Genomic DNA, 115343 nt, shown 5'->3' on the forward strand with positions numbered 1-115343 from the left:
GAGTTTTCAAGTTACTTATCTGGCGTTTTGAAAGAGTCGCTTGAAAATACATGGTTGGGCTCACTTTGAGTGGTGCAGAGCGTTCTTCGGACGATTCATTAAATTCTACTTGTAGCCTTGTTCCAAGCGTGGATGGTTGAGTTGTCAGGGAGGTTAGGGTGAGCCCGAACTTTCCGTTGTCGGTAGGTAATTTTCTATTATAGATGGAAGTTCACTGAGCAGTCTGCACTGCCTGTCGCATGGCGCAGTAAGTCCTGCTCGGTGCTGGAAGCCTGCGGCTTTGGTGCTTTGGTAATCGGCTAAGTAGTTGTCGCCGTTGCTCCTGAAACGACAGTTCACCGGCCAGATGCCGTGGCATATGACGCTCCGTAACCTCATTCCAACGTTCTGGAAACCGTTCTGGAGCGCGAAGATAGCTAGAATGATGCTTGGCGAACTCGACTGCCGCCTTGTGCTGAGAGGATTTATAGTCAAAGAGGGTATCATCAACATCAAGGAAAATCACGGTGTCTGGATCTTCATAAACTCAGGGTCCATATTAAAAGGCTCGATACCAATGGTCGCGAAGTTCACTTCGGCGCCTAAACCTAACCACTCAATGTGGCCGGGCCATCCAGAAGCAACCGAGAAGCGGTTAAGCATGCTCGTAACTAGGATCGAAGGCATCTTCCCGTTGAATCTTACTCTCTATTCAATGGGCTATCGCCTTGATTATCTGACAAGACATCGCGAACTTCCTTGAGTAGTTCTGGAATCAGCTTCAGGGCGTCCAGATAAAGTTGTTTGGTACACAGCCAATCAAGCTTAAACAGCAAGGCAGACAAAGCAACGGCCTGAGGATCAACCTCTCTCAACGCTGGGCGAATCTCCGAGGCCTGCTGCAGTAATTCAGAGAGCTCCTGCAAGCTTCTTTGCCCAACGGGCCAATCACTACCTACTGGCTCAAGGGTCCAGCGCCCCCAGTATGTGACGTTAAGGTTGCCGCTATCGTCTTGTATCAGAGTGTTGATGTTAATATCAGGGTTCACCACTGTTAATGGTAGGCTTCGAATAATGAACAGAATGTCTGGTAGCTGCTCTTCTAGGCTGCGCACTATCGTCGCGTTATCCTCGCCCGCCACCATATATAGGCGTTCAATCAGAGAGGTATCCAAGCGTTGCCAAAGCATTGGGTGAGAGCGGGTATATCGCTCAGCCAAATCCGCTGGTGGCTCAAACGCCCACAGCGAAGAGAGAAGGCTCTTTGTATGTTGGGCGGGGTGAACATAGGCGAATTTATCGGTTAGAGAAAAGATATGGCAATGCCACTTACCGACCTGCCCTGCGGCAAGCAAGGGAAAGGCAGGCAAGTGCTCGCTGGACTCGTCTAGCAAGAGGGTTGCCTCGTGGGTAGCTGACAAAGTGGGGCGCTTTCCGTAAACTCGCACCAAGTACCGCCCTAAGCGCTTCTCGCTTGAATCTAGCGCCAAAACCTCCAATGCCACTAGGTCATTTACGCCTGTTTGGTGCCAGTTTACGTTAAGGCGATTGGGGTTGATGGCCAAGTGTTCAGTAAGAAGTTCGCGTAGCCAGCTATCTCTGGCACGCTCTGAAAACATTGCCCAAAACTCCTCTTGCAACTCGTCGTTTTGAGAAAGGGAGTGTTCGGTAAAAAACAGAGCGTTCAGTTTACGTCGGTTGCTATACAAATTAACAATAGCGGTGACTAATCGCTTGGTTCGGTTTAATGTCTGCCTTGTAAGCAAAAGGGAGATAATAGCAATAAAAAAAACCTGGATCGCACCCACAAGAAACTGCTGGATTAATAATAGGAACGCCAGCATAAAGCCTATAGACGTTAACACGGCCACCAAAGAAGACAAGCTTTCCTCAATGCGATTGCCCAGTGTTTCGCTGCATTTGTGAGCAATCCCTAAGCCGACAATACAGATTAAAGTGTAGCTGACGAGTAACAAGCACAAGAGGGGGAAGACGAACCCCAGTAGCAGCCAAACGCAGGCAATGAAAACGGTGTTTGCCAATGCCTCCGCGTAGCGTCGATAGCTGGCAGCAGCAAGATCATCTTGGTTTTCAAACAAAACGATTTTCCTGCTGCGTGCCAACAGGCGCTTTGCGCCGATGTTCGATGTTTTTAGCACCAACTGTTCCATGGCAAGGTGCAGAAGGTAAAAAGCAGGGGTCGCAATACTCAGAGCAACAATTAAAGTATCCCGGTCAAACTGCATAAAGCTGTTAGCAAAATAGCGGGGAATACCGTCTGACCCGACAAGAATAAGTACTTTTATCGGCAATAGAAAAGCGAGTAGCGTGGCTACCTGAGAGACTAGCGTAGCGGGAATGGTCAGCAGCGTCGGCCCAGGGGCGACACGCAAGAACTTTCCTCCAAGGGCCAAAAGCCAGCGAGTGCTGGCTGAAACGGCTTCAAACAATGCTATTCTCCTGGTGTGAACTGCTAATAAGCTGTTTGCTCTTTGTGGGGCGGTGAGGCCGTGGATCAAGCATCATCATAAGTCTAAAATCAGTTTCTGTGGCCGAGGGGTATTCAAAGAAAGCTTTGCTTAAGTACAATATTACCCCCGAAAATCATCTTGATTGACTAAGAACCATTCGTAAGTATCGCGCAAGCCATCTTCCAGCTTAATGGAGTAGTGCCAGCCCAAGTTGCTTAGGCGTGAAACGTCCATTAGTTTACGCGGCGTACCGTCTGGCTTACTGGTATCCCATTCGATGCTGCCTTTAAAGCCCACGACCCTGGCAACGGCCTCGGTAAGTGCTTTAATAGTGCAGTCCACACCGGTACCCACATTAATATGGCTGAGCATGGGTTGAGTGTGACGCTGATAAGTAGCATTATCTAAATTCATCACAAACACACTGGCGGCCGCCATATCATCCACATGCAAAAATTCCCGCATCGGTGAGCCTGAACCCCATGCGGTCACTTTGGAGTCGCCACGTTGCTTTGCCTCATGAAAGCGGCGGAGCAACGCTGGAATCACATGGCTATTTTGAGGGTGAAAGTTGTCATTGGGGCCATACAAATTGGTTGGCATAACCGAGCGGTAGTCTCGGCCGTACTGGCGGTTGTAGCTTTCGCACAGCTTAATGCCTGCAATTTTAGCTATGGCGTAAGGTTCATTGGTTGGCTCCAGGGTGCCGGTCAACAGAGAGTCCTCTCGCATGGGCTGTTCTGCCATTTTCGGGTAAATGCAAGACGAACCTAAAAATAATAACTTTTGAACGCCGGCCAAATGTGCCGAGTGAATGATGTTCGACTCGATCATCAAATTTTGGTAAATAAACTCGGCCGGGTAGGTGTTGTTGGCAACAATGCCGCCGACTTTTGCCGCAGCCAAATACACCTGATCAATAGCCTGTGACTCAAAAAACGCTTGCACGGCGTCTTGGTTTAGCAGGTCTAGCTCTTTGTGTGAACGGGTAATAATGTTCACCCCGCCTTGCCTATTCATCTGTCGAATAATGGCAGAGCCTACCATACCGTTGTGTCCGGCTATAAAAACATTTGTCATCGTTATCAGCTACCTTCTCATTAAGCTGAAGCTTTGTGCTGTTGGGGCTTTTCTTCCACGAAATTTGGCAAGCTCCAGTGCAAGCGGCACAACCTCTTCAGGAGACTTCCATGTCGGCCCTTCGGCAGTTGGGTTCATCTGCGTCTTGACTGGCCCTGGTATTAGTTCATTAACACAAATACTGGTGTCGGCCAGTTCTAAGCCTAAAGACTTTGTAAATGCCCATGAGGCTCCCTTTGTGGCGGCGTACACTGAATTGTTGGAAGCTCCTAGATGGCCAATGCCCGAACCTATAGAAATTAGGCTTGCTCCTTTGCTGGCATCGATCAATTCAAGAGCGCATTTGAATGTATGAATAATACCTAATACGTTGGATTCCAATGCATGAAAAATGTCTTTTGGTTGGAGGCTCTTCAAACTTCCCTGGGGTTTATTGGTTCCAGCGTTGGCAAAGACTACATCTATGCTGATAAACCGCTCTTCTATTATTTTAAACGCTGCCTTGGTCTGTTCAAAACAGCCTACATCTGCTGCTAAGGCGATGGCGGTACCGTGGGTTGTTTGATTGATTTGCTCTGCCACAGCGCTAAGCAAATCTTCTGATCGCGCAATCAATACAACATTCATTCCTAAATTAGCTAATCCGAATGCGATGGCTTTCCCTATTCCTTGGCTGGCACCTGTTACCACGGCCGTTTGATTGGTGAGATCTTGCATTACGTGCTCCTAGTTATATGGCTGCCGTCCATTTAGGCTAAGTAGCTCTTCTGGAATCAATGTATGCCGTCTACACAGGCGAATCACCATGGAGATTCGATGACTTCCATGCCGAAATGGTAAGCTCCTGTGGAGCAATGCTGAATGAAATAAAGCAAATTGTCCCCTTTTTAGGGGCATTGATCGACGTCTATCTACCAGCTCGACTGGAAGATTCAAAAAGTGGTCTATAACTGCTTTTTTGTGAAATGGCCTGACATCGCGCTCAAAGCCTTGTAACGGAAGATGGCTAAACGGGATGTACTCGATGACACCGTCTTCCTCCAAAAGGTCTGTAATTGCAATCAAAACAGAAAAGTGGTTCTCGGTGTTTGCTAAGTCAATATTTTGATCGCCAGTTTCGAAATGTCTGTCATGATGCCACCCGACTTCACCGCTGCCACTTGTTTTGTAAAAGAAATTTGTTCTCCAAATATCGAGTTCCCGACCAAAGGTATGACTTACGGCGTTATACAAATTCCCATCGCTCTTCAGAAAATTGGCAATTGCAGGAAAATCAATATGTCGGTCTTTTCGTGCCCCCTCAAACCGGATGGCTGCTTCTATCTCAGCTAAAAGATCTTTCCTATCAAGTTCGTAGGGGCCGGAAATTCCTTCACATTCTACGGTGGGGCGAGTCGTCATTGTCATTCTACCTATTCCACCGCCACCGGAATCTCATACCCGTGCTCCTTGAGGAGAGCATGGCGCTTCGCGACAACTAGATCTTCAGCCACCATCTCGGCACACATTTCTTGAGCCGTAATTTCAGGTGTCCAGTCCAGTTGCGCTTTGGCTTTGGATGGGTCGCCCAGTAAGGTTTCGACTTCGGCGGGGCGGAAATAGCGTGAGTCTACTTTGACAATTACGTCGCCAACGTTGACCTCTGGGGCATCAGTGCCCTCTATGGTGTCGACGATACCAATTTCTTGAGCGCCTTCACCGTCAAAACGGAGGATAATGCCCAGTTCCTTGGCGGACCAGGTAATAAATTCACGCACCGAATACTGTTTGCCAGTGGCAATAACAAAATCCTCGGGCTGATCCTGCTGAAGCATCAGCCACTGCATACGCACATAGTCCTTCGCGTGCCCCCAATCCCGCAAAGCGTCCATATTGCCCATATACAGGCACTCCTCTAAACCCTGTGCGATGTTGGCGAGGCCGCGGGTAATCTTGCGGGTAACAAAAGTCTCGCCGCGGCGCGGGGATTCGTGGTTGAACAAAATGCCGTTGCAGGCATACATGCCGTAGGACTCGCGGTAGTTGACGGTAATCCAATAGGCGTAGAGCTTTGCTACAGCGTAGGGTGAGCGTGGGTAGAAGGGCGTGGTTTCTGTTTGCGGGGTTTCCTGTACCAAGCCGTAGAGCTCTGAGGTGGACGCCTGGTAGAACCTGGTCTTCTTTTCCAGCCTCAGCAGCCGAATAGCTTCCAGCATGCGCAGAGTGCCCATCGCATCGACATCGGCTGTGTATTCAGGTGATTCAAAGCTCACCGCCACATGTGACTGTGCGCCCAGGTTGTACACCTCGTCCGGTTGAACTTCTTGCAGTATGCGCGTTAGATTCGAAGAATCGGTTAAATCACCATAGTGCAGGACGAAGTTCTGGTTCTGCACGTGTGGATCTTGATAAATATGATCTACACGTTGGGTATTGAATAGCGAGGCGCGGCGCTTGATGCCGTGTACTTGATAACCTTTTTCTAGTAAAAACTCTGCCAAGTAGGAGCCGTCTTGGCCTGTTACGCCGGTGATCAAAGCTTTCTTCATTATGCCTTCCTAAGTGCAGCAGTTTGCTAAGGACTGAACCGTGTCTATTTTATTAAGCTCAGCCCAAGGTTGCCAATCTGACATCTCACTCCAACCAGATACAAAAAGGAAGTCTAATTCGGCATGTTTGGCTGACTCGAAATCATACTTACTATCGCCGAGAAATAACGCTTCTTTTTGTATGTTTCCTAAGGCCAGTTCTCGGTCAAGAATGTATTTCTTATCAGCAGGGCTTCCAAAAATACCCCCGTCGAAAAGGGAAGTTAGGCCTCGTGTCTTGAATACCTGTCGCAACTCACTTTGGTCGCCGCCAGATACAATAAGCCAGCGGCTAGTTGGGGTCTGCTCTCGAAGCTCCATCAAGCCTTGAGAAATGTCACAGCTAAGTAAGCCCTCTATGACGTCGTTGGCATAATTACTCAGTAATGTGTCCAAGCCAGGACCGTTAACCTGAGGCGCAATGTTGGCCAAAAAATACTCAAATTTTTTATAGCGCGAGACTCCGCCATTAATCATGTGATATTGCACGAAATCAGTGGCAGCCTCTCTCCCGTATGGAAGAGCACTTTTGTAGAACGCATAGGATTTCACTTGATTGGAGTTGAGTACAACTCCGTCACAATCGAACACCAGGGTGCGATACTTATGTATACTTATTGGAGCCACGACTCTGTATAACCCTTGTCACGCATTGCGGTTTCAACTTTGGCGACGTCTTCTGGAGTGTCTACCGCAAGGCTGCCCGACTGAGTTTCTATCATATGAATGTCACTACCAAGCTCTAGAAATCTAAGTATCTCAATGTCTTCAGAGGCTTCCAGCTCGCTCTTTCGGCCAAAATTATAAAACCGATTTAGCTCGGATTTCGTAAATGCGTATATACAAACTTGCTTCTTAAATCGTTTGGGGGCGCATTTTTCGTCTTTGTGGGCCGGTAGGGCGGCCCGGGACATATAGACTAGTTTGTTGTCTTCAGTTGTAACAACTTTAGGAATGTTAACACTTGCGGGGTCTTCATTCTTATCTACGTAGCTAAAGCCGTTTACAACAACATTCATATGCTGCATTTTGTATTTGGCTATTTTTAGTATGTCATCGGCCGATGCTAAAGGCTCATCCCCTTGCACATTGATAAATATATCTGCGTCGATTTCTTGGGCTGCTTCGGCAAGTCTGTCTGTACCTGTCAGGCAGGTGTTTGAGGTCATGACAACCCCAAAACCCGCCGAGGTTACAGCATCGGCAATGCGATCGTCGTCAGTTGCTACAAACACATCACTCTTGCTGACTGCCCTGCAGGCAAGCTCTGCTACCCAAAGAATCATAGGTTTTCCCAACAGCTTCACCAGTGGTTTGCCTGGGTACCGGGACGATGAATACCGAGCTGGAATTAACACGACAGTTCTCATTATCTTAGCCTACATTCCATAAACTGATTTTACCGGAATATCATACTCGGTGTAAGTAATAGATATGGGGGTCAAGCCTGTCTGTTCAGAAAAAAGATTAAAAACTTTTTGTACCTCAAAAGTGCGTCTGTCCCCTGGCCCAAATCCGTCGAATCCCGCCACATAAATTCCTCTTGATTGACCGCTTGCGGCTATCGCTAACGCATAGCTAATGACCAGCGAATTCGGAAGTACTGCTCTGGTTTGGTAGCAGTTAAAGGTATTATCTTCTACTTGCATTCCGAAATCATGAAGTTTCTTATTGCCTAAAAATTTTCTTACGTCTTCAGGTAGTGCTGATACTGGCGTTACTAGTGGTTGGGGTAACTTGGTGTGTTGTTCGCAGTCAGCAAGAATTCTAACCGGGTGGCTTGCGACTCTTATGTCAACAAGCTCTTGCGGAAGTTCAGAATGCGTATTCAAGGCAATAACAAAAGGTTTTCTTCGTTCTATAAAGCTAATAATTGCAACTCTGTGTTCTTGCGAGCTGGGTCCCGCACCGATAACTAGCACATCTCTACCCCCAATTGAAACGCTAGGCGACCAGCCGCCTTCACTGTTCCCAGCGAAAAAATGTCGTGTTGCATCGAGCGCATTATAACTAAACTTCTTTCCACCCTCAGTTTTCAGATGATCTATCGCAGCTAAAATATCCTCTTCATCAAACCGAGAGTCAGTCAGCATCTCCTGAATATAGGTGGGATGTATTCCATGTTTCCCGGAAAGATAGTAATAGGGGTTAGAGCCCCAGCCACACTTGTTCTTTAGTGGTTGAAAGTATTCTCGAATGATTCGCATTAAGGGCACTAAGTTTACTGATTTCCCTCGGCTCTCATCTGCCTCAATTACAAGCTCTTCGGTTCGAGCATTTCCTGGTCCTCGCCCCATGCCGGTAACCGTGGAGTCAAGCCAGGTAACACCATCCTTTACGGCCTGCATGGAGTTAGCTAGAGCTAGTCCCATATTGTCATGAGTATGAATGCCCATGGCTCCTTGCCAGTGCGTTTTAAGCCAAGAGACAATCTTGCTGGTCTGCGCTGGCGTCATGCTTCCCATGCTGTCTGCGAAATAGAGTACGTCGATCGGGTGTTTGCTTGCCTCTAGAGATAATTTTTCAATTTCCTCTTGGCTCCTATCTGCTACCTGCATAAGATTAAAGCCAACGGTAAAACCCCGGCTTTTGAGCCAATTGCATGCAGGGAGAGCTTCGACTAACTCATGGGCGTGACACGCGATTCTCACTACATCAACTCTTGAGGTGGAAGCATCGTTTGGAAAAATGCTAGCTAATAAGCTAGATTGTTCTCCATTATTCCCTATAATTTCAGCTGCGTTAACCATAACTGCAATTTTGAGGTTGGATGGTATGTTTAACGTAGTAAGATACTGATCTGTACAGTAAGCACTTGCGCCCTTAAAGCTATTGTTTACACGTGATCTTAGGCCTAATTCTACGATATCTACACCGGCGGCTGACATTGCTTGTAAATAATCATTTGTAACCGAAAATGGAAAGTTCCAGCTATTGTAATAGCCTCCATCTCTTAGCGTGCAATCTAGTATCATCATTTAGGGCTATCCTATATTCCTTTCAGTTCTGCATTCAGAGCTTCTAAGAAATCGTGACCATGCTCAAGGTCGGGCTCTAAATAATTTCCCTCTGCCCATTCATTCCATGCCCTTATGAACACTAAGTTATCTTCAGTTTTTCGGTGGCTAACGGACTGCATGATCTGCCGAACGTGAACTCTAAACAAGGCCGGAGTTGTTCCGTAAAATATCATGGCGTCATCGCCAAGTCTTGGCGTGGTATCCCAATTCGGAATGATTACAGGGTATTCCATATCTGAATAACCGCCGGGCTTGACGAGGTAAGGTAGCACTCTAGAGTATGGCACTTTTTTGAGTTTTTTCGAATGAAGTCTTTGCCATGAATCTTGTTTATCCCATAAATCTTTATCCCAAATGTGACGTTGACCAGAATAAAGATAACCATCAAGGCCAATGTCCTCCCCCTTAGTGTGAGGAGTGTCTCCAATAATGTGAAGTCCATCTAGGCCGTTGTCTTTGGCCAGTTGCCTCCAGAGATCGAAATGTTCTTTTGGGTTCGGTATGTCTTTTGGTCTGTATACTACAAGTAAAGGCTTGCCCCTGACTCGAATATATCTTGCATCTTTAAAAGCCTTTAGCAAAAAGGAGAAATGTTGAAAAGCGTCTTCTTTTCCTGGGTACTTCTGCTGAATCGACTCTTGGGAGTCACCGCCCATCCACCCTTTTCCGTCCCAGTTGTGGTTGGCCCAGCCCAGACAAAACGGAAAATCGGGCTTTCCGGAGTCAAGGACTTCTTGAAAGGGGCGTTCAAGAAGTCTTCTGCCATCCCCGAGCCAGTAATGCCAATAACAAAACCCTTCTATCCCATATTTTCTAGCCATTTCGGCTTGCGCAACCCTAGTTTCGCTGACCCTAAGGTCATAGAATCCAAGATCGGCTGGAAGTTTGGGTTGCGTGTGACCGGGAAAAAGAGGGAGAGCCTTAGTAACATTTGTCCATTCAGTAAAGCCTGCTCCCCAGGCTGAGTCGTTCTCTGGGATTGGATGAAACTGAGGAAGGTAAAATGCGATAGCTCTGGCTTTGTTACTCATGTTTTGCCTCAAGTTCTTTATGAAATTCGTTCAATTTCTCTTTGAATGCTTTACCGAACTCGGGGTCACCACCGCTAGTACTTGTTCCCCCGGAAAAGAAATTGGCTATTGTCATGTCTAGGTATAACTTCCTCGATTTCGGCCAGACTCTCAGATTAACGTCCCAGTCTGCGCAAACTGGGAATTTGGTATTGTACATGCCAGCTTTGGATGCAATATTCGATGAATAGAATATTGCTTGGTGACAAATATTTTTTTTTGTTATTTTTATGTCGTCAAATTTTCCGTCGTATAAGGACCCATCTTTTGCCCACTTCACATCGCCCACGACCCTGACGCTTCCGTATGCAAAATCGTAGTTTCCTTCCGATAGGCGTCTATATACTTCATTTAAAACACCTTCATTGTATAGCTCGTCATCGCTACCCATATAATAGAGCCATTTTCCCTTGGAGTATGATGTTCCTTTATTCATTGCGTCGTAGATACCGTTATCTTTTTGACAGTAAATTTTTACTCTTGGATTTTTAGAGTAGTGTTCTGTTAATAGAGTGATTGTCGCGTCGGTTGATCCTCCATCGACAACTATTATTTCAAAGTCCTTGAAGCTTTGATTAAGTAAAGCATTGATACACCTGCTTATGGTCAGCGAGCTGTTGAACGTTGGGACGATAATTGAAAAAAACGGATAATCATTGTTTCCTATTAGTTTCTCGAAAAAAAATTTATACTGCGACCTCGACTCACTGCCAATATATCTAATATTGCTAATGTCTGCACTTGAGGTTCCATATTTTGCATAATTATACGCTATCGAAAAACTTGATTGATCTGTAAACTTTAGTTTGCTACCTAGGTCTATCGACGGTACGTCACTCGCGTACTGAACCACTTTTGCGCCTTGTCTTTGCGCCTCAAAAAGTAAGGAGCTTGTATGTCCTGCTATAATAAAAGAAGGGTCTAAATCGAATGTTTCATTCAGAGTTGGAAATATTTTGTAGTAAGAGGCCCTGTTATTTCCTGGGTGAAATTTAACAAGGACATTCAAGGAGGATTTTTTTGCAAAGTCTGTTGCGATATTTAAAAGCTCAAGATTCTCTTTACGAAATATTTCTTGATCAAGGATCACTAGAATGCCCTGATTATTTTCACATGGCTCAAAAGCTTCTAGGTTCGGTTTGCCGCAAATAATGATCTTTGCTTCTGGATGGTACTTTCGGATGAGTCGTTCGGTGTTTTCCCCCCATGAAAGAAAATAGTCCGATGCATGGTTTTCGTAATTAATAACGTTTACTGTGTCGCTGTTAGGGTATTCAATATAAAGACCATGCTGCGCTGTTACTGTGGTTACACCTAGTTCTCTTAAGTGCAGAGAGCAAAGATACTCTAGTGGTTGCATGTCGGAAAAAAATACCGCGCAGTTTACTGAAATCCTTCCAATATTTGAAGCGATAAACGCGTACTGGCACAGTTTTACAGCTAGGCATTTTGATATGAGTGGGTTGTCGCAACGAAGTCTATTTAGAACTTTAAAATTTCTGGAAAGAAAGTTAACTGCCGAAGGGTTAATGTCCTTTTTTTGAAGCCCATTTCGCTTGATATAAATATAATCTCTTACTTCGCTTGCTCTTATGATCGACAAAAAAAGATCGTCATAGTCAGGTCTTTCGAGGCTTTGAAGAAAAAGCGCGTCGTACTTCTTCTGGCTGTTGGGTGGAGGGGTTGTGCGATGTGCCTCAGATATCCAAGATGAAAGTATTTCCTTGAGCTCCTTATCGTTCCGCTTTCTGAGAAAGTGTAAGTCAGCAAATGCAAGCTTATTTAACTGTTCGTCATTTAAAAAGTCAAAAAAGTTCATTGCATGCCCCATGATATTTGAAAAAGATTGACCTTGATTGGTGGCCTTAAGCTAAAGTAAGCTCTGTTCCGGATATAGAGTTATATTGCTTCTGTTCATGTTCCCTGATTATGGTCGCTCAGGTGCTTTATTTTCTAAAGGTTAAATGCTTTTCTCTTAAATTTATTTCGCTGCTTTCAAAAAAGCTTTCAGCGGTGGCCTGAAAAAATATCTAGATGGAAGATAAGTATATTTTTCTAAGGTGAGCTGTGAGTGTGATTTGAACTCTAGATCCCCTCATATTCCAATAGCTGCTGAACTTCCAAAAAGCTAGATGATGCCGACACTTCATTTCTAAAATCATCTGAAACGAATTTTCTTGATCTTGGATTGATTTCGGATCCGCTTCGACCGCTGTCTCCACTAACCTTGAACAGCTCGATGTACTCAATATTACCTTTCTCGTAAGGTAATAAGAGGAGATTGGTGCAATGCTTTAATTCAACCTCTGGCTGCGTGACAAAGTCTTCATATTTGACGATCTTATTTTTTTTGAAAGATTCTAAGAACTTTATCAGTCGCTCGCAGTATTCATCAAAGCTGCCGGGCTTGAAGTGGATCCAGCCGTTATCTCTTAGCGAAAGGAAAGAGTCTACAGGGTTGCGTACGGTAACTACGTGTTTTAAGTCAAAATAAGGTTCTAATATTCGACTTATGGTGTCTGAGTTCGGAGTTTGTTCGCCAACGCAATAATCTGCGTGTGAATGCGCTCTTATCACCAAGTAGCCGCCATGGTTTCGTATGTGCTTTTCTGTCTCGATTATGCCATTTAAGAATAGTTTTTCGGCTAGTGCGTCAACGTCTGGTACGCGTCCGTATATGGCCTGCGTTGTGATGTCTCGTGGCGTGTAGGCGGCTTTGTTTGGGTTGATGCCCAGTCGTGTTGTAGGGTGTAGCTCACTTAGTAGGAATACATTAGGCTGGGCTGCCAAGCATTTAGAGATTAACGTTCCACCGCTGCAGGCAAAGTGATGAATGATGCGTAGTATAGGTTTAGGCTTGGCGCTTTCAGCATCAACTACAGCCGCACAGCGTTCTAGAAGGCTGTCTGTGTTTTTTAGCGCTCGGGCATCCGGCACTATTCCACCGTTACCACTGTATGCTGTACTGTAATTGTTAATTAGATTAAGGGCTTGGCTAAGCTCTTTCTGTAGTGTTTTTAAGTTTTTTTGCTTTTGCATATCGCTGTGTTACCGGCGCTACTGCTGTTTGAGCAGTTCGGGATGCTCTTTTTCCAGCTTGTGATAAAAGTGTGACGCGGCTTGTAGTTTGGCGTGCAGCTCTTTAATGAGATCTTTTAGCTCCTGTTCGCTTGTCACTTTTTGGGCATAGCGTTCGCGCAGTTCGGCGGCATCACCTTCTAACTTGGCCAGTAGCTTGGTGCTCAGGTGGGAGGATCGTTGTTGCTCTTTGAGCTCTGTTTGGCTTAGTTGTAGTTTTTCATTCAGCTCTGCATTGGCTGACTGTAGTTGTTCGGTTGCTTGGTGTTCTCGGTTCCGTTGGTCTTCTAGCTTGCTCAGAAGCTCGCTTTTTTCATTTCGTAGACTATTATTGCTGAGTCTGAGCTCATGGCATTGAGAGGCTAAATCAATATTTTGATGCTCCAGTGCCGCCAGTTGTTGTAGAGACTTTGCTAGTTGCCCGCTTGATTCTTGTTCTCTCTTCCGCTGGTCTTCCAGTTCGTAGCGGAGATTGTCCCTCTCCTTAAGTAAAGACTCAACTTGTGCGCCTAATTCTTCATTCTTTTGCGTTAGGGTGGCGTTTTGGGTTTCAAGGTCAGTATAGACTTTTAGCGCTTCATTGAGTTGGAGCTTGAAGTCCCGGCCGTATAATGCGCGGCCTATCAACGGGGTGATGGTCTCTTCCAGTGCCAGCCGGGTGAAACCTTGAGGTAGGAGGATTTTGTCACATTCACCCAGGGTGGTACCGTCGTTACCTGAGCGCGCGCCGTCTATGACAACGCGCATTTCAATCATGTCCAGCTGATCCAGAGTGCCATTTAGATCTTGAATTAGGCGGGCAGCCGGTAAGCAGTCGATGGTCAGCCAGTTAAACGGCGAGTCGACTTCATCTGCCTGCTCCAGTAGATGCTTCAGCGAAACGGCTGGCTTCTCGCTGCGATCAATCTCATTGAGGTTAGGCCAAAGTGCGGTTAGGGCCTTTGCCGGGAGCAGTCCGTTTTCTGCTTCGCGAGAGTGGCGGTGCCAGTTGGCTTGTCCGTTAGTGTTGTTGACCAGGGCGTTCAGGGCTTTCCAGTTTCTGTGTTTGATTGCGGGTGTTGCGATTTTGTGGGCGAGCAGTTGGCTTGAGTGCTCATCGGCCTCTACGGCTAGTAGCATTGGCACGTTGGAGAATCTAGCTTCATTTAGCATTTCTCCACGACCTGCACCAACGTAAAGCCAGCTCTCTACCGGGGCAAGGGTCTGCAGGAACTGTTGCCACTGAGCAATGGTTTGGGTGTTTTCCATACTGATTGCTTTAACCTTGAGGGGGCACTGCCAAGGCCCTAACGCGGATGTTTCTCAGTCGTATGGTCAGCTGCCGTTGGTCGTCGCTGCCTTTGTCGGCGGGCGACACGGTTTTGGGGAAGCGCAACCTCAATTGCCAAGAGGTGTGCTGGGTGCCGGTGGTGTCTATGTTGGCGCGGACTTGGCAGGGGAAGCGTCTGGTTGGCAGCCTGCCAAATGATTTTTTTAAGGTTAGTGGTGTGTCGTTGAGCAGCACTTGCATCTCTTTGACAACGCGGCTGTCCAGCGCGTGTACAATGTCAAAGATAAGTTCATACCTCCCCGGGACTGGAGCGGGTAACATGAGTGTGCTGGTGGTGCCCGGTCCGGCCCAGCGTCCGTCGTGCTCCGCCTCATACCAGTTTTCGCCTATTATTTGTTCGCTACGCAAATCATAGAGGGTCTCTACTGACATTCCGGCTGCTTGCGGCCTGCTTGGTGAGGCTGCTTGGGGTGCTTCAGAAAGCTTTTGGTATTCGCAAAAATAGTGCTCCAACTCTTCTTGCACCTGATGGAGTTGCAGTAGCAGGAGTTCGTTTTCTTCTTTAAGTGCCTCGAGGTCCTCTTGCTGCTCATCCGTAGTCTTTTCAGCTGCGCGTTGCGCCTCTGTGGGTTTGGCGTTTATTTTCAGGATCGCTTCCAGCAGGCATTCATGGTACTGCTGCAAAGCGGCGTCGCTGTTAACATCTGCTACGGTTTCCAGGTCGCGATAAAGACTGTTGCTTTGCTGGTTGGCGTACGCAAGGCTGGTGCCCAAGGCTTCGAGCACTGGCTGGGGGAAAGGGACGTTGTTCGGCGCTACTTCAGATATCAAAGCATGGCCAGTCTTGTCTGAAAGGGCTGTGAGTACTTTATCCGGCGCGTGCAAAAGCGCCAGTTCATTTACCAGGGTGCAGCGCTCACGGTTGAGCATAAAGTGACGCAGCAGGTCGCGAGCTTTGCCGCTCCAGTTCTGTAGGGCCTGCTCGCAGTCGGCCTCGATATTGAACTCAAGGGTTCTCGCAAGGGCAAGTCCGGGGGGGCAGTACACAAGCAGGCTGTGACCGCTGCTAACTAGCGCGGCCTGTAGGGTGTGTTCATGGTCCAGGTCGACGCAACGCAGAACCTGGAATGGACCCTCGGCGAAGAGTTGCTGCGCACTGGCGTGTCGCCCCCCTGGGTGCCCGATGATGGAAAGAGACTGCATTCTGACTCCTTGTAATCTTGCCCGGGTTTCCCTGTTCTAAACAGGGTTGTTGCCCCGAATTCCAACCGGCTATTCTAACAGAGAGCGGGCGTCAAAAAGTAGAGTGCGGGAGCATATAAGATATAAGGAGGTGCCAAACGGTATATCCGCTCCCCCTTGGCACATGGAACTGCGTGTCGTCGGAGCTGATGTCGCTGAAAACCTCTTTTTGGAAACGGCAATTGTCGTTTGGAGCTCTTTGGAGGTAGCTCAAAGTGACAATTGGCGCTTAAATCACGCCGTTTTCAGTGGGGCGTATTGGGAGTCTTCAATCAAAAAGCGCCGGACTTTATTGAGCTCGGCGGCTTCGAGGTAAAGTGATGCTCGTTGCAAGGTTTTTTCTACATGCTCCTGTAGGGTTTCACCCCCTGGGGGAGAGGCTCCACTTTTCAAAAGCTCCGAGAAATAAGTCAGAAGCCAGTGCCCTGGGGCCGCCCCCATGTGCTTGTGGAGTACTTGAAGGCCCTCCAGGGCGACCCAATAGCGCATATTCATCGTGATGCAACTATCGTGCAGCCGCGAGCAGGCTTGAATGTCGTCCACAAACCCTATGCGACCTGAAAAGACCTTGAAAGCCCGCAGCCAGTATTCAAAGTCAAAGGCGGTCTGGATGCTCTCATCCAATGGACCCAGCATGTGATACACGGCACGTGTAAAAAACAGGGTCGGTTGGCAAATAAAGCAGCCATCGGCAAACTGGTTATAGGGTGTTTCTGGTGGCAGGGTAGGGTAGAGTTCCAGCTCGTTCCCCAGTGCATCTACGTGTATACCGTGTCCGTAGGCCAATGCGTATTTTTCGGGACCTGTCAGTGCGTCCACCGCTCGCCTTACCGCTCCGGCGGTGTAAAGATCATCGGAGTTCAGCCAGCCAATATGTGTACCACGAACCCGAGAAAGTGCCTTATTGATGGCATTGGCAGGGCCTGTATCCGGCTCTGAGAGCCAGTGCAGGCGGCTATCTTTTGCCCTCAGGCGCCGCAAAATTTCTATAGTGTTGTCTGTAGAGCCGCCGTCGGCCACGATCAGCTCCAGGCGCGGGTAGTCCTGCTCAAGCACACTGACAATGGCCTGCTCGATAAATTGCGCCTGGTTAAAAGATGGCATAACAATGGATACGAGCGGGGTCATATGCCTGTCTCGCAAGCATAGGGGCGATGCGATTGCTCTGGGTGTTTTTTCAGCATGTTGCGATTGGGTGCGTCTTGCTCAAGCAGGTGTCGAGAGTGGAAAAGCCTGCGTGCCGGGATTTTGGGTAGGCTCTTAATTTGGGGGAGCATCGCAGCCTCCGTATCGTCTTGCTTCCAAGAGTCATGGTAGCACGTACTTTTGCCCGCCGCGAACTGGCGGAGCTTCGCAAGAATAGCGTCACGCCTTAGAGTCTGGCGGATGCCGATCGAATTTGACTGCAGTATAATCGCGAGCCTTGAATAGGAGGCTGAGGCAGGTGTATGGGGAGTAATGCAAAACCAGTACGAGTAGATCGGATTGTACTGCACATCGGCACTGAGAAGACCGGAACCAGCTCAATACAGCATTTTCTCTCGAAGAACCGAGTGGCCCTGGCCGATGAGGGCATTGTCTATCCGAGGTTCACGGGCGCCAATGGCGGCAGCCAGTGGGGCGTAGTCGCCGCGGTGCTAAAGCGGCCCTGGAAAACCGACATCGGCGCCCGCCTTGGCATCCGAGACGAGGCAGGAGCCGATGCTTACCGACAACGGCTGGTAAACGCTATCGACAATGAGTTGTTGTCCTGCTCTGGGCGCCATACACTGATACTGTCCTCGGAGCATTTTCACAGCCGGCTGCGAGCGCCGGCCAGGCTAGAGGCACTGAAGCGGCTACTAGGCCGCTGGAGTGACAATGTGCAGGTGGTGGTCTACTTCCGTCGCCAGGACAGAGTGGCGATCAGCCTCTATTCCACTAGGCTGAAATCGGGGCAGATAGCGCCAAAAGTGTTTCCCCTGGCATCACGGGCCTTACCTTACTACTACGACTATGAACGCATTTACGCTAACTGGGCCGAGGTGTTTGGTGAGGCTGCGGTGCAGGCAGGTATTTTCGCGCCGCAACATTTGGCGGGGGGCGACCTGCTCACCGATTTTTGCGGCCGTGCAGGGATCATGGAAGGAGGGAAAGTACGACCCAGCAAAATCAACGAATCACTGAGCGAAGCCGGTGCGCAGTTGCTGCTGGAGATCAACCGACAGTGGCCCAAAAAGCCGCTCAGCGGTCCTAACCCCTCGCGGGAACTGCTGGTGGCGAGTATCGCGAAGGAGCACTCGGGCCGGAGCTTTCCCGCCACCCGAGCCCAGGCGAAGGCGTTCTATGAGCGTTTTATCGCGGGGAACGCCAGGTTAGCAAAGAGCCTGTTCCCCGACCTGGGGGGGCAGATGTTTGACGAAGACTTCAGCGAGTATCCCGAAGCCTTGGCCTCGCCATCGGTGGATGCGAGCGAGGAGGTGCGCAGTCGCCTGAGAAGTTGGCGGGCGGCTTCGGTCACAGAGCAGAAGATTGGCTTTGGGCGCTGGTTGCTGTCTGCAAGGCAGCTGCTCAGCGTTGTGGCGATAAGGGGAGAGGCGGTTGTAGGCGCCCTTGGGCGTTTATTGAGGCGCCCTTTGGATATCTCTGCTGACGCCGGTTTACCGCCCGTTTTCCTGCATATGGGCCTGCCAAAGACGGCCACCACGACACTTCGCAATACGCTGTTTAGTCAACACCCGGGGATCTGCTACTTGTTGGACAAGACCAGTGGTCAGGCGGCGGAAAGATCTTGTGCTACCCCAGAGATATACGAGGCTCTGCGCCCCATTTTCTGGCGACGTGCGGAGCCTACTGACACTAATTTAGTGCGCTCTGTGCTTAGAGACTATTCCGAGGCCAAAGGGGCTGAAAAACCCATACTAGGTGCTTGGGAGACCTTGCTTATTAAACCGCCCGAAGTTTTTCGGGCCCTGCTGCGTGAGGCGCGTTATACGATGGGTGACCTGCATGTAATGGTTACGCTGCGCAACCCATTGAAGCGCTTGCCATCCGCCTATTTACATGCGTTGAGTGTTTGTGCACAAAACGGCAAGCATCACTCTATTCCTCAGGGCAGTCTTTTTATTACATTTGATGATTGGCTGGCTGGATCGCACCGGTGGGCAACCCAGCACGAGTACCGCTTTGACTTTGAGAAAAACTTGCGATTCGCTGTTGATCTTCTTGGAAGGGATAAAGTGGGCGTGTTCTTGATGGAGGATATGGTTGCGGATCGGCAAGCGTTTTTTGCCAACATTGAGCGGTTTATGGGTATTGGCAACGTTAATGCTGAGTTGATTGCGGATAAACACCTGAATAAAGGATTGACGGTTGCCGAGTTTGAGTTCCTCCAGGCCATTGATGCCTCTAAGGTCCAGCGCAAACAGTGGTTGGCGTTGAGTCCACAGGAGCGCCGGATGAATCTTAAGGCAATTGCGCAAGAAGGGAATGTTGAAAGGTGCAGAGTTGTCTTGAGTGATTCTCAGCGCGAGTTGATCGAATCTCGCAGCCGCGATCTCAACCGCTGGTTGGTGGATACCTACGGGCTTGAGTTAGAACGCCATGGGTATCCGCTGTGAATTCGACTAAGCCTGATCGGCGTCGGATATTTGTTGAGTGTACCCACACTTATTTAGTGGGCGGCAGCAGCGGCATTCGGCGGGTGGCTCGCAGCTTGGCCAATGCGCATAAAGAGGCGTCTAGCGATGAGGCGCAGCTGCTGCCATTGGTTTGGGCTGGGCGTGGTTTTTTGCGCCCACGTCAGCCGCTTACCGAGGCCCCTCACCCCCTTATGGCATGGGGGCACAGAGTGGCGGGCTGTATCGGCTTGATCACCCGTTGGATTAGCAAGGTGGCACACTGGCCCCTGTTTTCCTCTCTAAGAGAACCGGTGAAAGCGGCCATCCGTAAGCGGCGTAGGGGAGCGAATAGCCAGTTGGAGTTACCTAAAGCTGCCCCCAGCGAGTTCAGCCCGGAGCAAGAGCGCAGTAATTCGGATGCGTTCTATCGGCTGTTTGGCTTGGCAGCACGGCCCTTGGGTTGGCTGTTCGTCGAGCCCGTGCGCTTCCGGCCTGGGGATATTGTAGTGTTGGTGGACTCCACCTGGGATTCGCCGGCCATGCTTGAGGCGCTGTTTGCTGCAAGTGAGCGTGACGGCATTCAGGTGGGTGCTATGTTGCACGATTTATTCCCTCTTACCATTCCGCAGATGTGTCAGGCGAGCACCGTTGCCGGGTATGCCGGCTGGTTCCGGCAGATGGTGCTGGGCGTGGATTTTTTTATCACTAATTCAGCCGCAACCACTCGCGCGCTGCAGAAGTATCTCCAGGAATCTGGCCCAGCAAGCGCCTGTCGTTTGCCTGCAGGCAACTTTCGCTTGGGGGCGGAGCTGCGCCGGCCTGTTGCACGTTCGAGCCCTGATTCGCTGCCGCCTTTATCTGGGTTTGTGGTCTTGGCGGTAGGAACCATAGAACCGCGTAAAAACTATCAGGTCATCCTTGATGCGTTTGACTTACTGTGTGATAAACATGACGTCAGCTTGGTGATTGTCGGTCGGCCGGGCTGGTCCAGCGAAGATATGCTGGGGCGATTGGCCGGGCATCCCCAGAAAGGCTCGAGGTTGCTGCACTTAAGCGATGCGGATGACGGCACGCTGGCAGCGTGCTATCAGCGCGCAGATGCTTTGGTGTGCGCCTCCTGGGCAGAAGGTTTTGGGCTGCCGATCGTTGAGGGGCTGTGCCACGGCGCACCGGTGTTGGCTTCAGATATTGATGTGTTCCGTGAGGTGGGTGGCGATGCTTGCCGCTACTTTGCCCCTGACCGACCAAACGCCTTGGCGTTAGAGTTGGAGCAAGTGCTGGAGCAGTGGCAAAAAGGTATCTCTGTTAGGCAAAAAGGCGCGTTTGATCTCGCCATCAGTTGGCAAGACAGTGCCGCTCAATTTCGCGACGAGGTACTTCGCCTGGCGGCGGCTGCCTCACAGAGCACCGACAAGGTGGCTTCGGCGGCTCTGTCCCAGCAAAAAAGCGATGCCTGAGCCTCGGCAGCTTTTGCGAGTGAGACTTGCAGCGGCAGGTCCTGAACTATGCGCCGCAGGCCGTTGGCAATAGAGTCCGGCGTCAATGAGTCCACCAGTAACCCCGCCGGTCCTGCTACCTCGGGCATGCTGGAATTGTCAGACGTCACTACTGGCAGGCCGTATCTTAGGGCTTCAACAATCGGCAGGCCAAAACCTTCGTATAGCGAAGGCATCACCAGGCACAGGGCATTCGCGTATAGAGCGGCCAGCCTAGGGTCTGTGACCGGCCCCAGCAGATGGACACGGCCGGCCAGCTGCCGCTGTGCGATCAATGCTTTTAAGTTTTCTCCTCCCCAGCCATTGCCGCCCGCAATGACCAGTGGCGGGAATTCGGGTTGCATTCGACTGGCCATGGCGTAAGCCTCAAGCAGCCGCGGCAGGTTCTTGCGCGGCTCTGGCGTCCCCACAAACAATAAATACCCCCGCTCTTGCAGGCCTGGCGCGACGCTAGTCAGAGGCACTGGTGGGGGCAGGCTCTCAGCCGCGTTATGAATCACGCAAGTCCGCTTCCCGGCAGCCGGCCAGCGCTCGGCAACATCGGCAGCGGTTGCATGTGATACGGCGATCACGCGCTCGGCGGACATGACAGAGTGTGCCATCAAGCTGCGGTCCAATAAGCGGGTAGTGCGACGCAGCGTCTCGGGCACCCGATTCCAGGCGAGGTCATGGATGGTGACCACCCCGGCAGTGGTCGGCGGCAGCCACAATGGCAGTCGGTGGGCGGGGGCCCAAAAGACATCGGGCTTATCGCGCCAGGACCATATAGGGAGTGAAAGAACGGGTGCGAGAACCCGGCCGATATGCTCGTGCAGATGATCTTGGCGCAGGCGCTTAGCGGACGGCAGCTCCCTGCATGAGGCATCAGAGCGCGCGTATAAATACCAGTCGATATCGCTGCTAGCCAGGGCCATCATGCGCGGCAGCAGAGCACATAAATAGCGACCTAGGCCACTGTTGCTTACAGAAAGCAGGCTGCAATCGACGGCAATCCTTATTCTGGGTTGATTCTTTGTGATCAATGACTCAATCCCTGTTGTATTAATACGAATTTTCTACCACTCGAGCAATAGATTGTAACCGGGCTGAGTGAAGTTGCCTTTTGCGAGAATCAGCGAATGATCGCTCCATCTATCGATTAAGCCGCCACATCCTGGCAGGGTGTGCTCAAGCCGAAACGGGGTGAAGTAAGGCGCCTTCTTGTTGCCTATGAGCAGAATGTCTTGAGCCGAGTCGATAGGGGGAACGAAATCAGATGGGGGATGAGGACCGCCCTCCCACCAATCTGAAGCCACAAACCTGGGGCCACAATATGTTCCTTGTGAATGATTATTTTGTACAAGATACAAGTCTAAAAAACCGTTTTTGTCGGCGTCCACTACTGATACGTCAACAGCTTCGTAGGGGGTATAGTACTCGAATATTGGCGTTTCAAAATTAAATAGTTCGGGAAGGTCAGGATTACCCAAATAGATACGAAGGTAGGGTTCTATCGTTCGTCCTGGTCTGGATGGGCCGACGGTAATCAGATCTTTTGTGCCGTCGCCAGATACATCGGCCAATCGCGCGTTCGCCCACTTGGAGTGCAAGCCACTGACTTTATCTAAATTAATGGCTCGCCAGCTCAAGTCTTCGGATTGCAGAAAAAATCGAGTTGGGCCATCTTTATCTCCTACGATAAGGTCGGTGATACCGTTATGGTCGAGGTCGGTGGCCAAAACAAAACTGACTCTAAACTCCTCTACCCACGGACCATTGGGATTTACTTCATGAAAATAGGGTCTGGCCTTACCGCCATCGCTCACAGAGCCAAGCCGGAATAAACGATGCGCATTGGGTTTTCCGTCACCGCGTGGAGCACCTTGTGTAGAGATAAATAACAACTGCCCCCCGTCAGCGGCGTCCAGTGCGGTTAAGTATCGTGACCGCATACTGGGGTATTTCTGTAAGCCATGGTCTTGCTTTATTTTATATAAACTACCGTCTGCGTTCGTGAGGTAGACTTCATTAAAACCCTGTCCTTGACCTTTTCCAGCACCGATAACGCAAACAAGGTCTGCTCTGCCGTCGGCGTTGAAATCAATGGATGCGCAACCGTGTCGGTCAATGTATTCGCGGCCCAAGGTTTCGTGGGGCTTATCAATAGTATCAAGTTCGGCAATGCCGGGTTGCGTCCAGGTTCCATCCTCGCGCTGGCACCAAGGTGTTTCGGGGTTGTTGTCGTGTCCTGTTAGCCAGTACGTTGGCTGATGGTGACACCAGGGAGAGCCTTCTGGCTTCGATACCGAAGCAATTGCTCTTCGCGCCGGCGTTGATTCCACCACGGTGACCTTAGGTTGCAAATGAGGTGGTGCCATTGGTGCTAGATTGGTTGGTTTGTTGTTTTTACTGCTCGCGAGTATCAACCCACTTAATAGTGACGCACAAATGATAGCCGTGATGACTGTAAAATTTTTTTTATTCATTTGCTTGATACTCCATAGACCTAAAGCTGTAGGCAAACTCCATCAAAACTTAAGGTGAATGACTCGGCCTCTTTTTGCCACCGAAAAGTGCACTTTTAATGCTGGACGGTACACAATATGCCACGCGAACTCAGGACGGAGGGTTTGGTGCGCTCCAGTGGTGGAGGGCATCTATTGTGTATGCTGGTCTCTTTGCCAGACAGCCAGATTGCGGCGTCCATCGATTTAATTTGGTGTGTTGACACCTGGCCTTTTTGGATGTGTACGGCGTGGGGAAGCAGTGTGTATTTGATGCGACGTGAAGCAAAGCGGTCGTAGTCGTCTCGCTTTGGTGTAACTATCAGTATATGACGAGGCTCCTGACCGAGTGTCTCGCGAATTTGACGCGCCATCTCGAATAGGGCGACGTCATCGCCTATGTCCAGGGCATCGGGTTCGGCGGTGTTGGTATAGTGGGCCTGGGTAGCCCGGGCTTGATGGTAACTGTTGTGAATCCATCGTGCATCCAGTACTAGCCATGCAAACATCGCCACGCCGAGCATTGACCGTAGCGGTGTGGCGCCTGTAAAAAGTCTTAGGGCAGCCCAGCATAACAGAACCCATAATCCTACCAGCAGAGGAAGAGCCGGCAAGCTTTGTTTCGAGCTTAACTGAGTGCGGTGGGCGGAGGCTTGGGTCCAGAAGTTGGGCGTAACCCAGTCTGAGGCACTGAGGTAAAGCAGCGTCATTGGGGTAGACGCCTCAAAGGTCAGCTCGTGCAGGGTTACGGTATGATTGGCGGCAGGGTAAAGTATCAACCCTGCCTCTACTATTTTACCTTGCCAGTCACTGAGTTCACTGAGGACGATCTGTCCGGAGTTTATCGAAAAATCCTGGACAAATGGCTTAGAAGGGTTGGCTGCAGTGCGCCAAAAAAAAGTCTGTGCACTTTGTTCTTTACCCTCAACCTCTATGTCTAAGGTAAGAATATCAAACTTCGCAGCGTCAAAGTCTACCGGACCCGTGCTTACAATGGCGCGACCTTCGGTCGCCGGCGGCAACCTAAGCTGTGAGCCTGCTGAACGCATGGGGCCGTATACTACCCGCAATTGCTGCGCTTTGAACTCCAGAGTTGGTGCCGGACCGGTGGTTATGTTTGCGCTGGATAACATCCACCCGCCCAGCGCAAGCAGAAGGCACAGTGAGCCAGCCACAACGGCCGCAGGGCAACGCCATCCGAGTCGGGTTTTCTCCTGTCCGACGATTGAGGCTGCAAGGCAGACTAAGGCGAAGATAAATAGAGGCGAGACCTGCAGTAATAGTCGGCTAGCGGCGGTAATAATCCAACTGCCCGCGCTGGTAGCGCCGAACAGCAGTATCTGACTAGATAATAAAACGGTGATTATTAACCCGAGTATTTTCGCCGTTTTGCGCGCATTTGAGCCTGACAGAAAGGTGAGCAGCAAGACCCCTGGGAGCAGGTACCAAAGGAGGTGCCAGCTTTCTAGGAGCCATAAAATTTCGCCATAGGAAGCAAACTCCCCATTGAGCTTCAGGTCTATGGGTGAGAGGCTGAGTGAGAGAAGTCCCACAATTACAGCCCCACACAGTGTCAAGATCTTGGTCTTGGTGCCTTGAATTCTGAGCAGACCAACGAGCAAAACGCCGCAGATTAACCAGATAATCGCGTCGTGCTTGACCAGTAGGCCCAGTGCCAGCATTACCACCCCGCCCCATAGCTGTCCTTGATGTGACTGCAGCAAGCCCCGAGCAAGAGCAACGAGCCCCAGCCCGCTAAAGCCCATCAGCCACAGGTCGGCATAGCCGGCTATAGCGGTGTGAGTGTTGAGAAGCGGCAACGAGAGCAGTAGGAAGGCGGCTAAGGGGCCGGCCAGACGCAGGCGAGTGACGGCTACGACTTGTCCCCACAGAGCTAGGCCCAGGGCCAAGGCTGCCGCCAGCGCTGGCCATAGCACCCGGCTTTCCTGCCACGCCCCCAGAATACTGGCGAGCCACCATGATTGCGCAGGCGGCAGCCAGGGGTAGTGGTCTCCTTGCACGGTATAGATGCCATCGTTGGGGAGCGTGGCCCACTGGTTAGGCGGCAGCATGTCTATCGGGCTGCCGTTGAAGTACCACGCTTTAGCCGTGTAAAGCCAGGTTTGCCAAGCGTCCCAGGGATACACGGGGCGCCAGTACAGCTCGAAGGCGGCAAAAACCAGATGCAGGGCAATCAATACCACAAGCAGGCAGGCTACCCAGCGCTCGCCTCTGGAAGTCTGAGGCAAGTGGAGCGGCTCAGAGCAGGGCAGTTGCGGGGCAAACCAGGCTGCGCCAAGGTAGGTTATTAAGGTTGTGGCCGCCAAAAACAGAATGAGCCCTGGGGTGGTGGCCAGCCAGGGAATAAGCGAAGCGAGTAGGGCGCTCGCGGTTATGAGGGCTGCGCCGAGAAAATAGCCATAACCCAGCCATCCGGTAAGGGTGAAGCCAAGACGTTCGCGCAATGGTCGCAGCGCCGCAGCGCCCGCTAGCCAAGGGAGCAGCAGGGCGATTAAGAATACCGCGGTGCTCATGGCGCCGAGTGGTTGTCGTCGTTGTTTACGCGCATATGCTCGCTCTGGGCGCGTTGTTGGTCAATGCGAGTGCGTTGCTGAAGGCTGCCTTCCAGCATGGCTACCCGCTGAATCAGCCGCTGCAATTGAACCTCCTGGTGCGCCTGGTCTATATCCATCATAAGTATTTTGATCACCAAGACGGCGATAATCGCGACTATGGCAAGCACTGGTGGATAGCCGACGCCCAAGACCCTTGCGAGCCAGTCCACCAGCGTGGGGGCAAATCCCAGCCCGGCAAAGGCAAAGGCCAGGAGCAACCAGAAAACGCCATGGCGCACATGGAGTTTATCCCGACGTATAAGGAACAGAATGGTAGCGGCCACCAGCAATCCGACAACGGCGCTTATCCAGAAAATCATGATTTGCTCCCCGTAGGCGCTCCCAATAGGCGTTTGGAGAGGCCCAGTATCAGAGTTTGCAGCAAGTAACGCCCAACCACTAGCCAAGAGTGGAAAACCCGTGAGGCCCCCTCGCTGCGAACACGCATTTGCACCGGTATATCCAGCAACCTCAACCCGGCACTTTGCAGGCGCAGAAGCACACCGACATCCTGATAGTCCAGCAGGGTGGCACGGGCGTCAGCCAGTTCTATCATCGCCCGCTGGTTATATACCCTGAAGCCAGAGGTAATGTCCTCAAGCCGCAAACCCGAGGTGGTTTTCATCATCATCCAGGCGATCAGGCGTAGGCGAGACATTCGCTCTGGGCAGGTGCCAATTGCGACATCTGTTGCGCCATTTATGACAGGCTCGAGCAGGAGGTGTAGCGAGCCTGGCTCGTGCTGGCCATCGCCGTCCAGGGTTACGACTACGTCGTAGCCTTGTTGCAGTAAGTAGCGGATACCTGTTTGCGTCGCGCCCCACGCCCCCAGTCTGGCGGCCAAAGGTAGCACTTGGGCGCCTGCTTTTAGCGCTATGGTCGCAGTGTCGTCTTCGCTGTTGTCGTCGACCACTACCACGGGATAGTGATACCGTGAACGCAGGGTACAGATCACCGAGCCGATGGATGCCGCCTCGTTCAGTGCGGGGATGACAACGCCGACTCTGGGCGAAACACTGGCTCGTGCTGTCACGTAATATCCTTTTTCAGAGTGCGCTGCTTAAACCGGCGAGTATAGGCGAGGCGACGATCAGATTCTATGGTGGGCGTTTGATTTCCAGCCTTAATTTAATGCGGCTTTGCCCGCATGTCTAAATTTGCGCCATGAGTGTTCGGGGAAGCGTTAAAGCGGTGCCGCGACGTCTGTGTTAAAACCAGCTGCTGAGGGGGGGGGTGAGGATTGTGTATGCCAACTTTCTTGGGCGCTATTGGGCGCCGGCCTCTAAGGGCCGGCTCAGTTTACAAGCCGATATTCGGGTCGGTTTGTACCCGGAAGGTGGCGCCTTGCTCCACCGTGAACCCGTTTTTCAGCACAACTTCCCGGCCGGCGGTTGCAGTAGTATCGCCTTCGTAGATCAGTGCGCCATCGTAGGTCACGCTTACGCAGGCATTGTGCTCGTTAGTGCCGCTGTACAGTGAAGAGAGCGTCAAGCGGTATGAGGCGAAGTTGCAGTCATTCGCCGGTACGTCGTTCCAGCCGATATCCTGCAGCAACTCACCCGTGATTAAAAGCTTCTCAGAGCCTGTGGCGCTCGGTTCCATCAGCTCGTGATTGCCGTTACTGTCCTCAATAGCGGTGTCCCAGTGGGAAACCGATGACCCCCCTTCCAGGGTCTCCGGCGCGTACATATGAGCGTGGCCGTCAGAAACACCACCCGTGAGCGGGCCAAGTGCCGCCATAACATTAGGGCCAACCCAGTGCAGATCGCTGGGGTCGGTTGCCGATGCCGCTCGCTCGGAGTCCGTCATATCGGGCCAGAGTTTGCCTGTGCTGTGGTCCAGCAGGAACTTCATGTAAATATCGTCCATTTCCCACAGCCTGGAGCCGCTGGCCTTGTCAACAAAGGTCAGGAAGCCAATGCCGTGGCCGATTTCATGCAGCGCGGTGGCGAAAAAGCTGATGGTCCCTGAAGGAGCCTCGCCCAAGGCGTAATACCATGAGGTTTGAAAAAGGCAGCCATCGCTTTCGTCAATTTGTTTATTAAACGTAGCGCCGATATCCGGGTAGTCCACATCCAGGTCTCGATTGGCAAGGCGGTTTGCCAGCGCTGAAGGGTACACAGTGTTGGCAAACGCTGGAGAGCTGCCGCCCGCGCTGGGCACCCAATCGGCATAGGCCCAGTCTGGGCCTGCCGATCCTAATACCGCACCGCTGAAACTGCAGGAAAGATCATTCATTTCTGCAGCCACTTCAATAACGACGTTACTGTCGAGCCTGAGCTCCCAATACTCCAGTGCGCGCTCGAACGCCCAGCGCCGCTGCTCACCTAAAGTGGTTCCCGGATTACCATCGGCGGTAGAGGCGGCATGCGGAGCATCGTTGGAGTTAAACCCTTCAAGAGCGCCGTCGAGGTACACAGGGGAGAATACGGAATCAGCCATGGCGCTGCTGACGCAGAAGAGACAAGCCAGGGTCAGGATGAGGTGCGGACGGGTCATGGGGTCTTCGCCTCACTCTTATCATCGCTGCTCTGTTCATGCAGGCGGCGGCTGATGTCTGGTCCATCGGGGCCCATAAACATCTCGTCACCGATTCGATGAATGCTTACTGTCCCGTCACCGCTAATGGTCGCTGCGCTGCCCTGGCGGAATCGTCCCTGCAGATTAATGGCCGTCATGCCGTCCTGTCTGGTCTCAGGAATAATGTCCTCGTCGGAAGTGCTGAACTGGCGCATGGTTTGGTCGTTCAGCCGAAGGACTACACCCTCTGGAGGCTTTTCCTTTGACAGCTCACCCGTCTCGGGGTCGAGCCATGCGGTCCATCCCGCCTGGAGGGAGGCGGTCTCGGCTTCTGGCTGCTTATCGTTATCTGGGCCGGAGAGTAACAGAGGCGTGACCAGTAGGGCTGACAGCAAGGCAATGGCGGCTAGGCCCCAGCCAAGCCGTTTGTTTGATAAGAACATCCGTTTCACCAGTATCGCATTATTTTATCGGGGCAGAGGATGGGAGTTTAAGCGCCACGCTGGTTGATTTCAAGATGTGCCTCAGGTGTTAACGGCACAAAAAGTGACTGCGACTTCGACGATGCTTGCGAGCGAATTAACCTTCAGTCGTTGATTGTTAGAATACAATAACCTTATCTTCCGGCAGCAAGCATATTTCATCATTGCAGGCCTGCAGCGGTAGACGGATCTGCGCTCTGTTCACGAGCTCTCTTGATATTTTTGAAACCTGGATAACGAACTCGCCCTCAAATAAGCCTAAAGGCTCGTCCTGAAAGCCCAGCCTGATCACTTGCTGTTCTGGGTATTGAACATCGAGTGGTGTGTCGGATTCAATGCTCGTCGGCTTCAGGTAGTCTTGCAGCGGGGTGTTGGAGTTTATGTGCCAGCCCTCTTTGAGGCTAAACTGAATTTCAATAGCGGAACAGACTTGCGCTAGCCGCTTTTTACAAACAATGTGGAAGTGGCCGACGCCGTTTGCAAAATATCGAGTATTCCCTGCGCTTCCGGCCGCTTCGTTGTTTAGGTAAAGCAACGATGAAAACTGATTAATGGCTGACTCTGAAGCGCGGGTTTTAATAAAATTTACGTGCTCAGGGTCTGGTGTAAATGCTTTCGCATCGAAAGTTCGATTTTTGAGCGAGAGCTCGACCGCCTGAAGTGCGATTTTTGGGGAAATGAGCTCTCCGTCGGCCAAGCTGGAAGAGATGCTTGGTCCTGGCTCAGTGGTAGTTTGATGTTGAAAGGAAGAAAACTGAGTGGTGGCTGCTTGATAAAGCGCTTCTGCTCGATCCAGCCACTCTGGGTTTTGTGTGATGTCATAAAGCCCGATAAAGCCTCGGCTAAGATAGGCGTAGTCTTCGAGGCTGAAAAGCTCTTGGCTCCTGTCTGAAGTTCTAAACAATTTTCCTGTTTTTCGATCAAATCGGGATTGCCAGATGTCCCCTGCAACTTTTTCGGCGATAGTTAGATATTTGCGTTCATCAAATGCGTGTGATGCCATGGCCAGAGAGTAAACCATTAACCCATTCCAGCTCGTGATGACTTTGTCGTCTCTGTGCAACTCTCCGCGATTATGTCGTTGTTTAGACAGTGTGCTCAACGCCTCTGTCATTGTCTCGCTGCGCAAGTGTGTGTCGGTCAAGATGCCAAGCTTACCGTCATAACCTTTATCGCCGGAAAAGGTGTAGGACGTGATGCCGGGAATGCTTAAGAAGTCCTCCAGGTCAGTCTCTGACCATAAATAAAATCCGCCCTCTTCACCGTTAAAGTCGGCGTCCAAGGCCGAGTAAAAACCATGGTCTGGCTGGTAGAGTCGCTCAATGGCAAAATCAAGCGTTTCCTGAGCAATGAGCCGGTAGTTGTCATTATAAAAAACCTGCCAGGCTTCCAGGTACACCTGAGCCATCAGTGCCTGGTTGTACAGCATTTTTTCGTAGTGGGGGATTATCCACTCTTTGTCCGTCGAGTATCGATGAAAGCCGCCGTCAACATGGTCCCGGATTCCGCCGTTCATCATGTTATCAAGCTGTATCGACACGAGCTTTTTCAGATTGTGGTCTTCAGTTCTTCTTAATTCGTCGAGCAAGTAGAGCAACAGCGATTCCTGAGGGAATTTGACCTGCCCATTCAGTCCGCCAAATTCAACGTCCAATGCCGCGATAATTTTCTGCTTGGAAGTTTCTAAAAGCTCATTCGTGTCAATAGTGGCTTGGCCGTCATTTTTGCTTTCAGTAGTGGCGATCAAGCCAGAAAGCGTTTTAGCTGAGGCGATCAAAAAATCCGGATTCGTGTCCCAGGTGCCCGCCACCCGCTCTAGCAGGGTAATGAGTTTTGCTTTTGAAAGGTAGGAGTCTATAAATATGGGCAGGCCATCGCCATTGATAATGGCCGTAATCGGCCAGCCGGCGGAACCTGTTGCGGCTTCCAGCAAGGCGGCGTAGTGGCGATCGATCTGCGGCAATTCTTCTCTATCGACTTTTATGGCGACATATGTGCTATTGATTGCCTTGGCCACCTCTGCATCCGAAAAGCTTTCCTTGGCCATCGTATGGCACCAGTGGCAGGTGGAGTAGCCAATAGACAGGAAGATGAGTTTGTTGTCCGACCGTGCCTGCGCTAAATACTGATTGCGCCACGGTTTCCAATTGACGGGGTTTTTCGCGTGTTGGCGCAAGTAAGGGGAGGTGCTTTCCACCAGAGCGTTTAAGTGCCTTCCTTTTGCGTCGGAGAAGACTCCGTCTTCGTGCTTCTTTTGCGCGGACTTCAGCCATTCATCAAATTCAGGCTTTTCCCGTTCAGGTAAATTTGGCGGCTGATAGAACTCTGTCTCAGCCTTCGGTGAAAGGCTGAGACAGATGAGAATGGCTGTTAATCCAGCGTATGTTATGGTTCTAATCTTGAGCACATTGAATTACTGCTGTTCAACCACATGAGAGCGATTTAATGCCAACGTGTCCATAGATGTTTTTTCACCATTGGGCCAGGTGATTTCTATGGAGTTGATTTTCTGGTCGCCCAGGCCAATATGCTGCTCTTTCGGGTGTACAGACATATAGCCAATAGTGCTGTGGACTTCACGCCAAATTTTTTGCCCGCCGGAGGTGTGAAGGATAATCCGCGCACCAATGGCATCCCTTGAAACACCTTTGCTCGGGTTTCCGATAAGCTTGATCTTCACCCAGTTTGAACTGCTGCCTGAGGCATCCAGTTCGTTTTTGTAAAAGTAGGCCTTTTCATGGTAGTTGTTGAGGATGACGTCAAGGTCGCCATCATTGTCAAAGTCTAGGTATGCGGCGCTTCTCGAGTTGCCGACCAAGTCCATCCCGGACTCTTTGGAGCGATTGTTAAGCTTGCCGTTTTGGTTGACAAAAAATACGTTCGACTCTTTTGTCGCCACAGGCATATAGATTTTTTTCGCCTCATTGGAGTGAGGGTCGGTATAGTAGGGGTTCTCGCTACTGTAGATGTTAAACTCATTCATGCCGTTGGTGACATACAGGTCGTTGTCGCCATCGTTATCGAAGTCAAAAAAGTCTGCGTCCCATGACCAGCCAGTCGACGAATAGCCTCTGCCCACAGCATCGCTCAGCTCGTAAGAGAGCGTGTTGCCTAATTTGGATAGGAAGAGATCGTTGGCTTCTACCACTCTCATGTTCGCCAACTTCTCGGCATTGAACTTCATTGTGGTGTCTTCGTTGGGTAAGACATACTTTTCGTCTTTGTTCATGGTGACGATGTTTGAGATGTATATGTCAGGCTGCAAGTCCTGGTTCAGGTCCGCAATGCCAATGTTCATTGTGTAGGACGGTTTGTCAGTGCCCAATTCTTTTGAGATGTCTTTGAACTGGTTGTTGCCCATGTTCTTCAGGTAGGCGTTTACGCCAAAGTCATTGCCGACAATTAAGTCCTGTAGGCCGTCGCCATCAAGGTCTGTGTGCGCCGCGGCTTGTCCCCAGCCGGTGTTTGCCGTGCCGCTTCCCTCGGTAACGTTTTTAAACTTGAATCCGCCCATGTTTTTAAAGAGCTGGTTGGGGAGCCCGTTGTCGTTTCTTCTTTTAAGTGTGGGTAGCACACCTTTTGTATAGTGGCCGAAATAGGTGATGTAGATGTCCAGCAGCCCGTCATTGTCAAAATCGGCAGCCGTTGCGGGTCCGCCGACTAGGTTCTCTCCGCCTAAGTTAGCGATGTCGGTAACGTCTTCAAACTTTCCATCGCCCAAGTTCTTGTAGACCCGGTGTGCGTCCTCCACGTAGGTGATCACAATATCCTGTAGGCCGTCGTTGTCCAGGTCGGCGATAATGGGTTGGCGAGGCTCCCCAGGTGTGTTGTCGGGCTCGCGCTTCCACTCCAGGCCGGCGGCCTTGGTGATGTCGACAAATTTCTCGCCGTTTTGGTTCAGGTAGAGCTTGTTGCCCAAGCCCCCGAGAATCAGTATGTCGTCATAGCCATCGTTGTTGATGTCCTCGGCAGCAACGCCGCCCCCACCAAAGGCGGGGGGAATGGTAATCACGCCGACGCCCTGGCCTTTATCCAGATAGCTGCGCAGCTGACGATTGAGCCAATCCGAAGTGCGGTGCATAAAGTCAATGCCGACCGCCGAAGAGGCATCGGTAAAGAATTGTGTGTCGGATGTGGGAGAGGAGTCGGCCCCAGAAGAGACAATGGTGTTTTCTTTGGTGTCGACATTTTTAATGGCCGCGTGACGATCCACTCTGTCCTGAATGGATTTTAGCCCGGCAATAAATACCTCGGACGAAATTCTCTCCTGATCCTTCGATTTTGCGATGTTGCCTGCCGTTCTTAGTGATAAAACGCCAAACTGAGCGATATTCTCTACAATAAGCTCCAGCGCGAAAGGGTCCGGCTGCAGCTTTGCGTTAAAATCTGGAGCGTTCAGCGCAAATTCCAGGTAACGCCAGTGCAGCCCGCTGTCGCGGAAGGAGTCCATATCGTAGGATTCGATGGCTACCTGGTCTTTGTGACCGAGCTTGGGGAAGAACAGCGCGTCTTCGTATTCATTGATTTGATGGGGGATAAACACATCCACCAACGATTGGACATCGCTTTCCCGGATGGTTGAGTGTCCTCTGGAAAGCGCAATTTTTTCGGATTCCAGGTAGAAATCTCGCGCAAACTGAACCAGGGTTTCAATGTAGAGGTTCTGGAAGTTCTTTGCTTCTTCGGGGTCCTTCGGCCAGCTGACCCGGGCAAAATAGACCTGCAGGTTCCTGACGAACAGTTGCTCTGATATGTTGTTATACACTTCGTACGAAGCGACTTTTTGTTCGATGATTCGTTTGACCAGAGAAAGGTCGGCCGCTTGGGGCGCAGCGCTGCCGCTGGAGGCTTTGCTTGCTTGCACTAAGGCCTGATCTCCCAACAGCTCTGTCCAAACGGAGACCAGGTTGTCCACGGTAACTTCGTGGTCGTCATTTCTTCTGGCTTTTTCGTCGGCTATTTTTAAAACGGCCAAGCTGTGCAGGTCTAAAGCTTCTTTTAACTGGCTAATCACCTCCTGGTCGATGGGGAGCAGTGTGGAATCGGCGTCAAACAGCGACTCCTGCTGCACCGCCAATATAGCCCGCAAGGCATAGGCAATGGTCGAGTACTGCCGCTTATCCACTTTGTTGATATTGACTTGCTGACCCTCGGGATAGGTGACCTCCCAGTGGTCGTTCTTGCCGCGCTTGTAGGCAATAGAGCTGGCCAGTGCTTGGTTTAATGTTTCTAAAGTGACGGCACTCTGCCCATTTTCTCTCGCCTTCTCGCTGGCCAGCTCCCAAATAGACTGGGCAAACTGCTTTTGCAGCAGGTTTTTACTAAAACGCGCCTCGTTTGAGAGGGGCGTGCCGAACATAAAGTCTTCTAGCCTGGAGGCCGTGGCATAACATTTCGGGTCTCTCTCCTTCTCGAGGAGTTTGATCTGATTGACGATGTCCGCAATGGAGTCTTCAGGTTGCGAGCTTGTCTCGGCAAGGCTGTAGGCCGAACAGAGTAGGGCACAAGAGAAAATGGCTGTCTTGCTGATCGTCATCATTGAGTGGGCCGCTCCAGGGTAGCCGGGGAGCCCAGACTTGCTGCTTGACCCCCATAAATTATGTTTGGTGTTGCTATTTTGTTTTGCCCGGGAGCGGAAAATAAGAGCTCCGGGTTTTGGTGTGCCAGGTATTATGAAGGATTCCCAAAGAGTAAAAAAGCCAAGAGGTGAGGCCTGATTCTGGGGAAGGGGCTTTTGCCGTATCACCCGTTTGCGATTGCCCCACCCTATGGCACGCCGGATTTTGTGGTTTGAATGAACAGGCTGAGTTTTCGTGACGGGCAGGGCGGCTGCCTGAATTTTAGTAACACGTTGAAAATCAATGAGTTTATTTACACTTCGCAGCCCAGGTGGTAACCGCCGGGGGTGGGTGCTGCGGTTAATAAATGCTCACTGTGACTCTTTTCACAAAGCCGTGCCGGTGGTACCCTAAGCACCAGCAGGTGGACCGGGAATTTCGCGCCACCCGATAAGTTGAAAAGGGACGCTAGGAGCTGTTGGAAGGCCTATTGTCGCTCGTAACCGGCCAGATGATTGGGTTTGATGGGGAATATCCAGTCTTGTGGTTTGCACTACTTCTAACGCTCAGCATAAGAATCAAGGCAGATAATATGAATTTCAAGTACGCCGCCAGCCGCCCAGCATTGTTGAGCCGGGTCGCTAAGACGCTCGTTGCCCCTCTTTTCGCATTGGCGTTTGCCGGCGAGGCCGCAGCCCAGGCCAGCTTCTCAAAAACCTTTAGCCCCGATGTCATCGGGCCGGAGAGTACCTCTGCTCTGACCTTTACCATTACGGCGCCGGCCGCGGCGACGGATTTTGAATTTACCGATGTACTGCCGCCGGGGTTGGTGCTTGCCTCGCCGCCCAGTCCGACCTTAGGGGCCGGCTGCGACCTGGGAACCTTGGTGACCGCACCGGCCGGAGGCGATACGATAACCTTCTCCTCGCCCCGGTTGGGCGCTGGCGGCACCTGTACCTTGACGGTAGATGTCACCGGTGACATTGGGGTCGCCTCAGGCAACTATGACAACGTCAGTAGCGACTTGATCTCCAGCGCGGGAAACAGCGGCCCGGCTGCCGACACCTTGGAGATTGATGAGAATCGCCCTAGCTTTAGCAAGTTATTCTCCACCAATAGCACCGCCCCAGGACAAATCATTCGGCTGAGCTTTTTTATCGATTATACCGGGGGTAGCCCTGTCACCGGCCTCGGTTTCACGGACAACTTGCCCGCGGGTTTACAAGTAGCGGCGGCGCCCGATGTTCTTAATACTTGTTCCGGCGGCACCTTTACCGCAACGGCGGGAGCATCCTCAGTTTCTTTGGTTAATGCTTTCCTGCTCGCCGGTACCAGCTGCGAAATAGGCGTTAATCTGGAAGTCACCGGTTTGGGTACGCTTAATAACCGTACCACCAATGCCGGCTCGTCATTGGGTAACTTGGGCTACGCTGTAGACCAGGTGGTTTCCAGCCTGGACCCCGTTGGGCTGACAAAGCGTTTTGACGATCCCGTGCCCCCAGGCGGCACAACGGATTTGGTATTCACCCTGACCAACAGTACCCGTGATACCGTTACTGGCATTAACTTTACCGACGACCTGGATGCTACGCTGTCTGGTCTTGTGGCGAATGGCCCATTCTTGTTGTCGCCCTGTGGCGCTGGCTCCAGCATTTCTGGTAGCAGTCTGCTCAGTTTTAGCGGCGGCAGCCTGGCCAGCGGTGAGTCCTGCACCTTCTCTGTCGAGGTTACGGTACCCGGCGGTGCCGCCGCGGGTAGTTACCCCAATACCACCAGCAACGTAGGTTCCAGCGCCGGCACTTATTCACCGGCGACTGACACTCTGAACGTTGGCTATGCACCGGTTTTGGTGAAGGAGTTCTGCGAGTCAGGCGCCGCGACGACAGATCCCTGCGTTGCGGTTGAGCAAGTAGAGGATGGGGAGCTGATCACCGCTCGGTTCACGGTGAGCAACCCACACCCATCTACCACCGTAACGGATCTTACTTTTGATGATGACTTCATCGCCTTTGTCGGCGCTGCCAGTGTCACCCCTTTCAGTGTTCCTGGCGCCTGCGGGGCGGGGTCGACTTTCTTTGATATCGATGGTGGGTCTTCCAATCGGACTTACCGCCTTATCGACGGTTCTCTGGCGGCTGGAGCTTCCTGTACCTTCCAGGTGGATGTACAGCTGCCCTCTAGCGTTCCCCCAGGGACTTATATCAACCAGACCACACCGATTTTGGGTGACTATGGCAGTGGCCAGGTGGCCGGCAACCGCGGCGTGGATCAGGTTAGCCGCGGCGCTGCGCCGCAGCTAAGCAAAACTTTTGATGACCCGGTAGGCGCCGGCGATACGGTGGACTTGGTGTATACGCTGGATGCCAGCGAGAGCCCGGAGGACTTTACCAATATCGCCTTTACCGATGACCTGGGCGCTGCACTCACCAATCTTACGGTAGATACCTCTCCGCTCTCGCCCTGTGGCGGTGCGCTTTCCACGGGCGGCGGCGTGGTATCCCTATCCGGGGCCAGCCTTACGGCCGGGGACACATGCACTTTTACGGTTGTTCTCCAGGTGCCTGTGGATGCTGCGCCCGCAAGCTACCCCAGCACCACCAGCACGGTTACCGCCACGGCCGCTGGCGAGCCCGTTGTGGGTAGCCCCGCCAGTGATAATCTTGATATCGCGTATGTGGATTTTCAGAAAGGCTTTATCGACGACCCGGTGGTATCGGGCGGCACCGTAACTCTGACCTTTTTTATCGACAACCTGAGCGCCGATCCCCTGACTGCGCTGTCGTTTACTGACAATCTTGGGGCGGTATTGACTGGCCTGGCACCTACCGATATGCCGCAGAGCAATATTTGTGGCGCCGGCTCTTCCGCCAGTTTCTCTGGTGGGGTGTTGACCATCACGGGCGGTAACTTGGCGGTGGGTGAAAATTGCACCTTTTCTACGGTGCTGCAGGTGCCTGCAGGCACCGCTGCCGGCAATTACGCCAATGTGACCTCTAACCTTACCGGTTCCGCTGACGGCACCCCGTTTGTTGCTCCCGGGGCGGTTGATAGCGTGTTGGTAACCGATCCCTTGGCGTTGACCAAGGAGTTTATTGACGATCCCGCCGCTCCGGGTGGCACAGTGACCTTGGAGTTTACGGTCACCAACACCAGCCCCAGCGATACCATCAGCAATATTGCCTTCACGGATGACCTCGATGCGGTATTCTCCGGCCTGGTCTCGGCAAGTGGCGCTCAGGCGGGTGTTTGTGGTGTTGGCTCCCAGCTCTCGGGTACCAATGAATTAACGTTAACCGGTGGCGAACTCGCCCCCGGTGCATCCTGCACCTTTTCGGCTACGTTGAGCATCCCGGCCAGTGCTTCCGGCAGTGCGGTTAACACTACATCGACGGTCACGGGGACCATTGGCGGCGTGCCCATCGAAGGCACCGCCGCAACCGATACGCTGCAAATCAACAATGTGACCTTTACCAAGAGTTTTTCCGGGCCCAGCACGGCCACAGGTGCGGTCACGCTGAGCTTCACCATTGAGAATCTTGATGCTGGCAATGGCGTCAGTGGCCTGTCCTTTACCGACAGTCTTAGCTCGGTAATGGCCGGTTTGGTGGCGACCAATACACCGCAATCCAATGTGTGTGGCGCAGGCTCGCTTTTGGGCGGCACAAGCTTGCTGACCTTTACCGGCGGAGATCTTGGCCCCGGCGACTCTTGCTCTTTTAGCGTCCAGCTCCAGGTTCCGGCGTCTGCCACAGCCGGCAGCTACACGAACACCACATCTAACCTGACCAGCAACGGCTTGCTTGTGGCTGACCCTGCCTCAGACGCGCTGCAGATCGAGCCGCCGCCGACCTTTGCCAAGGTGTTTGCACCCAGTGCCATTGCGCTTAGCGGCACCTCGACCCTGACCTTTACGATCGACAACAGCGCCAGTGCTGTGGCGGCGACGTCACTGGACTTTACCGATAACCTGCCTGCTGGACTTCAGGTGTCTGGTACACCAAATGGCTCGACCACCTGCACCGGTGGAACGCTCACCGCAGTTGCCGGAAGCAGCACCGTTAGTTATACCGGCGCCACTGTCGGGGCCGGCAGCGTGTGTACTGTGCAAGTCGATATCATCAGCACTGCCGAGGGCAACTTTATCAATACCACCGGTGATCTGACCTCGAGCTCGGGAAACAGTGGCACGGCCACTGACACTCTGGATGTTGTGACTGGCGACTTTGTCATGCTCAAATCGTTCCGCAGCCAGCCAGTATTGCCGGGCGGCCTCGTGGAAATGGAGCTGTCGTTTGTGAATGGCTCGGCCTTTGCGCTCACGGACATTGCGTTGACTGACGATCTCGATGCCGTTCTGTCAGGCCTGGTGGCTGAGGGTCTGCCTATTGCCGATGCTTGTGGCACTGGTTCGAATGTATCGGGCACAAGCACTGTGACTGTGACGGGGGGCAACCTGGCCGCTGGCGGCTCTTGTACTATTGTCGTTCCGGTACGTGTTCCAGCTGGCGCTGCGAGTGGTACCTACACCAACACCACTAGCGTGGCTACCGGTTCGCGAGGTGGCATTGCGGTTGAGGCGACCGCCGCCAGCGGCGATCTGGTCGTTGAGTCGCTGGCATTTACGGCAGCCATTGACCCAAGCACCGTTCAGCCGGGTTCTACGACAACAGCGACCTTTGAAATCATTAACCCGGATCCGGCCAATGCACTGTCTGGACTGGGTTTCAGCTTTGATCTGGATGCATTTGTGCCCGGCATGACCGCTACGACTACGCCCCTGAATGACGCGTGTGGGACTGGCTCTGTGGTTAACGGAACATCGACGGTCGCGTTGACCGGCGGTGCGATTGCGGCTGGTGGCTCGTGTTCGTTCCAGGTAGTGTTGAGCATTCCCGTCTACACTGCGCCCGGCTCATATTCTGGTGTCACGAGCGAGCTGGCCTCTGATCTTGGCAACACCGCCGGCGCGCCGGTATCTCTATCGGTAGGCGAGGCGGCACCTCTGCCGGCGATCAACACACTGTGGTTGACCTTCATGACTCTGCTAATGGCCATTATCGGTTGGCGGGCTCTGAGAGTCACAGCTCGAACAGGTTTTTGATGGAGCAGGGAGCTGTTAACCCTGCGCGAGTGCTAAAAATGCGCCATAATGCATATATAACAACCAGCCGTGGTAGACCAGACCCGGCGACAAACAGACAAATGATCTGGCGCGGTCCGCAGGCCGTGCTAAAACAACAACGCTGTATCCCAATGCCAATGCAAGCTGAGAGGAGCTGAAGGTGAACACATACAAAACAATTAAAATGACCGCATTGGCGATAACTATCGCCGCGGCTTGTTCGTGGGCAAATGCCCAGAACTCGGTTCTCTTTGAGAGTCACACACTGCCTGACGCGGTGGTTTTCGAGCCGACAGATATTATGGGGTTGGATGCCGAGGTCGACCTGATTATCTCGGGCCCGGAAGGCTATTATGAGCGCTTCAGCTTTTCCGCTGGGGGGCCGATAGAGTTTGTCCCCGCTGCCTTGGCTGGGGACAACTTGCCCGATGGTACTTACCGCTACGAGCTGCGCATTATGGGTGTTCCGGGGATGTCGCGCGATCGCAACAGCGACCAGCCGGTTACTATTGAGCCAATCGAGGGCGGGTTTGGCAGCTTCTCGATACAGGGCGGGCAGCTCGTCACTTCGAATGTCGCGGAGGCACCCTATAAAGGCTCAAGCTTTCGAGCCTCCAAAGTTGTCGGTGAAGAGCGCGGCGAGCTTGTTGCTGAGGAGCAAACGTTCGTTTCAGACGTAGAAGTCCAGGGCAGCCTGTGTGTCGGCGTCGACTGTACCACCAGCGAAAACTTTGGCTTCGACACCATTCGTTTAAAGGAGAACAACCTTAGAATCAAGTTTGACGATACCAGTAACTCCGGAAGCTTTCCTAACCACGACTGGCAGCTCACTGCAAACGAGACCAGCAATGGTGGTATGAATAAATTTTCCATCGATAATACAACAACCGGACGCACTCCATTCACCGTGGAAGGCAACGCGCCTAATAACACTTTGTACATCGCCGACGAAGGTCGAATTGGTATCCGAACCACCACGCCAGTTGTGCCGGTACACATGACAGACGGCAATACACCTGCTGTGCGGCTTGAGCAAGACGGCAGCTCCGGCTTTGCCGCTCAGACTTGGGATGTCGCTGGAAATGAAACCAATTTCTTTATTCGCGATGTAACCAATAGCAGCAAACTCCCTTTCAAAATCCGTCCAGGCGCGCCGACCAACTCGTTTTTTATTGATACCGATGGTGACGTGGGGGTGGGCACTGATTCCCCAGATGCCAAGTTCGAAGTCTCGTCGGTAGCCAGCTTTAACTTTTTTCGTTTAACGGCTACGCAGGCCTCGCCCAACTCTTCGGTAGACTTCACATTTACTGATGCTGGTGCCGACGGGCAGTTGCGTATCAATATTGTGGATGCAGACGCTCAAGAATTTGCGCTAGATGCAGATGGGAATCTCACAATAAGCGGCACCTTAACCGCCAATGGTTCAACTTTTCCGGATTACGTATTTGCTGATGATTATGTGCTAATGCCTCTGAATGAAGTAAAGAAATTTATTCAGAAAAATCGTCATTTACCTAATGTGCCTTCCGCGAAGGAGATTGAAAAGGATGGCCTGAATATGACCGATATGCAGAAGCTAATCATGGAGAAGGTTGAGGAGCTTACGCTCTATACGATTCAGCAGCAAGAGGCGATTGAGGAACAGCGCAAGTTAATTGCTGAGCTCAGGAAAGAGATTGAGAGCATGAGGCAGTAAGGGTAAAATATTCTCGCGCCCTTTGAGAGTGCGTTTCTTAGGGCGCCGAGCTTTTGCTCTTCCAGATCAATTCAATAAATCTCAGCCTAAGTCGATTGGCTAGACAAAAATGCTGTCTCCACAAGACGATAATGCGAAACTAGTGCCGAGACAGATGAGCTTCCTCGCTCCACTATTTATAGGTTTTTGCAAAGCCTTTCCGCCGCGAACGGCGGATCAACGCTCTATTCGAGTTGGTGAGTCCGCCTTACAAGTCACTTGACTAGCCCCTTTACCCTATTTAGTTTTTGAAATGTCAAATAAGCTGAGGCTGGCTAACTAAAGGGTAAGATAGGCTGTCGAGCGCGAATATTTCGAGGAGCATATTTTTTGAACCCTGATAACTATTTTTTAAAGCAGGACTATAGGAGTCATAAGATTCCTCGCCCATTTAACGACTCTGAAGAGGATGCGTTGACTTACCAGTTGGAGGTCTATCAATTTGCAGCTGATGTTATCCAAAAGCTGGGGTGTCGAAGTGTTCTCGATGTCGGTTGTGGCTATGCTCTGAAGCTGGCTAAGTATATCAGGCCCCTCTGCGAAAAAATCGTTGGTGTCGATCAGGATCATGCGATCGACTACTGCAATAGCAATCATGCTTTTGGTCAGTGGATAGTTGATAATCTTGAGGTTCCGCAGACATCATTCAACGAAAAGTTTGATCTTATTGTTTCGGCGGACGTTGTCGAACATTTGGTAGATCCGGATTCACTTCTTAACTACATTCGAAGGTGTGCATCAGAGAATTCTAGAATAATTATATCTACACCAGAGCGAGATTTGCGCCGCGGGGCTGACTCTATGGGGCCTCCAGCTAATCCAGCTCACGTCCGAGAGTGGAACAAGTCTGAGTTTGCAGCTTATTTAAAGGATCGAAATTTCCGAATTCTTGATCACCAAATAATGAACCTAAAAGAGGGGATGCCAACTTGCCAAACAGTGTTGTGCACTATTTGACATGCTTTCCTCGCCAAGCTCCGGTGGCTTTGTTGTGCCCATACGATGGCGGCGAAGTGGGTGTGTGAAAGTTGCTGAGAAAAACATGGTGTTAATTTGGTTTGTGCAAGTAGTAGGCGATTGGGGGCAGTGTGGCAGCAAGGCGCTTTAATCGTGCGCCAGCATATACTTTAAGTCAATAGCTCCGCGGGTACTGATATGAAAAGGGGGTAGTTCCTATGTTCTATAGACTTCTTGTGCTAAACCTGACTTGAGTTCTTTCATCCGTTCCAAAAAAAATACCACCTTTCTTAAATGAAGATGCCCATGCTATACGACAGAGTTGCGCTACTCACTAGTTATCCGAAATTGAACCCGACAAAGAAGTCGGTTCACCGAATCGTCTCTAAAGTTGCGGGGGCTTGCGAGTGGTTTTTCCCACAGCTGTCATGGCAAGGAACGCAGCAGTTTCTCTTAAGTTTGAGTCGGTTTCGTCCTACCTTGGCAATCGTTATTAATGACGCCGAGCCGGCGGCGCAATGGATGATACAATTGGTGGCAAGAGAGTGTCCGCTAGTTTTAGTGGAAAACGGATTGTTGCCGCAAAAAAATCACATTATTTTCAACTGTTTCGGCACAGGCCTTTCCTATCAGGGTCGTCCGCACGCCGGGAGTGCCAAGGCGGCTGAGTGCGACGAATATATTGAAAGCTATCGAACGAGTATTGGCTTTAGGCGCTCATGTGTAGATAAGATAAAGCGTGAACAAAAAGTACTTTTTGCCGGCCAAATTTGGTGGGACTCTGCAAATTATCGTTACCGAAGCTCGTTTCTAGAGATAGAACATTCCAATCAGCGTGACTTAGACTTTGTGGCTAATTGTCATCCAGGTGAAAGACTCGTGTTTTGTCCCCATCCGCTTGACTCATCTACAATAAAGCTGCCCCAGCATTTGAGCCACATTTCGGTCTCTCGATTCCAGACACACCAAGAACTACAAAGTGCAAAAGCAATTTATGCTCACTCTTCTACCGTGTTGGTTGAGTCATCAGCGCTTGGCGTGCCGGCCCGAGCCTTGGCAAAACCACTTGGCCAACCGTCAGAAGAATCGATATTTGGCTTGCCGGTCAAATCTATGCATAACGGATCTTTGAGGTCAGTAGACTTTCTTGATATTTTGTGTTCGCAATGCCATACTCTTCGCGAAACGCCGGAAGGGGTGGATTTTTCGATAAGATTCGCCTTGAGACAAGTGGATGTAGATGATATGTCGCAGGACAAACTGCGATTTAAAAATGATATTGTCGGTGAACAATGAGTACATCTGCAAACCAGATATCTTTGAACCTTCTCAATTGTTTAGACAGCGAAGACGAACGTAAGTTGTTGGCTCGTTTTCTTACGTGCGAGTGTGTGCTTCCCGATCGCCCCGGTGTCCTTGGTATTGCTTCGGAGCGTGCGCCTAGTAAAGGCTCTATTCTGGAGTTCGGTGTGTATAAGGGGGCGTCAATCAGATATTTATCCGACCTATTTCCAGGCCGCAGAATATATGGTTTTGACTCTTTTGTCGGTTTGCCAGAGCCTTGGGTTCGAACCACCGATGGGAAGTTCTATGGTGTGGGGCATTTCAGGCTAACTCAGAAACCGACGGTGCCAGATAACGTAACGCTCGTTGAGGGCTATTTTGAGAGCACACTGCCTGTTTGGCTATCCAGCTTTAATGGGATAGTCGCTCTCCTGCATATTGATGCCGATCTTTATAGCTCAGCAAAATTCGTGCTTGAATCCTTGGATCGTTACTTGGTTCCAGAAGTTGTGATCGTGTTTGATGAGCTGTGTGATTGGCAGAATTCGGGGGTCTATTCAGCATGGCCGGATGGTGAGTGGAAAGCTTTCTGTGCATGGATTAATGCTTCTAAGTTCAATTTTGAAGTTATTGCCAGAGGGGTTCAGTATTCTGCCGCAATTCGGATTACTGCCTGAGCTAGCTCTTGGTCTAATTGATAATAATTCGTGGCGATAGTCGGAAATTTGTATGTTAAAAACGCAGGCCGAACGTCTACAGTTCCGTAATGGAACAGTTTCCTCTCCCTTTTCAATGCTGCCTTTTGCCGGTGAAACTCTGGCTTATTTTTTGGAGAATTTTGAATTTGATACTGTTCTCGACATTGGGAGCGGCTCTGGCGCGCATAGCCAAATTATGGCTGATATGGGAAAGGTAGTTACGGCTGTTGACTACGGAACTTCGGTGTACTTTGAAGGCAGGGAGTCTAGCTATGCGTGCCTGTTTGGTGATTACAACTCAATGGAGTTTGACGAACAGTTTGATGCGGTTTGGGCCTCACATATACTCGAGCACCAATTAAACCCAAATATATTCTTAAAAAAAATAAATAGAGATCTTAAAGAAGGTGGAGTTCTCGCGGTTACTGTTCCTCCTTTAAAGCATCAGATTGTTGGTGGGCATGTCACTCTCTGGAATGCTGGGCTGCTACTTTATCAATTGGTTATGGCGAATTTTAATTGCCGAAATGCTTCTATTAAGTCTTATGGTTATAATGTCTCGGTTGTTCTAAAAAAGGAGTTTATAGATTTGCCGTCAGACTTAACCTATGATCAAGGTGATATTAAGAAGCTTTTTAAGTTTCTACCGAATGGCACTACTGAGCCATTTGATGGTCGCATTGAATCTTTAAATTGGGCAGTCCGTCAGGACTAACGAGGGTCTTTATTGCATTTCCCTCATCATGACACCTCCATGGAGCAAGTTTGGCTCACGATTCCCAGTGTGGCGATATCTAGACTTTTGCATATTGCTTTCCAGTGTTTTACCTCCGATATCCCGAGGCTTTAAGGCCGCGCGCCATCCCTGATGTGATGCATGCCGTCACGGGGTGAACTGACTCCAGGGCTCTATTTCGGCAGGGTTGCTGATTTCCTCAAGTGTCTCGGCAACACTTAGGGCTGCGCGCGCCGCCAGCGAATCGCGACTAATGATTGTGGCGAAAGCAAAGACAGATATCGCAGTGTGAATACGATTTTCGATACATTGACTATTCTTGTGAAGTGAAAGCAGCTGTGACTCTGCTTCCGCCTCGTGGTCAATGGTTAGGAAATGCCTTGAGGGGAATGCTTCCTTCGCAATTGCATATACATTTTCTGGGCCTAGTAGTGCGATTTCGAGTGCTGAAGACGAGTAAGATTTTTGACGGGGTGGCCTTATCATTTGTAGTGCAACCTCTAACCAACACGTGTCAGTTTTTAAGTTAGAAAATTCCATAACTTTTGTGAGAATTGACCTGGGTTCTTGCAGTAAGTCATCGTAAGAGCATTCAAAGTACTGATGATCCGGAATTCTTGATGCCTCATTCCTGATCCTCTTCAGTCTTCTGTGCCACGAAGAGGTGTAATCTTTTAAAGGTAGGGCGCGCATTTCATACTTTTCATATAAGCCGTCATATGAAAGGCTGCACCAGTTATCGTAGCCGGCACTTACCATCAACTTGCATCCTGAGTGCTTTGACATTGAACGGCTTGTATCTAAGCCGTCCCGAGTGATATGGATAAATTTGCAATCAGGCCATAGCTCACGAATGGTCCCCATGTAAAAACCGTAGTCCGGAGTTTTATCACCCCATACAATATTCTCACCAAAAGTCGTTTGTGCAAGCTCATCCATAAATTCTGATATTGTTAGCAGTTTTCTTACTTCTAGACGACGATAAAGTTCGGCTCTAAGAGATGTGTTTGAGTCGTGATGGGAGTACGCTGAATTGACATCAATAAGATTCTTTCCTGTATCCCAGGTGGTTTTCTCTGCAACATCAATCAAGCGCTTGTAATTTACCCGTTGTGTGCCAAAAAATTCAAACATTCTCGGGATCCAGTGAGTTTCATTAAACACCGAGATATCCGGGTGGGAGTGAATAAGGTTGCGTAGAAGTGTCGTTCCGCACCGGCTTGTTCCTACAATACATATCTTCATCTTTATTTGGCTCCAAGATGCGATAACTGCTTCCGATACCGCATTAGTCCAAGCTCAACAAGCTGCATGCTGTTTTCATATCTCTCTGACAAAGAGCACATTGGGTTTAGGTCGGGACAAGCTTTAACGACACTTGAATAGACAGCATACTGCCCGGCATCATCCCAGTGCTCTTTTCTGCTTGCTTCTAAGGCGACAGATTCGGAAAAATCGGAAAGCATTTTAAAGTGAAGGAGTGCGCCGGAGGTGCTGCCGGGCCGGGCTCCTTGGACGATATGAGTGGATGCCTCTAAGCGCATCTCTCTATTCCATTTGACTAAAGGTGTCTTAGCTAAGTAGGGGGGATTTGCAGTATGTTGTATGCCGTCCCAAAACAGCCGTTGTCTTGCGCCGCCCCTTACCGGCAAGCCCTTAAAATAACCTGCCTCGGCTAGGGTGTATCCAGACCGATCGAAATATGGGCAGGTAGAAATAAAAGATCCTTCTTGAGAATACTGAATCTTGCTAATGGGGCCTTCGCCATACATATCAAGTAGAAAAGTCGGTAAAGCGTTTGCGCCTTCATGCTCTAAGCAGTCGGTTAGCTCACGAAGTGGTATGCTCTCAATCTTCGGGAAAACCAATATTTCGTCAGCATCAACAATTAAAACCCATTGCTGCCCTTCAAGTTGTGACAACAACTGGTTGATCCAATCAATTCCACAACAGCTTTCGGAGTATGGCTGGTCGGTCCAGAAAACCGTGCAGTCGTCCTGCTCAAGAAGAAATTGGGTAGTGCCGTCAGTTGATGCATTGTCTACAAAAACAAATTCTTGGAAGCCAAGCGTGCGATAATACTTAAGAAAGTAAGGCAATCTTAGGGTTTCATTCCGAACACAGCAAAATAAGGGGAAATGCTCTTCACTGGGGAATTTGGATCGATAATCTTTTCCAATTAATTTCAATTCTCTGTCCTTAGTTTTAACATTGCTAGGTGTTCTTGGATTTATTGCTGCTGGCCGTAAAGTTCTGTCATATAAAGCATGAATCGTGTATCTGAGACAAGAGATTCGTTAACTATTCCTTGTTTTATCTCTTCGTCAGTATAAGTTGAATCAGTAAAATACTCCTGAAGCTCTCCTTTTCTATCCAGCTCGTAGAGTTCTCGCCAAGTGTCGCCGACAGCTTTATTGAGTCTTTGGTTTCGGTCGTACGCTGCTCCTCCTTGCTGTATTCTTTTCTGGAACTGCTTGAAGCCCCTTTTTTGAAAATGAAAAATGAGAATGTTCCCGCACTGCTCTGTGCGCGGGGCTCGGTTTTCAAATCCAAAAGAGTGATTTCCTTGGCTGACTTTTATGTCTGACGTCCCGCGATGGCAGACTTTGGGGGGAAGTGGTCGGCCAAGAGGGTTCAGTGATTTTTTCTCGCGTACGGTTAGTTGCGTGAAGAACGGAGATCGGTCATCGTAGTTCTCAATAGGAACGAAGTTGCTCCTTGGTACTATTAAGCCGTCAATGCTATTGTCCACAGATTCAAGAATTTTTGGAATTTTTCTTCCGTCGGATGGCCACCAGAATTCGTCTGCATCGACGTGCATGATCCAATCAGCTTTGTATTGCTCAGCCGCAATTCTTGCCATTCGCGTAACCCATTGGTCTTGAGAGTAATCATCATCTGGCTCAAAAATATAGTGCAAAACCCCCCTTTTTTCGTACTCCCGTAGTATGTCGGCTGTACTATCTTGTGAACGGTTGTCCGTGGCAACAATAAAGTCTACACCCCGACTCAGGTGATAATCGAGGTTTGCCCGGATTAACTCTTCTTCGTCACGCACAAGGATTGTCATGCAAAGCTTCAATTTAGTACGTCCTTCTAAAAAACACATGCATTGGCAAGTCGGTGTATGATTTGGCCTCATCTAGCTGTTCGGCGCTGGGAGTCTGGAGTGTATGCGGCCCACACCTCCAGTTCAAGTATCTTCCCCTCGCGCAAATGGCCTCAAGCTAAAAGTGGTTACACAGTCATTTCAGCGGGCTAGAGATGGCATATGTTGAACTGTGAATGACATTCCACCTGAGTTAGCTTTGACTGGTAAGATGTAAGGCGTGTGGCTGCTTAGTGGGGCATTGTAATATACTATCGGGAGGAGGCTCGATATTTGTTTTGGCCGTACTTTTGAATATGGACTGAGATTGTTGAGTCGATTAAGTATTGCTTGCAATTCTATAGAGATCTTAGTTCTAAGCCAGAGTGGTATTGTTTAGTTTTTCGGCGATGACTATTTGGAGGGGGGGCTGAGCCCGTTTTGCCTAGGTAGAGTGCTAGAAAAGCGCTCGAATGGACGGTTTGGTCAGCCATTTCCCCTGTGGGACTTGATTGGCCTTATACGGGGCACTGCCGTTAGTACTGTGGTTCTGGGTATTTAGGCAGTGCTGCATTTAATCACAAAGGCATGGCGTGCTGTGGTGGGGCAGGGTGACTTGACCATTCCAGTCCAAAGGGTGAAAATTGCTAAATGTTAAGATTAGGTTGATTTTTAGGAGAATATTAGGGGCTGGGTGCTTCGTAATCTCTCCGGGGAAATACGCTCTGAAGTAGGGCGGTGAAAGAATAGCACGACTGAGATAGTGTTTTAGAGCACTGCCCTGAACCACTTTCTTGGCCCTTGAGGGATTAAAGTCTTCAACACGCTATTTTGCTTCTCTGGAATTCAACAACTAATATTAGAGTATACATCTCGCGTTGGAGCGACGCTTTCTTACTTGATGGCCGAGCTTCCCGCCTTGGTAGTGCGTTAGCCGATTTTGTCCAGGCTGAAGATAGCCCAGCGGCAAATGCGGCCACTAAACTAATAAGGAATTTCCATGCTGAATTCACGCCTTGTCTTATTGACTGTAATGCTGGCGCTGGCCACTGGCGCCACTTTGTCTCAGGCTCAGGATGCCTTGTTCGTTAATAGTGATGGGAATGTCGGGGTGGGCACCAACACTCCGGGGGCACCTCTAACGGTGTCGACCACCGAAACTTATAGCTATTTTCGCATTGAAGCTTTGGGCGCTCCGGTGAACGTTTCCGCGGACATGACGTTTACTGCTGGGCCCAACGGTAACGGTGAGTACCGCATCAATGTGGTGGATGGCGACGGACCAGAAATGCGTGTTGATGCTGAAGGATTCGTGATTGCCACTGCAGGGTTCAAGGTCGGTGGTACCACGCTAAATGTGCCCGATTATGTATTTGAGCCGGATTACTCTCTGCTGCCACTGTCTGAGGTCGCCGCCTTTATCGAGGCCAATCGCCACCTTCCTGACGTGCCTTCTGCGGCAGATGTGGCCCGCGAAGGGCTTGACATGACAGGCATGCAGCTGACCCTCCTAAAAAAGGTCGAAGAGTTAACCTTATACACTCTCGCACAAGAAGAGGTTATCGCTGATCTGCAGAGGACCTTGGCGGACGAGCGAGCGCGCACTCAAGCCGCCCTAGAGGTACTAAATCATCGGCTGAACAGCATCGATGGGCGTTAGAGCTTTAGTACACTGCTGGTTTTTCACTTAGGGCGCTCGGAACTGCGCTTCCTTGCTGGTGTTGATGTGTTTTTATTGCGGCACGTTAAATGCTGGACCTATCAGTCTCGATCACCTAAATTGTAGTGCTGTTCAACGGGGCGAACTTAAATATCGCTTGAGGAGTGTTAAATAAAGGATGTCATATTCCTATCATTTATTTTTTACGCCGTCGGTTAATTCCCTATAGATATCTGCAATCCCGCCTGCTGACGTATCGATAGTGAACCTCTCCCTGAATCGCGTCAGACCGGCTTCCCCCATTGCTTTGCAAAGAGCCCGATTTTCCGCCAGGCGGACCAGGGCGTTGGCCAATGCATCGACATCGTTGGGGGGCACTACCAGGCCGGTTTGCTCGTGTTCTACGACCCAAGCCATACCAGTGCCCGTTACCGCGGTGACTAGGCAGGCCTTGCCCCTGCTCATGGCTTCCAAAAGCACTACGCCAAAGGCTTCTGTACGCTCGATGGAGGGCAGGCATAGGCAGTCGCTGGCGCGAAGCCGTCGATCCAGCTCCACCTCCGATAGGTTGCCCAGCAGGGTCACCCGTTCGCTCAGTTGCAGTTGCTCTATGAGAGCCTTGAGCTCGTGTTTGCGCTCGCCATCGCCGACAATATCCAGAGTCACGTCCGGGCACTGTTGTAAGGCTCGAAGCAGTACATCAAAACCCTTGTAATAGGCAAGCCGGCCTACGGCAATGAGCTGCAGGGGCTCGGCAGGTGTAACGGGAGGCTTGTCTGAGGGTGGAGGCTCGTTAATGCCCAGTGGAACCACCCGGCCCCGCTGGGTAAAAGGCGCCAGGGCTGGGCTGCTTTGCAGGTAGGGGGGCGAAGTGGTCACGATTACCGCGGCCCGGTTGAGTACCCAGCGTTCAAACGGGCGATAAAAGCGGTAAAACCACCGCAGCCCCCAATGAAGTGCGCCCACGGGTACGTCCGCATGCCAGTGCACTACCCAGGGAATCCGGCGAGCCCGGGGTAAGAATAGCGCCCAGAAAACCGAGACGTTGGGCATATGCAAATGCAGGATCGCTGGTGATTCATCGCGCAACAAACGGTTAAGTCGCCAGGGAAAGCCGGGGCTGATGGGGGTAAACAAGAGATTGGCCCAGACGGGAACACGCACGACTTTGGGGCCGCTGCCGCTTTGAGGTTCGCTTGGCTCTGGGCCTGGGGATCGGTGCACTAAGGCCAGACAACGAATGCCGCGCTCATGGAGCGCCATAAGCAGGTCGCGCAGGTAGGTTTCCATGCCGCCCCGATGGGGCGGGTAGAACTTACCGACGTGCAACGCCGTGCATTTTACGGGGTCGTTTGAGGCCAATGCTGGTACCCGCCGAGTTTATGGAGGCGCAACGGTAGCACGCGCTACTCGGTGCCTGCCATCGCCAGAGATTGGGCTTCGCCGAGCTGGCGGCAATGATCCCAGGCCGTGTGCCAGCTGGCCAGAGCTTGGCTGTAGCGCTCGGCGCGCTGGCGCAATTGGGCAAGCGTGGCGGTAAGCGCTTGTTGATCCGCACCGATGTCCCGAGTCGAGCGTGTCAGCAGCAGTTGCATGTCTTCCGCCAGATAGGGTGGTGGTTGCAGCGTTTGCAGGTTGCGTATCAGCTCTCGCGCCATAGAGCTTCGATCATCACTTAGGTGGCGGCGGTATTCGCTTGCCAGCGTCGCCTCGGGCGCTTGTGCCAGCGTTTTTAGCGATTGGCCCAACCACTGCAGCCGTGTTTGAGGCTCAGCACTCGGCACAGTGTGGCGCAGCCGCCGCAGGTAGAGTGTCATAAAACGTCCGGAATCGACGTTGGCGGGCTGCAGTAATTTGTCGCGGTCAAACTGTCGTTCCCGCTCCGGCTCATGCTTAAGCATCCAGGGCAGTTGAGCGAATAGGCTATCGGGATACACGCAGCACAAAAGTTCGACAAACACCGCATCTTCCCCGCGACCATTGGGGATGGTCGGCGGCATCAGCGTGCGATTGTCCACACCCACCAGAGGCGTTAGCAGTGCATGCCGCGGTATTAGCTTATGGCCCTGGGGGCGGCGCGCCAGCAGGCGGCGGGAAACCAGCTGCCGGTAAGTGTCTTCACTCTGCAGCCAGGGGCTTAACTGCTCAGGTGGCAGTGTGTAGAGCCAGCTGGCTTGGCCGGTACCTGGGTCGCCGAGCAAACCGTTGGCGCTGACTTTCACGGTCGCCCCAGGTTTCAAGTTGTGCAAGTCAGCGCTGGTCACCGATTGCCAAAAGTCACAGGGGTTTTCCGTTTGCGCAGACAGCGTGCTGAGCGACTGTCCAAGCCAGCGGCTGTGAGCTGCCAGCGGATCGATATCCAGTGGCGACCAGGCGCTTTGCAGGGCTTCGGTGCTGGCGTACATGCTCCAGTGGGCCACTTCACTGCCGGCAACGCCCATCTGCGATGCTTCTTGCGGGTCACCGTAGGGCGTCAGCTGGGCGTCGTCATCCATGATGGCGGTGGCTGTGCCTGCGCTGAGTAGCAGTGCGGTATTAAAGGTGGCCCCGGCGGTCATCTCGGGGTCGTTCGGGTCGCCGTTGAGCCACCAGCGCAGATCTTGGGCATCGGCCCCCGAGGCCGCCGCTAAAGTGTCTGCCAGACGCTCCCGGTCGGCCCGCGTAATATGGATTACAGTGGCGGACAGTTGTGGGCGCCATTTACTCAGCAGGGTGCGGCTGAGATCAAGATCCGACGCCTCGCGGGCGTCGTCCACCACCACCAGGGTGTTTACCGAGGCGCCAGCGCGACCATTTTGAAGGCTGCTCAGCAAACGTTCGAGCGCGTTCGGGCAGCGATAAGTGCGCACATACAGCGTTTTAATGGGCTCGGGTGCCGGCTCTGAGGAGTCTGGTTTGGCGTAGACTTGACTGAGCTTTGCAGCGTCCACTAATAGCCCTCGCTCGACCATATGCTTCAGCCCCTGCAGCAGTTGTTGAGTGTGGGGCTGTAGGACTGGCATCTTCTCAATGGCAACTGCTGTATGCTCCTCAAGGCTGCGCCACTGATCGCAAAGTGTCAGTACCTGCGCGAGGGTCTCGTGCAGGGGGGTGGGCGAGACGTCGTTTTCGGTGAGTACCAGCCGCTCGGCTTCGTGCAGGGGCCAGCTGAAAAATGGAAGAGCAATGTACTGGACCGCAGTGCCAGTTTGGGAGTCTTGCACAGCCATGAAATATCCTTTGCGTAGAAAACCACAGGGCCAGTAATCACCCTGCCCTGGCGGGCATACTACCGCGGGCTACTGGTATCAACAAGTTTATAGTATACGGTAGATTGAAAGCGTTTGAGCACCAAGGCTTTGCTTGGAGTCGGAGTAGAGGGGGTGCTTGTGGGAGATGAAATCTTCTTCTTGTGGACAGGTGGCTTTGGTGTAAATACTTAGCCGTGCCCTTAGGCGATTCTGTACTTCATCTATTAGTGGTGGGAAGATTTATCGGTGTTGGAGATATTGAGTCAGATATCTAGAGTAGCGAAATATACTCTTGAATGAAATCTTCGAAAGAGTATTCTTGGCCTAAGTAAAGATGCTTAAGATCTCTTTTATAAAAATTCAGATTTAATGAATCTGCAGTTGCGGGGTGAATGGGTAAGTTTTGTTCGGCGTGGCCAGGAATTTTTTCTGCGGCGGCAGTGGTGAGCTTTGGAAGTTCAAGGTGTCTTAAAAGTTGATTTGTAATCAACAAATACAACTCATTTTTGGGGTGGTTAAATATCTTGAAGAGTTGCCTTTCTTGAAAATTATTTTCAATGTATTTTCTTACAAAGAAAGGTCCGTCTCTGCTGTCTAGTCGATTCAGATATTCAAAATCTGAATCTAAGATTCTGAGCGCTCTGTCTCCAATCTCACTTTTCATGTGTAGGTATGTATCAATTAGCCTCTCTTTAGATGAAATTTCATCTGCCAGCCTGTCTAAAATTTCTGATCGGTATGGTATTCTGCCATACGGAAACTCAGTACTTTTCCCGAGTGGTCGATCGGGGATTCGCCCAAAGTCGGGCCAATATGCACTAAACGTAATGTACGGAATCTGGAGTTTTATGGATTCTTGGGGTAGCAAATCAGATAGAAATTCTTCGGAAAATTCTTTTGATGGATGATATAAAAAAATCTCACAGTTTCTTAATGTTTCTTGATCAATTGTGAACTGCGGGGATCCGGGTGTTGAAAAGTTCGAATAATAAAAAACACTGTATTTCTTCTTGATTTCGTCGGATTGAAGCAGTAAGTCTCGAAAGGGTATGCCTTGGCAAGTGGCATAAATTATAATGTTCTTCATTTTAGTTTCGTTTCGCTTCATTGGTGGGGGTGGATGTAATTTAATCACACTAGTCGGGAGTATCACAATATGTTCAACAGTCGGCTCGAGTTTTCGTACCAATCGATTGTTACGCTCGTAGAGTTCTATTCCCCCCAAAAATCGGTAGGAGCAAATAGAGGTAACGTTATTTGGGAGTTCGATTAGCGCACTTCAAACTGTTGAGTGGCTCAATACTCTTGGGTATTGGCCTTTCTTTGGGTGCAGCAGTCAAAGAGCTGGCCCGTACGGTTTTTAATCGGGGATATACTTATCCAGGGCTATGGTTAGGGTAAGACTTCCGCGTATTGATTCTTTAAGCATTGGCGCCCAATTGCCCCCAGAGCTCTGTGATACAGTCTCACCCTTGTGTAGGTGATTTGACCCCTGCCGCTATTGGGTTAACCAACAACTTTGGCATGTTTATGAGCAAGCAAAATCGCGAAAATACGTCCCAACCCGTGGCCAGCCTTGAGGCACTTGCCGGTCTGGCCGACTATTCGCTGCTGGATACCTTAAAACGAGATCCAGATGCAACGGTCGATGGCGAGGACTACCGCCCGCGGCAGGTGTTTTCGGGGCATTATGTGCCGGTTAAGCCCACGCCTATAGCCGAGCCCGAGTATGTCGCACACAGCGAGGCGCTCTTTCGCGAGCTCAATTTTGACGACTGCCTTGCGCACACCGCCGGGTTTCGCCGGTTGTTCTCTGGCGATATGTCTGGCGTTCCCGCGCCCATGCGCAAACTCGGTTGGGCCACGGGGTACGCATTGTCTATTTATGGCACAGAGTACACGCAGCAGTGCCCGTTTCAAACGGGCAACGGCTACGGTGATGGGCGAGCTGTGTCGGTGCTTGAGGCCGTGATCAACGGCCAGCGCTGGGAGATGCAATTAAAAGGCGGCGGTCGCACGCCATACTGCCGCGGCGCTGATGGCCGCGCAGTGTTGCGTTCCAGCGTGCGCGAGTTTTTGGCACAGGAGCATATGCACGCGCTGGGTGTGCCAACCTCCCGTTCACTGTGTTTGTTTGTTTCCAAAACCGAGTCAGTCCAGCGGCCCTGGTACTCGGAGGGCTCGTCCAACGCCGACCCGGATACGCTGGTCTCTGAGCCTGTGGCCATTTCAACACGGGTAGCGCCTTCGTTTTTGCGGGTGGGCCAGTTGGAGCTGTTTGCGCGCCGGGCTCGGGAACAAGCCCATGCCAATTCAATGGATGAGCTGGAAAAGATCGTTCTGCATTTGATCGGCCGCGACTACCCGAGCGACATCCACCCCGATTTGTCCATGGCCGACAAGCTGGTGGCGCTGACCGCTGCCTTTCGCGAGCGTTTGACGGCGCTGATCGCCAACTGGTTGCGGGTGGGTTATTGCCAGGGCAACTTTAACAGTGACAATTGCGCGGGGGGCGGCTACACGCTCGACTATGGCCCCTTCGGTTTCTGCGAGCGTTTTGATCCCTATTTTCAACCCTGGACCGGTGGCGGTCAGCATTTCTCGTTCTTTAATCAGCCCGCGGCGGCGGAGCAGAACTTTCAAATGCTCTGCAGCGCACTGCGACCTTTGCTGCTTTCTCATCCCGAGCAGTTACAAGCATTCGATCAGCTGAAAAGCGGCTTTGCGGCTGTGATGCAACAAAAGTTGGAGAGCATGTTTGCCGCAAAGCTGGGCCTGCAAACCCATAACGCCGAGCTGCTCAATGAGCTGTTGGCGCTGATGATGAAAACGCCGGTGGATTACACCATGTTCTTCCGTGAGCTTGCCCATATACCCGAGAGCATTCAGCCGCTGCAGAAAAGCTTTTACCAAGAGCCCACTGCTACGCTTATGCAGCAATGGTCGAGCTGGCTGGAAAAGTGGCAGTCGCAGTTGGCCGACGGCGATACCGCCGAGCTGTCACAGAAAATGTTGCAGATTAACCCTAAATACACTTGGCGCGAGTGGTTGGTAGTGCCCGCGTACGAGCGGGCCAAGCAGGGCGATTACACCCTGGTGCGAGAGCTGCAGGCGGTACTCACCCGGCCCTATGATGAGCAATCGCCGCAAGTGGAAGAAAAATACTACAGGGTCAGGCCTCAGGAGTTTTTCCATGCCGGTGGGGTATCCCACTACAGTTGTTCTTCCTGAGGTCACGAGGCCGGGCGCAGGGCAAGCGTCAAACAAACCCATGGCGCGTAAACATTATCCTCAACCCTGAACAACTTATAGGGTCGCTTGCTTTCAAAGGAAATGTCACGTGTTGTCCCTAGGGATGGTTGGAAGTAAGTCGCCTTGCCGCCTCTTTGGCAAAGTAGGTCAAAGAGGCGGCACCAGCGCGTTTGATGCACTTTAGTGACTCCAGTATCACTTCATCACCGATGATACCTTGCTCAAAGGCCATCTTATGTAAGCTGTACTCACCGATGACTTGGTAAGCAAACGCGGGCACACCAAACTCTCGCCTAGCTCTATGCAGGATATCCAAATAGGGAAGGCGAGCTATACCGTAACCAACTCGACGCCCTCGGATAAGTCGAGGGCGATCTCGTGCAGCGCTCGCTACAGCATAAATCTGTGCTTGCCGGAGGAGTGCGGGAGCTTGTCTCGCCACGAGAAATGACATGGTCAAGATGGCTCTCCATCATTGTTCAAATGTAGTTTTCGTAAGATTTGGGCTAAGGGTGCCTCCCCCCTGAGCCGTGGGTGATACCCACGTAAGCTCGATCTTATGGATGGCCGGGTAGTGCTCGAAAAGTGTTAATGCCACCCCGGTTGGATAGGCATTGTTCTCGCAGTGATAGTGGTACTCGGCAATGATGTCACCGTGCGCTGAGTCATGATCTTGTCCATGTTCCCCGTTGTGGTCATGCTCATGCCCATGGCCTGGCTCATCTTTTATGCCGCTCAGCGCCGAGGTGTCGACCTCTGAGTGCAAAAAAACGCACTCGCCATCGCTGAACTTAATCACGGTGTCGGGTTGTTGCAGTTGCGAGCGCACTTGGCTCAGGGCGGCTTTCTCGTCTTTGCTGCGGGCCCGGTGCTCAAACCCCAGCAGATTGGCGGCGGGGGAGATCAGTTCAATCATCAAGGTGTCTTGAGCCATTACCAGTGTCATTTGCGCGTGACCGTGGCTGTGCGCTTGCATAGTGCCCGCTCCTGCGGGCAGTGCGCATAGCGCTGAGAGCGCGAGTGCGCCCATAGAGTGGCGCGCTTTGCAAAAGGCACTCGGAAAGTGCTGGATCTTTACCCTCATGTGATCGCATCCATGGTTACAAAGAGTCGGCGCTGAGATTCCTCAAGCGGTGGTGAACGGTGGACGATGCCGTTACCCTCATTGCCGGGCCAAAGCTCACCTTTTAGCAGCGCGACATCACCGGCGCTAAGCTGATAGATTGAGTCCGGTCGCGAGTAGAGGCCTGATTCGCTGTCGGGTTTTCCTTCGGCGCCTGGGCCGAGCTTGTTGCGATCAATATCGTTGTTGTCCAGCCACTGGGTGGCGGGCCCGCGATAAGTGGTGATTAAGCGACAGCCAAGTTTATCGACATGGAAGCGGGGACAGGTTGCACTGCTGGCAACGCAAAAGCGCATCCCCACGGCTTTGGCACCGAGAAGACACGTCAGCATGTCGGCAAGAATAATAATATTGTCGGTAAACGCTTGCCGTGCGCAGTGTGCGGGCAAGGTTTTTGTGAGCTCGCGTTCGAGCTCCGTCAGTGTGCCGGTTAGCCGAATCTCGGTGGCATGGTGATGGTGATTGAGCAAGTAGTCACTGTAGTGGATAATCTCCGGTGGTAACTCGCGCTGCCAGACGCACAGATTTGTGCTGCCGTTGTAAAGCTCAGTGAAAACGGCAGGGTCTGTGCTCTGGCTAAGCCCATCCGGTGCCGTCAAGGTCATTGCCGTGTTTAGCATAGAGGTTAGCCTTACTCTGTCCAGCTTGGGAAAGGGTCGGGGAGTGCTTTCCAGTAATCCTTGCCGGCAACCATCTCGTCATCGCTGAGCAGACAATCGTCCAAAATCTCGGTCATTCTTTGCTGGTTCAACCCCTGGCCAATAAACACCAGCTCCTGACGCATATCGCCAAAGGGCTCCTGCCACTTTTCTTTAATGAAATTGAGCGTGTCCTCGTCCTCTGGCCAGTACTGTTCAGGTACGGCGCGCCAGAACATACCGGCTGCGCCGTGGCGAGCGATACCACCGGCCTGACTCCACTGACCGGCAAACTCCGGCCGAGAGGCAAGCCAAAAGTACCCCTTAGAGCGAATCAAGCGACCCTCAGGCAAGGAGGCCTGGGTGAATTCGTAAAATTTGCTCGGGTGAAAAGGGCGGCGCGCGCGGTAGACGAAGCTGCTGATTCCGTACTCTTCGGTTTCCGGCGTGTGCTCGCCGCGCATTTCTTTAAGCCACAGGGGTGATTGCTGCGCTCGTGCAAAATCAAAGCGGCCGGTGCCGAGTACTTTTTCCAGCGGTACCTGACCCAGTTGAATAGGCACAATTTCGGCGTCGTGATTGAGCCCGCGAAGTAAACCTTTGAGGTTATCCAGTGCCTGGGCGTCCACCAGATCGGTTTTGCTGATCAAAATGACATCGGCAAATTCGACTTGTTCTACCAGCAGATCGGTAACACTGCGTTCGTCCTCTTCACCGAGGCTTTCGTCTGAGTCTTTTAAGTCTTTTGCCTGCTGATACTCCGCCGAAAAATTGACCGCATCCACCACGGTGACCATGGTGTCCAGTTTGGCAATATCCGATAAGCTGACGCCGTCTTCATCGGCAAAGGTAAAGGTTTCGGCGACGGGCAAAGGTTCTGAAATACCGGTGGACTCAATCAGCAGGTAATCGAACTTGCCGGATTGCGCCAGTGCGCGCACCTCCAACAGCAAGTCCTCGCGCAGGGTGCAGCAGATACAGCCATTGCTCATCTCCACCAGCTTCTCTTCGCTGCGGTTGAGTGAGACATCGTTTTTCACCGAATCGGCGTCGATATTGACTTCACTCATGTCATTGACAATGACCGCCACCCGGCGATTTTCGCGGTTGTGCAATATGTGATTGAGTACGGTGGTTTTGCCCGCTCCGAGAAAGCCGGACAACACCGTTACTGGCAACTTGTTCTGTTCAGTCTGCATAGAATTTCTCTTTTTGTTCGCTAATCACTTTGATATCGGTGCCGAACTCTGCGGTCGGTCTTATCAGTAGTCGCTCAATGCCAATGGGCTCGCCGGTTTCCTGGCAGTAACCGTATTCGCCGTTGTGCAGGCGGCGCAGTGCGTCGTCGATTTTGCTCAACAGCCGATACTCCCGGTCGGCCAGCCTGAGCTTAATTGCCATGTCATCTTCCAGTTGCGCGCGGTCAGCTTCGTCATTGCACTCGGGAGGGTGCGCAAGCTGCTGTTTTATCTGCTCAATGTGATCTTGAGTTTCTTGCTTCAGCGTCAGCAAGCGATGTTTAAAAAAGGCCTGTTGTTCATCGTTCATGTAATTTGCAATGGGGGCTTTACGTAGTTGTCGCTTTGTTAGCATGCTGCATTCTCAGCTTTTAAAAGGCGGTTACAGTGAAAGCGGTTGCTCAGGTGCGCGCCGATCAGCAGCAGGCCACCGCCGATGGACAGCGCTGCCTCGGCTTCATGGGGTGCGAACAGAGCGGTGACCAGGAGCGCCAGCCCCAGGGAGCCGGCCACAAACGGTAACCGGCGACGGTGGCGCTTCCAGCCGCTGGGCAGGCTCGCCAGGGCCAGCAGAGCGATAGGCAAAATCAGCACGACATGTACCCACTCGGAGGTAAAGGCACTGCCAATCAGTCCCAGCCCGCCGAGCGAGAGCAGTACGGGCGTGGCAAGGCAGTGAATTAGGCACAGGCCTGAGCACAAAGCGGCGGCTTCGTCTTTCATGGTGGTAAAGCTCTAAGCAATGTTTGGTGAATTAGCAATGTTATAACATAACGAAATATATTTGAAATGAAGCCCTCTCGTCAATAAGTGCTGCGGTATGGCCGCCGGGCGGTGTTTGATTGAGGGTTAGGCGGGGGCCAGGCAGTGCTGCATCTGCTCGGCCAGTGCGTCCCAGTCCAGAGGTTGGTGGTGAATGACTTCCAATCGGCTGTCGTCACATTCGTCCAGCTCCAGCGTCTTTAACACGCCGTCGGCAAGGTTGAGCGCAATAATGCCGTCAGTGGTGATCAGCACCGCTTTCAGTCGGTCGCAGGTAAGGCCGCTGACCCAGTGAAAAACCGCGTCCGGCTCGAACACCTTGGCCGGGTGCAGGGCCCAGCCGCAGCTGTAATAGCCCTGCCCCTGATGGCGCTTGCTTACAATTGGCTGCGCTTCGCTGGGCGTTGGCAGGGTCGCTGCCGGGTAATTGCCGCCGTGGTGATGGCCGGTCTCGGGTAGCACGGCGTGCGCCTGGTGGGGCTGGTCGAGCCAGTGCAGGGCGAGCTGGCCGTTGTTCGCCTGGGTGAGTGGCCTGTCGCTGAGCTGCCAGGCGGCGAGCTGTCGCTGCATGGCGTTTAGGTGTGCGTTTTCGGTTAGGTCCAGTTTGGTGGCGACCAGTAGGTCGGCGACTTCCAGCTGCTGGTGGAAAGTATCGTTACTGAGGTGGCGCTCGCTGCTGAAGTGGCGCGGGTCAATCAGCGTCAGGCAGGCCTTCAGATCAATAACGTCCGCAAAATGGGTCTGCAGGGTTTGCAGGACTTCCAGCGGATGCCCCAGGCCGGTGGGCTCGATAATCAGGCGGTCAAAGCGCTTCTGGCGCAACAGCTGCGTCAGGCCTACCTGCATGGGCAGGCCCGCTACGCAGCACATGCAGCCGCCGGGAATTTCCTTCACCGCTGTGCCACCCTCGCGCAGCAGGGCGCCGTCGATGCCCACCTCGCCAAACTCGTTGACCAAAATGGCCCAGCATTCCAGTTCAGGCTTGGTGGCCAGCAGTTGTTTGATGAGCGTGGTTTTACCCACGCCGAGAAAGCCGGTGATGATGTTGGTGGGGATGCGCGACATGATCGTCCTGGTGGTTAGATAGTGTCCAGATGTTGGGCGCAGTGTAGGGCATCGGACATCAGGTGTCTTGGATAATGGAACGTTATACTGTTGCGTTTAAGTATTGTTACGTTATAACATATTTGCTTCAGGCGCGGTACCGCGCCGCACCAATTCGATTTTCCTGTCTCAATCACTAGGGGGTTCCGTGTTGAAGCGGTCTTTACTTTATGTCGGCCTTGGTTTTCTGGCGCTGCCGGGGCTGGCCAGTGCGGCAACTATTCAGGGTGTGGTGCTCGATAGCGCAGGTCAACCCGTCAGTGACGCCACGGTAGAAGTGGTGGGTTCGCGTACCAGCGCGAGCACGGACGCTAGCGGCCAGTTCACGCTGGAGGACTTGTCCAGCGACGATGTAGAGCTGCATGTACGTGCACCCCGCTATATGCATAAGCATGTGCACGTGCACGGCGATGCCGAGTCGTTGCAGATCACCTTGGATTCTACGGTCATAGAGGTGGTGGATGTCACCGGCATGCCCTGGCATATCTCGCAATTAGAATCGGCCACGCCGGTTTCTGTGTTAAGTGGCGACGCGCTGCGCGATCAACAGTCGGCAACCCTCGGCGATACCTTGAATAAGCAAGTGGGTGTGCATTCGAGTTATTACGGCCCTGTAGCGGGTACGCCAATTATTCGCGGCTTGTCCGGCCCTCGAGTGCTGGTGGCGCAGAACGGCCTGGATGTGGGTGATGTGTCGCGGTCGGGCCCCGATCACGCTGTTACCGGTGAGGCTACCACGGCGCGTCAAGTCGAAATTCTGCGCGGCCCGGCCACTTTGTTTTATGGTAACGGTGCCATTGGCGGTGTGGTCAATGTGGTGGACGACCGTGTACCTCAAGACGCTGATACCTTTGGGCAGTGGCAGTTAGAGTACAACAGTGCGAATAACGAGCCTTTGATTGAAGGCAGCGCGAATATTGGTGTGAGTGACAATTTCGCGGTGCATGTAGACGGCTTTTGGCGCGAGGCAGACGATCTGGAAATTCCGGGCTACGCCGAAGCTGAGCCGGAAGAGGGCGCAGCCTACGGGATCTTAGAAAATTCCGCCTACGACAGTCAGGGCGCGACTATTGGTGGCAGTTACATTGGCGAAGAGGGTTTTGCGGGTGTCAGTGTGGGCCGGCTTGAGCGCACTTATGGCATTCCCGGCCACAGCCACGACGGCGTGGCGGTTCAGGCTGAACTTGAGCAGGATCGCCTGCAGTTTGTCAGCGAGCGCAGTTTTGATCACGACGTTCTTGCTGAGGCGCGCTTGCGTTACGGCTACACGGATTATCAGCACCGAGAACTCGAGGGCGATGCCATAGGCACGACTTTCGAAAACGAACAACACGAGGCAAGACTTGATCTGTTCCACCAGCCTTTTGCCGAATGGCGCGGCGCAGCCAGCTTGCACGTTAAACGCCAGGAAAATGCCGCTCAGGGGGAGGAAGCCTTTACCCCGCCGTCGCTCACAGAGTCTTACGCTCTTGCATTAATGGAAGAAAGGCACTTCGGTGACTTTCTTGTGCAACTCGGCGGTCGTATTGAGCGGATTGAGGTTGACGCTCATGATGTGATTCTGGACCCCGAAGGTGAGCGCGGCACCTACCGTTTGGGTCAAACGTTTACCCCATACAGTTTTTCCATCGGAACCGTGTGGGACTTTACTGATGGCTACAACCTTGGTGTAAACCTGACCCACTCGCAGCGCGCACCCTCTGCTACCGAGGTCTTCTCCTATGGCCCTCACATTGGGGCGGGCAGTTTCGAGGTCGGTGCGGTGTTCGATATCCTGGCAAATGACGAAGGAGACTGGGTTGTTAACTTCTCCGGCGATCCCATCGAGCTGGAAACCTCGAATAACATAGATATTTCCCTGCGTAAATTTACCGGCGATCTGGGCTTTGTTATCGGCGCTTTCTACAATCAGGTGGATGATTTCTACTACGCCCGCGCCACCGGTCTGGAGGCGGAAAGCGGCCACGACCACGATCATGGACATGAAGACGAACATGACCACGAACACGATCATGCTCACGATCAAGAGGACGAGCACGATCATGAAGAAGAACACGACCATGACCACGAAGATGAGTTGTTGCCGGTCTATCAATTCACGGCCGCCGACGTCGAGCTCTATGGCTTTGAGGGCGAGGTGCACTGGCAGGTTAGCGACCCGTTGATGTTGCGTTTCACCACCGACTACATTCGCGCGACCCTGCGCGATGGTGGCAATTTACCGCGTATTCCTCCGCTGCGCGCCGGCCTGGCCGCCGAGTATGAAGTGGGTGCCTGGGCTCTGCACGCCAGCGCTACCCACTACTTTGAAGCGGATAAAACCGCTGAGCTGGAAACGACCACCGACGCCTACACATGGGTCGATGCCGAGGTCAGTTACACCCTGCCCTTGTGGGGCGGTACCAAAGTGTATGTACGCGGCGACAACCTTTTGGATGAAACCGCTCGCGTCCACAGCTCGTTTATTAAAGACATTGCCCCGCGTGCAGGCCGTTCGGTTTCTGCTGGTATTCGCGCGAGCTTTTAAAGGTTACTAAGGAGTCATTTATGTTGCTAGAAAACAAACTTAAGCCATTGTCGGCCATCTTTCTCGCCTTGATGCTGGGCGCCTGTGGTGGCGACAGTGAAACCAATATCTATGCCCAGGACGTGGCCGAACCGGGTCATGACGATCACGATCATGACGATGACCACGACCATGATCACGAGGAAACCAGCTCCGCTCGCCTGCTGTTGGTGGAGGCCGGCACTGAGCTTGTGCATATTTTTGAGGCAGCCGATGGCGATGAAGTGGCCGAGCTAACACTGCCCGCGCCGATTAATTATGCGTACCCAGTGGCAGGCTATCGCTATGCGGCTTTTGTGCACCGCAACGATAACTGGGTGAGTTTTGTCGATGGCGGCGTGTGGATTGAAGACCACGGCGATCACGACCATCCCTACGCCGAAGCGCCTGCCGTGCAGGATTTCTTTTTGGATGGTGTAAGACCCACGCACTACACCTTTAACGATGAGCAGGTGGCGGTGTTCTACGACGGCAACAGTGAAACCGGTGATGTGGCTGGTGTGGCAACCTTTGATGCCGCTGCCGTGGCGGAAAATGGTATGGCCAGCACCTTGAGCTTTGACACTCATATGCACGGTGCCGCTCAGGCGCGTGGCGAGCACCTGCTGGCGACCATTCGCGACGCCGGCAGCGCCAGTACCCTGCCGGATAAAGTCGGTCTGTATCATTTGCATGACACTGAGTACGAGCTGGAAATGGTTTTCGGGGAAACCTGCCCCGGATTGCACGGCAGTGCGCAAAATGAAGACAAGATCTTCTTTGGTTGCACCGACGGCGTTCTGGTCATCGACGAGAGCGCTGACTTTAGTGCAACCAAAGTGGGCAATGGCGAGGCTCTGGTTGAGGGTGCCCGCGTGGGCAGCTTGCGGGCTCACCATCACGTTGCAGAGGCAATTGGTATTGCCGCCGGTGGATTGGTTCGCGTTGTGCCTGGTGAGGCCGAGCTGCAAGCGCTGCCCGAGCCGCTGCACGAAGAGGACTCGGTCGTGGCCAGCGAGTTTGCCGCCGACGGCGAGTTTTTTGTCGCGCTCACCTCTGAAGGTGCACTGGTGGTGCTGGACACTCACGACTGGGCCATACACGGTGAGCTAAGCGTTACTGACGCCGGTCAGCTGGGCGAAGGGCAAAGCTTGAAGTTGGTGGTGCCGCCAGAAGGCCACCATGTGTATGTACTCAACCCGGGTTCGCAATCGCTGGTTGCGGTGGATGTCGAAGCGCTTGAGGCCGAAGAGCCCTGGAACTTTGACTTTACTCCACTCACCGCGGTGTGGCTCGGCTACGCCGAGGAAGGCGAAGAGCACGATCACGAGCACTAATTCAGTGCGCAAGGCCCGGCCGCGTCCTGCGGCCGGGTTTTTTTCTTTTCTGGCTTATTCCCCCTGTCGCGAAACGCCTGACTCTCTTATCATAAGTGCCTGAGCACTCACCGTGGCATGCAGTTTCCTGCACCAGGGAGTCATTGGTGTTGGAGACACGATGGTAAGAACCAAGGTCCAGGCAGACGCTCTGGCACAGGCTTTCGCGGATATTCGTCAGTGGTCGGGCGCAACCGGGGCTCTCAATAGTGCTCAGGCTCAGTCATTGATGAACGCCCAGCGCATGGGCTTGGCTGACTTTGAGCGTCTCGCACCCGGCGCTGACCTCGGTTATCTGGTTGGGCTCTGGGTGGTGCGTGGCGTGCGCGAAGCGCTCTCGTGCGATCCGGCCCTATCCGAAAGACTCACCACTTTTTTAACGCAGTTGCTGTACCTGACCGCCGCCGATGCCGAATGTCGCCTCTGGCAAAATACCCGCTGGTGCACGGCCATTGATCGGCTCTTGTTTCATTGGCAGTGCTGGTACGGCTCGGGGGATCTCAGTACTGACCGCTTTTTGCAAAGGTGCGATGATCTGCTTTTGCAGTGCCGCGACGCAAAGGCCTCTGTTTGCCTGGAGGTCATAGAGTCGTTTAATCGGCGTGCCGACAAAGAGCTGGACCGCGCGGCCCTGCTCGCCTCGCGCATTGCCGATACCGAGCGGGGCAAGCTCAAACGCCAGCAGGCTGAGGAGCGTGTCACGGCATTGTTGAACGAGTGTTTCTCGGGCAACAGCGTGCCTGATGCCATTTACCGTTATATCACCCAATCTTTGTCGCCCGCACTGCAGTTTTGCCTGATCAATGATCGTGAGCACCTCTGGGAATTTTGGACAGAAATGCTCACACAGTTGGTGCAGGCCTTTAGTCTCAACAAAACCGCGGAACAACAGCAGGCGTTTTTTTGCCAGGGACCACAGCTCGGTGCCAGGCTGAGCGCCGCCGCACCGCCGCCGGGGTGTGAGCCGAACGAGTACCACGAGTTTGTCACTCAGGTGATTGTGGATATTGAGGCCCTGCTCGCCGGGCAGCGCGTGCACACTGTGATTGCACCTCCGGCGCCGGCGAGCGTTGCCACCGTTTCAGTGAAAGCCCACCCGCGCGATGGCGAGCCCTGTCCCATTGCCAGCGGCGACTGGTTAGTGTTCGATTCGCCCCACGAAGGGCGCATCCACTGCCAGCTGTTGCTGCAAATGCCGGGCAGTCATGACCTTGTGTTGGTCAACCGGCAGGGACATAAAGTGCTTCAGCTTTCCGTTGGGCGTATGCTCGATGCGCTCGATCGTGGTTCGGTAAGCCCCCTGGCCGACATCAAGGCCTACAGCACCGCTCTGAACCGGGCGGCGGCGCGCCTGGAGTATTGCCATAGCGATCTGGCGGCCAAGCGGCGGCTGGCCTCACGAATGGAGGCGCAGCGCCAGGCACAGGCTAAGCGCCAGCAAGCGGCGCGCGAGCAGGCGGCCAAGGCCCGGGCAGACGCCGATAGAACCCGGCGGCAGCAGGCGATGGCCGAGGAGCGCAGGCGCCTGGAGCGGGAAAAGCGCGAACGCGAAGCCGAAGAGCGGGTGGCTCAGCGCGAGTACGAGCAGCAGCGCTTGACCGAAGCGCTGGCCCGGGTGGATGAGTTGGCAACCGGCAGTTCGGCGGACATCCCCCTTGCCGACGGCAGCCAGTGCCGTGCTCAGTTGGGCATGATCATGCCCTCGACGGGCAAGCATTTGTTCTACGATCGCTTTGGCCGCAAGGTCGCTGAGTGGCGGCGCGAACAACTGGCTGAACTTCTGCTGGAAGGGCGCGCGGTTTTCTACGAAGCCGAGCCCGGTTTCGAGAGCCGGCTGGAGCAAATTGTCCACGCGCAGCGCAAAGTGCCTGTGCTATAAAGACGCGTAAACGCAACCGGCAGTGGCGCTAAAGAATAGGGAATAGCCATGGACACTCTCAACGATCTGGAGCGGCTGGAACAGGCCCGCCAACTGATAGATGACGGCAAGGCAAAAGCCGCTCTGAAAATACTCAACGCTCTCTACAAAGCGGACGAAGATAACCGCGATGTCATCGACGCCGTGGTGGATGCGCTGGAGGCGGCCGAGCTTTGGAGCAAGGCGCGCACGGTTTTGCTGCGTGCGCTGAGTCGCCAGCCGCAGGTGCCCGAGCTGTGGATCAGGCTGGCCTATGTGTTTCTTGCGGAGGACGACCAGAGCTCGTCTACGCAGGCAATAGAAAAAGCCCTGGTGGCCAACCCCAATCACCCGCAATTGATGTTGGAGCGCGCGCGGCTGGCCGCCGGTCGCGGCGAGCGCGAGGTCATGCACCAAACACTGGACGCGGCCATGGCGGCGCAGCCAGATAACCGCGTGGCGCTTTTTATCGAGCGGGCCGACCTGTATCAGAGTCTGGCGCTCACCCCCTCGGAGGATGAAGCGCAGATCAAAGATGCTCTGGGCATGAGCTGTGCGGTTGTGCCCATGCAGAGAGCGCTACGGGATTTGGCCGCGGCCATCGCACTCGACCCCGACTCCTGGCGGCTGCACGTCAAACGCGCCGAAGTGCACAAACGCCTGCAGGAGTTCGACGCGGCCATCGAGGATTACGACCGGGCCCTTGCGTGCCTCGATGAAGAAGGCGAATCCATGCGGGCGTTTATCGAGCAGGAGAGAGAAGGTTGCGGCAACGGTGGGCGCAATGAGCGCGAGGCACTGGCCAACAGCATGCGCGAGGCGATGAAATCGGCCGATGGCGGCGAACTGAACTTTGACGATCATCTGGCCAATAACCTGGTGGACGCGCTCGCCGGGCAATACGCCGAGGGCAATGACATGCTGGGGCTGCTCGAAGAGGTCAGTGATGACCCCAATGAGGCCCTGGCGCTCAGCATGGCGCAGGATATCTTAAAAAACGCCCGCGAACCTTTTGCCGATTACCAGCCCGTGGCGCAAAGCGATTTCTCCGCAGCGGCGCGGGCCTACTGTGCCAAGGCCGAAAAAGCACTCTCAGGCAGGGGGTTTGTCACTCTCGGCGACTTTGAGCCGGTGGGCTTGCGGCAGGTGATCGGCAAGCGGGCACTGGTGCGCCTGTTCCTCTCGCAGGATAGGCAGGTGTGCGCCGCGGCCTATCGGTATACTCCGCTCAAGCCCGGTTTTTGGGTTTGGCTGATTTTGGTCGTGCTGCGCCAGTGGAGGCATCATCACATCGTCGAGCTCGAGAGTGCCACCCGCGATGGACGTTTTCTGGTGACCAATAATACCGGCAAGCTGAATCCATTTATCGACTCTGGAGCGTCTATCGATATCCTGGCCTTGCCACCTGGCACCGGGTTTGAGTCTCTCATAGACGCGCACTTGGCGCGTATGAGCGCTGCAGGGGGCGACTGGGCAGACTACCAGGACACCGATGGCGTTTTGGCGTATCAGGAGCAGCTGCGTCTGAGCAAAAACGCCTATCGGGAAAGCATTGGTTTTGTGAGCGACGCGGAGCTTCACACTATGCTGGGCAAGCAGTACGATAAGTTTGCACCCAAGATTAAAAAGTACCTGCAGCTTCTGACGCGCGCGAACGCATCGAGTACATCAAACTAGAGGACGTGAACATGGATTTGGAAAAAGTGGAAAAGCTCAACGAGCTGAAAGAAAAGGGCATGATTACCGAAGAGGAGTACGCCAAGGCCAAAGCCAAGGCGCTCGGCGCTAGTGGCTCATCGGATACCCCGGCGGATCTGGATAACCGCACCTACAGTATGCTCATGCACTTTGCCCAGCTGTGTGGCTTTATTCTGCCCATGTGTGGCTGGATCGTGCCGCTGATACTGTGGATTATCAAGCGTGAAGACCCCTACATCAACGAGCAGGGCAAGGTGGTGTTTAACTGGATCATCAGCTCGTTTATCTATTTTATTATTTGCTTTATTTTGTGGTTCATCGTTATCGGCATTTTCCTCACCATCGCCCTGGGGATCGTCTCAATCATCTTTATTGTCATCGGCGCCATTCGGGCCAAAGACGGGGTCATCCAGAATTACCCCATGAGCATTTCGTTTTTTACGATTGACCCCGATGCGGCCAGTGCGGCAGACGATACGCCCTGATGAAACTGGCGGTCTTTAATACAAAGCGCTACGACCGCCTGCATTTGGGCGAGCTGTCGGGTTGGTCCTTTACCTTTATCGAGGCGCATCTGAATGAGCAGACGGCGCCTCTGTCTGAGGGGCACGACGCGGTCTGCTGCTTTGTCAATGACCAGCTCAACGAGGCGGTACTGCAGCGTCTCGCCGGGGCAGGCGTGCGGTTGATTGCCATGCGCTGCGCCGGGTACAACAATGTGGACATCGCCGCCGCCGAGCGCCTCGGTTTGGCGGTGTGTCGGGTGCCTGAATACTCACCCTGCGCGGTGGCCGAGCACGCGGTGGCGCTGATCCTTGACTTAAACCGACACATTCGCCGCGCCTACAGTCGGGTGCGGGAGCAGGACTATTCGCTGGACGGCCTGCTCGGTTTTGACCTCCATGGCAAAACCGTGGGTATTGTGGGCAGCGGCAAAATTGGTCTCGCCTTTGCGCGCATCATGCATGGCTTTGGTTGCCGGCTGCTCGTGCACGACCCTCAGGTCAACGACGAGATGGCGCGCATGGCCGACTATGTGGCGTTGGATCGCTTGTGGGCCGAGGCGGATATCGTATCGCTGCACTGCCCGCTGCTGGAAGCCACTCATCACCTGGTCAGTGCCGGGAGCATTGCCCAAATGAAGCGCGGCGTTATGTTGATCAATACCAGTCGCGGCGGCTTGATTGACACCCGTGCGGTGATCGAGGGCTTGAAAAGCGGCCAGGTAGGTTACCTCGGGCTCGATGTCTATGAGGAAGAGGCCAGCCTGTTCTTTGACGACCTTTCCGACACCATTTTGCAGGACGATGTCTTCGCCCGCCTGCTCACCTTCCCCAATGTCCTGGTGACCGGTCACCAGGGCTTTTTTACCGGTGAGGCCCTGGCGCAGATCGCCAAAGTGACCCACGAGAACCTGCAGGCTTTTGCCCGCGGCGAGCGCCGTGGGCCGACGTTTGTTATCTAGGGCCTGTTTGACACGGGGTACAAAAAAGCGTCAACAGATCCGCTCCGGCATCGCCTAATTTACCGTGGCGAATGGCTGGTTGATTGGTGTACAATCGCGCCTTCTTTTTTCCACCGAAAACCATCAACCCGGTAGTGCCGGCGCGCTGCTTGCTCTGCCCGTTAGTGTAGGAATTGCCCCATGTTTGATAAAAGCCAAACAATTGCCGCTTTTGACCCGGAAATCTGGGACTCGATCGAGAACGAGAGCCGCCGTCAGGAAGAGCACATCGAGCTGATCGCCTCGGAAAACTACACCAGCCCCCTGGTGATGGCGGCGCAGGGCACCAAGCTGACCAACAAATACGCCGAGGGTTATCCGGGTAAGCGCTACTACGGCGGCTGCGAATACGTGGACCGCAGCGAGGCCCTGGCTATCGAGCGCGCTTGTGAGCTGTTTGGCGCCGATTACGCCAATGTGCAGCCGCACTCCGGCTCCCAGGCCAACTCCGCTGTCTATGCGGCGCTCTGCGCCCCCGGCGATACCGTGCTGGGCATGAGCCTGGCCCACGGTGGCCATCTGACCCACGGTGCCAAGGTGAATTTCTCGGGCAAGATGTACAACGCTGTGCAGTACGGCCTGAATCCGGATACCGGTCTGGTGGACTACGACGAAGTCGAGCGCCTGGCGCTTGAGCACAAGCCGAAGATGATTGTGGCCGGTTTCTCGGCCTACTCGCAGGTACTGGACTGGGCCAAATTCCGTGAAATCGCCGACAAAGTGGGTGCCTACCTGTTGGTGGATATGGCACACGTGGCCGGTCTGGTGGCGGCGGGTGTCTATCCGAGCCCTGTGCCGCACGCCCACGTGGTGACCTCCACCACCCACAAGACCCTGCGCGGTCCCCGCGGCGGGATTATCCTGGCCAAGGCCAACGAAGAGATCGAGAAAAAGCTCAACTCTGCCGTTTTCCCGGGCGGGCAGGGCGGTCCCCTCATGCACGTGATTGCCGCCAAGGCCATCAGCTTTAAAGAAGCCATGAGCGATGAGTACAAAACCTATCAGCAGCAAGTGGTGAAAAACGCCAAGGCCATGGCCAAGGTGTTTATCGAGCGCGGCCTGGATGTGGTCTCTGGTGGCACCGAAAACCACCTGATGCTGGTGAGCCTGATCGGTAAAGACTACTCGGGCAAAGACGCCGACGAGGCTCTGGGTCTGGCCAACATCACCGTGAACAAGAACGCCGTGCCCAACGACCCGCGCTCGCCCTTCGTTACTTCGGGACTGCGTGTCGGCACCCCGGCCATTACCACCCGCGGTTTTGGCGAGAGCGAATGTATCGATCTGGCCCACTGGATGTGCGATGTGCTGGACGGCCTGGAAAAAGGTAACGCCGATGAGGTGATTGCCTCGGTCAAGCAAAAGGTTCTGGACGTGTGCGCCAAGTTCCCGGTGTACGGCTAATAAGACCCGGCGCGCCTGAGCTCAGGCATCGGGTGCGGTTGGGCAGCGTCCGAGGCGTGACGCCCGGCGCTCTTAAAGGCGGCTCTGCAGGGAGCCGCCTTTTTTATGGTCGCGTCCTGAAAGGCCAGGTGCGACAATCGCTTGGCTGTGGTTCTAGGCGCCGCTCTGTCCCGCACCCCATAGCATACGGGCATTGCCCAAAATTTAACCTTGCTTTCCTCCCCCCAACCCCCTAGAATACCGCGCCCTTGTGTTCCCTAAGAGCACAGGTGAAACCGGCCCCGTAACTGTTGTGGGGCTACTCCTTGTCTTACCGGTGCCCGCCGTTTGGGGCGTTGGAAGGCTTTAACCCGTAAGGAGCAATGAATGCGTCATTACGAAATCGTATTTATGGTCCACCCGGACCAGAGCGAACAAGTGCCGGGCATGATCGAGCGCTACACCGCTACCGTTACCAATGGCGGCGGTCAGGTTCATCGCCTGGAAGATTGGGGTCGCCGTCAACTGGCTTACTCCATCAACAAAATCCACAAAGCACACTATGTTCTGATGAACATCGAGTGTAGCGAAGAGGCGCTCGAAGAGCTGACCACTAACTTCCGCTACAACGACGCTGTGCTGCGCAATCTGGTGATCCGCACCGACGAGGCGATCACTGAAGAGTCTCCGATTGCCAAGGCCGATAAAGAAAGCCGTGAGCGCAAGCCGCGCGCCCCGCGCCGTGAAGAGTCTGATCGCAAATCCGCTGACGAGTCCAGTGAAGATGACTCGGACACCGAAGATCAGACCGAAGAGCAAGAGGAGGAATAATCCATGGCTCGTTTTTTTCGTCGTCGCAAGTTCTGCCGTTTTACCGCTGAAGGCGTCAAGCAGATCGATTACAAAGATCTGGAAACCTTGAAAGCCTATATCACTGAGACCGGCAAAATCGTACCCAGCCGTATCACGGGTACCAAAGCCAAGTACCAGCGTCAGCTGTCGAGCGCTGTTAAGCGTGCGCGCTACCTGGCACTGCTGCCGTACACGGACAGCCACGAGTAAGACTAACGATTGTGCGTGCGCTCGCTGAATTTATTATGCGCGGCCGCACGCAGGCTGCAGCGGTCGCCCTGATAGGGCACTGGATTCCCTTGGTGAGTCCGGCCACCGTTGCACTGGTAACGCTCAGGCGGGGCCTGGCCGACGGGGCTTTGGTACTGCTCTGGGCGTTACTGCCGGCGCTGGTGTTGCTGGCAATGGGGCAGCAAAACGCGTTTTTGGCCGTGACCGGCGCGGTAAGCGTCTGGGCATCGTCACTGGTGCTACGCACCAGCTCCTCCTGGCAGCACACGCTGATGGGGTTGGTGGCGCTCAACACCTTAGGTGCTTTGGCGCTACTGGTGTTTTGGCCGCAACTGGTGGCGGAGTTTGTCGCCATGTGCAAAGAGCTGTTCGAGGCGCTGCAGGCTCAGGCTGAGCAGCCCATTGAATTGCCCGAGCCGGATGCCGCTATGGTGCTGGGTCTGTTGGCCGCGATGACCGCTCTCAGCGGTGCACTCGGGCTGATACTCGGGCGCTGGTGGCAGGGGTTGCTCTACAACCCCGGCGGTTTCGCCACAGAGTTTCGTGCTCTGAGGTTGCGACCGGTGGCTTCGCTGGTGTGTATCGCGGCGGTGGTTTACTGCTACCTGCAGCCGGCTGGGGTCAGCGTTTGGGCGCTGGTGTTTGCCCAGCCCTTGCTGTTCGCCGGCATTGCCCTGGTGCATGCCATGGTGGCCAAGCGAGGCTTGGGGGTGCAGTGGCTGGTGCTGTTTTATCTGGCGCTGGTACTTTTGCAGCCGTTAAAAATATTGTTGGTTTTTGTCGCCTTTGGCGACACGTGGTTGGATTTTCGCGCAAGGGTCAAAGCCAAATCTGCTTGACCGGCGCAGGCAAAATTGAAACTAGAGGGTTAACGAGATGGAAGTTATTCTGCTCGAGAAAGTGGGTAAGCTTGGCGCCATTGGCGACAAAGTCAGCGTAAAAGCTGGTTTTGGCCGCAACTTCCTGGTGCCGCAAGGTAAAGCTGTACCGGCAACCGCTGATAACGTTGCCGAGTTTGAAGCGCGTCGCGCTGATCTGGAAGCCGCCGCCGAGGCCAAAAAAGCCGACGCACAAGCGCGCGCTGAGAAGCTGGCCGAGCTGACAGTGACCATCGCCGCCAACGCCGGTGACGAGGGCAAGCTGTTCGGTTCTATCGGTACTCGCGATATCGCCAACGCCATCACCGATGCCGGTGTGAAAGTGGTGAAATCCGAAGTGCGTCTGCCGGAAGGTGCGATTCGCGAAGTGGGCGAGTACGAGATTGACGTACAAGTTCACGCCGAAGTGATTCAGGCCGTTAAGCTGTCTGTTATCGCTGAGTAATGGCTTGCCACCGCGCCTGAAAAGGCGGCGGTGCTCAGTAAGCGATTACACACGCTGACAAAACAGCGAAAATCGGGCACACTCGACAGCCTTTGGCGTGTCGATGGTGCCCGTTTTTTTTGCTCCGACATTTTACAACATCAGATACACAAGGTTTGGCTGACTGACTATGTCCTCTGAGGCTCTGTCCCACTATCAGGATTCGGATAAATCCGCCTCCTCGCTCAAGCTGCCCTCGTCGGTAGAGGCCGAGCAGGCGGTGCTGGGTGGGCTGATGCTGGACAACAGCCGGCTGGACGCGGTGCTGGAGATTGCCTCGGAGGTCGACTTCTACCGCGACGACCACAAGCTGATCCTGCGCATGATGATCGAGCTGCAGGAGGATGCGCAGCCGCTTGACGCCGTCACGCTATCGGAGGCGCTGGAGCGCCACGGCGAGCTGGAGCGCGCCGGTGGTCTGGGCTACCTGGTGGAGCTGGCAGCCAACACTCCAAGCGCTGAGAACATTACCGCCTATGCGCGCATCGTGCGCGAGCGCTCCACCTTGCGCCAACTGATTGCCGCCGCCCAAGAGATCAGCCAGTCCAGCTACAACCCCGCTGGGCTCGACTCGGACGACCTGCTGCAGCTGGCGGAAAAGCGTGTGGCCCAGATCGCCGAAGACCGGCCCAAAGAGGGCGGTTTGCGCGAGGTTAATGGCCTGCTCAAAGAGACGGTCGAGCGCATTGACGAGCTGTTCCGCTCGGGCGACGACGTCACCGGGGTGCCCACCGGCATTACCGACCTCGACGGCAAAACCTCCGGTTGGCAGCCGGGCGAGCTGGTGATTCTCGCCGCGCGCCCGTCCATGGGCAAAACGGCCCTGGCGCTCAACTTTGTCGAGTCGGCCATTTTCAGCCAGCAGCGCCCCGTGCTCGTGTTCAGCATGGAGATGCCCTCGGCGGCACTGGTGATGCGGATGATGTCCTCCATCGGCCGCATTGACCAGGGCCATATGCGCAACGGCAAGCTTACCGAAGAGGATTGGCCCAAGCTCTCTGCCGCAGTGAGTAAGCTCAAGGACAAGCCCCTGTTTATCGACGATACCCCCGGCCTCACGCCGCAGGAAATGCGCGCACGCACGCGGCGCATTGCCCGTGAGCACGGCAACCCCGGCATGATCATGGTGGACTACCTCCAGCTGATGCAGGTGGCTGGCGCCAGTGAGGGCCGCACCCAGGAGATCTCCGAGATTTCCCGCGCCCTGAAAGCCCTGGCCAAAGAGTTTGATTGCCCGGTTATCGCCCTGTCGCAGCTGAACCGGAGTGTGGAGCAGCGTCCCAATAAAAGACCCATGAACTCCGACTTGCGTGAGTCGGGCGCCATTGAGCAGGACGCCGACGTGATTCTGTTTATCTACCGCGATGAGTATTACAACGAAGACAGCCCCGACAAAGGCGTGTCCGAGTTGATCATCGGCAAGCAGCGTAACGGCGAGGTGGGCACTGTGCGCGCCGCCTTTGTCGGCAAATACACCCGCTTTGACAACCTCGCCGCCGAGTACTTTGCCCAGCGTGAAGAAGGGTTTTAAGTTTCCCCCAAGCTAGACGCCAAAATCATTATTGTTGTATTCTCCGCCATTGAGGCGGATCTTCTCAATGACAACTCTACCCCCGGCGCTGCCTGTAACCCTGGGGTCCACTGGTCTGGTCAGTCTCTTTCCTGAGTGGCAGTGCGTCGCCATGCATCACTGGTCGGTGCGCTGCAAAAAGCTCTGCTACTCGATACTTTTTATAATAAGGACAATGTTATGAGACCGAATCAGGCTCCGGCCGCTCGCTGCATGCTGGTTATTGCGCTTTCATTTTCCGCCTGCACAGCGCATGCACTTGATCCGCTTTGGGGCGCGGGCGCTCCGGCAGGTTCAGTGGATGGCGAATTTCAAAATGCTTTTGTAAACACCACAACCGCAGGCAGCTACGACCCTACGCAATGGAGCGCCCTGTCGGTGTCTGATGGAAACGGTGCGCCGGGAGCGGCCTACTGGGTACGCAGTGCGAATGGTGAGGCTCAGGGCGCCTACTGGGGAAGCCGCAGCCCCATTGCTTCTGATACCCCCTCAAATGGTGCGGCCTTGTTCGATTCGGACTTTCTCGACAATGGCGGGACGATCGGAGGTTTTGGTACCGGGAGCTCGCCCTCGCCTCACGTCGGTGAGCTTATTTCCCCCAGGATTGATTTAACCGGGCAAACGGATCTGCCATTGGCGGTAGAGTTCTTTTATAAAATCCGGAACTTTACTATCTCAGAGGCCAGCGTTTCTCTCTCAGTGGATGACGGGGCCAGTTGGAATACGGTGAATATGCCGCTACCCGGTTCGCAGAATGATGCCGAGGGCAGCTACATCGCTCTGTTTCCCACAATTACTGGTGGCGTTGCGAACCTCTCACAAGCTCGACTCAAGTTTACCTTTAACGGCGATTACTATTACTGGATGGTGGATGATGTTACCGTGGGCCTTCCGGAGCCTATCGATATTATTCGCTTGGCAGCGGGCACTGTTAATAGCATAACGGCGGCCCAGTTAAACGCCGTAGACGGTGTCAGCGGGGCCGTGCCGGCTAATGAGGCGGCCTACCAAGCCGCAATTGAGGCCGCAACAGAAGACGAGCTAGATACCCCGGCAGAGATACAGGCATTGGTTGATGGCGTCAATGATGCGAGCGCGCCTGAGCCTTCCAATGTTGCCAGTTTGCCGGCGACCCAGTTGCCAGGGCAGTTAGTTTTGGGTTTACTGATGCTGTTGGCTGGCGGACGTTGGTTTGCGAAACGCCGTCCAAAATAATCTTTAGGTTAGGCGATGATCAACTCTCAGGCGCGATTACTCGACAGACTGTGTGATGGCATGAAGCCCGGACAGCTTGAGTGGATCGGCCTGAGAAGTGAGCACCGCGGCCAGATTGATGTGGTCGAGCAAGCTGACGCGATTGCCGGCTTCGGTTTGGCGGGTGACCATCGCAGTCGCAAGACGCCCGGCTCGGGTCGCCAGGTCACGTTGATCAGTCGCGAGTTTATTCAGCAGGTTTGCCTGCACACCGGCCACAGACACATCGACCCGGTGTTGCTGCGGCGCAATCTAATGATCAGCGGAATGAACATGAATCTTCTGCGCTACCAGCGACTTCAAATCGGCGAGGTGATTCTCGAGCCCGCCGCGCTCTGCCATCCATGCTCGCGCATGAACCAAGCCTTGGGGCCGGGTGGTGCAGCGGCCATGTACGGTTACGGTGGACTGTGTGCCCGTATTGTCCAAGGTGGCACTTTGTCAGTGGGTGATGCGGTGGTCCGTCTAGCCCCGGAGCCTAAACCGGAAGGTCAGCGGCAGAACTCGCTGCCCGGTCTGTAAAAGCGGCACCACCATTTCCTTTTGATTGAAACTTCGTGCTGCTAAAAACCATGGGAAGTGTTTTATTGCATGGACCATTGGCCGCACTCGCTCTTTTGGCACACCTAAGCGTGTGACGCACTTGGCAGTATCGAACCAAAAGCGGCTGGTTAAAAAGTTCCCTGCATTTTTTGGCGCAGTCAGCGACCTGATAACGCGTTTTCTCTGTAAAAAATGCAAGCCGTTTTTTCTCCATCTTTTCGCCTTCTCTTGTGTGATTTTTTAAGCTCGCGCGCGCCTCATTTTTTTGGCATTTGCCATGGCGCCTGTGCGCTGGTGCACAAAGTCCCGGCGCGCCGGAAGAGAAAAATTTACATCGCCTATTTCGCGCGGTGTTTTTTACCGTAAGAAAACTTATTGTTGGGTGTGTGTTCTTGTGCGCTCCATCACTAAAAATCACCGGTAGCTTTTTGTTTTTGCGTTTTTGTCGCCGCGCCGCCTGGCACGGCTCTGGCAATAGCCAAATTGCCTACGTAGCTTTGCTACTTATTGCAATCAACCACACTTTTTGAGGTGACATTTATGAAAAAGCTATCTGCATTGACCATGTCTCTTTTACTGTCTTTGGGCGCTCTGACGGCTGTTGCCGACGACACCGGTAACGGTGACACAGGCGCTAAGTCGGCTTTCGCCATGGCGGACAAAAACAGTGACGGCTCTGTCGACAAAAGCGAAGCCAGAACCAGCGGCATCGACAATGACCGTTTTGAAAAGCTGGACAAAAACGGTGACGGCAAACTCTCCGAGTCCGAGTACCGGGGCGCCGATCGCGGCACGAGTGGCGGCTGGTAAAAGCCGGTCAACTCACGGCCCCTTACCACCAGCCGTGATGACCGGTCTCTAATCGACACCACCGAGGCGGTACGCAGTTGGCGTGCCGCCTTGTGGTTTCTTTCCGTTGGCTTCTCCCCGTCCGGCATTTTGCCAAGCTGAGCATTAGATCTGGCTCTGTAAGGTGGGCCAAGTGCTCTAAAAATGTACATATTCTCGCCAAAAGTGTATTATCCGCCCCCCGGAAATCCCGGCACCTGAGGGGCAATATGCAGGTTTTTCATCACATAGGTTCACTGCGCGCTGAGCTTGCCAATGCGCGGCGCGAGGGCAAGCGCATCGGCTTTGTGCCCACCATGGGCAATTTGCACGATGCCCATCTGGCCCTGGTGCGCCAGGCGCAGAAAAGCTGCGACTGCGTGGTGGTGAGTATTTTTGTCAATCGCCTGCAGTTTGGCCTCAACGAGGACTGGGACCGCTACCCGCGCACCCTGGCCGACGACACCGCCAAGCTCGAAACCGTGGGCTGTGACTTTCTGTTTTGCCCCGAAGAGACTGAGATGTACCCCAACGGCATGGACGAGCAGACCCGCGTGATCGTGCCCACCATGACCGATGTGCTCTGCGGTGCCAGTCGCCCTGGGCACTTTGAGGGTGTGACCACGGTGGTCACCAAACTGTTTAACATCGTCCAGCCCGACGAGGCGGTGTTCGGTATCAAGGATTTTCAGCAGCTGGCGGTGATCCGCCGCATGGCCGAGGACCTGTGCATGCCGGTACAGATCAGCGCCGGGGAGATTTTCCGTGAAGACGACGGCCTGGCACTGAGCTCGCGCAACAGCTTTATTACCGACGACGAGCGCCCCCGCGTCAGCCAGCTGAACCGCACCCTAAACTGGGTGGGTGAGCAAATACAGGCCGGTGAGCGCGATTTTTTGGCCCTGCAAGAGGCCGGGCGCGGCCTGATCGAGCAGGCCGGTTTTAAGGTGGACTACCTTGAAATCTGCAACAGCCGCACGCTCAAGCCGGCGGCACACGATGACAGGGAGATTACCGTGCTCGGGGCCATGTATACGGAAGGGGCCCGATTGATTGATAATATATCCCTGCAAGTGGTCTAACATACCCCTTGCCCTGATGACGAAATACCCAGGAGGAAGAGCCATGCTCTCTACCATGCTCAAAGGCAAGCTGCATATGGCCGCCGTGACCCAGGCGGAGCTGTGGTATGACGGCTCCTGCGCCATCGATGCCGATCTGGTGCAACTGGCCGGGCTGCGCGAGTTTGAGCAGATTGACATCTATAACGTCAATAACGGCGAGCGCTTTACCACCTACGTGATTCTCGCCGAGCCGGGCTCCGGCACCATTTCCATGAACGGTGCCGCCGCGCGCAAGGTGCAGGTGGGCGACCGGGTGATTATCGGCGCCTACGGCCAGTACACCGAAGAGCAGCTGAAAAGCTACAAGCCGCGGCTGGTGTACCTGGACGAGCACAACAAAGTCGAGCGCACCACCAACACCATCCCCATGCAGTTGGTGTGACGGGGTAGGGCTGCCGGTAAGCGATCAATCACCGTCAGCTCCGCCCCCCCTCCCTTGTTATCAGTTCACCGACACTCTCACTTCCCCGCGATGCGCGTTGCCGTGCTCGTCTCCCACCCAGTAGTGGAACACATCGGTACCTCGCACGCCCGGGTAGGCGTGATAGGTGATGCGGCTACTGTTGTGTGAAACAGTGCCGTAGAGCGGACTGACCACACTGAGTATGCGCAGTGAGTCGCCCTCAGGGTCCGAATCGTTGGCAGTTAGGTTGAGGGTGAGTTCTCTGCCGGCGGCCACCGCGCCGGAATCGTTTTGTGCGACGGGGGCCCGATTGTCCAAGTCAATGAGGCCTCGGTAGTGGGCGTTGCGCCAAGCGTGATACTGATTTCCCAGCAGCCCGACGACATCGGGCCCCAACCGGATTTTTAGTGGCTGCATATACACCTCGCCCGTGGCCCGGTCGCTAAAATATTCTTGCTTAACCGCGTAGTGCTCGCCGTCTGCGGTTTGGTAATAGCCCGCCTGGCTCACTAGGGCGATCATGTCCTTGCTGTACATCCCCAGTGAATCGTAACCGGCGGGAATGGGGTTGGGGCCAATGCTGTCGGTTTTGGTGCCGCTGAACTGAATGCCCGTGCCGGCTGTGGTGGCCGGGTCCAGGTACTCGTAGTGGCCGTTCGTGTTTAAACCGTCGAACGTCAGCTCAAAGTGGCCGGGGCTCAGGTCGCTGTTTTCTATGATGACATCACTGGCGTCTTGTTCTTCATAAATCTGCGCTACCCCGGTAATCTGCCCGCCAATCACCACAAACTGGTCTTTGCCCAGCGGGTTGGTGCTGACGTGATCTTTACTCAAGTCTATGCCAAACTCAAATCCTTCAATCCGCGCATCGTGTACCACCATGTCGGTGGTGTTGCGGCCAAACTCAATACCGTATTCCGCATGACGGAAAGGCTCTGAAGTCAGGCCAATCAGATCAAAATCGCGCAACAGGTAGTGGGAGGTGTATTCGATGGACGCACCGGTTTTTACTTCCCAGGCGGTAAAGTCGCTCATCACGGTGTAAATGTCGTGCCCCTGCCGTGGATTGGCTTTCACGACAAATGCGCCGATGGTACTGGCGTAAGCCTCGTTGCCGTGAAAGTGACGAATCGGAATCTTATCGGCGGAGGACGTGCGATCTAAGCCCAAAGCCTGAGGAGCCATAAAAAGGTTTGGATCGGTGCCGATCATGGTGCCGGAGTGGTCGCGATGAAAGTAGGTAAACCCTCGGTTGGCGCTGGTGGCAATATTGCCGATGGCCGCCACCATACGACCCTGAAACCAAAAAGCATCGCCGGTACGTGCAATATCGTAAGCGTATATATCGTTGCCGTTTTTCGGATTGTAGACCCCGTTTCGGCCTTTAGAATTTACAGCCAAATTATGGGTCCAGGCGCCGGTTTCGTTGCCGGTTTCGGCCACAAAGCCCGCCCCTAGGGTGTTGTAGCTGACGTTGTTGTGCAGCATGGCGTGGCTGTCGTGGTGCACATAGCCCCAGCCAGGTGAGCCAAAAACGGCATTGCCAATACCGATGGCGGGGTTGCGTTGGTCGTGGGTACCGGATCGGTGAAAGTGGAAGCTGTAGCGGCCGCGCACATTGGTGTTGGGGCGCATGACGGAAACGTCTACCGCTTCTTGGCTGTCGCGTGATTTGTCCGTGCGGCCCAGCTCAAAGAACTCGGCGTAGCGAACGTCAATGTCATTGTTGTGCATAAACATAACGTGACCGCGTTGGTGCACGGGTACTGAATCCGCATTCTCGGTGACAAAGCGCACATTGCGGGTGAAGTTGCCTATGCTGGCTTTTAAATCGCTGCGCGGCGATTCGTGGTTGTATTGCAGGGGCTGATTTAAAGTGACAATCGTGCCACTTACATTGGTAATGGTGCGTACTTCGTCTTGAGCCTCGTGATAGCGCACTGCACGCAGGCTGTTATCCCATTTCCAGCCGGAATATCGCGTGCCAGTCACCACCAAAGTGTCGCCCACTTTCCAGCCTTGGGGGCGGGACTCTAGGTTTAGTGCACTGGTGCCGGCCGAGGCGTGACTGGATAGTTTGACGTGCGGTGTCTTCGTTGCGCCGTGAATTTTCAGTCTGCCGTGGGCGATTAGCCCGCGGCTGAGCAGCAGTGGGTCCCAGTCAACATCAATGTCGCCATTGGCGGCAAAGACAATCTCGGCGTTCACCGAGTGGTTGACGGGTTGGCTTTGGGTGCCAATGGTCAGAGTGCCGCGTGGGTCCACAAACAGAGTGTCCAGGGTCATGCGGGTGTCGCTGTTGGTGGCGAAGTTGAGTTCCCCATCAACACGCAGCGTGTGTAGGCGGGCGGTATCACTTAACGCATAACTGACGGCATTATCGCGTCCGATCACCACGCGTGCCCCATCGCCCGGTACAGCGCCATTGTGCCAGATGCTTGGGTCGCACCAGTCGCCGCTGGCAATGGTGGCGTGGGTGGCTCGGTCGTAAGCCACCAGCTCGTGCGCTGACATGTGTTCTGCCATTTTGGCGGGGTTGGTATGGTTCATACCGCTGTCGCTGAATGTGGGCAAGTCTGCGTCGGGGTTGGGGTTGCCGCCCGGAGCGCAGGCGCTGTTTTCACTAAAGGCGGGCATCGCGGTAGAAGAGCTGGAGGAGCTGCTGGCCTGCAGGCTCGATTGTGACGAGGACGAGTCAGAGCTTGAGCCTACACTCGAGCTGGAACTGGAACTGGAACTGGAACTGGAACTGGAACTGGAACTGGAACTGGAACTGGAACTGGAACTGGAACTGGAACTGGAACTGGAACTGGAACTTGAAGTGGGACTGTAGCTGGAACTGCTCGATTGCTGAGGCGGCGGAGTATCGCTTGAAAGTGCGCTGCTGCTACTCGAACTTTGAGCCGAGCTTGCGACGCTCGAGCCCAGGCCCAGTCGCTCTTGTGAGCTGGATGAGCGAGCGGGGGTTGAGCCCGCCCCAGAGCTGTCCGGCTCCAGAGTTGGTTGTGCGCTTGAGGTGCTCTGCGGTGAGTCGTTGATACTCTGTGCCGAAGAGGATGCGCGAGCTTGCACCGAAGAGCCCCCGTCATTCGACGGACCTGTTGAGCCGCCACCACCGCAAGCGGCTAAGAGTGTGCAAGAGAGGGTTGTCGTCAGTAGAGCGAGGCGCACAATAATATTCCTTATATCGGGGGCCGCAGCCGTTATCTTTCCGTTGGGCAATGAATGGCAGCGCTACTTTCTCGGCAAGCGATCGCGAATCAATGCGACAAGCTGGCGCGCTGAGATAAGAAATGGGTAGAGTCTGCCAATGTTTGCGCTAACATTATTCAGTGCAGCAGTGTAGGGTTTTGCGGCCTGTAAAAGTGTGATGCGCCGCACAGGAATTGTCTGCCTTATTTTGATGCGCTATTTGCACCAAAAGACAACGTTGTCTCTAGCGCTGCGGCGGGCGGGCTGTTAAGCTTCGGTGATCGACGATAGCGAGTGGGCCCTTAGCCTCTGAACCGTGGCGAGTACGCCGCAGCCGAGCCCGGGCCTGGAAAATAACAGCAGATAAAGCGCGGAGATGACGTATGACCGAGCACCACCTCTACCCGGTTCCTGAGGCCATTCAGCAGCAGGCAGCCATCGACAAGGAGACTTACGAAAAGCTCTATAAACAGTCGGTGGAACAGCCGGATCAATTCTGGGCCGAGCAGGCCGACACCTTTCTGGACTGGAAAGAAAAGTGGCACACGGTCAGCAAAAGCGATTTGAAAAAAGGCGAAGTCGCCTGGTTTTTGGGTGGCAAGCTCAACGTCAGTGTTAACTGCATTGATCGCCATCTGGAAAAGCGCGGCGATCAAACCGCCATTATCTGGGAGGGCGACGACCCGGCCGAAGACCAGCTGATCACCTACCGCGAGCTGCATGAAGAAGTCTGCCGCCTGGCCAATGTGCTGCGCGAGCGCGGCGTGAAAAAAGGCGACCGGGTGTGCCTGTACATGCCCATGATCCCCGAGGCCTGTTACGCCATGCTCGCCTGCGCCCGTGTGGGCGCCGTGCACTCAGTGGTGTTTGGCGGCTTCTCCCCCGACGCCCTGAAAGACCGTATTCTCGATGCTGACTGCCAGGTGGTGATCACCGCCGATGAAGGCGTGCGCGGCGGCCGCAAAATTCCACTAAAAGCCAACACAGATAAGGCGCTCGCCAGCTGCCCCGATGTACACACTTGCCTGGTGGTCAAGCGCACCGCCGGTGATATCGACTGGAACGAGTCGCGCGATGTCTGGTACCGCGACGCGGTCGAAGCCGTTGCCGCTGAGTGTGAGCCAGAGTGGGTCGATGCCGAAGATCCGCTGTTTATCCTCTATACCTCCGGCTCTACCGGTAAGCCCAAGGGCGTATTGCACACCACTGGCGGCTACCTGCTGCAAGCCGCTATGACTCACAAGTATGTGTTTGACCTGCGCGAGGGCGATGTCTACTGGTGCACCGCCGATGTGGGCTGGGTGACCGGCCACAGCTATATCGTTTACGGTCCACTGGCCAACGGCGCGACAAGCCTGATGTTTGAAGGTGTGCCCACCTATCCGGATGCCTCGCGCTGCTGGCAGGTGGTGGACAAGCACGGGGTCAACAGTTTCTACACCGCGCCCACCGCCGTGCGCGCTCTTATGGGGGCGGGCGATGAATTTGTCACCCGCACCTCGCGCAAGTCGCTGCGCATTCTCGGCAGCGTGGGCGAGCCTATTAATCCCGAGGCCTGGGAGTGGTACTACAAAGTGGTTGGCGATGAGCGCTGCCCCATAGTCGATACCTGGTGGCAGACGGAAACCGGCGCCCATATGATGACGCCACTGCCGGGGGCGACCGACCTCAAACCGGGCTCTTGCACCAAGCCGTTTTTTGGCGTGCAGCCCGTGTTGTTGGATGCCGAGGGTAATGAAATTGACGGCGCCGGTGAAGGCAGTCTGGCGATCAAGGCCAGCTGGCCGAGCCAGATCCGCACTGTGTATGGCGACCACCAGCGCTGCATCGATACCTACTACTCTACCTACCCCGGCTATTACTTTACCGGTGACGGCGCCCGCCGCGACCAGGACGGCTACTTCTGGATTACCGGCCGGGTGGACGACGTACTGAACGTATCCGGTCACCGCATGGGCACGGCTGAGGTGGAGAGCGCTCTGGTGCTGCACGACCAGGTGGCCGAAGCCGCAGTGGTGGGTTACCCCCACGACATCAAGGGGCAGGGTATTTACGCCTATGTCACGCCTATGTCAGGCGCCGAGCCCAGCGACGAGCTGAAAAAGGAGCTGGTGGCCCTGTGCGTGAAAGAGATTGGCGCCATTGCCAAGCCAGACATTATCCAGTGGGCGCCCGGTTTGCCAAAAACCCGCTCGGGCAAGATCATGCGCCGCATCCTGCGCAAAATTGCCGCCAATGAGCTGGAGAACCTGGGCGATACCTCAACCCTCGCAGACCCCTCAGTGGTCGATGAACTGATCGACAACCGCGCCAATCGCTAGTGTCCAGTCCGAGAAGTTCGCTTAATTTGAGAGCGCCGTTGTGGTGCTAGGACAAGGCGCGTGCCGCCGCCAATAGTGGTTCTATTGGCAAGGTGCGCAACACAGTACTAGTGCCACAACGGCGCTCCCGCAGGGCGCGCCCTACAAGGGCCTGACTGTGTTGCCTGCAGGGATGTGGGTAAGGCGCGAGAGCAGGAGGCGGTAAGCTTTGCGTTTCTTGCAAAGGGCTACGGCCATTCGCTGCCAACCGCGCCTTGCCAGAGCCCTTGTAGGGCAAGCTGAAAATATGCGAACTTCTTGGACAGGACACTATCCTGCGCCTCAGGCTGCCTGATTCAGGGCAGCCTGAGTTCTCTGCACCAGCGATTCAAACTCCTCCTCCGGCTTCGACTCATAAATACTGTGGGCAATACGCAGGCTCAGTACCCGCCGCACACCCTCGTTATCACTAACCTGAACATGCTCGGCCAGCGACAAGATGCGCTGGGCAATTTGCCTGGCGGACGCCATATCGGTATTGGGTAAAAACAGTGCCAGCCGCCGGCCGCCTAGGCGCGCGGCAATATCGTTGTGGCGGGTGTTGTTGAGCAGCACCCGCCCGAGCTCGCTCAAGGCCGCGTCGCCGCAGTTGACGCCCTCCTCGCGGTTGATGTCCGGCAGATTCTCCAGCAAAAAGCTGATCAATATGCAGGTCTCGTTGTGCTTTTGGCAGGAGGCCAGCAGCTCGGGGCAATTGCTGTAAAAGTAACGGCGGTTAAACAGCTGGGTGAGCTGATCTTTGGTGGACAGGCTGTGCTCAATCTTGCGGTAGCTGCCCAGCAGTAACCGGCTTAAGCGGTAGGCGCGGCCCAGCTGAAACAGCCCCCAGGCCATCAGCCCCGCCCCGGTGGGCAGGGCGAAGGCGCCGGCAATATCCAGCGACACCGGTAAATCATCGACAAAGTTGCCCAGCAGCAGGTGCCAGGCTCCCACAAACAGCAGACCCGAGCCCGTTGCCATAACGCTGGCAATACTGCGCCTGACGGGCAAAAAGGTGGCCAGCGCCAGCAGGATGAAGCAGGCCGTGGCAAAGGCTAGGTCCCGCGTCAGCGCAATGGGGTCAACCGCCTCAATGGGGTGGATGTTGCCGGCAGCGAAGCCGCTGGCGGTCCACACAAGGCACAGCAGCAGCGCGACCAGCAGCGCCAATACGGCCAGAGAGTAATTGCTCATGGATGACTCCATCCCTGTCTGAAGGCTGATTACAGCATAGTCGATTTACCGATGCGTGACGGCGCCAGCCGGTTTTCGGCATAATAGCGCCAGAGGCTGTGACGATTATGACCGACAAAGACGAAGACATCTTTCTGCAGGAGATGCGCGACGTAAAGCGCATAAAGCTCGACGATAAAGTCGCCCTGCAGAAGGATAAACCCAGCGAGCAGGCCCTGGCCAAACGCCGTGAGGCGGCCGCCCAGCGCGCCCGGCGGGACACCAATTTTCTCAGCGCCGAGCACATAGACCCGGTCAAACCGCTGGATATTTTGGCGTTTAAACGCGACGGCGTGCAGCACGGCGTGTACAAAAACCTGAGATTAGGCAAATACCGCATAGACGCGCGGCTGGACTTGCACCGTATGACGGTCGACCAGGCCCGCGGCGCCCTCTATCAGTTCGTGCGCGACTGTATGGCCCACGACATCCGCTGCGCCCTGATCACCCACGGTAAAGGCGAGGGGCGCGATACCCCCGCTCTGCTCAAAAGCTGCGTCGCCAACTGGCTGCCGCAATTTGATGACGTTTTGGCTTTTCACTCCGCGCAAAAGCACCACGGCGCCAGCGGCGCCACCTACGTGCTGCTGAAAAAGAGCGAACAAAAGCGCCAGGAAAACTGGGAAAAGCACTCCCGGCGAAAATAATTCTTTGGTGTCATGGGTGACAGTACTAATTTAATGTGGTTGTGCTAGTATTCTCGACAACTTCAGAATATTTGTGCCTGAATGGAAAGATGTGCTCAATGGAATGTTCTCTGAGTTTCCCTCATGACGCCGCAACAAAGTTGCGCCCTTTCTATTGTTCCTTAACAGTATCTTTTTCATTTTGTTGCACTGACAGGATTCATGTGCTTTTAAACTTTAAGGAGTAAAGACAATGCAACAAAAACTAGTCCCTACAGTGGCCGTTTCGGCGCTTTTATTATCCGGTTGTGGCGGCTCTGACAGTCATACCTCAAGCGGGCCGGGAGACGGTACTGGCAACGAGAGTACCGCTTACACCGTTACCGTCAATACGGTGACTTCCGGTGAGGCGTCTTCGACGACGCAGAGTGTCGCCGAAGGCGAAGGCGTAGACATAGACATTGCTCTCGAGCCAGGCTTTGGCGTCGTCACTTCCGAAGGCTGCAGCGGCAGCCTAATTGAAGAAGAGTCCAGGACGCTGTATCGGCTGCCTGCCGTCACCGATGATTGTGATGTGGACATCGTTGTGGAGCAAAAGCCGGGTACACCGAAAGTCTCCTCTGAGCCACAGGTCGTCAAGATTCGCTGGGAAAGTGCCTTGGATGTCGACCTTATGTGGTCAACGGACCCTAATTGCGATTGGGAAAACTACGCGTCTTGTGAAAGCGCAGGCTCGCAAGTGGGGATTCCTTCCGGTGAGGGGGCCTGGGAGTCCAATGAAAGCGGACTTGTGTTAGGAAAAAGCTACTATTTTATCCTTAAGTCTGAAGCTGGTTATTCCGCCCCTGCCGCTGGAAAACCATTGGTGCAGTCGGCTAGCTCCAGTGACAAAGCAATCCTAGCCAATGAGAAGCTGTATGTCACGGCTGGTGGCACAGCCTTCACCACCTTTGTCCTCGCCCAAGTGGATGCGCAAAGTGGTCAGCTAAGCGGAGCTTTGCCTACTGTGGATGGCGAAGTACATGCTGTCGTGCCTGATGGAGACGGATGGATTATTGCCGGGAATTTCACTGCCGTTGCCGGGGTCGATCGGGACAATATCGCCCGCATCAATCACTTAGGCGTTTTGGATAAAAGCTGGAATCTATCGGTAGATGGTGAAGTCGAGTATCTTGAAGTGTTTGGCGATCGCTTGGCTTTAGTCGGTGCTTTTGGCAAGGTAGACGGCTTTTCCCGTGATGGCGTGGCTCTGCTCAATTTGTCAACGGGGCAGTTACCTGCTGTTGATGGCTACTCTCACAATGGCGGTAATCAGGCGTGGCAGGATGTCGCCCGAGAATCAGAGGTGCTCTACACCGCCTCCCATACGATTGCCAGCAACGGGATGGTCGAGGGGAGTATCATCAGTGCGTTTGATATCGCCACTGGTAAGTGGCTATGGCACCTTGAGCTGTCTGACCATGTGATGGCTGTGAGTGCTGACGCTTCTGGCGTTTACTTTGCCAGAGTTTATCAGCAGCATGCACGAAGTCTTTCAGAGATTCGTCACATAGATAACTCTGGGGTTTTAAGCGAGTGGCAACCAGAATTGGCGGACGATTCCTTTGTCTTTGACATCGGTGTTGAGGGAAACACTCTTTATGCCTTTGATATGCCCAAGAGAAACTTACCTATTATCCCTAAAGCTTTCAGCTTAGAAACGGCGCAGTCAGTGAGCTGGGATTTGCCCGCTAACGAGGGCACCGCCTATTTTAATGCTACTGAAGAGGGCTTGTTGGTTTTTGGAGCTTTCACCAACGGTAATGATGAGCCAAAGGGAGCGTACAATATTTCAACGGATTCTCTGGTCAACATTCCGGCTCAGGGGTTGGGTTCTTTTAATGATATTGCAATTGCCAGTGACAGTATTGTACTGGCAGGTTATCTCAATTGGTTTAACGTGAGTGATCAGGGGATTCAGGTATACCAAGCCAAAACAGGTTCTTTTGAAGGCTGGATCGGCACTGTAGATGCATCTGATGTAAACGCTTTGGTTGAGCACGAAGGGGTGATTTACTTTGGGCTTGGTCATGGCAAGCCTATCCCAATTGAAGGCACAGACCCAATTGAATACGAGCACGACTACACTCACGCAATGTCCGCTGAAGATGGGGCCAGCGTGGAATGGTCCCTCGAGACAGATGACTCTATCAATGCGCTCGAAGTCGTAGGTAGCACTCTTTATCTGGCTGGAGACTTTACAACAGTGAATGGTAAGAGCAGAAGAGGTTTGGCGGCCTACGATCTGACAAATCATCGGTTACTCGACTGGAATCCCGCTCTTAATGGGAATGTGGCTGCTTTAACATCCATCGAAAACCACCTGTATGTAGGAGGTGATTTCACTCAGGTAGACGACCAATCTCGCGATGGTATAGCTCAGTTCGATATTGAAACCCGGCAGCTGACGGCTTTTGACGTTGATGGGCTGATGCTAGATCAAATAGGTATTCAAGCACTTGATGTCAATGAGCACTTGCTCGTTATTGGTGGAGATTCTGGTTCCCAAGAGCCCCTTTACCTTGTGAATACCTTTGACGGTAGCATCGTCGATATTGGCGTCAACTTCGGTGGCATAGACAGCGCGGTTCATGCTGCGATGTTGGCTGGAACTGAGCTCTACCTTGGGGGCTGGTTCTATGGCTTTGGCCGACCCATTGAATGCTGTAGAAACTTTGTGACCTATGATTTCGTTTCGGCATCAGCAAGTGACTTAGACTTGGCTCCCAATGGACAGGTTTCAGAGATGATTATGGATGGTGATGTGATCTACCTGTTTGGTTACTTTAATGTCATTGCCGGTCAAGTGCGCCAGCCGGTGGTGGCCATTGATGCGGAGACAGGCGCTATCATTTGGTAGGACAGTGATTTACCCAAAGGTAAAAAGCCGGCACTATGCCGGCTTTTTATTGGGCGAGTTGTATTATCATAGTGACGCCAGAGTGTAGAATCCGGGAAATCTTTAAGCGATAACTGCTGTGCGGTGTTGATGCTTTGAGAAGACCAATTTCTGGGTATTTGAGCGAGTTAGAGGAAACCCGATGAAACTCCCTATTCATTTACTGGTACTGGATATGCTCGGTTGCGTGCTGATCGGGCTGGGTATGGCCATGCAGTTCGCAGGCCTTAGCATCTTGCCCGAGCATCTGCGCTTTGAAAACGATGCGCTGGTGTACATTGTGGTGGGTGTTGCTTTGATGCTGCCGGCGGTGCTTTATATCCTTGGCAGGTTGCGCCGTCAGTAGCGTTTGATCAACCAGTGTGTGAGCGCTATTGATCGGGGGAGGGCTGATGGCCTTTGCGCCGCCACCAGCTGGCCAGCAGCGAACCCGAGACATTGTGCCATACGGAAAAGAGCGCACCGGGTAAAGCGGCGGTAGCGGTAAAAAACTGCTGCGCCAGTGCCACGGCCAAGCCGGAGTTTTGCATGCCCACCTCAATGGCGATTGTGCGGCAGCTGGCCTCATCAAATCTCATTCCGCGCGCGATCCAGTAGCCGGCGCTCAAGCCTATAGCGTTGTGCAGCATCACCGCGGCGATCACCAGAGCGCCAATACTCGTCAGGCGCCCGGCATTCAGTGCCACTACGATGGCGATGATCAGCGCAATCAGTACCACCGCCAGGCTCGCCAACGCCGGCTCAAGGCGTTGAATGGTATGAGCAAACAGATGATGGGCCACCACCCCAAGCAGCACCGGTGCGAACACAATTTTGGCGATGCTGAGTAGCATCGCCAGCGCGTTGATGTCCACCGAGCTTTTGAGCAGTAGCCAGGCGATGAGCGGCGTGAGCAAGACAGACGCCAGCGTGGAGGCCAACGTCATAGACACCGACAACGCCACGCGCCCACCGGCCAGCCAGGTAATCACATTGGACGCCGTCCCCCCGGCCGTAGCACCCACCAGCACCATGCCGGTGGTCAGCTCCGCGCTTAAGCCCATGGCCCGGCTGACCGCCAGCGCCGCCAAAGGCATGACCGTAAATTGCAACACAAGCCCCACCGCAATGGGCTTGGGCTCGCGCAACACCCTTAGAAAATCCGCCCCCGACAGCGTCAGCCCCATGGCAAACATCACCAGCGCCAATAGCCAGGCAATACTCGGTGCCAGGGGCGTAAACACAGCGGGGAAATTAAAACCCAGCGCCCCAAGCGCTATGGCCCAGAGGGGGAATAGGCGGTTGAAGTTATTGAATACAGACATGGGCTAAGGGCAAGTTGGGAAATGGCCAATATGACATAGAGACGTTGTGGTGTGGCTTTTTTTACTGCGCGCTTTGCATGATCTTTATAGCGCTGTGCCGATACATCGGTCAAAAATCGCGGTAAGAGGCCTGTAGTCACATTGAACTGCTGCTACATTTGCTTCGAGCCATGTTTGGCGGCGGGCAGGAGCCCATGATACTTCGTACCCAGCATTAACAATCAAGTGCTCAAAGAGAAGGCGCTGAGCGCGTCCATTGCCCTCGCGGAAAGGGTGAAGCATATTAACCTCACCGTACAGTTCCGCAATGCTAAATACGAGATGGGCGCGGCTCATGCCCTCAAAAAAATGTTGTTCCGCCAATGTGGTAAACAGTTTACTGGCCTCTGGTCGCAATCGGCTGGCAGTGCAGAATCGTGTGTGGCCTTTGCTGATGTCGATTGTTCTGATATCGCCAGCCCAAGCGTATATATCTTGAAAGAGGCGCTTGTGAAGGTAGCAAAGGTAGTCAAGATCGTAAGGTGGAGGCGAAAACTCCACCTCTTGGGCGCTATGAAATGAAATATCGCGTTCTGCTTCTTCCAGTTTGCTGGGGTCTTTTATGTTGAGCAGGTTTCGAAGCGTTGAAGTGCCGGGATAGCACGCCGGATCTTCGCCGGTGCCATACTTATCAACCATGGAAAGTCGTCACTTTCGCGAAACGGCGTATTTTGCGAGTAACGCTTCCCGTGACGCCAGCTTTGGGGTGGCGTTGTCGGTTTTAAACCCTTCGAGGCGGAGGCTAGCCAAGTAATTGGCCGCTCGGGTCTTTCTGACGTAGGCCTTTTTGCGATCAAGTGAAACGCTTTTGCTCATAGTCAGCTACTCGGTAGATTCTTCGGGAATGAACAACCCGTAGTCTAGCATATTGCGTAGGTTGTTAAAAACGAATTATTCCCTCCTAAGGTGCTGATTATTATAGCTTTTGTTGGTCTTTTTCAGAGTTTGAGTCATCCCGCCAACGGGCGCAGTCCGGTGTTGCGACAAGCGCTAGTGGCCCCGGTATTTTAACCGGAGAGAGGGTATGGCACTATTGGTATGTTGATCAGGGCGCCACCGGCGCCAACTCAAGGAATACGCTGCTATGGACATCAGCGAAGCGCAAAGACAGCGCCTCTACACCTTTGAATTGGTCGCCTTCTGGGAGGGAGCGGCCAACAGCAGCTTGTTGGTTAAGCACTTTGGCTTGTCCCGCCAGCAGGCGAGCAAGGATATTAAACACTACCTTGTCTTGGCTCCCCAAAACCTCACCTATAACACCCACCGCAAGTGCCACCAGCCCACCCCCGACTTTAAACCCGTGTTTATATCGGGCAGCGCCGAGCAATACCTGGCTTGGCTGGCGGAGCCACTGACGGCTGAAAAGCTACCGATTGCCTCTTTGAGTCTTCCCGCGAGGGGTGTGCCTGCGAGTTTTATGCGGGCCGTTGTGCAAGCCATTCGGCACAACCAGCGGTTAGAGGTGGACTATGTGTCCCTCACCAACCCCAGCCGACAGGGGAGGGTGATCGCCCCGCACGCACTGGTGCAAACCGGCCTGCGCTGGCACCTGCGCGCCTGGTGCGAGCACAAAAAGCAGTTTCGGGATTTTGTCCTCAGCCGCTTTCGAGGTGAGGCCGTTCTGTCTGGCGGTGCTACGCACAGCGCCGCTCAAGACGACGCCTGGAACACCTCTGTCACAGTCAATTTTGCACCCGATCCGCGCCTGACAACGGAAAAACGCGGCGTAATCGAGTGCGACTACCAAATGCAAGATGGTCAGCTAAAACTCACCACCCGTGCCTGCTTGGTGCACTATTTACTGCAAGAGATGCGCATCAATCCCAAGGTACTGGACGCCGTGCCCGAGGCGCAGCAAATTGTGATTGTCAATTTAAGTGACATAAAGGAGTGGCTTTTTTAAGAAAATAGCAGAGCCGAGACGAGGCTTGTCATATTGCGGTACGGGTTATTTTTACAGTATTGCGCCAGCTTTTAGCCCCGCTAAAGTGATGATAGTTGAGGGGGGGTAATCATGATAAAGCGAAGAAAGTTGTTGACCTTGCTGGGGGTGACTAGCGCCTTGGCCGCACCAGCGGTGAGAGCACAAAAGCCTATTAGGCTGCTCGAAGTTTTGGATGCAGAAGTTGCGGGTTTCGGCTACTACCAAACGGACGAATTTTTAACGCATATCAGCTCAGGCGATGCGCTGACCTTAAAGCGAGAGCCCGACAATAAGCACGACCAGCGGGCGATAGAGGTTTACTGGGGAGAACACAAAATAGGCTATGTACCAAGAGTTAACAACAGGGCACTTAGTCGTTTGATGGATAACGGTGAAGCCGTTAGCGCCGAAGTGACTCGCACACTGGCGGGAAACTGGAAACCAGTGAAATTCGTGGTTCGGGTTGGGGTTTAGAAAGGAGAAAGTACAGTGGAAGATTTATCGCCGTCAGATTTAAAAACCATTCTTCATTCTAAGCGAGCGAATATCTACTATTTGCAGCACTGCCGTGTGTTGGTTAATGGGGGCCGGGTTGAGTATGTAACCGACGCAGGTAAACAGTCTCTCTATTGGAATATCCCCATTGCCAATACCACCACCATACTGTTGGGAACGGGCACTTCCATCACCCAAGCCGCCATGCGTGAATTGGCCAAAGCGGGTGTTTTAGTGGGTTTTTGTGGTGGTGGCGGTACGCCGCTGTTTAGCGCGAACGAGGTCGACATAGACGTTGCCTGGCTTTCGCCGCAAAGCGAATATCGCCCCACCGAATATCTGCAGGGCTGGGTGCAAATGTGGTTTGACGAGGCGCTGCGTCTGGACGCTGCAAAAGCTCTGCAGGTAGCGAGGCTTAACCGGATTTTATCCCAGTGGGGCAAAAGAGCCTTAAAAGACGCAGGGTTTGAGGTAGATATCGAGCGCCTTAAGGCACTGCTTGATAAAAGCTTGGGCAATATTGAAGTGGCGCGGGATACCAATGAGCTACTGACTGAAGAGGCCCGGCTAACCAAAGCCCTCTTTAAACTGGCCGTAAATACAGTGGGCTATGGCGATTTTACCCGTGCTAAGCGCGGTACGGGGGCTGACCCTGCCAATCGCTTTTTAGATCATGGCAATTACCTCGCCTATGGTCTTGGGGCAACCGCCACGTGGGTGTTGGGCTTGCCCCACGGCCTAGCCGTTTTACACGGAAAAACTCGCCGGGGTGGATTGGTGTTTGATGCCGCCGATTTGGTAAAAGATGCCGCCATCCTGCCGCAGGCTTTTTTGTCTGCCATGCGCGGCGATGACGAACAGGAATTTAGGCGCAACTGTATAGAAGTGCTTACGCGCGGCGAGTCGCTCGATTTTATGATCGATACACTGAAGGAAATCGCTTTGAGCATCGGTCGCAGCGGAGCGCCGCAGAAATGAACGTACTGCTGGTGTCCCAGTGCAACAAGCGAGCACTGGCGGAAACTCGCCGTATACTCGATCAATTTGCAGAAAGGCGCGGCGAGCGTACCTGGCAAACGCCGATTACCATGGACGGTCTGGCTACCTTAAAAAAGTTGTTGCGTAAAACAGCTCGCCGCAATACCGCTGTTGCCTGCCACTGGATTAGGGGCAAAGACCACAGCGAATTGATGTGGATAGTCGGCAACGCCAGTCGGTTTAACAGCGAGGGCGCGGTTCCTACCAATACCACCGAGCGAGACATTCTGCGCACAGAGTCCGAAAATGATTGGCACACCGGTGAGGATATTCAGTTACTGGCGCAACTGGCGGCATTACTGCACGACCTGGGAAAAGCCAGTGTGGCCTTTCAGAAAAAACTGCGGGGCGAGCTTGTCGAGAAAAATCTCTACCGCCATGAATGGGTGTCACTGCGCCTGTTTCTGGCGTTTATCGGCAAGGACGATGATGCAACCTGGCTGCAGCGTTTAGCGACTCCGACTGATAACGACGATAAAACCTGGTTGCAGGCGGGGCGCTATTGCCGCGATGGCTTGGATAGCTGTGAGCCGCCTTTTAAAAACTTGCCGCCTTTAGCGGCTGCCATTGCCTGGCTAGTGGTGACTCATCACCGCTTACCGGTAAAACCAGTAGTTGATGAGAAGGGCGAGCAGCAATACCTGGGGAAATGGTCACCAGATTTTGGCGCGAGCGCGCTGCCCGGTTTATTGCAAGGCGTCACACACGACTGGAATGAGGTAAGGCAGAGTAAACCGGAAGAAGCCATAACGCCTTACTGGACTATTAAACAGTTGCCCATCGCGTTGCCCAAGTGGCGCGAATCAGCGGCCAAGTTGGCGGTACGTTTGCAAAGATTGCTTGAGCGTAGAAAGGGCTATAGCTGGCTGGATAATCCCTACGTGATGCACCTGTCGCGCTTAAGCTTAATGCTGGCGGATCACCATTATTCGGCTTTACCACCGGACGCCAAACAGCGGGTTAGCAGTGATAAAAACTATAAAGTCTATGCCAACACTCATAAAGATAAAACGCTGAAACAACCGCTGGATGAGCATTTATTGGGGGTGGCCAAATTCACCGCGAGTATCGTACGTAGCTTTCCAGGCTTTGAGCGTTTTTTACCCACGCTCGCCCGTCATAAAGGGTTAAAAAGGCGCAGCAAACTTGAGCGTTTTCGCTGGCAGGATCGCGCCGCCGATGCCGCAGTAGCCGCGCGCGATAAAGCAGCTGAGCAGGGATGTTTTATTGTCAATATGGCCTCAACCGGCTGCGGTAAAACCTTGGCAAACGCTAGAATTCTTAACGCTCTGGCCGACCCTGAGTTGGGCTTACGGGCAAGCTTTGCACTGGGGCTTCGAACGTTAACGCTTCAAACAGGACGTAGTTATCGTCAGGATTTACATCTAAATGATGATGAGTTGGCCATTAAAGTGGGCGGCAGCGCCAGTCGCGAGCTGTTTGAGTATTACGAATCATTGGCCGAGAGCACGGGCTCTGCCTCGGTGCAGGACTTAATGGAAGAAGACGGCCACGTGCTTTACGAAGGTCAGCATTTGGATCACCCGTTACTCTCTAAGGTGATGGCCGATCCGCGCATTAGCGCTCTGGTGTCTGCGCCCACGTTGGTGTGCACCATCGACCATTTAATGCCCGCCACAGAGGCGCAACGGGCAGGGCGACAAATGGCCCCAATGTTGCGGCTAATGAGCAGCGATTTAGTGTTGGATGAGCTAGACGATTTCGGCATGGAGGATTTACCCGCACTTACGCGGCTGGTTCACTGGGGCGGGCTGCTGGGGAGTCGGGTGCTGCTCTCATCGGCCACCATGCCGCCTGCGTTGGTTGAGGGGATGTTTCGCGCTTATGCTGCTGGCCGTGTGCACTATTTAAAAAATCGGGGCGAACATGGCGGGCAGGATAAGTCCAATCCGGCGGTACCGTGTTTGTGGGTAGATGAAAGCGTTAGCCCAAAGTTGGTATCAAGCACCACTACTGATTTTGCGGCTTATCATCAGCAGTTTGTAGCGCAGCGTGTTAAGAAACTACAGGGCGCCGTAACGTCTAAAGGTGCGAACCGAAAAGGCGAAATTTTATCGCTTGATCTACCCAGTGTGGAAAATGCCGATAAAGCCGATATTCACAAAGACTTTGCCAAACCTGTGTTAAACGCGATTATCAACGCCCACGATAACAATCATGAAACCTGCCCGCACTCTGGTAAAAAAGTGAGCTTTGGTTTGGTACGTATGGCGAATATCGAGCCGCTATTTCGAGTTGCGCAAGAGCTGTATAAAAACGGAGCGCCTGAGGGTTATCAAATTCATTTGTGTGTGTATCACGCGCGATTTCCGCTGCTACTGCGCTCGCAAATTGAATATCTGCTTGACGGCGTATTAAACCGGCGCGATTCCGGCGCGGTGTATGAACGTGAGGATACTCGCGAGTTGCTTAGTTCGAGCGAGCAGCCCAACCAATTGTTTGTGGTGCTGGGCTCTCCGGTTACAGAAGTGGGGCGCGATCACGACTACGATTGGGCGGTAGTGGAACCCTCGTCCATGCGCTCATTGATTCAGTTGGCGGGCAGGGTGCAAAGGCACAGACAAAAAATACCTGAGCAGGCGAATATATACCTGTTTGATACCAATCTGCGTTACTTTACCGAGCGCCAAGAACGCAATGGGAAACCTAAGCTGGTGTATGTAAAGCCGGGTTTTGAAGACAAATACAGTAAAAAGTTTCGCCTGAGTAACCACCGCTTAACGCACCTGCTGCGCGAGTCTGAGTATCGGCACATTACCGCTTGCCCACGCATTGTGCGCGACGAAGCGCCTCTTAACAGTAGCAACAGCCTAGTGGATTTAGAGCATGCCCGGTTAGAAGCGCTTATGTTGCCGCCCACCGCATCGGAGCAACCCAAACGACGTGGCAGCAGACAGGGCCAGCAGCAAGAATTAACCGCGACCGAGTGCTGGCGTGACCCACAGGCGGGGTTAACTTGGGTGTTGCCCCAGCAGCAACCTTTTCGTAAGCAAACCGGCAAAGAAATGACGCTGGTCTTTTTGCCGGATGAGGATGAAACCTGCCTGCTACCCCACCGTATTCATGAGGAGGGTGGTCGTGGTAAGCCCCATATCTATGTCAGCGCCTCTCATATGGTCGCCACACTGGAGTGGGCGGACATACCTATGGGGCAGGGGATATCCCCCTGGGGCCGGTTCGACTTATTGGCGCTGTTAAAAGAACAGGCAGAGGCGCAAGGGGTCAGCCTAGAGCAATGTGCCAAAAAATTTACCACGGTGAATGTCATGGTGGGGAGTAAAGGATCTGCAAGGCAGTGGTGGTATCACCCCGCGTTGGGGCTGGGGGAGAAAAAATAACCGGGCCGAAGCCCGGTAGTTGTGCTGCCTATGCGGCAGAGTGGACGTATGAAACACGATCACGCATTTTTCTTAGCTGCCTATGCGGCAGTAATTGGTGCGAGATGTAGTATATCATCACTATAAGTGTCGAATACATGATCAAGCATTGGTTGACATCTTTGGGGCGGAGGTTTAACTTGGTGGGTAAGTACCCAAACCACTGCGCCAACAGTGGCTTGGGTTAAAGCAACCTGCCGGTTGATAGTCGGCCCCAAGCACAGGTTTGATGCGCTAAGGAGGATAGAGATATGTCTGACCCGCATATGACCAGAAGAGTCTGAACTGATCTACACATCCCCGCAGCATGTTGCTGTGGGGATTCTACAGCTTTTAGGTCGGCTCAGTCGATCATAAACGCAAAAGGAGTTCTCACTATGCACGATAACGAGCAATCGTCGTCGCGGTCTGCGGTGTTTCGCCAGGCGATCACCGAATTTATCGACGAGCGACGCGATACCAAGTTAAATGGTTTAAGCGATGAAAAGGCCGCCGAGGTGGCGGCTAAGTACGACTACGACGTATGGCTGGAAAGCGCAGCCAAGCGTGTCTCGCAAATTCAGGCGGTAACCCATATTACCAAAGCGACCCACCCGGACGCTAAAGGTAGCAGCCTGTATGTTTCCCCCAAATCCCTCCCCGAGCGACTAGAAGTTGGCACCCATGTTTTAGGTGATGACTATGCAGAAGATGTGGTCGGTAATGCCGCTGCGCTGGATGTTTACAAGTTTCTGAAGCTAGAAGTTGACGGAAAACGGCTGATTGAATGGTTTCAGCAAAACGATACCGATGCCATCGCTGCCCTTCACTCCGACGAGGGGAAAGCAGCCGCGTGGGCGGAATCTTTTAAAGAGTTAATTCGGCCAGTCCAAAATCTTGCCTCGCACGTTATGGCTAAGCAGGTTTACTGGTGTGCGGCGGACGATCCTACGGACAATGCCGGCTTTCACTTGTTGCAGCCACTGTTCTCCAGCCCGCTCGCGCACGCAGTACATTCCGAAGTTAACGACGCTCGCTTTGGCGAAGTGAATAAGGCCGCTCGCCAGGCACGTAGTAAAAAACAACCCCACGATGGTGTTTACAAGGTGTACACCAATGTGGCGGTGCGCAAGCTGGGTGGCACTAAGCCTCAAAATATCAGCCAATTAAACAGCGAGCGCGGCGGCGTGAATTATTTATTGGCATCTGCTCCGCCGCAGTGGACGCGTGAGTGGTCGCGGAGTCCGTTAAATACAGACACTTCATTGAATCAGTTTTTTAAACTGCGTGAAGCTCGCGATTTATTTAGGAAGCTGGTTAAACTGCTTAAAAGTGACCCGAATGCCATTATGGAAACACGGCAAAAGCGTGAGGCTATCGAGCAAGCCCTAGGGCAATCGCTCGCCGCTTATGGTGCAGAGCTACAGGCAGAAATGGAGCCCGGCTGGACGCGGGATGCCGCGTGTCGATTACCGTTGTGCGAAAAAATATGGCTGGATCAAGCCCGTGCCACCCTGCCTATTCGAGAAGAGTACAGGAAAGATGACGAGGCTTTCCTGCGTGCATTCGAGTGGAAGGACTGGCCCGATGAAGTCGCAAGCCTGTTTGCTAACCAGGTTAATGCCCGCTTGATTGCAGACGGTTTGCCGGTGGGCGATGCCGAGCACGCGCACTGGGCCAAGCAGGCGATTGTAAACGCCGCCTGGCCCGCAACCATTCAGCGACGCGCAATTAAGGCAAACAAGGAGGTGGCCAATGTCTGAGTGCCCCGGTTTTGACTATTTATTGGTGGTGCCGCACCTGCGTGTGCAAAATGCCAACGCCATATCCAGCCCACTGACCCACGGTTTTCCCGCTATGAGCGCTTTTGTCGGTTTAATGTGGGCGCTGGAGCGCAAAGCTAAGGCCGCCGGGCTGGATTTGGACTTTAACGCCGTTGGCGTGGTGTCGCACGGTTGCGAAGAGCAGGTGGCAAGCGATGGCTTTGTCAGTGGCTTTCATTTAACCCGAAACCCCGTGGGTAAAGACGGTAAAACAGCCGCCATTGCCGAAGAGGGGCGAGTTCATTTGGATATCAGTTTGGTGTTTGCTGTTGGTTGCGAACTGATTGCTGATGACACTGAACAAAAGGCTGTGGCTGACAAAGTCAAAGCGCTGATTGAATCTATGCGCATTGCCGGTGGCTCGGTTGTGCCTTCTCTTCAACCCCCATGGCGAACCCAGCCTTATATGGCCGGTTTTGCTGCGGGTGCTAAGGGGCGAGAAGAAACGTTTGATCAACTTAAAATGCGTTTATTGCCGGGCTTTGTTTTAACTGATCGACAAGATGCCTTAAATAATGAGTACGAAGCGTTACGCGAGTTGGACAATAAAGCCACGCGCTTAGACGCACTCCTGTCTTTATCGCGTATTGACTATGTCTGGCAGCCAGAAAAAGACAATGCGGATAAAGGTGAATGGATCGCTACTCGCGCCTCGGGTAAAAACCGATCCGGTTGGCTGGTGCCTATGCCGATAGGCTATGGCGCGCTAACAGAGCTGCAAGACGCCGGTAGCGTAGAAAATGCCCGCGACAATACAACCCCTTTTTGCTTTGTCGAAAGCTTATTCAGTATTGGTGAATGGCTAAGCCCGCACCGCCTGCAAAAACCAGAGCAGCTCCTGTGGTACGCCAATACTTGCTCCGATACGGGTGCTTATCGCGTTTGCAACGACTATCGACCCTCTGAAATTCTCGAAACTATCAACGACTAATACTTTAAAAGGATATTAATTATGGCTAATGAAACACTAAAAACCGCCTCTGTTTTAGCTTTTGAGCGCAAGCTGGACCCTTCCGATGCTCTGTTTTACGCAGGCGACTGGGACGATCAAGCAAACAGTCGCAACTGGCAGCCGGTCAGTATTATTGAAAAGTCGGTGCGGGGGACGATTTCAAACCGTCTGAAAACCAAAGATCAAGACCCTGCCAAGTTGGATGCCGCGATTGAAAATCCAAACTTGCAAACGGTCGACGTTGCTGCATTACCGGCGGATGCTGATACCTTGAAAGTCAGTTTTACGTTACGGGTTTTACCTGGCGCGGGCACCCCTTCGGCGTGCAATAGCGGCGAGTATCAAGACAAACTCCAATCCGTCGTAAGCCAATATGTATCGAAAGCCGGTTTTAGCACCCTGGCGCAGCGCTACGCCGCTAATCTAGCGAATGGTCGATTCCTTTGGCGAAACCGGGTTGGGGCCGAAGCGGTAACCGTGAATGTGGCCCGTATGTCGAACGGGAGCGCCAGCGAAACCTGGAGCTTTAATGCATTGGATGTTTCACTGCGTAACTTCGAAAACCTGTCTACCGATGTTCAAACTCTAGGAAAAGTAATTGAATCCGGCTTGAACGGCGAGCAACACGTATTGTTGCAGGTAACTGCTTTTGTACGGATTGGTGCGGCGCAGGAGGTATTCCCGTCGCAAGAGCTGATTCTAGACAGGGGCCGAGGTGATAAAAGCAAAACTCTTTATCAAGTAAAAGATATTGCAGGCATTCATTCCCAAAAGCTCGGTAATGCGATTCGCACCGTTGATACCTGGTATGAGGGCGCGGACGATTTAGGCCCCATCGCGGTAGAGCCCTATGGATCGGTCACCACCCAGGGCAAAGCGTATCGTCAGCCTAAACAAAAAATGGATTTTTACAATTTGCTGGACGCTTGGGTTTTGAAAGATAAAGAACCTGATACTGAACAGCAGCATTTTGTGATGGCGACGCTGATTCGCGGTGGTGTCTTCGGTGATGCGGGGTGATGTATGGATCATTACCAGGACATCAGCATACTGCCCGACCCCGAGTTCTCTTTGGCTTTACTGATGGGCGCGCTCTACAACAAACTTCACCGAGCTCTGGTTGAGCAAAAGGCAACGAATATCGGTGTTAGTTTCCCTGAGTATACCGTTAAACCAAAAAGTGTCGGAGGTGTTCTGCGCTTGCACAGTGATAAGCCCTCTCTGCATCGCTTACAGGAACTAGGCTGGCTAACGGGAATGCGCGATCATACAGACGTATCCGAAATACTCCCCGTGCCATCGGAAAAGAGCTACCAATGTGTCACACGGCGGCAGTTCAAAACCAATGCAGAGCGATTGCGCCGCCGTCGCATGAAGCGCAAAGGTGAAAGTTATGATGAGGCATGTCAAGCAATTCCTGCCACTGTAGAAAAGAAGCCCGACGTACCTTATGTAACCATCCGTAGTGCCAGTACAGGCCAGTCATTCTGCCTGTTTATTGATCAACGTGGCGTTGGGCCGAACAGTCAGGGTGGAGAGTTTAATAGCTATGGATTCAGCCAAACTGCTACCGTACCTTTGTTTTAACCCTTTTTCTGGCCAAATATTTAAGCCCTTGTTTTGCAAGGGCTTTTTTAGTTGCTAAATACAAAAGGGTTTGTGGCCGAAAAGCGCCTTCGTTCTTTAAAAATCAGTTACTTAGCTTTATGATTCTGTAGCTCACTGCCGTACAGGCAGCTAAGAAAATTGGTGCATGTAGCGTTCAAGAATCTCTAGCGCTCACTGCCGTACAGGCAGCTAAGAAACGGTGCCTGCCAGCACATAACGGGGCTTTTCTGCTCACTGCCGTACAGGCAGCTAAGAAAAGCTTGTGAACGGCAATGCTTCGTACGACCGTGCTCACTGCCGTACAGGCAGCTAAGAAAACAGCCCGAAAAAGTGACAGTCACGCAAATTGGCTCACTGCCGTACAGGCAGCTAAGAAATCGCGGGCGGCGTTGGCCTGACTTACCACCATGCTCACTGCCGTACAGGCAGCTAAGAAAATAGGCCCGGCGCCAGTGGTGAGAAAGTCCCCGCTCACTGCCGTACAGGCAGCTAAGAAAACATTGAACGGCTGCATGGCACCCAACAGCTTGCTCACTGCCGTACAGGCAGCTAAGAAACTCGCCCACCTGCTGGTATTGCTCCAACACACGCTCACTGCCGTACAGGCAGCTAAGAAATTTAACACAAACACCAGGTGCTGGCGCTGCACGCTCACTGCCGTACAGGCAGCTAAGAAAGGCGAGGGTCGGCGTTGAATCCTCGATGAGGCGCTCACTGCCGTACAGGCAGCTAAGAAATTGATCTGTAGCACATCGGCCTCAGTGGACGAGCTCACTGCCGTACAGGCAGCTAAGAAAATTCGGGGTCGGTATCAACTACAGCCGCATTGGCTCACTGCCGTACAGGCAGCTAAGAAAGCTTTTTTGAGCAGGGGGACTACAACCTGAATGCTCACTGCCGTACAGGCAGCTAAGAAAGTCACGGCGCGGCTGTGGCCGCTCACGCTATGGCTCACTGCCGTACAGGCAGCTAAGAAAAACCTGCAAGACACGTTTACCCAGTTCGTAAAGCTCACTGCCGTACAGGCAGCTAAGAAACACCAGACCGGCAGCGGCGGCCACACGGGCAGGCTCACTGCCGTACAGGCAGCTAAGAAAATGACCACAAACCGTGGCCGGTAGATGGCCATGCTCACTGCCGTACAGGCAGCTAAGAAATGTCCCGGCGTGCATGGCAAATCAGCGTCAGCGCTCACTGCCGTACAGGCAGCTAAGAAAGATCCTCGAATCGAAAAGCTATGGTCCCACCGGCTCACTGCCGTACAGGCAGCTAAGAAATGATACCGTTGCGCCGCATTACCTCGCACTGCGCTCACTGCCGTACAGGCAGCTAAGAAACAACACGATTACGCGAAGCAGGCGGCCTCAGGGCTCACTGCCGTACAGGCAGCTAAGAAATTGGTCAGGACTTGAAGCTTGTATGCCTGCCCGCTCACTGCCGTACAGGCAGCTAAGAAAGCCAGCAAAATTCAGCCATTCGATAACGAAGAGCTCACTGCCGTACAGGCAGCTAAGAAACTTGAACCACAGTCCGTTGATTTAATTGTTACGCTCACTGCCGTACAGGCAGCTAAGAAAACACAGGAGATACGCCGTGCGCTCTCTGACACGCTCACTGCCGTACAGGCAGCTAAGAAAAGTGGCGCTGTTGGGTGATCCGCTCGCAATATGCTCACTGCCGTACAGGCAGCTAAGAAATCCATCACCGGCCCCCGTGCGATCGGGAATACGCTCACTGCCGTACAGGCAGCTAAGAAATTGGCCTGGCGCTTTGTTGCAGGCTTGCCGTCGCTCACTGCCGTACAGGCAGCTAAGAAACTTGAGGCAATCGGTAAGCACCTGACCATTATGCTCACTGCCGCACAGGCAGCTAAGAAATGGCTGGACGTGTCGCCATTGGTTTCGTCCTCGCTCACTGCCGCACAGGCAGCTAAGAAAAGAGCTCGTGAATGATGCCGGTAAGATCACACGCTCACTGCCGCACAGGCAGCTAAGAAAGGTAAGGGCAATCGCCCACACCGCCTCCGCATGCTCACTGCCGTACAGGCAGCTAAGAAATTACAGTGTGCCGGTGAACGGCACTTAGAAATGCTCACTGCCGCACAGGCAGACTGGAAGCCTTTGATATAAATCGGAGTCGGACTTTGTACTTCTGTAGTTCCCGATACTTGTTCCTCTATGGGGTAGGGGTTGATCTTGAGCAAGAAACTGTCTTACTTCACATCCAGCTCCCCACCATAAATGGCCCAGTCCAGAGAGATATCCAGAGTCTCTGCCAGCGCGACCAGTTGGTGGACGTATAGGTTGCGCTCGCCGCGTTCGATTTTCCCAATCGTGCTTTGCGTCAGGGTTAGGCCGCGTTCCTCCAGAGCAATCACCAAATCCAGTTGGCTCATGCGCTGACGGGCACGCGCGATTCTTAAGCGCTCACCGAGAAGTTGTCGCTCCATTCTATTGTTATGCACCTGCCTGGAACCTTAGGGGGTAGGTGTACCATTTTTATTCTGGAGGTATTTTCTTCTGAGGATTGAAATAGTCCTCAGTGGACAAAGGAAGGAAAAAGAGTTTGGTACTCTGAAAAGTATGAACCATTGGATAAGTTTGCTTAAGGAGGGGCGGGAGTGTTGTTGCAGCAGGCATTGAAAGATAAAATCTGCCGGTTTAACTCGAAATGCAGCTATCCGGTGCACCAGCTGGAGGCTTGGATGGCGTCTGAGGCGCTGACAGCCGAGGAGGTTTTGGATACCCTTTATCTGGTGCGCCGGCAGTTATGGGTGGAGACTGAGGCGTTGCAGCGCAAGGCCAATGTGCCGCCTGCGGTAAGTGAGCGGCAGCGTTTGTGGTGCGTACAGTGCGATCAGGTGATTCACTTTTTTCAGTTGTTGGCAGAGCGTGGCGAGGCGGATACTCGGTTGTTGAGCCGCGGCCCCGACAGCTCCGTTGAATAGCAGCTTGTTAAGCGGTGTCTAGCCACCCGGCAATGTTTATTGTTGGGCTACTGCTACGACCAGACTTTCTTCTTGTCACCATACCGATTTACCCAGCTCATTACGTAAGCAAACAGGAAAATAAAGGGTGTTATAAACGCATTGGGGTCAATCATCAGCCAGCTCACAAAGCCGAGTAACACCATGGCAAGCTCAGCCACTATTGCCGATCGCTTAGAGCGAGAGCCCGCTAACGACAGCCTGAACCACAGTGGGAGCCCTTTCCAATCCTCTGAATTTTTATCTATCACCGTCACTTCCTCCGTCAAGGTTGATACATCCACTTCAAATACAGAGGCGAGGCTGTTAAGGGTCTCGATACTGGCCTTATTACCTGACTCAACACGCTGAATGGTACGCACATTGAGACCGCAGAGTTCTGCCAGCTGCTCCTGAGACCAGTTGCGCTCCAATCTTAACTTTTTAACAATCATGATCCGTCCTCACCAATTTGTGGTGAAATCTTCCAAAAATAACCTCGGTGTCGGCTACGACTTTACTGCGACACTTACACGACAGTGCGGTTTTAGTTAGCGAGGTAGCCCGTGATACGGTGCGAGTGGCCAGCGGCTGCGGCACTAAGCGGGTGGTTAGGGCAGCTCCCCAAAGGATGTGTCCAGATTAATGTTATAGATTCGGCTATTGCGTTCAAACGTAACGGTTCTGGACTCACCCACTTTTACAGACACTGGAGTGGCGCCAACATAGTAAGGATTTCCAGAAGAAAGATCTTTTAGCGTAAACACCAGATCAAAGATATTATCTTTAGGGGTGTCGACCTGAAATTTCACTTCATATTGGTCGGGGAACCTAGACACCGATGTTCCAGGGTAGCTCAACAAAAGGGCATTGATGTATTGGCTTTTTTTAGACCCATCTATTGTCTTTTCATCAATAGTGAGCTGAATCACCAAACCGTCTTCGGCCGCTGCGGTAACGCTCAGCGACAGTAAGATTACCGATAGTATTCTCTTCAATTTCCGGCTCCAATTTGGCTCAAATGGCTGTAAATCGCCCAAGCGCTCTATCATTTACAGGGTTTGTTTCAGGGGAGCTATGCGTTACGCCGACTTAGTCTTTTCTGTGCCTTCAGTGTCAAGGAGGTGAAGCTGTGCAGGCGCTTTATTCTGCGGGTCTTGGCCTTGTTATCTCACCTTTCCGGCCGACTTGTCACATGCTTTATGTCTGTATTTTTAAAATAAAGCAATGGACTAAATCGTGCCACGGATTGTCAGGCTTATCAACCGTGAATGACGGAGTTCTGACCTCTGACGCTACCAATGCCGGGCACTCGCACCGTCAAACTTTTTTGCTGAGAGGACTGAAATGGAGGAAAGTGAGTAGGGCCGGCTGAGTCCAGTGACAGAAAGGCCAAGTCTTGCCGGTAGTTCAGTTTGCCTTGACAATCGCGGAAGTGGCTGCGAGACACAGCACAACGATAGATGTCAGCACCCCGCGCAGTCGTTGGTAATCAGGCTCTTGCTGAAGCCACACGCGTTCGCAGCACCAGCAGGATATAAACGCCAAAGCAAGTCCCATTAATGCCAGTAGAGCCCAGCCGGTTACGGCGCAGTAGAGGGCGGCCCAGCCACTGAGCGCCAGGGCGTTACTGGCGATGAGCGGTCCGGCTCGGGAGTGAGTGTCGTGCTGCGCTTGGCCCCACAGGCTGCCGGCCATAAAGCTGAGGATAATGGCGCCGTAGCTGATCAGCAGCAACACGGCTGTGTGCTGAGAGTACGAAATCGCGCTGAGAAGTGTGAAAGATACGAAGGGTATCAGGCCGGCGAAGCCGAGCAAGTTGCGAAGTCGATGATGCATAGTGCCTCCTTAAGTGATTTTACGCAGGAGGCCAGGGTCTGGATGTTTGGCTAGCAGAGTGTTGAAAAACTACCTACGTTGCCGCTGCGGTGTTAAAAATGGCCTCAAAATGCTCATTTACTACGTGTAAACTCCGCTTTTTCAGTCATTTTTGCCTTGCATCGGCGGTCTCGCCTACGCTTTTCAACAGCCTGCCAGGTATTAAAGCCCACCCAAAGCGATTATTGTCAGGTGTTGCTAGGAGACATAAAGCCCCGTGGTATCAGTCTAGATGCCACGGGGCAGATATATTTTGGCGTGTGGGATGTTTCTGATACTGGTGAGGATCAGTCCTGACGCTCGGTCACTTCCAGCAGATGATAGCCAAATTGGGTTTTGACTGGCCCCTGGACTTGGTTGACCGGTGCGCTGAACACGACTTTGTCGAATTCCGGCACCATCTGGCCCGGGCCGAAGGTCCCCAGGTCACCGCCTCTGCGGCCGGAGGGGCATTGGGAGTGGTCCCGCGCCAGCTTGGCGAAATCTTCGCCCGCTTCGATTTTAGCTTTCAGCTCATTGCAGGTGTTTTCATTGTCTACCAGGATATGGCGTGCGGCAGCTTGAGGCATAATTGTGACTCTCTTTCAAAGGGTTGATGGGCAAGGCGCATACCATAAGGGGTATCGCGCCTTAGTGCTAGTGTCCTGTGCCAGGGGTGTGTATAGGTTCATGGCGCCGTCAGCTGCCCTCTATACGAAAGCCGATTTTCATACTGACTTGGTAATGGCCGACTTTACCGTCAACGATATGACCGCGGGTTTCGACCACCTCAAACCATTCAAGGTGGTTAACGCTTTTACTGCACTCGGCCAGGCCGTTTTCAATGGCTTCTTCAATGCTGTTGGGCGACGAGCCGACAATTTCGAGCTTTTTGTAGGTGTGGTGATTGGACATCAGTACCTCCGAATCATACAAATGTGTGGTTTCAGTTAAACAGACGCTGGGTCGTAATAAAAGGTTCCTGAGGTTTTATAGCCTGCGCGGCCGGTTTTACTTTGGTACAAGGCTGTGGCAACGTCACCATTGTGAACTCGACTTATGAAAAGAGGGGCGCTGCGTGTTAAGGCGCGAGAGATAGGGCCATGAAAGATCTGATTCATCAGTTTGGTCGCTTGCGCCTGTTGGCGCTGGTGTTGGCCTTTTTGCCTTTTGCTGCTCTTCCGTTGGCCGGGGTGGTTTGGCTTTGGCAGAGCGGTCATTTGCTGGAATGGCTGCTGCTCTTGGTAGCCTGCGCCGCTGTGGCCATGCTGTTGCAATGGTGGTTGGCGTTTAACGACAAACGCCGGGCTTTTGAATCGCGCACCCGGGCCGATGGTAACTGGTCGTCTACCGCCGAAGGCGCCTGGGCGCAGGTTGAGGCGCTGGCGGATACTGCTGACCCCATTGAGTACCCGTTGAGTGACAGTTCTGCGCTATTGTCCCTGGCGCAGCAGACGCTGGAGCGAGTCGCCGGGCACTTCCACCCGAAAAAGGAGCAGCCGCTGCTGGCGTTGACGCTGCCCCATACGCTGTTGATTATCGAGCGCGCCAGCCGCGAATTGCGCAAAGAAATTGTGCACACCCTGCCGTTCAGCCACAGGCTCAGTTTGGGCAACTTGGTGCAGGCGCGGCGCCTGCAGCAGACGGCCATGCGCTACCACAAGGCTTACCGCGTTGGTCGAGCGGTGTTGAGCCCGGCCACGGCGCTCTACAAAGAGTTTAGTCGCGCGGTCAGTGGCCATATTTTGGACTATGGCAGTGATCGGTTGCAGCGCTGGCTGCTGCAGGAATATGTGCGCAAGGTTGGCTTTTACGCCATTGAATTGTACAGCGGCAATTTGCTCTTGAGCGGTGAGCTGGTGGGCGCGGAGGGGCGCCCCTTGCAAGTGCTGGTGGTCGGCCCCGCGCAAAGCGGCAAGACCAGCCTGATTGAAGCGCTCGCCGGCGGCGAAGCTCACGCCGATCCCGAGCTCAGCGATAGCGGGATCGCTGTCCACCGAATCAGCTCCGCCGAATGGGGCGAGCTTGAACTGTGGGATACCCCCGCCTGGAAAAACTTACCCAGGCGCCATGCGCGGCGAGCGGTGGCTGAGGCCGATACCATTATTTGGGTGAGCGACGTCGAGCAAATGGACGCCGATTACAACGCCGAACAACTCGGCCGGCTAAGGCGATGGGTGGGTGAGCGCGCTGGCCAACCCGAGCCGCCGCTGCTGGTCGCTTTGACGCACTGTGAGCAAGAAGACGCCTTGCCGTTTATTCACGATCTGGCCGAGACCTTGTCGGTGGCGCCGGAGAATATGGTGGCGCTTTCGCTTGCCGAGCCCTTGGCCAGCAAAGCCCGCCAGCGGTTGTCGGCTGCGTTTGCCTTGCACCACGCCCAGGCAGTGCGCAGCCACTATTGGCGTTACCTGAACCGCCAGCGTCGCGCGGAAAACCGTGAAATCGCCGCGCGTCAGCTGCGCAATGTGGCAGGCAGTGCCTGGCGTACCGCACGTGGGGTTTTTCGCCGCGGTAAAAAGCCATGAGGAGATGCGTGAAGGGGGAAGCGAGAGGTTGCGCTATGCAATCCATCCATCCTCTAACCGCGAAAACTCGATACCGCTTTTAATGGGTGCCAACACGCCAGGGCTATTCTTTGGCGTCACCCCAGGCGCGGTTCATGACCAGATAGCTGAACGAGGCGGACCAAGTAATCATCATAAACCCCACCAGTGCTTCGGTGCCGGCTAAAAAGCGCACATCCCCCACCGCGATCAAATCGCCCCAGCCCACGGTGGTGTAGTTGGCCGCGGAAAAATACACGCAGTCGAGCATATTCAGCTCGTCATAGCCTGTGATCGTGCCGTAGCCTTCTGTTCTTACCAAGAGCCACAGTGCCATGCCGAACAGCCAGATCTCCACGACATGAGCGACCAGCAGGACAAACATGGTCATCAGCACCAGCGGGCGGGTGTGATGCCGGTGCCCGTAGTGTTTATGGCGCTCGCAGTGCCAGCGATTGAGCCACTGAATCGCCTCGTAGTGGAAAACCACCACCAGTGCCACCACCACGGTTGTGACGATACCGACCACCCAGGATGATTGGTTTGCTAGCATGGATATCTTGCCGCCTGTTCACTCTTTTGGTTTATTCTACGGCCTGTAGACGGATGTGCCCAGGCCGGAAAGTCATTCGCGCGCCTGGCGAAATTTGATCATCCGATTAGCTTGGCCATTAAGATGCTCCTCCTGAGCCTCTTAATCGGCGCCCTGTAGAATCGGCGGAATTAGTGAAATCCCTTGATTTTATCGGACTCGCGCTCGCCTTCGACGCATCCTGCGCCGCTATTCACCCGACAATCACAATTGCCTTGTTAATAGCGTGTCGTGCATGCGATTTAAACGTTTAGAACGGCACAGGATACCGGCGGTGCACTTCGGCGATATCGGCCAGCACCGTATCGCTGAGCGACAATTCAAAGGCGGCGATATTTTCTTTTAGCTGGTCCATGTGAGTCGCACCGATGATGGTGGAGGTGACGCCGTCTACCTGATCGCACCAGGCCAGGGCCATTTGCGCGGGGCTGAGGCCGTGCTTTTGCGCCACTTGCAGATAGTCAGCGACGGCGGCGTTGGTGTGTTCGGTGTCGCGGAACAGGCCGTTGCGTTGGATTAGGTTCCAGCGCGCGCCGGGCGGTCGCGCGCCGTTTAGGTACTTGCCGGTGAGGGCACCGGTGGCCAGTGGTGACCAGGGCAGGTAAGCGACCCGTTGGTGAACACAGTTTTCAATTAAAAACGGCCAATCGCGGGTTTGCAGCAAATTGAATTCGTTTTGGATGGACGTGACGCGGGTGAGGTTATGCTTTTCACTCAGGCGAATGTATTCATTCACGCCCCAGGGCGTGTCGTTGGATAAGCCAAAATGCAAAATTTTGCCGGCTTTCACGCACTCGTCCAGCGCCTGCAGAATTTCAAGCATTTGCGTGGAATGCTCTGCGGTGTTGACGTCGCTAAAGCGGATGCGGCCGGGCGCGTGTTTGCCAAAGTGCGGCGAGGTGCGGTTGGGCCAGTGTAATTGGTAGAGGTCGATGTAGTCGGTTTGCAGGCGCGCGAGGGAGTCGTCAATCGCCTGAATCACGGTTTCGCCAGTAATGTCGCCGCCACCGCGAATGTGCTTGAGGCCGTTGCCGGCGATTTTACTGGCGAGAATAAACTCGTCGCGCCGCGAGGAATTCGCCGCGAGCCAGTGGCCAATAATGGTCTCGGTGGTGCCGTAGGTGTCGGCCGTGGGCGGTACAGCGTACATTTCGGCGGTGTCGATAAAGTTAATGCCGTGCGCCAGGGCGTACTCAATTTGTTGGTTGGCTTCCTGCTGATCGTTTTGCCGGCCCCAGGTCATAGTGCCCAGGCATACCCGCGAGACTTTCAGTCCTGAATGGCCGAGTGTGCTGTAGCGCATGGTGTTGCTCCTTGAGTGACGAGTTTGGCAGCGCCACAGTATGGCGGCGGCGCTGGCCGGGGGCCAAGGTTCCTTACGTTTTTTGACATGTAAGGCCGACGCTGTGCAAATAATCCTGCTGGCGAATGCCCGCGCATTTTTGCGTGCGCTCGCGCTCTTGAGCGGCGCTCGCAAAAGTTATGCAAAAGTTGTCGCTCAAAGCCAAATTTACGACTAAAATTGTATGACAATATGCCGCCCTGAGCGGCGCCAGTTGCAACCGCCGGGAAGTTCCTCGTTGTCCGATATTACCCTGATCCAGATTTTGCTCGCCAACCTCGCGCTCATTGCCGGCTCCTGCCTGCAAGGGGTGGCGGGGTATGGCATCGGGACTCTGTCGGCGCCTCTGATGTTTCTGATCAGCCCGGCGTTTTTGCCGGGAGTGATGATCATTAACGCGGTGATTCTGAATATCCTGATGCTGATCCGTAATCACCAGAGCCTCAGTTTTCGGCCAGTGCGCTACGCCATTGGCGGCAATGTGGTGGGCACGGCGCTGGCGGCGATTACCCTGACCATTCTGACGGCCCAGGGTTTTGAATTAGTGTTTGGCGTGCTGATCTTGCTGGCGGTGGGGCTGAGTGTTTTGGGCCTAAAGCCGGGCCTGTCGGCGCGCAACAGTATGCTGGCCGGTGGCGCCTCGGGCTATATGGGCACCATTACCGCCGTGGGTGGGCCGCCCATTGCCCTGATTTACCAAAACGAGCCGGGCGAGCTGGTGCGTGCCAACCTCTCGGCGTTTTTTCTGTTTGCCAGCCTGGCCAGCGTTGTCGCCCTGGCCCCGGCCGGGTACATCGGCATGACGGAAATGACCCTTGTGTTTGCCACCTGCCCGGGTGTGTTTATCGGTTTCTGGCTGTCCGGTCATTTAGTGACGCGGCTGCCGTTTAACGCATTGCGCCCGGTGATTCTCTCTATTGCTGCCATGGCCGGTGTGGCCGCCGTCGTGCGCGGGGTTTTGGCGTACTGAGCGGTTGGGTTTGGCTGATGTTCAATACAAGGGCTATTAGGCCGTAAGCCTCTAGGGCAGAGGTTTTAATCTCAGGCCTCAGACTCGCTTTTTTCCTGCACCAACACCCAGGGTTTGATCACCACGGCCCAGAGAATGGCGTCTTGCTCAAACCAGGCTTGCGCCGCTTCATCGCTCACGGGTTCTACCTGCCCGGCTTCCATCCACTGTTGAATTTGCGCGGCGTTGTCACGAGCCATTTCGCTCGCCACTTGCGTCAGGTCCAGCTCGGGGGCGACAAATATGGCGTTGCCTGCGGCAAAAAAGCGCTGCAGCTCGCGCCAGGCGATGGTGGCGGTTTCCAGGTTGACCTTGGCTTTTAGCAAGTCGTCTTCAATCATGGTTTGCTCAGCAGTGCCTTTGCCGCGCGGCTGTTATTGGATTTGTTCAATCGCTCGCAAATACGCGCACCGGCGTGCATAACCTTGTGAAGGTCGGCGCCGTGCTCTATGCCGAGCCCGTTTAATAGGTATAGCACGTCTTCGGTGGCAACGTTGCCGCTAGCGCCTTTGGCGTAGGGGCAACCCCCCAGTCCCGCCACTGAACTGTCGACAACCGCTATGCCCATCTGCAGCGCGCGGTAAATATTGGTGAGCCCCTGGCCGTAGGTGTCGTGCATATGGACGGCGAGTTTGTCGGCGTGGATGTGTGGGAGTAAATGCTCAAGCAGTCTTTCGGTGTGAGCGGCGGTGCCCACGCCGATAGTGTCACCCAGAGAGATCTCGTAGCAGCCCATGGCCAGCAGCTCTTGGGCAATATCCAAACACAATGTGGGCTCTACCTCGCCGCTGTAAGGACAGCCAAGCACGCAAGAGATGTAACCGCGCAGGGGAATGGCGTGTTCGCGTGCGGCGCGGGCCACCTCGGCAAAGCGATCCAGGCTTTCGGCGATGGAGCAGTTGAGGTTTTTCTCGCTAAAGGCCTCGGAGGCGGCGGCGAATATTGCGACTTCATCGGCGCCCGCGGCCTGTGCCCGCTCAAAGCCCTTTCGGTTTGGCGTTAGCGCGCTGTAGCGCACGCCCAGCGTGCGCTCTATGCCGGCAAACACCGCTTCGCTGTCGGCCATTTGCGGCACCCATTTGGGGTTTACAAAGGCGCCGGCCTCAATGCGCGTCAGGCCGGCATCGGCCAGGGCATGGATAAGCGCGAGTTTATCGGCCAGGGCGATGGTGCCCGGCTCGTTTTGCAGGCCGTCGCGCGGGCCCACCTCGACGATATCAACGCGCGCCGGCAGCACGGTTATTCTTCGCCCCAGCGTGGCATCAAGTCTTGCTCCAGGCCGAGCTGATCGAGAATGCGGGCAACGACAAAATCCACCAGCTCTTCAATACGGCTCGGTTGCATGTAAAAGCCTGGGCTGGCGGGCAACACCAGGGCGCCCAGTTGGCTGAGCTTGAGCATGTTTTCAAGGTGGATGGCCGAGTAGGGCGTTTCGCGCGGCACCACGATCAGTTGGCGGCGCTCTTTTAACGCGACATCCGCGGCGCGCTCGATCAGGTTGTTGCTGGCGCCTGTGGCGATGGACGAGAGGGTGCCACCACTGGCGGGGCAGATCACCATGGATGACGGCGAACTGGAGCCCGAGGCCACGGGTGAGAACCAGTCGTCGCGGCCAAACAGGGTGAGTTGTTCGTCGGCGGCGCCGTAGCGCTGGCTTAAAAATAATTGCTGCTCTTCGAGCTGCGTGGGCAGTTCCAGATCGGTTTCGGTGCGGATAACCACCTCGGCGGCCGATGACAGCAGCAGGTAGACATTGCAGTCGGCCGCCAGCAAACACTGCAGCAGGCGCAGGCCGTACTGGGCGCCCGAGGCGCCGGTCATGGCGAGGGTAATGGTGCGTGTGTCGCTGGGTGTGCTCATGCCGCCTCCGTTACAGGGCGTGCTTGGTCAGCTGCTGCACCAGTTTTTGATGCAGGCCGCCAAAGCCGCCGTTGCTCATAATCACAATATGGCTGTCCGCTTCGCACAGTGCCAGGGCGTCGTGCATCAGGCTGTCCAGCTCGCGGTAGAGTTTGGCCGGTACCGGCGAGCGGTTGACCACATCGGCCAAGTCCCAGTTGGCCTCCGGCGGCTGATACCAGAGCACATCATCGGCCTCGGCGCAGGCCGGGGCCAGGGCGTCTTTGTGGGTGCCCATGCGCATGGTGTTCGAGCGCGGCTCGATGATGGCGATGATCTTGCCCTCGCCCACGGCCGCGCGCAGGCCGGCCAGCGTGGTACGAATGGCGGTGGGGTGGTGGGCAAAGTCGTCGTAGACTTTTACCGAGTGGACATCGGCTATGCATTCCATGCGTCGTTTGACCCCTTTGAATTGGGCCAGCGCCCGTGCGCTGATCTCGGGGGTGACGCCCACATGGCGCGCCGCCAGGATCGCGGCTAAAGCGTTGTTGACGTTGTGCTCGCCGGTCAGTTGC

Annotated in this window: 97 protein-coding genes and 1 CRISPR repeat array (2 of these 98 cut by a window edge); of the genes, 44 read left to right on the forward strand and 53 right to left on the reverse strand. The window is 53.7% G+C overall.

What is annotated here, in order from left to right:
• A protein-coding gene (locus QWI16_RS13675; RefSeq protein WP_302713994.1) for an acyltransferase family protein crosses the window boundary here: on the forward strand, positions 1-69 show its 3' portion. Its footprint begins 1833 nt before the window's first position; 69 of the gene's 1902 nt are visible here — the last part of the coding sequence; its start codon lies beyond the left edge, outside the window; its stop codon occupies positions 67-69.
• Between the two features lie 611 nt (positions 70-680).
• On the opposite strand, the gene QWI16_RS13680 is transcribed toward QWI16_RS13675, so the two are convergent.
• The 14 genes from QWI16_RS13680 to QWI16_RS13745 form a co-directional block, all read right to left on the reverse strand.
• Positions 681-2429: a hypothetical protein gene (locus QWI16_RS13680; RefSeq protein WP_302713995.1), complete on the reverse strand. Its 1749-nt coding sequence runs from the start codon at positions 2427-2429 to the stop codon at positions 681-683.
• Positions 2430-2570: 141 nt separating this feature from the next.
• Positions 2571-3530: a GDP-L-fucose synthase gene (gene fcl, locus QWI16_RS13685; protein WP_302713996.1), complete on the reverse strand. Its 960-nt coding sequence runs from the start codon at positions 3528-3530 to the stop codon at positions 2571-2573.
• 9 nt (positions 3531-3539) lie between these two features.
• A complete protein-coding gene (locus tag QWI16_RS13690; RefSeq protein WP_302713997.1) occupies positions 3540-4247 on the reverse strand; it encodes an SDR family NAD(P)-dependent oxidoreductase in 708 nt (235 codons plus the stop codon).
• Between the two features lie 9 nt (positions 4248-4256).
• Entirely contained in the window at positions 4257-4937 is a 681-nt protein-coding gene (locus QWI16_RS13695; RefSeq protein ID WP_302713998.1) for a phytanoyl-CoA dioxygenase family protein, read from the reverse strand.
• Between the two features lie 5 nt (positions 4938-4942).
• The gene (gene gmd, locus QWI16_RS13700) at positions 4943-6058 is read right to left on the reverse strand and encodes a GDP-mannose 4,6-dehydratase (RefSeq protein WP_302713999.1); all 1116 of its coding nucleotides are present in this window, start codon (positions 6056-6058) and stop codon (positions 4943-4945) included.
• Between the two features lie 9 nt (positions 6059-6067).
• Positions 6068-6724 (reverse strand): HAD family hydrolase, encoded by a 657-nt coding sequence (locus QWI16_RS13705; RefSeq protein WP_368045297.1) that lies wholly within the window; start codon positions 6722-6724, stop codon positions 6068-6070.
• Positions 6712-7467 (reverse strand): 3-deoxy-manno-octulosonate cytidylyltransferase, encoded by a 756-nt coding sequence (locus QWI16_RS13710; protein WP_302714001.1) that lies wholly within the window; start codon positions 7465-7467, stop codon positions 6712-6714. Before QWI16_RS13710 ends, QWI16_RS13705 begins: the two co-directional genes overlap by 13 nt.
• Positions 7468-7476: 9 nt before the next feature.
• The gene (locus QWI16_RS13715) at positions 7477-9075 is read right to left on the reverse strand and encodes an aldolase catalytic domain-containing protein (RefSeq protein ID WP_302714002.1); all 1599 of its coding nucleotides are present in this window, start codon (positions 9073-9075) and stop codon (positions 7477-7479) included.
• A gap of 11 nt (positions 9076-9086) precedes the next feature.
• The gene (locus QWI16_RS13720; protein ID WP_302714003.1) at positions 9087-10148 is read right to left on the reverse strand and encodes a glycosyltransferase WbsX family protein; all 1062 of its coding nucleotides are present in this window, start codon (positions 10146-10148) and stop codon (positions 9087-9089) included.
• The gene (locus tag QWI16_RS13725; RefSeq protein WP_302714004.1) at positions 10141-12006 is read right to left on the reverse strand and encodes a glycosyltransferase family 2 protein; all 1866 of its coding nucleotides are present in this window, start codon (positions 12004-12006) and stop codon (positions 10141-10143) included. The genes QWI16_RS13720 and QWI16_RS13725 overlap by 8 nt, the downstream gene beginning before the upstream one ends.
• Positions 12007-12272: 266 nt before the next feature.
• Positions 12273-13226: a sulfotransferase family protein gene (locus QWI16_RS13730; RefSeq protein WP_302714005.1), complete on the reverse strand. Its 954-nt coding sequence runs from the start codon at positions 13224-13226 to the stop codon at positions 12273-12275.
• Between the two features lie 18 nt (positions 13227-13244).
• Positions 13245-14513 carry a hypothetical protein gene (locus QWI16_RS13735; protein ID WP_302714006.1) on the reverse strand — a complete coding sequence of 423 codons (1269 nt, stop codon included), beginning with the start codon at positions 14511-14513 and terminating at the stop codon, positions 13245-13247.
• A gap of 10 nt (positions 14514-14523) precedes the next feature.
• On the reverse strand, positions 14524-15738 hold the full coding sequence (locus tag QWI16_RS13740) for a hypothetical protein (protein ID WP_302714007.1): 1215 nt from the start codon (positions 15736-15738) through the stop codon (positions 14524-14526).
• A 273-nt stretch (positions 15739-16011) separates the two neighbouring features.
• The gene (locus tag QWI16_RS13745) at positions 16012-16905 is read right to left on the reverse strand and encodes a glycosyltransferase family 2 protein (RefSeq protein WP_302714008.1); all 894 of its coding nucleotides are present in this window, start codon (positions 16903-16905) and stop codon (positions 16012-16014) included.
• Positions 16906-17225: 320 nt separating this feature from the next.
• Here QWI16_RS13745 and QWI16_RS13750 point away from each other — a divergent pair, with 320 nt between their 5' ends.
• Both QWI16_RS13750 and QWI16_RS13755 read left to right on the forward strand, forming a co-directional pair.
• Positions 17226-19376, forward strand: coding sequence for a hypothetical protein (locus QWI16_RS13750; protein WP_302714009.1), 2151 nt, complete (start codon positions 17226-17228; stop codon positions 19374-19376).
• A gap of 356 nt (positions 19377-19732) precedes the next feature.
• Positions 19733-20833, forward strand: a complete 1101-nt coding sequence (locus tag QWI16_RS13755) for a glycosyltransferase family 4 protein (RefSeq protein ID WP_302714010.1) — start codon at positions 19733-19735, stop codon at positions 20831-20833.
• Here the strand turns inward: QWI16_RS13755 and QWI16_RS13760 are convergent.
• From QWI16_RS13760 to QWI16_RS13800, 9 genes are all read right to left on the reverse strand, one after another.
• Positions 20734-21789 carry a glycosyltransferase family 4 protein gene (locus QWI16_RS13760; protein ID WP_302714011.1) on the reverse strand — a complete coding sequence of 352 codons (1056 nt, stop codon included), beginning with the start codon at positions 21787-21789 and terminating at the stop codon, positions 20734-20736. The two genes, QWI16_RS13755 and QWI16_RS13760, sit on opposite strands and share 100 nt — an antisense overlap.
• Before the next feature lie 138 nt (positions 21790-21927).
• The gene (locus tag QWI16_RS13765) at positions 21928-23337 is read right to left on the reverse strand and encodes an FG-GAP repeat domain-containing protein (protein WP_302714012.1); all 1410 of its coding nucleotides are present in this window, start codon (positions 23335-23337) and stop codon (positions 21928-21930) included.
• A gap of 95 nt (positions 23338-23432) precedes the next feature.
• Positions 23433-25889, reverse strand: a complete 2457-nt coding sequence (locus QWI16_RS13770) for a hypothetical protein (RefSeq protein ID WP_302714013.1) — start codon at positions 25887-25889, stop codon at positions 23433-23435.
• Entirely contained in the window at positions 25886-26290 is a 405-nt protein-coding gene (locus QWI16_RS13775) for a DUF2304 domain-containing protein (RefSeq protein WP_302714014.1), read from the reverse strand. Before QWI16_RS13775 ends, QWI16_RS13770 begins: the two co-directional genes overlap by 4 nt.
• On the reverse strand, positions 26287-27003 hold the full coding sequence (locus tag QWI16_RS13780; protein ID WP_302714015.1) for a glycosyltransferase family 2 protein: 717 nt from the start codon (positions 27001-27003) through the stop codon (positions 26287-26289). The genes QWI16_RS13775 and QWI16_RS13780 overlap by 4 nt, the downstream gene beginning before the upstream one ends.
• 266 nt (positions 27004-27269) lie before the next feature.
• Complete coding sequence (locus QWI16_RS13785) at positions 27270-28469, reverse strand: hypothetical protein (protein ID WP_302714016.1); 1200 nt, start codon at positions 28467-28469, stop codon at positions 27270-27272.
• On the reverse strand, positions 28466-28933 hold the full coding sequence (locus QWI16_RS13790) for a hypothetical protein (protein WP_302714017.1): 468 nt from the start codon (positions 28931-28933) through the stop codon (positions 28466-28468). The genes QWI16_RS13785 and QWI16_RS13790 overlap by 4 nt, the downstream gene beginning before the upstream one ends.
• A gap of 157 nt (positions 28934-29090) precedes the next feature.
• Positions 29091-31379, reverse strand: coding sequence for a thioredoxin domain-containing protein (locus QWI16_RS13795; protein WP_302714018.1), 2289 nt, complete (start codon positions 31377-31379; stop codon positions 29091-29093).
• 6 nt (positions 31380-31385) lie between these two features.
• Positions 31386-34511, reverse strand: coding sequence for a CRTAC1 family protein (locus QWI16_RS13800; RefSeq protein ID WP_302714019.1), 3126 nt, complete (start codon positions 34509-34511; stop codon positions 31386-31388).
• Between the two features lie 611 nt (positions 34512-35122).
• Here QWI16_RS13800 and QWI16_RS13805 point away from each other — a divergent pair.
• From QWI16_RS13805 to QWI16_RS13830, 6 genes are all read left to right on the forward strand, one after another.
• Positions 35123-39631, forward strand: coding sequence for a beta strand repeat-containing protein (locus QWI16_RS13805; RefSeq protein ID WP_302714020.1), 4509 nt, complete (start codon positions 35123-35125; stop codon positions 39629-39631).
• A 181-nt stretch (positions 39632-39812) separates the two neighbouring features.
• Positions 39813-41351 carry a hypothetical protein gene (locus tag QWI16_RS13810; protein ID WP_302714021.1) on the forward strand — a complete coding sequence of 513 codons (1539 nt, stop codon included), beginning with the start codon at positions 39813-39815 and terminating at the stop codon, positions 41349-41351.
• A gap of 369 nt (positions 41352-41720) precedes the next feature.
• On the forward strand, positions 41721-42347 hold the full coding sequence (locus QWI16_RS13815; RefSeq protein WP_302714022.1) for a class I SAM-dependent methyltransferase: 627 nt from the start codon (positions 41721-41723) through the stop codon (positions 42345-42347).
• 306 nt (positions 42348-42653) lie between these two features.
• Positions 42654-43643 (forward strand): hypothetical protein, encoded by a 990-nt coding sequence (locus tag QWI16_RS13820; protein WP_302714023.1) that lies wholly within the window; start codon positions 42654-42656, stop codon positions 43641-43643.
• Positions 43640-44308, forward strand: a complete 669-nt coding sequence (locus tag QWI16_RS13825; protein WP_302714024.1) for a class I SAM-dependent methyltransferase — start codon at positions 43640-43642, stop codon at positions 44306-44308. The genes QWI16_RS13820 and QWI16_RS13825 overlap by 4 nt, the downstream gene beginning before the upstream one ends.
• A gap of 52 nt (positions 44309-44360) precedes the next feature.
• Positions 44361-45044 (forward strand): class I SAM-dependent methyltransferase, encoded by a 684-nt coding sequence (locus tag QWI16_RS13830; protein WP_302714025.1) that lies wholly within the window; start codon positions 44361-44363, stop codon positions 45042-45044.
• 168 nt (positions 45045-45212) lie between these two features.
• Here QWI16_RS13830 and QWI16_RS13835 read toward each other — a convergent pair whose 3' ends face one another.
• From QWI16_RS13835 to QWI16_RS13845, 3 genes are read right to left on the reverse strand one after another with little or no spacing between them, the layout of a single operon-like run.
• Positions 45213-46310, reverse strand: a complete 1098-nt coding sequence (locus QWI16_RS13835) for a sulfotransferase family protein (protein WP_302714026.1) — start codon at positions 46308-46310, stop codon at positions 45213-45215.
• A gap of 2 nt (positions 46311-46312) precedes the next feature.
• Positions 46313-47254, reverse strand: a complete 942-nt coding sequence (locus QWI16_RS13840) for a glycosyltransferase family 2 protein (protein WP_302714027.1) — start codon at positions 47252-47254, stop codon at positions 46313-46315.
• A 41-nt stretch (positions 47255-47295) separates the two neighbouring features.
• Entirely contained in the window at positions 47296-48207 is a 912-nt protein-coding gene (locus QWI16_RS13845; RefSeq protein ID WP_368045299.1) for a glycosyltransferase family 2 protein, read from the reverse strand.
• 946 nt (positions 48208-49153) lie between these two features.
• On the opposite strand from QWI16_RS13845, the gene QWI16_RS13850 reads away from it, so the two are divergent.
• Positions 49154-49813, forward strand: coding sequence for a hypothetical protein (locus QWI16_RS13850; RefSeq protein WP_302714029.1), 660 nt, complete (start codon positions 49154-49156; stop codon positions 49811-49813).
• A gap of 192 nt (positions 49814-50005) precedes the next feature.
• On the opposite strand, the gene QWI16_RS13855 is transcribed toward QWI16_RS13850, so the two are convergent.
• From QWI16_RS13855 to QWI16_RS13865, 3 genes are all read right to left on the reverse strand, one after another.
• Complete coding sequence (locus tag QWI16_RS13855; protein WP_302714030.1) at positions 50006-51175, reverse strand: glycosyltransferase; 1170 nt, start codon at positions 51173-51175, stop codon at positions 50006-50008.
• A gap of 44 nt (positions 51176-51219) precedes the next feature.
• Entirely contained in the window at positions 51220-53022 is a 1803-nt protein-coding gene (locus QWI16_RS13860; RefSeq protein ID WP_302714031.1) for a hypothetical protein, read from the reverse strand.
• 292 nt (positions 53023-53314) lie between these two features.
• Entirely contained in the window at positions 53315-54130 is an 816-nt protein-coding gene (locus QWI16_RS13865) for a WcbI family polysaccharide biosynthesis putative acetyltransferase (protein WP_302714032.1), read from the reverse strand.
• A gap of 443 nt (positions 54131-54573) precedes the next feature.
• Between QWI16_RS13865 and QWI16_RS13870 the strand changes: the two genes are divergently transcribed.
• Positions 54574-56274: a protein adenylyltransferase SelO gene (locus tag QWI16_RS13870; protein WP_302714033.1), complete on the forward strand. Its 1701-nt coding sequence runs from the start codon at positions 54574-54576 to the stop codon at positions 56272-56274.
• A gap of 118 nt (positions 56275-56392) precedes the next feature.
• Here QWI16_RS13870 and QWI16_RS18775 read toward each other — a convergent pair whose 3' ends face one another.
• The 7 genes from QWI16_RS18775 to QWI16_RS13905 all read right to left on the reverse strand — a co-directional run bounded on the left by QWI16_RS18775 (position 56393) and on the right by QWI16_RS13905 (position 61121).
• Positions 56393-56749, reverse strand: a complete 357-nt coding sequence (locus tag QWI16_RS18775) for a porphobilinogen synthase (protein ID WP_370659936.1) — start codon at positions 56747-56749, stop codon at positions 56393-56395.
• 18 nt (positions 56750-56767) lie between these two features.
• Positions 56768-57271, reverse strand: a complete 504-nt coding sequence (locus tag QWI16_RS13880) for a DUF2796 domain-containing protein (RefSeq protein WP_302714035.1) — start codon at positions 57269-57271, stop codon at positions 56768-56770.
• A gap of 104 nt (positions 57272-57375) precedes the next feature.
• Entirely contained in the window at positions 57376-58038 is a 663-nt protein-coding gene (locus QWI16_RS13885; protein ID WP_302714036.1) for a DUF1826 domain-containing protein, read from the reverse strand.
• Between the two features lie 11 nt (positions 58039-58049).
• Positions 58050-59255 (reverse strand): zinc metallochaperone GTPase ZigA, encoded by a 1206-nt coding sequence (gene zigA, locus QWI16_RS13890; protein WP_302714037.1) that lies wholly within the window; start codon positions 59253-59255, stop codon positions 58050-58052.
• On the reverse strand, positions 59245-59604 hold the full coding sequence (locus QWI16_RS13895; RefSeq protein ID WP_302714038.1) for a TraR/DksA C4-type zinc finger protein: 360 nt from the start codon (positions 59602-59604) through the stop codon (positions 59245-59247). The genes zigA and QWI16_RS13895 overlap by 11 nt, the downstream gene beginning before the upstream one ends.
• A gap of 38 nt (positions 59605-59642) precedes the next feature.
• Positions 59643-60017 carry a MerC domain-containing protein gene (locus QWI16_RS13900; RefSeq protein WP_302714039.1) on the reverse strand — a complete coding sequence of 125 codons (375 nt, stop codon included), beginning with the start codon at positions 60015-60017 and terminating at the stop codon, positions 59643-59645.
• A gap of 126 nt (positions 60018-60143) precedes the next feature.
• On the reverse strand, positions 60144-61121 hold the full coding sequence (locus tag QWI16_RS13905) for a CobW family GTP-binding protein (protein WP_302714040.1): 978 nt from the start codon (positions 61119-61121) through the stop codon (positions 60144-60146).
• 187 nt (positions 61122-61308) lie between these two features.
• Between QWI16_RS13905 and QWI16_RS13910 the strand changes: the two genes are divergently transcribed.
• The 17 genes from QWI16_RS13910 to panD all read left to right on the forward strand — a co-directional run bounded on the left by QWI16_RS13910 (position 61309) and on the right by panD (position 79709).
• Positions 61309-63687: a TonB-dependent receptor gene (locus QWI16_RS13910; protein WP_302714041.1), complete on the forward strand. Its 2379-nt coding sequence runs from the start codon at positions 61309-61311 to the stop codon at positions 63685-63687.
• Between the two features lie 20 nt (positions 63688-63707).
• Positions 63708-65042 (forward strand): hypothetical protein, encoded by a 1335-nt coding sequence (locus tag QWI16_RS13915; RefSeq protein WP_302714042.1) that lies wholly within the window; start codon positions 63708-63710, stop codon positions 65040-65042.
• Positions 65043-65202: 160 nt separating this feature from the next.
• On the forward strand, positions 65203-66960 hold the full coding sequence (locus QWI16_RS13920; protein WP_302714043.1) for a DUF1631 family protein: 1758 nt from the start codon (positions 65203-65205) through the stop codon (positions 66958-66960).
• A gap of 48 nt (positions 66961-67008) precedes the next feature.
• Positions 67009-68655 (forward strand): tetratricopeptide repeat protein, encoded by a 1647-nt coding sequence (locus QWI16_RS13925; protein WP_302714044.1) that lies wholly within the window; start codon positions 67009-67011, stop codon positions 68653-68655.
• Positions 68656-68666: 11 nt separating this feature from the next.
• Positions 68667-69161 (forward strand): magnetosome magnetite crystal formation protein family, encoded by a 495-nt coding sequence (locus QWI16_RS13930; protein WP_302714045.1) that lies wholly within the window; start codon positions 68667-68669, stop codon positions 69159-69161.
• Positions 69161-70141, forward strand: a complete 981-nt coding sequence (locus QWI16_RS13935) for a 2-hydroxyacid dehydrogenase (RefSeq protein WP_302714046.1) — start codon at positions 69161-69163, stop codon at positions 70139-70141. The genes QWI16_RS13930 and QWI16_RS13935 overlap by 1 nt, the downstream gene beginning before the upstream one ends.
• 180 nt (positions 70142-70321) lie before the next feature.
• On the forward strand, positions 70322-71584 hold the full coding sequence (gene glyA / locus QWI16_RS13940) for a serine hydroxymethyltransferase (RefSeq protein WP_302714047.1): 1263 nt from the start codon (positions 70322-70324) through the stop codon (positions 71582-71584).
• 366 nt (positions 71585-71950) lie between these two features.
• On the forward strand, positions 71951-72394 hold the full coding sequence (gene rpsF / locus QWI16_RS13945) for a 30S ribosomal protein S6 (RefSeq protein WP_302714048.1): 444 nt from the start codon (positions 71951-71953) through the stop codon (positions 72392-72394).
• Positions 72395-72397: 3 nt separating this feature from the next.
• Complete coding sequence (gene rpsR, locus QWI16_RS13950) at positions 72398-72625, forward strand: 30S ribosomal protein S18 (protein ID WP_302714049.1); 228 nt, start codon at positions 72398-72400, stop codon at positions 72623-72625.
• A gap of 11 nt (positions 72626-72636) precedes the next feature.
• Complete coding sequence (locus tag QWI16_RS13955; RefSeq protein WP_302714050.1) at positions 72637-73485, forward strand: YybS family protein; 849 nt, start codon at positions 72637-72639, stop codon at positions 73483-73485.
• A 37-nt stretch (positions 73486-73522) separates the two neighbouring features.
• Positions 73523-73969 (forward strand): 50S ribosomal protein L9, encoded by a 447-nt coding sequence (gene rplI, locus QWI16_RS13960; protein WP_302714051.1) that lies wholly within the window; start codon positions 73523-73525, stop codon positions 73967-73969.
• A 169-nt stretch (positions 73970-74138) separates the two neighbouring features.
• Entirely contained in the window at positions 74139-75539 is a 1401-nt protein-coding gene (gene dnaB / locus QWI16_RS13965) for a replicative DNA helicase (protein WP_302714052.1), read from the forward strand.
• A gap of 219 nt (positions 75540-75758) precedes the next feature.
• A complete protein-coding gene (locus tag QWI16_RS13970; RefSeq protein ID WP_302714053.1) occupies positions 75759-76793 on the forward strand; it encodes a hypothetical protein in 1035 nt (344 codons plus the stop codon).
• Between the two features lie 15 nt (positions 76794-76808).
• A complete protein-coding gene (locus QWI16_RS13975) occupies positions 76809-77354 on the forward strand; it encodes an MOSC domain-containing protein (RefSeq protein WP_302714054.1) in 546 nt (181 codons plus the stop codon).
• Between the two features lie 561 nt (positions 77355-77915).
• Positions 77916-78185: an EF-hand domain-containing protein gene (locus tag QWI16_RS13980; RefSeq protein ID WP_302714055.1), complete on the forward strand. Its 270-nt coding sequence runs from the start codon at positions 77916-77918 to the stop codon at positions 78183-78185.
• A 248-nt stretch (positions 78186-78433) separates the two neighbouring features.
• Entirely contained in the window at positions 78434-79285 is an 852-nt protein-coding gene (gene panC / locus QWI16_RS13985) for a pantoate--beta-alanine ligase (protein WP_302714056.1), read from the forward strand.
• A gap of 43 nt (positions 79286-79328) precedes the next feature.
• A complete protein-coding gene (gene panD, locus QWI16_RS13990) occupies positions 79329-79709 on the forward strand; it encodes an aspartate 1-decarboxylase (RefSeq protein WP_302714057.1) in 381 nt (126 codons plus the stop codon).
• A gap of 60 nt (positions 79710-79769) precedes the next feature.
• Here the strand turns inward: panD and QWI16_RS13995 are convergent, their stop codons facing one another.
• Entirely contained in the window at positions 79770-82244 is a 2475-nt protein-coding gene (locus QWI16_RS13995) for a G8 domain-containing protein (RefSeq protein WP_302714058.1), read from the reverse strand.
• A gap of 13 nt (positions 82245-82257) precedes the next feature.
• On the opposite strand from QWI16_RS13995, the gene QWI16_RS14000 reads away from it, so the two are divergent.
• Together QWI16_RS14000 and acs are read left to right on the forward strand one after the other, a co-directional pair.
• The gene (locus QWI16_RS14000; RefSeq protein ID WP_302714059.1) at positions 82258-82563 is read left to right on the forward strand and encodes a hypothetical protein; all 306 of its coding nucleotides are present in this window, start codon (positions 82258-82260) and stop codon (positions 82561-82563) included.
• 742 nt (positions 82564-83305) lie between these two features.
• Positions 83306-85243 carry an acetate--CoA ligase gene (gene acs / locus QWI16_RS14005; RefSeq protein WP_302714060.1) on the forward strand — a complete coding sequence of 646 codons (1938 nt, stop codon included), beginning with the start codon at positions 83306-83308 and terminating at the stop codon, positions 85241-85243.
• Between the two features lie 321 nt (positions 85244-85564).
• On the opposite strand, the gene QWI16_RS14010 is transcribed toward acs, so the two are convergent.
• Positions 85565-86455 (reverse strand): GGDEF domain-containing protein, encoded by an 891-nt coding sequence (locus tag QWI16_RS14010; protein WP_302714061.1) that lies wholly within the window; start codon positions 86453-86455, stop codon positions 85565-85567.
• Between the two features lie 107 nt (positions 86456-86562).
• Here QWI16_RS14010 and smrA point away from each other — a divergent pair, with 107 nt between their 5' ends.
• The 3 genes from smrA to QWI16_RS14025 all read left to right on the forward strand — a co-directional run bounded on the left by smrA (position 86563) and on the right by QWI16_RS14025 (position 90404).
• A complete protein-coding gene (smrA, locus tag QWI16_RS14015) occupies positions 86563-87141 on the forward strand; it encodes a DNA endonuclease SmrA (protein WP_302714062.1) in 579 nt (192 codons plus the stop codon).
• 232 nt (positions 87142-87373) lie between these two features.
• Entirely contained in the window at positions 87374-90019 is a 2646-nt protein-coding gene (locus QWI16_RS14020) for an LVIVD repeat-containing protein (protein WP_302714063.1), read from the forward strand.
• 181 nt (positions 90020-90200) lie between these two features.
• Positions 90201-90404, forward strand: a complete 204-nt coding sequence (locus QWI16_RS14025; RefSeq protein WP_302714064.1) for a DUF1418 family protein — start codon at positions 90201-90203, stop codon at positions 90402-90404.
• Positions 90405-90429: 25 nt separating this feature from the next.
• Here the strand turns inward: QWI16_RS14025 and QWI16_RS14030 are convergent, their stop codons facing one another.
• The 3 genes from QWI16_RS14030 to QWI16_RS18750 all read right to left on the reverse strand — a co-directional run bounded on the left by QWI16_RS14030 (position 90430) and on the right by QWI16_RS18750 (position 92217).
• Positions 90430-91362, reverse strand: coding sequence for a bile acid:sodium symporter family protein (locus QWI16_RS14030; protein WP_302714065.1), 933 nt, complete (start codon positions 91360-91362; stop codon positions 90430-90432).
• 84 nt (positions 91363-91446) lie between these two features.
• Positions 91447-92040 (reverse strand): putative adenosine monophosphate-protein transferase Fic, encoded by a 594-nt coding sequence (locus tag QWI16_RS14035; protein WP_302714066.1) that lies wholly within the window; start codon positions 92038-92040, stop codon positions 91447-91449.
• A 9-nt stretch (positions 92041-92049) separates the two neighbouring features.
• Positions 92050-92217, reverse strand: a complete 168-nt coding sequence (locus tag QWI16_RS18750) for a YhfG family protein (RefSeq protein WP_368045300.1) — start codon at positions 92215-92217, stop codon at positions 92050-92052.
• 268 nt (positions 92218-92485) lie between these two features.
• Between QWI16_RS18750 and QWI16_RS14040 the strand changes: the two genes are divergently transcribed.
• The 8 genes from QWI16_RS14040 to cas6f all read left to right on the forward strand — a co-directional run bounded on the left by QWI16_RS14040 (position 92486) and on the right by cas6f (position 102597).
• Positions 92486-93304: a helix-turn-helix transcriptional regulator gene (locus QWI16_RS14040; protein WP_302714067.1), complete on the forward strand. Its 819-nt coding sequence runs from the start codon at positions 92486-92488 to the stop codon at positions 93302-93304.
• A gap of 111 nt (positions 93305-93415) precedes the next feature.
• Complete coding sequence (locus QWI16_RS14045) at positions 93416-93799, forward strand: HIRAN domain-containing protein (protein ID WP_302714068.1); 384 nt, start codon at positions 93416-93418, stop codon at positions 93797-93799.
• Positions 93800-93814: 15 nt separating this feature from the next.
• On the forward strand, positions 93815-94798 hold the full coding sequence (gene cas1f / locus QWI16_RS14050; RefSeq protein WP_302714069.1) for a type I-F CRISPR-associated endonuclease Cas1f: 984 nt from the start codon (positions 93815-93817) through the stop codon (positions 94796-94798).
• The gene (gene cas3f, locus QWI16_RS14055) at positions 94795-98217 is read left to right on the forward strand and encodes a type I-F CRISPR-associated helicase Cas3f (RefSeq protein ID WP_302714070.1); all 3423 of its coding nucleotides are present in this window, start codon (positions 94795-94797) and stop codon (positions 98215-98217) included. Before cas1f ends, cas3f begins: the two co-directional genes overlap by 4 nt.
• Positions 98218-98633: 416 nt before the next feature.
• Entirely contained in the window at positions 98634-99998 is a 1365-nt protein-coding gene (csy1, locus tag QWI16_RS14060; RefSeq protein ID WP_302714071.1) for a type I-F CRISPR-associated protein Csy1, read from the forward strand.
• The gene (gene csy2 / locus QWI16_RS14065; protein WP_302714072.1) at positions 99991-100989 is read left to right on the forward strand and encodes a type I-F CRISPR-associated protein Csy2; all 999 of its coding nucleotides are present in this window, start codon (positions 99991-99993) and stop codon (positions 100987-100989) included. Before csy1 ends, csy2 begins: the two co-directional genes overlap by 8 nt.
• Before the next feature lie 21 nt (positions 100990-101010).
• Entirely contained in the window at positions 101011-102030 is a 1020-nt protein-coding gene (csy3, locus tag QWI16_RS14070) for a type I-F CRISPR-associated protein Csy3 (RefSeq protein ID WP_302714073.1), read from the forward strand.
• Between the two features lie 3 nt (positions 102031-102033).
• Positions 102034-102597, forward strand: a complete 564-nt coding sequence (cas6f, locus tag QWI16_RS14075) for a type I-F CRISPR-associated endoribonuclease Cas6/Csy4 (protein ID WP_302714074.1) — start codon at positions 102034-102036, stop codon at positions 102595-102597.
• 130 nt (positions 102598-102727) lie between these two features.
• A CRISPR array of direct repeats spans positions 102728-104675; the repeat unit is 28 nt; unit sequence GCTCACTGCCGTACAGGCAGCTAAGAAA.
• Positions 104676-104830: 155 nt separating this feature from the next.
• Here cas6f and QWI16_RS14080 read toward each other — a convergent pair.
• Complete coding sequence (locus QWI16_RS14080; protein WP_302714075.1) at positions 104831-105067, reverse strand: helix-turn-helix domain-containing protein; 237 nt, start codon at positions 105065-105067, stop codon at positions 104831-104833.
• 171 nt (positions 105068-105238) lie between these two features.
• Here QWI16_RS14080 and QWI16_RS14085 point away from each other — a divergent pair, with 171 nt between their 5' ends.
• Positions 105239-105565, forward strand: a complete 327-nt coding sequence (locus QWI16_RS14085) for a hypothetical protein (RefSeq protein WP_302714076.1) — start codon at positions 105239-105241, stop codon at positions 105563-105565.
• A gap of 53 nt (positions 105566-105618) precedes the next feature.
• Here the strand turns inward: QWI16_RS14085 and QWI16_RS14090 are convergent, their stop codons facing one another.
• From QWI16_RS14090 to QWI16_RS14110, 5 genes are all read right to left on the reverse strand, one after another.
• Positions 105619-106038: a helix-turn-helix domain-containing protein gene (locus QWI16_RS14090; RefSeq protein WP_302714077.1), complete on the reverse strand. Its 420-nt coding sequence runs from the start codon at positions 106036-106038 to the stop codon at positions 105619-105621.
• A 156-nt stretch (positions 106039-106194) separates the two neighbouring features.
• Positions 106195-106581 (reverse strand): hypothetical protein, encoded by a 387-nt coding sequence (locus QWI16_RS14095; RefSeq protein WP_302714078.1) that lies wholly within the window; start codon positions 106579-106581, stop codon positions 106195-106197.
• A gap of 412 nt (positions 106582-106993) precedes the next feature.
• Positions 106994-107422, reverse strand: coding sequence for a DUF3429 domain-containing protein (locus QWI16_RS14100; RefSeq protein WP_302714079.1), 429 nt, complete (start codon positions 107420-107422; stop codon positions 106994-106996).
• Between the two features lie 326 nt (positions 107423-107748).
• Positions 107749-108030, reverse strand: coding sequence for a peptidylprolyl isomerase (locus QWI16_RS14105; RefSeq protein WP_302714080.1), 282 nt, complete (start codon positions 108028-108030; stop codon positions 107749-107751).
• Positions 108031-108139: 109 nt separating this feature from the next.
• Complete coding sequence (locus QWI16_RS14110; protein ID WP_302714081.1) at positions 108140-108355, reverse strand: dodecin; 216 nt, start codon at positions 108353-108355, stop codon at positions 108140-108142.
• A 188-nt stretch (positions 108356-108543) separates the two neighbouring features.
• Between QWI16_RS14110 and QWI16_RS14115 the strand changes: the two genes are divergently transcribed.
• Entirely contained in the window at positions 108544-109968 is a 1425-nt protein-coding gene (locus QWI16_RS14115; RefSeq protein WP_302714082.1) for a GTPase, read from the forward strand.
• A gap of 103 nt (positions 109969-110071) precedes the next feature.
• On the opposite strand, the gene QWI16_RS14120 is transcribed toward QWI16_RS14115, so the two are convergent.
• Both QWI16_RS14120 and QWI16_RS14125 read right to left on the reverse strand, forming a co-directional pair.
• Complete coding sequence (locus tag QWI16_RS14120) at positions 110072-110539, reverse strand: ion channel (RefSeq protein WP_302714083.1); 468 nt, start codon at positions 110537-110539, stop codon at positions 110072-110074.
• A gap of 289 nt (positions 110540-110828) precedes the next feature.
• On the reverse strand, positions 110829-111881 hold the full coding sequence (locus tag QWI16_RS14125) for an aldo/keto reductase (RefSeq protein ID WP_302714084.1): 1053 nt from the start codon (positions 111879-111881) through the stop codon (positions 110829-110831).
• A 223-nt stretch (positions 111882-112104) separates the two neighbouring features.
• On the opposite strand from QWI16_RS14125, the gene QWI16_RS14130 reads away from it, so the two are divergent.
• Entirely contained in the window at positions 112105-112890 is a 786-nt protein-coding gene (locus tag QWI16_RS14130; protein ID WP_302714085.1) for a sulfite exporter TauE/SafE family protein, read from the forward strand.
• Positions 112891-112961: 71 nt separating this feature from the next.
• Here the strand turns inward: QWI16_RS14130 and QWI16_RS14135 are convergent, their stop codons facing one another.
• The 4 genes in view from QWI16_RS14135 to mpl are tightly spaced (at most 10 nt apart) and all read right to left on the reverse strand, a layout consistent with a single transcriptional unit that may run on beyond the window.
• Positions 112962-113270: a DUF2288 domain-containing protein gene (locus tag QWI16_RS14135; RefSeq protein ID WP_302714086.1), complete on the reverse strand. Its 309-nt coding sequence runs from the start codon at positions 113268-113270 to the stop codon at positions 112962-112964.
• On the reverse strand, positions 113267-114166 hold the full coding sequence (locus QWI16_RS14140; RefSeq protein ID WP_302714087.1) for a hydroxymethylglutaryl-CoA lyase: 900 nt from the start codon (positions 114164-114166) through the stop codon (positions 113267-113269). Before QWI16_RS14140 ends, QWI16_RS14135 begins: the two co-directional genes overlap by 4 nt.
• A gap of 2 nt (positions 114167-114168) precedes the next feature.
• On the reverse strand, positions 114169-114789 hold the full coding sequence (locus tag QWI16_RS14145; protein WP_302714088.1) for a flavin prenyltransferase UbiX: 621 nt from the start codon (positions 114787-114789) through the stop codon (positions 114169-114171).
• A gap of 10 nt (positions 114790-114799) precedes the next feature.
• Positions 114800-115343, reverse strand: the final stretch of a protein-coding gene (gene mpl / locus QWI16_RS14150; protein ID WP_302714089.1) for a UDP-N-acetylmuramate:L-alanyl-gamma-D-glutamyl-meso-diaminopimelate ligase. 818 nt of this gene lie beyond the right edge of the window; only the last 544 of its 1362 coding nucleotides appear in the window; its start codon lies off the right edge, out of view; its stop codon occupies positions 114800-114802.

The organism is Gilvimarinus algae (assembly GCF_030518215.1).
GTDB classification, from domain to species: Bacteria; Pseudomonadota; Gammaproteobacteria; order Pseudomonadales; family Cellvibrionaceae; genus Gilvimarinus; species Gilvimarinus algae.

Coding starts and splice junctions, on each gene's coding strand:
- QWI16_RS18750 (WP_368045300.1), bottom strand. CDS start 92,217: ATGAGCAAAAGCGTTTCACTTGATCGCAAAAAGGCCTACGTCAGAAAG.
- QWI16_RS13860 (WP_302714031.1), bottom strand. CDS start 53,022: ATGGCTGTGCAAGACTCCCAAACTGGCACTGCGGTCCAGTACATTGCT.
- glyA (WP_302714047.1), top strand. CDS start 70,322: ATGTTTGATAAAAGCCAAACAATTGCCGCTTTTGACCCGGAAATCTGG.
- QWI16_RS13695 (WP_302713998.1), bottom strand. CDS start 4,937: ATGACAATGACGACTCGCCCCACCGTAGAATGTGAAGGAATTTCCGGC.
- QWI16_RS13930 (WP_302714045.1), top strand. CDS start 68,667: ATGGATTTGGAAAAAGTGGAAAAGCTCAACGAGCTGAAAGAAAAGGGC.
- cas3f (WP_302714070.1), top strand. CDS start 94,795: ATGAACGTACTGCTGGTGTCCCAGTGCAACAAGCGAGCACTGGCGGAA.
- csy3 (WP_302714073.1), top strand. CDS start 101,011: ATGGCTAATGAAACACTAAAAACCGCCTCTGTTTTAGCTTTTGAGCGC.
- QWI16_RS14020 (WP_302714063.1), top strand. CDS start 87,374: ATGCAACAAAAACTAGTCCCTACAGTGGCCGTTTCGGCGCTTTTATTA.
- QWI16_RS14025 (WP_302714064.1), top strand. CDS start 90,201: ATGAAACTCCCTATTCATTTACTGGTACTGGATATGCTCGGTTGCGTG.
- QWI16_RS13785 (WP_302714016.1), bottom strand. CDS start 28,469: ATGACCCGTCCGCACCTCATCCTGACCCTGGCTTGTCTCTTCTGCGTC.
- QWI16_RS13920 (WP_302714043.1), top strand. CDS start 65,203: ATGGTAAGAACCAAGGTCCAGGCAGACGCTCTGGCACAGGCTTTCGCG.
- QWI16_RS14145 (WP_302714088.1), bottom strand. CDS start 114,789: ATGAGCACACCCAGCGACACACGCACCATTACCCTCGCCATGACCGGC.
- QWI16_RS14125 (WP_302714084.1), bottom strand. CDS start 111,881: ATGCGCTACAGCACACTCGGCCATTCAGGACTGAAAGTCTCGCGGGTA.
- QWI16_RS14035 (WP_302714066.1), bottom strand. CDS start 92,040: ATGGTTGATAAGTATGGCACCGGCGAAGATCCGGCGTGCTATCCCGGC.
- QWI16_RS14080 (WP_302714075.1), bottom strand. CDS start 105,067: ATGGAGCGACAACTTCTCGGTGAGCGCTTAAGAATCGCGCGTGCCCGT.
- QWI16_RS13775 (WP_302714014.1), bottom strand. CDS start 26,290: ATGATTTTCTGGATAAGCGCCGTTGTCGGATTGCTGGTGGCCGCTACC.
- smrA (WP_302714062.1), top strand. CDS start 86,563: ATGACCGACAAAGACGAAGACATCTTTCTGCAGGAGATGCGCGACGTA.
- dnaB (WP_302714052.1), top strand. CDS start 74,139: ATGTCCTCTGAGGCTCTGTCCCACTATCAGGATTCGGATAAATCCGCC.
- QWI16_RS14110 (WP_302714081.1), bottom strand. CDS start 108,355: ATGTCCAATCACCACACCTACAAAAAGCTCGAAATTGTCGGCTCGTCG.
- QWI16_RS14030 (WP_302714065.1), bottom strand. CDS start 91,362: ATGTCTGTATTCAATAACTTCAACCGCCTATTCCCCCTCTGGGCCATA.
- QWI16_RS14090 (WP_302714077.1), bottom strand. CDS start 106,038: ATGATTGTTAAAAAGTTAAGATTGGAGCGCAACTGGTCTCAGGAGCAG.
- QWI16_RS13925 (WP_302714044.1), top strand. CDS start 67,009: ATGGACACTCTCAACGATCTGGAGCGGCTGGAACAGGCCCGCCAACTG.
- QWI16_RS14045 (WP_302714068.1), top strand. CDS start 93,416: ATGATAAAGCGAAGAAAGTTGTTGACCTTGCTGGGGGTGACTAGCGCC.
- QWI16_RS13915 (WP_302714042.1), top strand. CDS start 63,708: ATGTTGCTAGAAAACAAACTTAAGCCATTGTCGGCCATCTTTCTCGCC.
- QWI16_RS13870 (WP_302714033.1), top strand. CDS start 54,574: ATGAGCAAGCAAAATCGCGAAAATACGTCCCAACCCGTGGCCAGCCTT.
- QWI16_RS13900 (WP_302714039.1), bottom strand. CDS start 60,017: ATGAAAGACGAAGCCGCCGCTTTGTGCTCAGGCCTGTGCCTAATTCAC.
- QWI16_RS14120 (WP_302714083.1), bottom strand. CDS start 110,539: ATGCTAGCAAACCAATCATCCTGGGTGGTCGGTATCGTCACAACCGTG.
- QWI16_RS13850 (WP_302714029.1), top strand. CDS start 49,154: ATGCTGAATTCACGCCTTGTCTTATTGACTGTAATGCTGGCGCTGGCC.
- QWI16_RS18775 (WP_370659936.1), bottom strand. CDS start 56,749: ATGTCATTTCTCGTGGCGAGACAAGCTCCCGCACTCCTCCGGCAAGCA.
- QWI16_RS14115 (WP_302714082.1), top strand. CDS start 108,544: ATGAAAGATCTGATTCATCAGTTTGGTCGCTTGCGCCTGTTGGCGCTG.
- QWI16_RS13835 (WP_302714026.1), bottom strand. CDS start 46,310: ATGAAGATATGTATTGTAGGAACAAGCCGGTGCGGAACGACACTTCTA.
- QWI16_RS13720 (WP_302714003.1), bottom strand. CDS start 10,148: ATGAGTAACAAAGCCAGAGCTATCGCATTTTACCTTCCTCAGTTTCAT.
- QWI16_RS13905 (WP_302714040.1), bottom strand. CDS start 61,121: ATGTCGCGCATCCCCACCAACATCATCACCGGCTTTCTCGGCGTGGGT.
- QWI16_RS13980 (WP_302714055.1), top strand. CDS start 77,916: ATGAAAAAGCTATCTGCATTGACCATGTCTCTTTTACTGTCTTTGGGC.
- QWI16_RS13995 (WP_302714058.1), bottom strand. CDS start 82,244: ATGTCAGCGCACGAGCTGGTGGCTTACGACCGAGCCACCCACGCCACC.
- gmd (WP_302713999.1), bottom strand. CDS start 6,058: ATGAAGAAAGCTTTGATCACCGGCGTAACAGGCCAAGACGGCTCCTAC.
- QWI16_RS13715 (WP_302714002.1), bottom strand. CDS start 9,075: ATGATGATACTAGATTGCACGCTAAGAGATGGAGGCTATTACAATAGC.
- panD (WP_302714057.1), top strand. CDS start 79,329: ATGCTCTCTACCATGCTCAAAGGCAAGCTGCATATGGCCGCCGTGACC.
- QWI16_RS13935 (WP_302714046.1), top strand. CDS start 69,161: ATGAAACTGGCGGTCTTTAATACAAAGCGCTACGACCGCCTGCATTTG.
- QWI16_RS14010 (WP_302714061.1), bottom strand. CDS start 86,455: ATGAGCAATTACTCTCTGGCCGTATTGGCGCTGCTGGTCGCGCTGCTG.
- QWI16_RS13750 (WP_302714009.1), top strand. CDS start 17,226: ATGGGGAGTAATGCAAAACCAGTACGAGTAGATCGGATTGTACTGCAC.
- QWI16_RS13790 (WP_302714017.1), bottom strand. CDS start 28,933: ATGTTCTTATCAAACAAACGGCTTGGCTGGGGCCTAGCCGCCATTGCC.
- QWI16_RS13770 (WP_302714013.1), bottom strand. CDS start 25,889: ATGAGCACCGCGGTATTCTTAATCGCCCTGCTGCTCCCTTGGCTAGCG.
- QWI16_RS13880 (WP_302714035.1), bottom strand. CDS start 57,271: ATGCAAGCGCACAGCCACGGTCACGCGCAAATGACACTGGTAATGGCT.
- QWI16_RS13865 (WP_302714032.1), bottom strand. CDS start 54,130: ATGAAGAACATTATAATTTATGCCACTTGCCAAGGCATACCCTTTCGA.
- QWI16_RS14100 (WP_302714079.1), bottom strand. CDS start 107,422: ATGCATCATCGACTTCGCAACTTGCTCGGCTTCGCCGGCCTGATACCC.
- QWI16_RS13690 (WP_302713997.1), bottom strand. CDS start 4,247: ATGCAAGATCTCACCAATCAAACGGCCGTGGTAACAGGTGCCAGCCAA.
- QWI16_RS14040 (WP_302714067.1), top strand. CDS start 92,486: ATGGACATCAGCGAAGCGCAAAGACAGCGCCTCTACACCTTTGAATTG.
- zigA (WP_302714037.1), bottom strand. CDS start 59,255: ATGCAGACTGAACAGAACAAGTTGCCAGTAACGGTGTTGTCCGGCTTT.
- QWI16_RS13725 (WP_302714004.1), bottom strand. CDS start 12,006: ATGAACTTTTTTGACTTTTTAAATGACGAACAGTTAAATAAGCTTGCA.
- QWI16_RS13895 (WP_302714038.1), bottom strand. CDS start 59,604: ATGAACGATGAACAACAGGCCTTTTTTAAACATCGCTTGCTGACGCTG.
- QWI16_RS13710 (WP_302714001.1), bottom strand. CDS start 7,467: ATGAGAACTGTCGTGTTAATTCCAGCTCGGTATTCATCGTCCCGGTAC.
- acs (WP_302714060.1), top strand. CDS start 83,306: ATGACCGAGCACCACCTCTACCCGGTTCCTGAGGCCATTCAGCAGCAG.
- QWI16_RS13745 (WP_302714008.1), bottom strand. CDS start 16,905: ATGACCCCGCTCGTATCCATTGTTATGCCATCTTTTAACCAGGCGCAA.
- fcl (WP_302713996.1), bottom strand. CDS start 3,530: ATGACAAATGTTTTTATAGCCGGACACAACGGTATGGTAGGCTCTGCC.
- QWI16_RS13800 (WP_302714019.1), bottom strand. CDS start 34,511: ATGATGACGATCAGCAAGACAGCCATTTTCTCTTGTGCCCTACTCTGT.
- QWI16_RS13970 (WP_302714053.1), top strand. CDS start 75,759: ATGAGACCGAATCAGGCTCCGGCCGCTCGCTGCATGCTGGTTATTGCG.
- QWI16_RS13760 (WP_302714011.1), bottom strand. CDS start 21,789: ATGATGGCCCTGGCTAGCAGCGATATCGACTGGTATTTATACGCGCGC.
- panC (WP_302714056.1), top strand. CDS start 78,434: ATGCAGGTTTTTCATCACATAGGTTCACTGCGCGCTGAGCTTGCCAAT.
- QWI16_RS13765 (WP_302714012.1), bottom strand. CDS start 23,337: ATGAATAAAAAAAATTTTACAGTCATCACGGCTATCATTTGTGCGTCA.
- rplI (WP_302714051.1), top strand. CDS start 73,523: ATGGAAGTTATTCTGCTCGAGAAAGTGGGTAAGCTTGGCGCCATTGGC.
- QWI16_RS14135 (WP_302714086.1), bottom strand. CDS start 113,270: ATGATTGAAGACGACTTGCTAAAAGCCAAGGTCAACCTGGAAACCGCC.
- QWI16_RS14105 (WP_302714080.1), bottom strand. CDS start 108,030: ATGCCTCAAGCTGCCGCACGCCATATCCTGGTAGACAATGAAAACACC.
- QWI16_RS14130 (WP_302714085.1), top strand. CDS start 112,105: ATGACAATATGCCGCCCTGAGCGGCGCCAGTTGCAACCGCCGGGAAGT.
- QWI16_RS13730 (WP_302714005.1), bottom strand. CDS start 13,226: ATGCAAAAGCAAAAAAACTTAAAAACACTACAGAAAGAGCTTAGCCAA.
- QWI16_RS13885 (WP_302714036.1), bottom strand. CDS start 58,038: ATGCTAAACACGGCAATGACCTTGACGGCACCGGATGGGCTTAGCCAG.
- csy2 (WP_302714072.1), top strand. CDS start 99,991: ATGTCTGAGTGCCCCGGTTTTGACTATTTATTGGTGGTGCCGCACCTG.
- QWI16_RS13975 (WP_302714054.1), top strand. CDS start 76,809: ATGATCAACTCTCAGGCGCGATTACTCGACAGACTGTGTGATGGCATG.
- QWI16_RS13735 (WP_302714006.1), bottom strand. CDS start 14,513: ATGGAAAACACCCAAACCATTGCTCAGTGGCAACAGTTCCTGCAGACC.
- cas6f (WP_302714074.1), top strand. CDS start 102,034: ATGGATCATTACCAGGACATCAGCATACTGCCCGACCCCGAGTTCTCT.
- QWI16_RS13845 (WP_368045299.1), bottom strand. CDS start 48,207: ATGAGGCCAAATCATACACCGACTTGCCAATGCATGTGTTTTTTAGAA.
- QWI16_RS13830 (WP_302714025.1), top strand. CDS start 44,361: ATGTTAAAAACGCAGGCCGAACGTCTACAGTTCCGTAATGGAACAGTT.
- QWI16_RS13820 (WP_302714023.1), top strand. CDS start 42,654: ATGCTATACGACAGAGTTGCGCTACTCACTAGTTATCCGAAATTGAAC.
- rpsF (WP_302714048.1), top strand. CDS start 71,951: ATGCGTCATTACGAAATCGTATTTATGGTCCACCCGGACCAGAGCGAA.
- QWI16_RS13740 (WP_302714007.1), bottom strand. CDS start 15,738: ATGCAGTCTCTTTCCATCATCGGGCACCCAGGGGGGCGACACGCCAGT.
- csy1 (WP_302714071.1), top strand. CDS start 98,634: ATGCACGATAACGAGCAATCGTCGTCGCGGTCTGCGGTGTTTCGCCAG.
- QWI16_RS13805 (WP_302714020.1), top strand. CDS start 35,123: ATGAATTTCAAGTACGCCGCCAGCCGCCCAGCATTGTTGAGCCGGGTC.
- rpsR (WP_302714049.1), top strand. CDS start 72,398: ATGGCTCGTTTTTTTCGTCGTCGCAAGTTCTGCCGTTTTACCGCTGAA.
- QWI16_RS13825 (WP_302714024.1), top strand. CDS start 43,640: ATGAGTACATCTGCAAACCAGATATCTTTGAACCTTCTCAATTGTTTA.